This window comes from Arthrobacter sp. 179, assembly GCF_052379645.1.
In the GTDB taxonomy this organism is placed as follows: Bacteria; Actinomycetota; Actinomycetes; order Actinomycetales; family Micrococcaceae; genus Arthrobacter_H.
Genome location: NZ_JBQSYU010000003.1, coordinates 112,397 through 196,983, shown reverse-complemented (window position 1 = coordinate 196,983; position 84,587 = coordinate 112,397). Strand labels below are relative to the sequence as shown.

Genomic DNA, 84,587 nt, shown 5'->3' with positions numbered 1-84,587 from the left:
GAGGAGCATTCGCTGCCGAACCTGACGGTCGTGCGCTGAGCATTGGTGCCATAGGAAACGTATTGCCCCGTGGTGCTTTCCGCGTCGACGGAGGACGTCTCACCATCGGTCGTGCCGGGGATATATCCGGTGACCTTCAGACCCCGGTCTTCGAGCACCGACTTGATGCGCTTGATCTCGGCCGGGCCTTCCTTGCTGGGCCCGGAGAGCAGGAGCAACAATAATTGCCGTGGTCCGTCGTCGTCGGCACCGGCGCAGGCCTTCGGAGAGAATGAGGCACGGTCCTCGGGGGAGAAGGAATCGCCGTCGAGATACGTCCACTTTCCACCGGCTTCTTCGGTAAACTGGGCAATCTCGACATAGAAGTCCTCGCGGATCGATAAGGCGTCGCGCTGGCCGGAGGGGGAGGAAGCTGCCGTAGTTGCATCCATGGGTTCTCCTAGGTTGGGGGTGCAGGCGGTCATGGCCAAGGCGCCGACAAGTCCGAGAGCCAAGATGCCGCCGGTGGTGCTGCGGAGGGTCATCCGATGCCTTTCTAACGGGTGGGTTGATCGCGGTGTGTTTCAGAGCGTTCCCGCATCAGGCCCTCTGCCGTCTGCTGGAGGTGTTCCCCTACCCGGCCAGCTGACTCCTGGGTTCCGTCCACGGCGCTGTTTCCCGCTTCCTGAATCCCATCGATGAAGTAGTTTTGCCAATTGCCGAAATCATCACTCACCGTTTTCCCAGTGCTCTGGATGCTATCGACTCCAAAATTGAACTCGAGGACCGTGCGCACGGCGGGAACATCGATTTTCCACGTCATGTTGCCCCCCTCCACCGCCCGAATGCTCCTTCTTCCGGATTCAGGCTAGAAGAAAGCGCGTTATGGGGCGATGGGGAGAACTACCCATGCGCGGGGTGGGGACTACTCGACCAGCAGGTCCCTGATGTCCTGGGCGGTCATGGCCGAGCCGAAGCCCTCGCCGGCATCCATGACCGAGGAGATCAGCTGCCGTTTGGCATCCTGCAAAGCCACGACCTTCTCTTCGATCGTGTCCTTGGCGACCATCCGGTAGACCATGACGTTGCGGGTCTGCCCGATGCGGTGCACCCGGTCGACGGCCTGGGATTCGGCGGCGGGGTTCCACCAGGGATCCAGCAGGAAGCAGTAGTCGGCCTCGGTGAGGTTCAGCCCGAAGCCACCGGCCTTCAGCGAGATCAAGAACACCGGGGCCCGGCCGGATTTGAATTCTTCGATGACCTCGGAACGCCGTCGGGTGGACCCGTCGAGATAGGCGTAGTCGACGCCTTCGTCGTCGAGCCGGGAGGCGGTCTTCTTCAGGAACGACGTGAACTGGCTGAACACCAGGGCACGGTGGCCCTCGGCGAGCACGTCGGCCAGCTGCTCGAAGAGCACATCGAGTTTGGCCGAGGGAACGCCTTCGTATTCGGGATCAACCAACGAGGCATCGAGCGAGAGCATGCGCAACAACGTCAGGGACTGGAAGATGGTGAACCGGTTCTTGTCCATGTCCTCGACCAGGCGCAGGATCTTCTGTCGTTCGCGCTGCAGGTGGGTGTCGTAGATCTTCCGGTGCTTCGGTGCCAACTCGACATTGAGGACCTGCTCCTGCTTGGGCGGCAGATCGGTGGCCACGGCGTCCTTGGTCCGCCGGAGCATGAACGGGCGGATGCGTCGGCGCAATCTGGCCAACGGCTCATCCAGCCCCTGCTTCTCGATGGGGCGCTGGTAGTTCTCCGCGAAGCGCAGTGCCGAAGGGAAGAGGCCGGGGGAGACGATCGCGAAGATCGACCACAGTTCCATCAGGTTGTTTTCCATCGGGGTACCGGTGATGGCCAGTTTGAAGGCGGCGTCGAGATCGCGGGCCGCGTGGTGGGCCTTGGTGGCCTTGTTCTTCACGAACTGGGCCTCATCCAGGATCAGACCGGACCACCTCTGTGACTGGTAGGCCTCGGAGTCGAGCCGGAAGAGCGTATAGGAGGTGACCACGACGTCGTTCTCCGCAGCGATGGCTGCCAGCGGACGGGCGGCCCGGCCCTGGGTGTCGGCGATGGCGGCCACCCGCAGGTCGGGGGCGAAGCGCGCCGCCTCATCCGACCAGTTGGCCACCACCGAGGTCGGGGCAACCACCAGAAACGGTCCGGGCACGGAGGTGGAGGACGAGGCCGGGGTCCCGGTGGCAGCGTCGGATCCGCCGGTGGCATCGGGGGCGGAATCCCACTGGTCCTTGGCATGGAGGATCAAGGCGAGGGCCTGCACGGTCTTTCCCAGGCCCATGTCATCGGCCAGGACGCCGCCGAGGTTGTTGCGCCACAGCATGGCCAGCCATTCGAAGCCCTGACGCTGGTACGGACGGAACGTTGCCTTCAGCCCGGCGGGCAATGCCGGCGGATCGGCCTCGGCGACATCCAACAGCGAATTCACTCCGGCGTACCAGGAATCGGGGCCCTCGGTGACGGTGGCGAGCTCCTCGAGCTCTTCCCAGAGGGAGGCCTGGTAGCGGGTGATCTGCAGGTCGGAGTTCTTGTCGTTCAGGGTCCCGGCCTCGGCCACGAGGTCACGCAGCCTGTCGAAGAGCTGGTGCTCGAGGGAGAAGTAGGTCTTATCGGGCATGAGCATGCGGCTCTGCCCGCGGGAGAGGGCCCGCAGGACGTCGGCGAAGGGGATGCGGTGCTCCCCGACGGCGACGACCAGGCCGAGGTCGAACCAGTCGCGTTTATCCGATTCAACGGTGGTGACCGTCAGCTCGGGGGACTCGGTCAGCTCACGGTAGGCCGGGGGCTGACCGGTGACCCGGACCTCGAGGCCTTCGACCTGTTCCAGCAGCGGCAGCGACCGGCGGATGAAGTCCACGGTGTCCAGCCCGCGCAGGGTGCGCGGGACCAGGGCGCGACCGGCCAAGGTGGGGGAGTCCTCGACGGCGTGCAGGGCGGCGTCCTCGAGGGCCGATTCGGCCTCGACATCGCGCAGGTCCGCATCCACGGGGCCATGCCCGTAATCGAAGTCCCAGGCCAGCTCGGCGGTGTCCCCGCCGGGGTAGGTGACCTCGAGGATGAGTTTGGGCGGCAGGATCCCCGGCAGCTCGACCGAATCGTCGGCGGCATTGATGGCCAGCCGGCGTCCCAACCGCGGGTAGACGGAGGACATGAAGTCACCGACTTCCTGGGCGGGAACGACGACGGTTTCGGGCTGGTGCAGCAGGGCCACCTCGGCGGCATCGAGCTTCCGTGCGGTGGGCGCCAAGACGATCAGCTCGGCATCCTCCCGGGCCGCGTAGACGCCGTGGTTGCCGATGGCCCCCACGGGGGTCTCGGGGGACAGCTCGAGTTCCTGCCCGTCGAGACTGAGCAGGGGAGTCAGCCCCAGGGCCCCGTCGTCATCCTCCGGATGCCCGGCCGTGAGGGAGACGGAGGCGGTGTCGGCCAGCCGGATGGTGGTGGCGGACCGGGGGCCGATGAGCCGGATGCCCAGGGATTCGGTTTCATCCAGCAACGACCAGAGCAGCGGGGAGGAGAATTCGTCCAGGTAGAGCCAGTCGTTGTCCTCACCGAAGTAGAGCTGCCCGTTGGCGCGGTAGAGCGGGACGAACTGGCAGAACCAGCGATGCTGTTCCTCATCCAGGTTCAGTCCGTAGGTCTTGAAGCTGATGGTGTTCCAGCGCAGGTTGCCCCGGACCCAGCGTCCGTTGCCGGACCGGACCATGGGGCGCACGCCCAGGCGCCAACGGTGTCCGGAATTGTTCTGGTGTCCGACCCCGGAACCGGGAGCCCACTGCCGGTGGGCGACCTGGGTGGTGTCCTGGAGTTCGAACTGCAAGGCCAGGGGCTGGAGCTGGTGGCGGTCCGAGCCGCCCCGGGACCGGGCCCCTGCCCGGGGCTGCGGTGATCCGCTGCGGCCGCCGGCGCTGATCAGCGAATTCAGTGTGTCCTGCCAGGCGGGGACCTTCACCGGGGCAGCGGTGTTCTCGAAGAAGACCCGTTGGGCACGCAGGTGCAGGGTGTTCGAATAGATCAGCAGCGCGGCCGCGTGCTTGCAATGGGTGCCGACCGGGCAACTGCACCAGGTTTCGCCGACCGTCCACTCCCCCTTGCGGTCCACGAGGGCCACCGAGGTGCTGTAGGGCTCCTCCTCGGTGCCGATGACCCGGGCGGTCAGCCGGGGGTCCCCGGCGCTGAATTCCAGGTCCAGGACGTGCTCCGCATTGGCATAGCCCTTCCCACGGGTGAACGCCGCACCACCGACCACACGGAGGATTTCGCGGGCGTCAACGAGGGGAAAATCGGATTCTGCCATCCTCCTATCGTTTCACGTCCCGGCCCCTGCCGACGAACCAGGATGCCGGGCCGCCCGCTGTCGCCGTAGGGTGTGCTCATGAACTCCTCGCCGGCGATGCAGACACCGCCCCGTGAGCTGGACATCGACACGGTCGACCAGTTCGATTCCCGCACGAAGACCAGCGGTGTCCCGATGGCCGGTTGGCATTGCCAATCATTGGATCTGCGTGATCGTGGACGGGCGTTGGAGCGGTCCGACGTCTCCGGTGCCGTCTTCCTCGGCTGTGATCTGCCGCCGGGTTCCATCCCCGGTCTACGTCGCCGCGGGGCCCTGGTCTTCCCCGATCTGCCCGGGCTGCCGTTCGATCCGTACCGCGGCGGGCTCTACACGGCACAGGACCTCTATGCGGGACTGGAGGACCACGCCTACGAGGACACCCCCGATGCGCGCATCTATGCCTGGAGCCGCCACCGGGGTGCCGGTCGGGGCGGACTGAACATGGCCCTGGCCACCACCTTGCACGACCATGCGGTCGGCGTGGCCCTGGAGCAGCTGCTGGCCGGTGCGCACGACGGCGATGCCCCGGGGCGGATCCCCGGCCGCGGGGTGGTCGGGGTGATGGGTGGACACGCGGCCGAACGCGGCACCGCAGGGTTTCGTGACGCCGCCTATCTGGGACGCAGCCTGGCCCGCGCCGGGTTCACGGTCGCCACCGGGGGCGGCCCCGGGGCCATGGAGGCCGCCAATCTCGGGGCCTACCTCGCGGCGGAGGAGGACGAGGTCCTGGAGGCGGCCATCACGCGGCTGGCCGCCGCCCCGTCGTTCCGTCCCTCGATCTCGCAGTGGGCGCGCGCCGCGCTCGCCGTGCAGGAAGACCATCCCCGGGGAACACCCACGGTGGGGATCCCCACCTGGTTCTACGGGCATGAGCCGCCGAATCTGTTTGCGACCCATATCGCCAAGTTCTTCGCCAACTCGATCCGTGAAGACGTGCTGCTCAAGGCCTGCACCGGAGGGCTGGTGGTGCTGCCCGGGGCCGCCGGAACCGTGCAGGAGATCTTCCAGGATGCCTGCGAGAACTATTACGGAACCGCCAGGACCCAGACCCCGATGATCCTGGTGGGCCGGCGGCATTGGACCCGTGAACTGCCGGCCTGGCCGCTCTTGGAATCCTTGGCCGAAGGCCGGGACATGGCAGCGGCCATCCATCTGGTGGAGACCCCCGAGGCGGCCGTGGACATCCTCGCCGGCGGGTGACCGGCCCGCCGGGGGGCCCGGGCCCGGGGCAGGAGCCCCGGAACCCGTCGGCGCAGCGCCCGGTGAGATCCAGAGGATCGGCAGCTGCGCTGGGTAGGCTGGCGCTATGGACTCGAATCCCTATCTCGTGACCCGGCAGCGCCTGGTCCAGGCGCCTCCCGGGGCCATTTTCGAACTACTCGTCGACCCGTCGAAGCATCCGCTCATCGACGGCTCCGGCACGGTGAAGAGCGCCCGGCAGGACGAACCCCAGCGGCTGGCACTGGGCTCCGAATTCGGGATGGACATGCGCCTGGGCGTGGGATATCGGATCCAGAACACGGTGGTGGAGTTCGAGGAGAACCGGCTGATCGCCTGGCGGCATTTCAACGGCCACCGCTGGCGCTACGAATTGATCCCCGCCCCGCGGGGCACGCTGGTGCGTGAGACCTGGGATGCCTCGCGGCTGAAACGTCAATGGCCGCTGAAGGTCATGGGGTTCACTCGCAGCACCCCGGTGAACATCGAACGCACGCTGGATCGGTTGGCCGACTATTTCGACCCCAATACGCCGCGCCCCCCGGAGCCGGAACCACCGCGTCCCTCCCCGCGGAAGCCCCGCGCCAAGTCATTGACCCCCGCCCAGGAGGCGAAGGAGGCCGCCCGGAAGCAGGCCCGCGCCCAGAAGGCGGCGCAGCAGGATGAGGAAGGCGTTGCGGCCCAGGCGGCCAAGGCCGAACGGTTGGTGCTGGCGGAGGAAGCCGAGACCGCCCGTCGGGCGGCCCGGAACGAACGCACCGCCGAGGCCCGCCGCGCCCGTGAACTGAAGGAAACGGAAAAGACCGAGCAGGCCGCCCTGGCCGAACGCGCCCAGGCCGAGAAGGTCGCGGAACAGGAGCGGGTCGAGGCCGAGAAGGCGGCAGAGGCCGCCCGCGAGGAGCAGGCCAAGGCGCAGAAGGCGGCGGAGCTCGAGCGGGCCCAGGCGGAACGGACCGCCGCCGCCGAACGGGTCAAGGAGGAGAGGGCGGCCCGGCAGGAACACGAACGCCGGACGAAGGCCGCGCGGGCCGAGGAGGCCGAGGCGGCGAAGACCCGGAAGAACGCCCCGCAGGTGCCCGTGGAGCCGTTGCCGCCGATCGGGGCGACCCCCCGGCCGTTGACGACGACCCCACGCCGGCCCGCACGCGAGATGATCGCCGCAGCCAAGGCCGGACGGCGGGATGCTCCGGCCCCCGGGCAGGGCACCGAACCGGCCGGCGAGCCGGACACGCAGGAGCCGACCCCGCCCCCGGCGGGGGACCGCCGCCCCGTGGCCGCAGCCCGCCGGATGCGCCGCGCCAGCTGAACGGAAGGGGCCGGGTTCTGCGGGTCCTAGCCGATGTTCCCGCCGAAGAGCAGGCCGAGAACGTAGGTGACCCCGGCGGCACCGAGGCCGATGGCCAGCTGCCGGAACCCGCGTTTGGCCGGGGAGGCGCCGGAGAGCAGTCCGACGATGCCCCCGGTCAGCATCAACGCGACCCCGACCAGGAGCAGGGCCACCAGCAGGGCTGGCAGCCCGCCCATACCGAAGAGGTAGGGCAGGATCGGGACCAAGGCCCCCGAGGAGAAGAAGCAGAAGCTGGAGGCGGCGGCGCCGAAGGCGGAGCCCAGGGCCTCGTGTTCGTCGCCGCCGGTTTCGGTTTCGGGCACCTCGGGTTGCAGGGACAATGAGGGGTCGCAGTCGCAGCTGAAGGTCCCCAGCCGTTCGGCGGCCCGGTGCTCGGCGGCCTCCCGGCTCATGCCGCGGGCCCGGTAGACCAGGACCAGTTCGTTGGCCTGCAGGTCCAGGTCCGGGGCGGCGATGAGCGTGATCTGGGTCGGTTGGGAGGCGGTGAGCAGTTCGCGCTGCGAGCGGACGGAGACGTATTCCCCGGCGGCCATGGACAGGGCGCCGGCGAGCAGGCCGGCGACCCCGGCAAAGAGGACCAGCGCGCTGGACACCCCGGCGGCGCCGATGCCCATCACTAGGGCCAGGTTGGAGACCAGCCCGTCGTTGGCCCCGAAGACGGCGGCCCGGAAGTTGCCGGAGAGCCGGTTGCGGCCGCGGATCGCCAGCCCGCGTACGACTTCCTCATGCACCAGCTCATCGGCGGCCATCTGAGCGGTGGCGTCGGCGTCGCTGTCGTAGGGGGAGGCGCCCTCGGCCCGTTGGGCCAAGGCCAGGACGAAGACCGAGCCGAAGTTGCGGGCCATGAACCGCAGCATGACGCGGCTGAGCGAGGGGCGTGCGGTCTTCCGGGCATGCTCGCCCAGAAGATTGGACCAATGCTCCTGGTGGCGGGCTTCCGCCCGGGCCAGACCCAACAGGATCTGGCGTTCCTCGCCCTCACGGCGTTTGGCCAGGGTGAGGTAGATGGAACCTTCGACGCGTTCGTCGGCCAGGTATTTGCGCCAGCGCCGGATCTCGGCGGGCGTGGGCTCCCTACGCGAGGCCTCCGCGGCTGGCGGATCGGCGTCGGGGGAGGGGGCATCCGGTGTCATTGGGCGTCCTTCAATCGGTTCGTATGTCCCCGCGGTGGTGCGGGACTGCCGGTCAAAGGTCGGTGGGTGGCCACGAGCCTCGGACCGCCAGTGGCGGGCCGAAGGTCTCGTTCGCCCGGCGTGGTGCCGGGTGGAATGCCGGACCGCCGGGAGGGCGGTCGGTATGTCGACAGGTCCTCGTCCACCCGTGCCGGATCAACGATCCAGCGCGGGTGGGGTGTGGAACTACTCCCCTTCAGCCGACCAGCATACCCGAGGGAGCCTCGGCGCGGTCGCGGACGGGCAGGCGTTCAAGGAAGAACACCTGTGCTTCCCCGTCGGGGCGGTGTGCCCGGGGAATACGCACGGTCAGTGCGCAGGAGTCGGATTCCCAGACCGGTCGGCCGGCCGTGTTGGCCAGCGCATGGTCGAGATCCTTGGGGTGGGGCGCGATGAAGCGCTCCCAGTGACCGTCCACGTTGAGGCAGACGGTGCCTAGCATCGAATCGAAAATTGGAAGGACGGAGACGCTTTGCGCCACGGATTTCCTCTCGTGCGTTCTTACCCAACACGTTGTCGTGCGGGCCGCTTCTTCATCCGAACCACCCACGAACCTGGGGTTGGTGCGCGGGTAGTCGGAGCTGTTGCCCGCGTCTCATGAAGCTTTTTGCCAGCCTAACGTGATTGCCGGGGCAACCCAAGCTGTGTTCCACGTCATTCCCGCTGCATCCCAGCGTTGGTGCGGCTAGATTCGTGTTCGACATCTGCTCCCCCGGGAGCACTGTCACCCGGGGGGAACGAGGACGACGCCGGGGCGGGTTCAGGCTTGCTGATCGGCGGAAACGCCCTCCATGTCGACCCGTCCGGCGACCCGATCCGACCAGTGCCGGGCCACTTCCGGGCGGGTCGGCGGGGAGAGCAGGCTGAACAGGACATAGACCACCAACGAGGCGCCCAGACCGTAGTAGATGGGCTCATTGGCGTAGACCCCGGAGAACTTCTCGGTGGACAGTGCCTCCAGGGTGATCATGGTCGTCAGGGTGACCAGGGTCCCTGCCGCCATGGACAGGGCGGCGCCGATGCCGTTCCCGCGCTTCCAGAGCAGCCCGCCCAGGATCGCGACCAGCAGCCCGCCGACCAGGATGTCGTAGGCGATGGTCAGGGCGGCGACGACGTCGTTGACGAGGATCGCCAGGATGATCGCCACGGCCCCGAGGCCCAGGACCCAGTACCGGTTGGCGGCGACGTCGTGCTCGGGGTTGCGCCCGGTGTTGACCTCGATCTCCTTGCCGAACCAGCTGGCGACGAAGGGGGTGACGTCGTTGCGGGCCACGGTGGCCGCGGCGATGAGTGCGCCGGAGGCGGTGGACATCATGGCCGCCACGGCGGCGGCCAGGACGATCCCGCCGACGGCCACCGGAAGCAGGGTCATGGCGACCTCCGCGTAGACGACGTCCTTGCCCAGGGCCTCGATGTCGATGCCGGGCAGGGCGACCCGGGCGGACATGCCGATGATCGCCCCGGCGATGCCGTAGATCACGCAGTAGATGCCGGCGGTGGCTCCGCCCCAGCGGGCCACCTTGGGGGTGCGGGCGGTGAACACCCGCTGCCAGATGTCCTGGCCGATCAACAGGCCCAGGGTGTAGACCACGAAGTAGGTGATGATCGTCTCGGCGCCCAGGCCGCCCCAACTGAAGAATTCATCGCGGGCCCGTTCGGGGATGCCGGCGGAGATTCCCTCGAAGCCGCCGGCCGCCGAGAGGGCGAAGGGCAGCATCAGGGCGAAGACACCGACGGTCTTGATGACGAACTGGACCTGGTCGGCCAGGGTGATGGACCACATGCCGCCGATGGTGGAGTACACGAGCACGATCGCCCCGCCGACGGCGATGGCGAGCCAGCGGTCCCAGTCGAAGAGCACGACGAAGATCGTGGCGTAGGCCCCGGTGGAGGTGGCACAGAGCATCAGCGTGTAGGCCAGCATGACCACCGCCGAGGCGTTGGTGGCGTGTTTGGAGCCGTAGCGCAGGGTGAGCATCTGGGAGACGGTGAAGATCTTCAGTCGTTGCAGCCGCGGGGCGAAGAACATGCTCAGCAGCAGCACCCCGATGCCGATGGCGATGACCAGCCAGGCGCCGGAGAGGCCGAATTCGTAGCCCAGGCCGACGCCGCCGACGGTGGAGGCGCCCCCGAGTACGACGGCGGCCATGGTTCCGGTGTAGAAGAAGGGGCCGAGTCGGCGCCCCGCGACCAGGTAGTCGCTGCTGTTCTTGGTGCGGGACTTGCCCCACCAGCCGAACGCGAGCATCGCGATCAGGTACGCGATGACGATCGCGATATTGATGATGTCCATGGGGAACCTCTGGTCGGAAAAGGGAGGATGATCAAAAAATGATGTTTACAGGTAAACATCTGTTGCCTACTAAGCTAAAGTGATCTGGCTAACAGGTCAATTGGCCTATGCTGTGTGACGTAATGCAGCACCTACATCCATTGTGAAGACCCGGAGTACACCGCCCATGAAGGCCTTGCCCGTCGAGCCCAGCAACGCCCCGATTGCCATCGGTTCGAAGATCCGGGCGGCGCGTCATGCCCAGCGTATGACGATTGAACAGGTGGCTGAATCGACCGGGCTGACCAAGGGCTTCCTCTCCCGGGTCGAACGCGACCTGACCTCGCCCTCGGTGGCCTCGCTGGTCACGTTGTGCCAGGTCCTCTCGGTGTCGGTGGGGGAGCTGTTTGCCCAGCCCGAGACCCATGTGGTCCGTTTCGATGATGCCCCGCGGATCTCGTTGGGCGGGCACGGCATCATCGAACGCCTGGTGACCAGTCGGTCGGAGAAGCGGCTGCAGGTCATCCGCGCCGTCATCGAACCCCATGGGCAGGGCGAGGACGAACTGTATTCGGTGGATTGCGAGGTCGAGGTCCTGCATGTGGTCTCCGGGCGCTTCATCATCATCTTCGCCAATGAACGCTTCGAGCTCGAGGGCGGCGATTCGGTCACCTTCCCGGGCCGCGAACCGCATTCGTGGATCAACCCCACGGAGGAGGAAGCGGTGGTCCTCTGGACGCTGGTCCCTGCCGCGTCGAGGTAGCCGGGTTCAGCCGACATGGACCCACGGGCGTCGCTGCAGATCCGGTTCGGCCTCACGGAGCACCTCACGGGTCAACGGGGCGATCTCCCCTTGCCCCAACAGCAGGAAACCCAGCAGGTTGCGCACCGGTGAGCCCTCGGTCCAGCGGAAGTACAGATGCGGCATGATGCCGTATTCGTCGCGGATGCCCAGGCAGATCGCCGCCAGTGCCGTGCGGACCGAGGGGGCGGTGGCCTCCAGGACCGCATACCCGTGCCGCAGCGTGCCGCGGACCAGCACGTCCTGGGCGAAATCCGAATAATCACCGATGCCGATTTCGATGAACACCGGCTTCGCCGTGACCGGCAGGTGGCTGGCCGTGCGGGCATGCTGGAGCTTATGGCGATAGCGTTCGGCGCTGAACCTGACCGGCTCGTGGGCGATCAGGTTGACCGAGGAGGCCTCGGCGGCGGCACTCAACAGCGTGTGGGCCGCGACGTCGAAGGAAACGGTCGTGGCCCGTAGTTCCGTGGAACGGCGGAAGCGGGAAATGAAGGAGACGAAGAGGATCGCGATGATGAACAGTGCCGCGATCCGCAGCCCGTCGGGACGTTCGATGACGTTGGCGACCGTCGTATAGGTGAACACGAGGACGACGAGCGAGAACAGGGCGCTGCGCAGGGGTTGGCCCCGACGGTGGGCGGAGATCGCCACGGCGACCGCCGCGGACGTCATCAGCACCAGGACCCCCGTGGCGTAGGCGGCGCCCTGGGCGTCGACGCTGGCGTCGAAGGCGAGGGTGACGGCGGCGGCGATCAAGGCCAGCACCAGCACCAGCGGGCGGTTGGCCCGGGCCCATTCGGGGGCCATGCCGAAGCGGGGTAGATAGCGGGGGATGAGGTTGAGCAGGCCGGCCAATGCCGAGGCGCCGGCGAACCAGAGGATGAGGATCGTCGACAGGTCGTAGAGGGTGCCGAAGCCCTGACCGAGCTGCTCATGGGCCAGATAGGCCAGGGCCCTGCCGTTGGCGGCCCCGCCGGGTTGCAGGGCGTCGGCGGGGACCAGCCAGGTGGTGACCACGCAGGAAACGACCAGCAGCACGCTCATGGTCACCGCGGCGGTCGTCAATAGTTTCTTCGCCCCGGCGATCCGCCCCTCGGGGGCCGCCTCGGTGTCGTCGGCGCGGCCACGGATCTGCGGCATGACGGCGACCCCGGTCTCGAAGCCGGAGAGGCCCAACGCCAGCTTGGGGAAGACCAGCAGGGCCATGGCGATCATGAGCCAGGGACTGGCATGGCTGCTGCTCAGTGTCGTCCACCAATCACCGACGGGTCCGGGGGAGGCCGCGACCCGGACCAGGCTGGAGGCCAGGACGACGACGCTCAAGGCCAGGTAGAGGCCCACCAGGAGGACGGACAACGAGATGACTTCGGTGAAACCGCGCAGGAACAGCAGGGTCAGCAGGGCCAGCAGCACCAGGGTGATGGCCACGTTCTGGCCGCCCAGAAATGCCGGGGCGAAGGGGTTCTCGATGATGTGGGCGGTGGCATCGGCCGCGGAAAGCGTCATGGTGATCATGAAGTCCGTGGCGGCGAACCCCAGCAGCACCAGGACCAGCACCTTGCCCTTCCAATGCGGCAGCAGTCGTTCCAGCATGGCGATCGAGCCCTGGCCGTGGGGGCTTTCGGAGGCGACCCGGCGATAGATGGGCAGCGCGGCACCGAGGGTGACCGCGACGAGGACCACGGTGGCCAGGGGAGCCAACACCCCGGCGGCCAGGACGGCGATGGCCGGCTGGTAACCCAGCGTGGAGAAGTAGTCGAGCCCCGACAGGCACATGACCTTCCACCAGGGCTGGCCGGCCACCCGGGAGGGGCGGTCCTGCCAGGGGGCCTCGGGGTGGGCGACCGCCGAATCCATGAGCCAGCCACCGAGGCGCCCGCCGGGCGCCGAAGCGCCCGCGCGGCCGCCCGCGCGTCGAGGGCCTGCTGCACTGCTCATGAACCCGAACACTACGCCTGCCGGGGGCCTGTGAGGGGTCCGGGATCATCACGGTCTGGACCTTTCGGGCGGAACCTCGCCGGGCGTCTTGACTGTGCCACACACCACAAATAGCATGGAAGGCAACGAAAGTATCTTATTAGGCAACCATGGGCGGGATCGTTCAGGGGGCCCGTCGAGAAGGAGCAGCATGGAAGAGATCCGCGTCGAGGCCAATGGAAAGATCGGCCCCATCGATTCATCGAAGATCCCGCGCTTTGCCGGACCGGCGACCTACGCCCGTCTGCCGCGACTGGACCAGGCCCCGGAGGCCGGCATCAAGGTCGTCGGGGTCCCCTTCGACGCCGGGGTCTCCTACCGGCCCGGGGCGCGGTTCGGTTCCAACCATGTCCGGGAGTCCTCCCGCCTGCTGCGGCCCTACAACCCCGCCATGGACCTCTCCCCGTTCGAAGAGGTCCAGGTCGCCGATGCCGGGGACATGGCCGTGAACCCCTTCAACATCAACGACGCCATCGAAACGATCCAGCAGAACGCATTGGACCTCACCGCCGACGGCTCGACGCTGATGACCATCGGCGGGGACCACACCATTGCCCTGCCGTTGCTGCGCGCCGCCTCCGAGCGGGCCGGGGAACCGGTGGCCATGCTCCACTTCGACGCCCACCTAGACACCTGGGACACCTACTTCGGGGCCGAATACACCCACGGCACCCCGTTCCGCCGGGCCGTCGAGGAAGGGATCCTGGATACCGAGGCGATCTCCCATGTGGGAACCCGTGGACCGCTGTACGGTAAGAAGGACCTCGAGGATGACAAGCGCTTCGGCTTCGGCATCGTGACCTCCTCGGACGTCTACTACCAGGGGGTGCGTGAAATCGTCGATAAGCTGCGCGACCGCATCGGCAACCGGCCGCTGTACATCTCCGTGGACATCGACGTGCTCGACCCGGCTCATGCCCCCGGCACCGGCACCCCCGAGGCCGGCGGCATCACCAGTCGCGAACTGCTGGAGATCCTGCGCGGGATGCGCGGGATGAACCTGGTCGGAGCCGACCTCGTCGAGGTGTCCCCGGCCTACGACCATGCCGAGATGACCGGCATCGCGGCCTCCCACGTCGCCTACGACCTCGTCTCGCTGATGGCGGATAAGCGAACCACCGAGCAGAAGGATTCCTAAGTGCCCGACACCCTGCAGAACACCCCGGAAACCTCCGGGAACACCGCACCGCGCAACGGCGGCGACCTGGCGATCGAGACCCTGAGCGGACTCGGGGCCCGCACGGTCTTCGGCATCCCGGGCCAACACGCCCTGGGCCTGTTCGATGCCCTGTCCCGGTCGGACCTGGACTTCGTCTCCTCCCGGGTGGAGAACAACTCGGCCTTCGCCGCCGACGGCTACTCCCGCGCGACCGGTGAGGTCGGCGTCCTGTTCCTGTCCACCGGCCCCGGGGCCCTGACCTCGCTGGCCGGTCTACAGGAGGCCTATGCGACGGGCGTGCCGATGGTCGTCATCGCCAGCCAGATCCCGTTGGACGGCCTCGGGGCCCGACGCAAGGGCATGCTCCACCAGCTCGACGACCAGAAGGCCTCCGCCGCGAACGTCACCAAATCCCAGCGCACCGTCCACCACGCCTCGGGGATCCCCTCGGCGATCCAGGACGCCTGGTCCGACGCCATCACCGTGCCGCAGGGGCCGGTCTGGGTCGAGGTCCCGCAGGACGTGCTGCTCTCCGAGGTCTTCGTCCCGCCGGTGGTCGACGCGCTCGCCGAAGCCTACGAGCACCCCCCGCGGGTGGAACTGATCGAGGAAGCGGTCCGCTGGCTCGGCCAGGCCCACCGTCCGGCGATCGTGGCCGGTGGCGGTGTCCGCCGGGCAGGGGCCCAGGCCGAGCTGCTGCGCGTGGCCGAACAGCTCCGCGCCCCGGTGATCTCCTCACCCGGGGGCAACGGTGCCTTCCCGTGGGAACACCCGCTGAGCCTGCAGTCGTGGATCGAGGACCGTCACACCACCGAGGTCCTCGAGGACGCCGACGTGCTGATCGTCATCGGCTCGGCGCTGGGCGAAGTCACCTCCAACTACTTCACCCTGGCCCCGCGCGGACGCATGATCCAGATCGACGCAGAACCCCGGGTGCTGGAATCCAACAGCCCGGCACTGGGCATCCGTGCCGACGCGAAAACCGCCCTGCGCTTCCTCTCGGACGCCCTGGAGGTCCAGCGCACCACGGGAGCCGGACGCGACGCGGAATCCGTCGACTGGCACGGAAAGACCCCCGAGCAGGTCGTGGCCGAGACCCTGGACCTGGTGAGAGCACGCCTGGACGCCCAGGATCTGGGCATGGAACGGCAGTTCATGGCGGACATCCGGGCCGCCGTCCCGGCTACGATGCAGACCTTCTGGGATATGACGATCGCCGCCTATTGGGGGTGGAGCTGCTGGGATGCCCGCGAGGGCGGGTTCCATTCGGCGCAGGGTGCCGGCGGCCTGGGATATGGGTATCCCGCGGCCATCGGTGGTGCCGTCGGTCTTGCGGTGGATGGGAAAACCGGGATCGATGGGCGCGTGTTGGCCGTCTCCGGCGACGGTTCGGCCATGTACTCGATCGCCGAGCTGGCCACCGCCAAACAGCACCACACGGCGGTGACCTGGCTGATCGTCGACGACGGGGGCTACGGCATCCTGCGCGAATACATGGAAGGGGCGTTCGGCAAGGCCACGGCCACCGAGCTGTCCCGGCCTGACTTCGTGGCCCTGGCGGAGTCCTTCGGTATCCCGGCGCGAGCCGTGGCCCCCGAAGACATCGCCCAGGCCCTGGAGGAATCCTTCGCGGCGGATGGCCCGAACGTCATCGTGGTCCAGACCCTGCTGAAGATGTTCGCCCCGACCCACCTGGACTAAGCGTCCGGGAAGGTCCCGGGGCGGCAATGACCGATGTCACTGCCGCCCCGAAGCCCCCCGGTAGTAGGGTCGTGAACCGATCCCACGACGGAAGCAGGCCATGGAAGAACGCACGAGCACCCCGGACCAGGGCGCCGCCACGGCGCCGCCGCCCACCGGCACGACCCCGGTTCCCGGATATCGGCGGATGGGACATCCCCGGGTATCGGGTTCGGTGGTCGGCGCGGTGGGCGGCTGCGCTTTCATCGTCGTCAATACCCCGGCCCTGGACGGGCCGTGGGCCCTGGGCCTGCGGCTACTCGGGCTGGCCGCCCTCGGACTGTGGGTCTGGGCGGTGCTGCTGCGGCCCCGGCCGCTTCCGCCCCACCCCCGGCCGGACCGGACCGGTGGGATCGTCTATTTCGGCGGGTTGATCGCCATGTTCGCGATCATGTTCATCGGGATCCGCTGGCTCGAAGCCGCAGGGCGCGAGGGCCTGGAACCGGCGGTGGTCGCCCTGGCCGTGGGCGCACATTTCCTGCCCTATGCCCGGGCCTTCGCCGCCCCGATATTCCTCTGGCTCGGCTCGGTCATGGTGGCGCTGGGGATCGCCGGGCTGGCCCTGGGGCTGACCAGCACCGTGGTGGCCGCCCCGGCAGCGGCAGTCGCCGCCGGCTTCGTACTGCTCATCGGCAGCGCCGTCGACGCGCTGGGCGTCTGAACGGGGCGTGGATCAGTCGGGGATCTCGGTATCGGCCAGTGCTGGACCCCGCACCACCAGCACCGGGCAGAAGGACCGGGCGATGCAGGCCGAACTGACCGAGCCCATCAGCAGCCCGACGAATCCTCCGCGGCCCCGACGACCGACGATGAGCATATCGGCCTCCTTGCTGGCCTCGATCAGGGTCGGCCGGGCACTGCCCTGACGCAACCGGATGCTCACGTTCTCCGGGATCTGCGGTCCGTAGGCCTCCTTCAAGGCGGCCGCGACCGTGTGTTCGACGCGTTCGGAGAACCCCTCGATGCCCATGACTTCGTACCGTTCGGGCATCGGCGGGTAGTCCCAGCAGGCGGTCGCTTCGATCCGTGCGTTCAACCCGACGGCGACATGCCGGGCCTGACGCAGCGCCTCCACCGATGAGGCGGAACCATCGACTCCGACAATGACCAATCCCTGGCGTTCTTCTGCCATCACAACCTCCGATCCCTCCCCGTGCGGGGAGGCTCCTGGCCTTCCAGCTTATCGTCGACGGCTTGCTGTACAGCTAGCGCAGGACCACGGTCCTGTTCTCCAGCAGGAACACCCGGCCCTCACAATGCCACCGCACGGCGTTGGATAGCGCCCGGCATTCGGTATCTCGTCCGGCCGCGACCAGATCCGCGGGGGAGAAGGTGTGGTCCACGTCCTGGACCTGTTGGGAGATGATCGGCCCCTCGTCCAATTCGCTGTTCACGTAATGGGCGGTCGCCCCGACCGTCTTCACCCCGCGGGCATGGGCCTGGTGGTACGGCTTGGCCCCCTTGAAACTGGGTAGGAAGGAATGGTGGATGTTGATGGTGCGCCCGGTGAGTTGGCGGCTGAGCTCATCGGAGAGGATCTGCATGTAGCGTGCCAGGACCACCAGTTCGACGTCGTAGTCCTCCATCAGTTCCAGCAGCCGGGCCTCGGCCGCCGGCTTGGTGTTGGCGGTGACCGGAACGTGGTGGTAGTCGATGCCATGCCATTGAACCAGCGACTGGTGGTCGAGGTGGTTGGAGACGACGGCGACGATCTCCACCGGCAATTCGCCCATGCGTGAACGATAGAGCAGGTCGTTGAGGCAGTGCCCGAATTTGGAGACCATCACCAGCACCCGGCGCTTCTCGTTCAGCGGGCGTAGGCTCCACTGCATCCCGTACGTGGCGCCGAGTTCGGAGAAGGCCCCACGCAGGCGCTGGAGTTCGAGCTCCGGATCCAAGGCGACCCGCGGGGAATCCGGGCCCGGACGGCTGACGAAATGCACCCGCAGGAAGAACCTGCCCTCATGGAAGTCGTCGAATTGACGCAACTCATGGATGTCCCCGCCATGGTCGAGCAGGAACCCTGACACCGCATGGACGATGCCCGGTCGTTCGGCGCAATCGAGGCTCAGGACGAATTCGTGCATGGGGGAGTCGGAGGCCTGGACCATGGGTTCCTGCTTTCTGGAAAGGGAGGGCTGCTCAGCACTCGATGACGTTCACGGCGAGTCCGCCGCGCGAGGTTTCCTTGTACTTATCCTTCATGTCCGCCCCGGTCTGACGCATCGTTTCGATGGCCTGATCCAGGGTGACCCGGTGTTCGCCGTCACCGTGGCGGGCCAACCGGGCGGCGTTGATGGCCTTGACCGAGGCGATGGCATTGCGTTCGATGCACGGAATCTGCACCAGCCCGCCCACGGGATCGCAGGTCAGCCCCAAGTTATGCTCGATTCCGATTTCCGCCGCGTTCTCGACTTGTTCCGGGGTGCCGCCCAGCACCGCGCAGATGCCCGCCGCAGCCATCGAACAGGCCGACCCGACTTCGCCCTGGCAGCCGACCTCGGCGCCGGAGATCGACGCGTTCTGTTTGAACAGGATGCCGATGGCCGCGGCAGTGAGCAGGAACGTGACGATCCCGTCCTCGTCCGCGCCGTCGATGAACCGCGCATAGAAGTGCAGCACCGCCGGGATGATGCCGGCGGCCCCGTTGGTCGGCGCCGTGACGATGCGCCCACCCGAGGCATTCTCCTCGTTCACCGCCAGGGCGTAGAGGTTCACCCATTCCATCGCCCACAGCGGGTCGGCCGGTTCCAGCCCGTTGATGCGGCCTTCCGCCTCCTGCTGGCGCAGCTTCTCCCGCAACTCCGGGGCACGACGGCGGACCTTCAGCCCGCCGGGCAGCACCGGCTCGGTACGGGTGCAGCCGTTTTCCACGCATTCCTCCATCACCGACCAGATGTGCAGCAGGGCGGCCCGGGTTTCCGCCTCGGGCCGCCAGGAGTTCTCGTTGGCCATCATCACTTCTGCGATGGACAGTCCGGAGGTCTGGCAGGCGGCCAGCAGCTCGCCGCCGGTGTTGAACGGATGCGGCAACGGGGTCTCGTCGGAGACGAGCTGGTCGGCTTCAGCCGAGACGTCGTCGACCACGAACCCGCCGCCGATGGAGTAGTAGGTGCTCTGACGGATCGTCGCCCCGTCCGCCCCGAAGGCCTGGAAGACCATGCCGTTGGGGTGGGCGGGCAACGACTTGCGCCGGTGCAGGACCACGTCACGTTCATCGTTGAATCCGATATCGGCGCCACCGCCCAGCGGCAGCCTCCCCTCGCGGAGGCAGGAGGCCACCAGCTCCCCGGCGATGGCGGTATCGACCGTCGCCGGATCATGTCCGGCCAACCCGAGGATCACCGCCTGATCGGAATGGTGGCCGATGCCGGTGGCCCCCAGGGAGCCGAAGAGTTCGGCCTTGACCCGGGCCACCGAGGACAGCAGGGAGTCCGCGGCCAGCCCGGCGGTGAACCGCCGGGCCGCCCGCATGGGACCGACCGTATGGGAGGAGGAGGGACCGATTCCCACCGAGAACAGGTCCAGGGTGCTCAGTGCCATCAGGCCACCTCTGCCGCCGAGAACTCGAGCATGGCATCGAGCAGCCAATGCACCATGTAATCGGCGAAGGAGGCGCGCGGCATGATCCGGAACGTGTCCTCCTGCGTCTTCCACAAGATCACCGGCACGGGGCCGATGGTCGTGGTGACGGCTGAACCGGTGGCGAAGACCGAGGGGTGCATATCGAAGTGGCACCCCTTCTCCAGGACCGACCGGGCCGAGGGGCCCGAGAGTTCCAGCGTGGTGCGGTTCCCCGACAGGTCCACGACGGAGCCGGGCAGGGCGCCTTCGCCGTCGCCCAGCAGCTCGGCCAGGGGAGCGGCGTCCACGCTGTCCGGGGGCCCGACGAGCAGGAACTCATCAGGTCCCTGCCACAGGACCGCGCGGTCCTGGTCGCCGCCGACCTCGCCCACGCGCTGCGGCAGGGAGAGTCCCAGCGCCGACTCCATGACCCGGGCGGTGGCCGACCCCGGCACGACCCGCAGGCCGATCTGGGTCAGGAACGGCAGTTCACGCAGGGCGACGCCCCGTTCACCGGCGACGGAGCCGGCGGCCATGTCCCGGGCCAGATAACCGACCGGGCTGGTGCGCAGCGCGGCGACCTCCTGGCTCACGGAGGGTGCTTCCAAGGTGTTCTCAGCCATCGCGACGGCTCCCTTCAGGGTCGTAGAGGATGGGGGATGCGATTTCGACGTCGACGAGTTCGCCGTCCAACAGGGACTGCACGACCTCGCCCATGCGGTTGCGGCCGTTCTTGACCAAGGCCAGACCGAAGGTTCGGCCCAGGGCCGGGCTGCGGTAGCTGGAGGTCACGTGGCCCTCCATGGGCACCGGACCCTGCTGGGGGGTGATGGGTGTTCCGGAGGTGACCAGCTGCGCCCCTTCGGGCAACAGCGTGGTCTTGTTCACCGGCAGCACCCCCACCAGATGGTGGCGGTCCTCGCGGGCCGTATCGGCACGGGCATAGGAGCGCTTGCCGATGAAGTCCTTGAGTTTGGAGACCACCCAGTCCATGCCGGCGTCCTGCGGGGTGACGGTCCCGTCGGTGTCCTGCCCGACGATGATGAACCCCTTTTCGGCGCGCAGCACGTGCATCGTCTCGGTGCCGTACGGGGTGATGTTGAATTCGGCGCCGGCCGCGGCGACGTCCTCCCACACCTTGAGTCCGTACCAGGACGAGACGTTGATTTCGAACGCCAGTTCACCGGAGAAGGAGATCCGGCAGATCCGTGCCGGGATCCCGCTGGCCAACGTGGTCTCGCGGAAGGCCATGAACTTGAAGTTCTCGTTGGTCAGGTCCAGATCGGGGGCCAGCTTGGCGATCACGGCGCGGGACTTGGGCCCGACGACGGCGACCGTGGAGTACTGCTCGGTCACCGAGGTGCACACCACATCCAGCTCCGGCCACTCGGTCTGCAGCCATTCCTCGAGCCAGTCCAGGATCTTCGCCGCCCCACCGGTGGTGGTGGTCATGAAGTAGCGGTCCTCTTCCAGCCGCAGGGTCACCCCGTCGTCATAGATCATCCCGTCGGGGGTGCACATCAGGCCGTAACGGCCCATCCCGTTCTTGAGCTTCTTGAACCCGTTGGTGTAGATCCGCCCGAGGAACTCCCCGGCGTCGCGGCCACGGATCTCGATCTTGCCCAGGGTGGTGGCGTCCTGGAAGCCCACGGATTCACGGGTGGCCGCGCATTCACGCTGCACCGCGGTATCCATGTCCTCGCCGTCCAGCGGGAAGTAGCGCGGACGCTTCCACTGGCCGACGTCCTCGAACACCGCCCCATGGGCCAGATGCCAGGGGTGGATGGACGTCAACCGGGCCGGGTCGAGCATTTGTCCGCGCTGGCGGCCGGCCAGGGCGGCGAAGGCGACCGGGGTGTAGGGCGCCCGGAACGTGGTGGTGCCGATCTCCCCGAGCTCCTCGATGCCCAGGACGGCGGCGATGACGCCGATGGCGGCCACGCCACTGGTTTTGCCCTGGTCGTTGGCGGTGCTGATCGAGGTGTAGCGCTTGATGTGTTCCACCGAGCGCATGCCGGCCCCGGTGGAGCGGACGACGTCGGCGACCGTCTGGTCGCGTTGCAGGTCCACGAAATGGGTGTCCCATTCGCCTTCGCTGCCTCCGGTGCCATGGACCAGCCACAAGGGCCGGGACGGGGCGATGTCGCAGGCCGCGGTCGAGGCGGCGGCGACGGAAGCCGAATGCCCGACGGCGGCGATGGCCTCGCCACCGGAGGCATGGCCCTCGGACAGGCAGGACGCCAGATCGTAGGAACCGTTCAAGGCGCCGGCCGTGTGCATGTTCTTCAGCGGCTTGCCCGGCACGAAGGCCGCGAGCTCCTGGTTCCAGGCGACCTTGCCCTGGCGCTGGCTGTAGAGGTGCACCACCGGGCTCCACCCGTTGGAGACCGCCAGCAGGTCCGCGTCGATCTCTTCGGCGGTGCCGGTGGCCTGACCGTCATGGTCCACCGCGGTGACGGTCACCGAGGCGACGCGGCCCGACCCGTCGGCGGCGGTGTCCACCACGGCGGAGCCCAGCAGCGAGCGGACGCCGGTGGCCGCCAGGACCTTCGAGGCTTCGGCCGAGGCCTCGGTGCGGGAGTCGACGACCGCGGCGACGACGACGCCGGCCGCATGCAGGTCGGCGACCGTGGCGTAGGCGGCGTCGTTGGTCGTGGCGACCACGACCCGGGAACCGGCGGCGACGCCGTAACGGTTCAGGTAGCTGCGCACCGCGGAGGAAAGCATGACGCCGGGGCGGTCGTTGTTGGCGAAGACCAGCGGACGCTCATGGGCGCCGGTGGCCAGCACGACCTGCTTGGCCCGGATATGCCAGATGCGTTCGCGGGAGACCCCGGCCCCCGGATCCTCGGCCAGGTGGTCGGTGCGCCGCTGGACGGCGATGATGTAGTTCTCGTCGTAGGCGCCGAAGGCCGTGGTGCGGTTCAGATAGGTGAACTCCTGGCCCCGGCCCAGTTCCTCGGCGGTGTCCGCGGCCCACCGGGCGGCGGGGGTGCCGTTGATCTCCTCGGTGCTGGAGGAGAGCAGCGATCCGCCCGGATCCGGCTGTTCGTCGATGAGGATCGTGCGCGCCCCCGAGTCCGACGCCTGGCGGGCGGCGGCCAGCCCGGCGGGGCCGGCGCCGACGACGAGCACGTCGGTGTGCACGTACTTGCGGTCGTAGTAGGCCTCGTCACGGCGTGGATCCATGACCCCCAGACCACTGAGGTAGTTGGCCTTCATCCCGTCGGTCACGTGGGTGACCGTGGCCGGGAGCATGGACTCGTCGACCTGCCCGGCGAAGCGGGAGGCGACGGTGATCAGGGCGTTGGGCTCCTCGACGCCGGCGGCCAGGATGCCGCGCGGGCGGTTCAGGTACAGCGAGTTGCCGCAGCCGATCCGGCCGGCGGCGAGGGCGGCCGAGGCCACCGTGTCACCGGGGTGGGCTTCGAGGGCCCGCCCGTCGAGGGTGAGGCTGATGGTCCGGGACCTGTCGATGCCGTGGCCCTGGACCTGGTCGGCGCCGAGGCGGCCTGCCAGCGGCGCTGCGGGCTGGGTGGGGCTCATCGTGTTCCTCCTTCGGGGGTGTTCTGCCGTGCGTGGATCAGCTCGGGGGAGGCGATATCGGGTCTCGGCTCGTTCAACTGGTAGATGGCTTGGATTTCATAGGTGGAGGTGTCCCGCAATGCGTTGAACCATTTGCGGCAGCCGGCGGCGTGGTTCCAGCGTTCGGCGAAGATGCCCTTGGGGTTCTTGCGGTAGAAGAGGTAGCGCGACCATTCGCTGTCGGTCAGCTCGTCCGGGTTCTCCGGATAGGCGACATGGGCCTGGCCGCCGTAGTGGTATTCGGTTTCATCGCGTGGCCCGCAGTTGGGGCATTCAATGAGCAGCATGGGAAGTCCTTCTGGAAGTGGGTGCTAGTGAGCGACGGCGGCAGCGCCGTGCTCGTCGATCAGCTGTCCGGTCTCGAAGCGGTCCAGCGCGTACGGGGCGTTTAGCGGGTGCGCTTCCCCGGTCGCGATGGTGTGGGCGAAGGTGTAGCCGGCCGCGGGGGTTCCCTTGAAGCCACCGGTGCCCCAGCCGCAGTTCACGTACATCCCCTCGATCGGTGTCGGGGACACGATGGGGGAGGCGTCCATGGTCACGTCGACGATGCCGCCCCAGGTGCGCAGCAGATGCGCCCGGGAGAAGATCGGGAACAGTTCGACCGCGGCCGACATCTGCTCTTCGATGACATGGAAGGCACCGCGCTGGCCGTAGCCGTTATAGGGGTCCACGCCGGCACCCATGACCAGTTCGCCCTTATGTGCCTGCGAAACGTAGACGTGGACGTGGTTGGACATGACCACCGTGGGGTGGACCGGCTCGAAGAGCTCGGAGACCAGGGCCTGCAGCGGGTGGGACTGGATCGGCAGGTCGAAACCCGCCATTTCGGCCAGGACCGAGGAGTGTCCTGCCCCGCACAAGCCCACCTTGTCGGTGAGGATGCGTCCTTGGCTCGTCTCGACGCCGACCACGCGGTTGCCGTCCTTGACGAATCCGGTGACTTCGCAGTTCTGGATGATGTCCACGCCCATCTCGTCGCATTTGCGGGCGAAGGCCCAGGCGACGTGGTCGTGCTTGGCGATGCCGGCCCGCGGCTGGTAGGTCGCGCCCATGACCGGGTAGCGGATGTCGTCCCCGGTGTTGATGATCGGGCACAGCTCCTTGACCTGGTTCGGCTCCAACCATTCGGCGTCCACCCCGTTCAGGGCGTTGGCATTGACCCGGCGTTTGGAATCGCGCACTTCCTGCAGGGTGTGGGCGACGTTCATGACCCCGCGCTGGGAGAACAGGAAGTCGTAGTCCAGCTCCTCGGGCAGGCCCTCCCAGAGCTTGAGCGAGTGCTCGTACAGCGCCGCGCTCTCGTCCCAGAGGTAGTTCGAACGGATGATGGTGGTGTTCCGGGCCATGTTGCCGCCGGCCAGCCAGCCGCGTTCCAGGATGGCGATGTTCGTCATTCCATGGTTCTTCGCAAGATAGTAGGCGGTGGCCAGGCCGTGTCCGCCGCCGCCGACGATCACTGCGTCATAGGAGGGCTTGGGTTCGGCATTGCGCCACAGGAATTCAGGGTGCTCGGGCAGCAGATCGGCCATGATCAGGCTCCAATCGTGGAAGAGAGAAGGGGAAGTTCCGGGTAGAGCGGGTGGGCGGTGGCCAGGGCGGTGACCCTGGCCTTCAACGCGTCAAGGACCGCCGCGTCGGCACCGCCGTCGGCGGTCCCGGCGATCAACGCCAACGCGATGATGTCGGCGACCTCGGTAAAGGCCGCCTCCGAGAAACCACGGGTGGCCAACGCCGGGGTCCCGATCCGTAGCCCCGACGTCACCATCGGAGGCCGCGGATCGAACGGGACCGCATTGCGGTTGACCGTGATCTCGATCTTCGCCAACAGGTCCTCGCCTTCCTGGCCATTGAGGACCGAATCCCGCAGATCCACCAACACCAGGTGCACATCCGTGCCCCCGGTCAACACGCTGATCCCGCACTCGGCGACATCTGCGGCCGTGAGGCGTTCGGCCAGGATCCTCGCCCCGGCCAACGTGCGCGCCTGGCGCTCGGCGAACTCTTCGGAGGCGGCGATCTTGAACGCCACCGCCTTGCCGGCAATGACATGCTCCAACGGCCCGCCCTGCTGACCGGGGAACACCGCGGAGTTGATCTTCTTGGCGATATCGGCCTCGTTGGTCAGGATGATCCCGCCGCGCGGGCCGGCCAACGTCTTATGCGTGGTGGAGGTGACCACATGGGCATGGGGCACCGGGGAAGGATGCAACCCGGCAGCGACCAGACCGGCGAAATGGGCCATGTCCACGAACAAGTAGGCGCCGACCTGATCGGCAATGGCCCGGAAGCGTTCGAAGTCCAGCTGGCGCGGATACGCCGACCAGCCGGCCACGATCATCTTGGGCTGGTGCTCGATCGCCAACGCCTCGACCTCGTCCATATCGATCCGCAGATCGGATTCGGAGACCGAGTACGGGACGATGTTGTACAGCCGTCCGGAGAAGTTGATCTTCATCCCGTGGGTCAAGTGACCGCCATGGGCCAGGTTCAGGCCCATGACCGTGTCCCCGGGACGGATCAACGCGTGCATCACCGAGGCATTGGCCTGGGCGCCCGAATGCGGCTGGACGTTGGCGAAACCGGCCCCGAAGAGGGCCTTGACCCGCTCGATCGCCAGCGACTCGATCACGTCGACATGCTCGCAGCCGCCGTAGTACCGGCGCCCGGGGTATCCCTCGGCGTATTTATTGGTCAGCACCGAGCCCTGGGCTTCCATGACCGCCTGGGCGGTGTGGTTCTCCGAGGCGATCATTTCCAGACCGTCCTGCTGGCGGGCCAGCTCGGCATCGATCCGCGAAGCAACCTCGGGATCAAGCTCCGCCAACGAAGTCGTCAATGACTTCGCTGAGACCTGACCTGTGGTGGCGATGGTCATGGGTACTCCTTATCCGCACTACGTCGACAACTGATATATCTCTTGTGTTCCATATCGTATGATGGAGATCACGGTCGGTCAAGGGAAAGTTTTTACCCGCTGGTAATGTAGTCGCGGGCCCAGGAAGCAGGAGGAAGTCGATGGACATGGTGACCGGAACGGCACCCGTTGCCGAGTCGCTGGCGGAACGTTCCTATCGGGTGTTGCGCGATCGGTTGATCATGCTGGACATCGCCCCCGGCGCCCCCATCAACGAGGGGCTGCTCTCGACGGAGCTGGATATGGGGCGCACCCCCATCCGCGAAGCACTGAAGAAGCTCGAGACCGACCGGCTGGTGCACTCCTTTCCGCGACGCGGCACCTTCGCCACGATGGTGGACATCAAGGACCTCGCGGCCATCTCGGAGATCCGTCACCTCCTGGAGCCGCTGGCGGCCGAGAAGGCGGCGCTGAATCCGAACCCCGCGCTGCGTAAGCAGCTGGCCGATACGGCGGCGGCGATCGAACAGCTGGACGAGGACCAGGACCGCCGGGCCCTGATGGAATACGACCTGGAGGTCCACCGGCTGATCTACCGGGCGGCGGAGAACCAGCACCTCGAGGAAACGTTGGTGCGCCTGGACAACCTGGCCACCCGCATCTGGTGCCTGGTGATGGACCGGCTACCGAGCATCGCCGGCCACATCCAGGAGCACGCCTCGCTGTTGCGGGCCATCATCGCCGGGGATCCGGTGGAATCGCGGCAGCTGGCCGAAGAACACGTGCGTCACTTCGAGTCCACCATCCGCTCGATCCTCTGACGCTCCCGCGCCGACCGGAAAGGCACCACCCCACACGACAGGGGTGGTGCCTTTTTTGGTATCGGCCGCCGGGTCGCGCGGTCTGGTGGGCAATTTGAGGACTTCCGGCCAAAGCCTTGACAGTGACCCCTGCCACAAATAGCGTATGTGCAACAGCGTTGCAGTGAGTGCAACTTCAAACTTCTTTGGTGGTCCCTCATGAATCACGAAAAAACACCCGAAGCGCACGGTGAGCCTCATCAGCCGCCGTCAGTACTGACGCACCAACACGAATCCGGCGTCAAGCCCCGCACCGCCTTCAGTGGTGGACCGGGCGAGGAGACCCCGGCCTCCATCCGCAAGACCCGCAACAAAGTCGTTGCGGCGAGCTTCATCGGCAACTTCGTCGAGTGGTTCGACTACGCCGTCTACGGCTACCTGGCGGTGACCATCACCGCAGTGTTCTTCCCCGAATCGGATCAGCAAACCGGTCTGCTGCTGACCTTCGGCCTCTTCGCCGTCTCCTTCTTCGTCCGCCCGCTGGGCGGCTTCATCTGGGGGCACCTGGGTGATAAGTTCGGCCGGCGGCTCGCCCTGTCCTGGTCCATCCTGATCATGTCCGCCGCGACGTTCTGCATCGCACTGATCCCCGGATACGCCACCATCGGGTTGTGGGCCCCGATCCTCCTGCTCATCATCCGCGTCATCCAGGGCTTCTCGGCCTCGGGGGAGTACGCCGGGGCCGCCGCCTTCCTGGTGGAATATGCCCCGCCCAAGCGTCGTGGCCTCTTCGCCGCCGTCGTCCCGGCCAGTACGGCCACCGGACTGCTGCTCGGTTCACTGCTGGCAGCCTTGCTGACCGGTCTGCTCTCCACCGATCAGATGGAAGGCTGGGGCTGGCGCCTGCCCTTCCTGCTGGCCGCTCCGATGGGACTGATCGGACGCTACATCAGGACCCGGCTGGAGGATTCCCCGGCCTTCCGGGCCCTGGAGGCCGAAGACGACACCGAAACCACCCCGATCAGGGACCTCTTCCGCGACCATTGGCGTCAGCTCGTGCAGGCCATCGGCGCCGTGCTCCTGAACGCCGTCGGCTTCTACATGCTGCTCAGCTACATGCCCACCTACCTCGCCACGGAAGTCGGCCTCGATGAATCGAAGTCCTACCTGGCGACCACGGTGGCACTGTTGACCTACATCGGCTTCATCTTCGTGATGGGCATGCTCTCGGACCGGCTGGGACGCAAGAAGGTGCTGTTGACCGCCTCAGTCCTGTTCGTGATCTTCACAGTCCCGCTGTTCATGCTGCTGGACACCGGGAACTTCCTGATCATCGTGCTGGTGCAGATCGCACTGGGCGCGATGCTGACCCTCAACGACGGGACGCTGCCCAGCTTCCTGGCGGAGATGTTCCCCACCCGGGTCCGGTACACCGGATTCGCTGTCAGTTTCAACCTCTCCAACGCGATCTTCGGCGGAACGGCCCCCTTCGTGGCCACGTTCCTCATCGGCTTCACGGGCAGCGACCTGGCCCCTGGCTGGTACCTCATGGGAGCCGCCGTCATTGCCCTGGTGGCCGTCGCCTTCTCGGCGGAAACCAGCAAACAGCCGCTGAAATAGCGGCTCCTAACCTTCCTGACGAACCATTGATCCACCACGATAAAAAGGAGTCCATTGTGACCACCGAAGCATCCACCAACGCCGTCTCCGGACTCGAACGCCTGAAGGTCCTGCACAACGGGGACAAGGTCTCCCTGACGTTCTCGGACGCCGAGTTCGAGCGCCGCCTGGCCGGGCTGCGGAAGATCATGGCCGAGAAGGACCTCGACGCCGTCGTCCTGACCAGCTACCACTCGATCAAGTACTACTCGGACTTCCTGTTCACGTACTTCGGGCGTTCCTATGCCATGGTCGTCACCGCCGACGACACCTGCACCATCACCGCCAACATCGACGCCGGCATGCCGTGGCGCCGCAGCTACGGCGAGAACATCGTCTACACCGACTGGCGTCGTGACAACTTCATCCACGCCATCCAGGAGTCGCTGCGCCAGCGCAACGTCACCGTCCGCCGGCTCGGGGTCGAAGACGACACCCTGCCGCTGGACAACCGCAATAAGATCCAGGCGGCCTTCGAGCGCGCCACCCTGGTCGACGTGGCCCAGGCGGCCATGTTCCAGCGCATGATCAAGTCGGCCGAAGAGATCGAGGTCATCAAGCACGGGGCGCGTATCGGTGACATCGGTGGTGAAGCCATCAAGGCCGCCATCCGCGAGGGCATCTCCGAATACGAGGTCGCCCTGATCGGCACCGAGGCAATGGTCCACGAGATCGCCCGGACCTTCCCGGATTCCGAGATCCGTGACACCTGGGTGTGGTTCCAGTCCGGGATCAACACCGACGGGGCCCACAACTGGGCGACCACCCGGAAGCTGCAGCGAGGGGATATCCTGTCGCTGAACTGCTTCCCGATGACCTCGGGCTACTACACCGCGCTGGAGCGCACCTTGTTCCTGGGCGAGCCTGACGAGCGGTCGCTGGAGTTGTGGAACGTCAACGTCGAGGTCCACCGTCGTGGTCTGGAGCTGATCAAGCCGGGGGCCGTCTGCAAGGACATCGCCGCCGAACTCAATGAGATCTTCGTCGATCGTGGGCTGCTGGCCAACCGCACCTTCGGCTACGGACACTCCTTCGGCGTCCTGTCGCACTACTACGGCCGTGAGGCGGGCCTGGAACTGCGTGAGGACATCGATACCGTGCTCGAACCGGGCATGGTGGTCTCCATGGAACCGATGATCACCGTGATGGATGGTCAGCCGGGGGCAGGCGGCTACCGTGAGCACGATATCCTCGTGGTGGACGAAAACGGTGCCGAGAACATCACCAAGTTCGGGTTCGGCCCGGAAAACAACATCATCCCCTGCTAGAACGCACGGGGAACCGGGGCCACTGAGGACCCGGTGGCTGCTGGTGGCGGACAACTGCTCCGCCACCAGCAGCTGCAACCTTGGAGGGACGAAAAGATGACGGCTCAGACACGTGAATCGGAGGCGGGGGAGCCCCGCAGTTCTTCCGTGATCGTCAACGTCATCGACGTCCTGCGCTGTTTCACGGTCGATGATCCGCTGCTCGGGGTCACCGAGATCGCCACCAGCGTGGGACTGCACAAATCCAGCATCTCGCGCATCCTGTCCACCTTGGAGCAGGAACGCATCGTCGAACGCGACGAATTATCGCGCAAGTTCCGCTTGGGGCTGGGGCTCATTGCCGTGGCCGGCCCGCTGCTGGCCAATCTGGATGCCCGGCGCATCGCCTACCCCGTGCTGCAGGAACTGGCCGAGACCACGGGGGAGACGGCGGCCCTGAACATCTGGGACGGCGCCGAATCGGTGTCCGTCGAACAGATCCCCAGCCGCAAACAGGTCAAACACACGTCGCCCATCGGCACCCGGTACGGCACCCCGTTGAGCGCCTCCGTCCAGGTGTTCTTGGCCTACCAGGAAGAATCAGTCGTCCGGGAACTGCTGTCCAGATCAAGGGCCGAGGAGCATGACCCAGCGGGACCGCAGGACCTGAAGACGTACCTGCGTCGACTGGAGACGGTGCGGGAGCGTGGCTACGCCTGCAATTACGGGGAAACCTCCCATGAAGAGGTCGGGGTCGCGGCACCGATCATGGGGCATCGCGGGGAAGTCGCCGCGGCTCTGATGGTCGCCGCCCCGCTCTACCGCATCCACGATGCCGAACTGACCCGGCTCGCGGAGGCCTGTTGTCGGGCCGCCGCCCGGATCAGCCGGCGCATGGGCGGCCAGCCCGAATAACGCCCCGCACCACCCACCCACACCGGAAGGCACGGAAGCAGTCATGAGCGTTGAACGTCGCGGAGAATTCGCCTTCGACTACCTGTTGCATGAGGGCACGGCCCCGACGAAGGTCCAATTCCACTTCCTCGAGGAACTGAACCTCCCCGTGGCCATACAGACCTGGGAGCTACCCGTCGGGGGCAGCGAGGGGATGCACCGCCACGACGGGGAGCAGGCCCTCGAGGAGTTCTACCTCGTGGTCGAGGGAAGCGCGCGCATGCACCTGGGCGACGAGATACTTGAACTGGAGGCCGGGGACACGGCACTGGCGCCAGCCGGGGTGGACCATGACCTGATCAATGCCGGTGAAGGCCCCCTGAGGATCCTGACCGTCTGGGGCACCCCCGGCGCGGCGGACTTCTCCTCCTTCGGCTCCGCCCGTGCCTCGAAGGAAGCCCGCGCACTGGCCGCGGACCGGACGAAGGGCCCTTCCGGGACACCGCCGAGCCGCTAGGCGGCCCGCCACGGCCGGGAGGGGAATCGGCCGGGCACAAGTCTTGCCAGCCACGGGGGCGGATGCTGGAGTGGGGGCAACGGTTCCCTACGGAGAGGCAGTCCATCATGACCGGAGAGATTTCATTCATCGAATTCGGGGCCGGGGACGCCGCGGAATCCGCACGGTTCTATGCCGCGCTCTTCGGGTGGCGGAGCGAACCCGGCCCGAACGGGCCCGATGCCGGCTACCAACTGGATGTGGCCGGCACCCCGGGTGGCCTCCATTCCGGGGATCCGGGGGCGGCGCCCTACGTGTTCTTCGCCGTGGAGCAGATGCAGGCCGCCTGCGATCGGGTCGTTGAACTCGGGGGGACCGTCGACCCGATGGACCTCAACGGCGATGCCGGCTACCGGGCCACCCACGGACTATTCACGCTCTGCCGGGACCAGCAAGGCTCCCCGTTCGGCCTGCATCAGCGGCCCGCCGGTTAGGGCCATCGGCCCCCGACGGTGCACGGACCCGCCCCGACGATGGTGTGTCCCGCGCCATGTCCGGGCTACGCTGGCCGCATGACAGAGCATGACCAGCGGGAGTTCGACGTCATCGTCGTCGGTGCCGGCCTCTCCGGACTGGTGGCCGCCACCGAAGCCACCGACACCGGACGGAAGGTCCTGCTGATCGACCAGGAACCGCAATCCAACCTCGGCGCCCAGGCCTGGTGGAGTTTCGGCGGCCTGTTCCTGGTGGACAGTCCCGAACAGCGGCGCCTGGGGATCCGTGACAGCGTCGAGCTGGCCCGGCAGGACTGGTGGGGCACCGCCGGCTTCGACCGGCCGGAGGACCATTGGCCCCGGGCCTGGGCGGAGGCCTACGTCGACTGGGCGGCCGGGGGCAAGCGCGCCTGGCTGCACGAGCTGGGGATCAGGTTCTTCCCCGTCGTGGGCTGGGCCGAACGCGGAGGCCACGGGGCATCGGGCCCCGGGAACTCGGTGCCCCGCTTCCACATCACCTGGGGTACCGGCCCCGGGCTCGTGGAACCCTTCGCGAACAAGGCCCTGGCTGCGGTGTCCTCCGGGCTGCTCACCGTACGCTTCAGGCACCGCTTGGACTCATTGGTGGTCCGGGGCGGCGCCGTCACCGGGGTCCAGGGACAGGTGCTGGCCCCCTCCAACTCACCCCGCGGCCAGGCCAGCAACCGGCAGGAGGTGGGCGACTTCGAATACCTGGCCCCCGCCGTCGTGCTGTGTACCGGGGGGATCGGCGGCAACGTCGAGAAGGTGCGGGCCGCCTGGCCCGAACGGCTGGGGGACCCCCCGGCCCGGATGATTTCCGGGGTTCCCGCGCACGTCGATGGCCGGGGGCTGGATATCGGTGCTGCCGCCGGAGGGCACCTGATCAACGGGGACCGGATGTGGCACTACACCGAAGGGATCATGAACCACGGCCCGGTCTGGGAGAACCACGGCATCAGGATCCTGCCCGGACCCAGCTCGCTCTGGATCGATGCCGTGGGCCGACGCCTTCCGGCACCGCTGTGGCCGGGATTCGACACGCTGGGAACGCTGGAACATCTGCGCGGCACCGGTCACGACCATTCGTGGTTCATCCTCAACCGGCGCATCATCGGCAAGGAGTTCGCGCTCTCGGGATCCGAACAGAACCCCGATCTGACCGGCAAGGACATCGGTGCGGTGCTGCGGCGGGCCCGCACCGCAGTGCCGGATCCGGTGCAGGCCTTCCTGGACCGCGGCAAGGATTTCATCCAGGCGGACAGCGTGGCCGAGCTGGTCGCGCGGATGAACCGGCTCGCAGGAGGGGACCTGCTGGATGCGGAGGCCATCGAAGCCGAAATCATCGCCCGCGACGCCGAAGCCTCGAACCGATTCAGCAAGGACCCGCAACAGATGGCCGTCCAGGCGGCCCGCAGCTATCTCGGTGACAAACTGATCCGCACCGTCGCCCCGCACCGTCTGCTGGATCCGAAGGCAGGCCCGCTGATTGCCGTGAGGCTACACATCCTCACGCGCAAATCGCTCGGGGGACTGGAAACGGATCTGGACTCACGCGTGCTGGCCCCCGGCGGCCGGGCGGTCCCAGGTCTCTATGCCGCCGGGGAGGCCGCGGGATTCGGTGGCGGGGGAGTCCACGGCTACCGGGCCCTGGAGGGGACATTCCTGGGAGGCTGCCTCTTCAGCGGCCGGGCCGCCGGGCGGGCCGCCGCCGGGCGGTGAACGGCGCAGAGGGGGACCAGGTCCCGTCGGTTGCGTGATCCCGACGGGCCGTTGGACCCGGTGCTAGTGCCTGGCCCAATACGTCGTGCCGATGACCAACGCGTACACCCCGAAGACAACCCCGAGGTACATGGGGCTGAAGACGTGGCCGGAGATGATCGATTGCAGGACCGCATAGGCCAGGAAAAGCAGCAGGATGCCGATCCCCGCAACGACGTACTCCACGCCGTGGTGATGATGGTGGGCGTGGGCGACGCCTTGATGATTCATAGAATGTCCCATACTTCGAACATACGCCGGTGCCGGGGGAAGAACCATAGCTAGACTGGGGGCCGCGAACGCACGCCGCCGCACGCCGGCCCGGGATCGACCCGCCTGATCAAGATTGCCTCGAGGTACCCAAATGACTGAGCAGAACCCATACGACCCCGCCCCATACCCCGGGCCGCAGGGCCAGGGCGGGTATCCCCACCCGTACCCGGGACAAAACCCGTGGTACCAGCAGCCACCGGCAGCCTCCGGGTTGACCAAGGCCGCGATGATCATCGGCATCGTGGCGATCGCCTTGGCATTCATCCCCGTCGTGGGGTTCATCTCCTTCATCCTGGGGCCACTGGCCCTGGTCCTGGGGATCATCGGGCTGGTGAAGCGGGTTCCCCGCAAGGGCTTCGCACTCACCGGGGTCATCACCGGTGCCGCGGCACTGATCGTCTGCATCATCTACGTGATCATCGCCGTCGCACTGGCCAACGTGGTCCAGAACGGGATGGGCGAAACCGCGCCCTATACCTACTCGGTGACCGGGGACGGCGCCTACACCGTCGACTACACCGCAGAGAACATCACCTCGGAGAAGACCGAAGAGATCCCCGGCGGCGAGTTCACCAAGGACGTCACGGCCAATTCCATGCTGGGAACGCTCACGGCCCACAACGCCGCGGGCAGCAGCGGGGATCTTTCCTGCACGATCAGCAAGCCGGACGGCAGCGTCGTCGCGAAGGATTCGGCCTCGGGCGCCGGGGCCAGGGTCGCCTGCCTGACCGGCGAAGGCTTCAATAAGTAGGGCCCGCCGTCCTGCCGGGGCGGGAGACGCTACCGGCGATGGCCCTTGGCCCGGCGGGCGGCCACGCGTTCCTCGACGATCGCGACGGCCGTTCCGGCCGAGGTCCGGGGGCCCGTGGCCAGATAGACCGGCGCCTCATGGACGGGCCGGACCTCGTCGTCGTACCGATAGGGCAGGTAGCTGCCGCCCGAGCGGCGCACCAGCAGCACCCCGGCGGCGACATCCCAGGGGTTGGTGTCGAAGCCCAGGGTGATATCGGTCCACCCGGCCGCGACATGGGCCAGGCCCAGGGCCCCGCTGACGGTCCGCCGGACGGTGGCGTACCGGGTGACCAGGGTGCCGAAGGCCTCCAGGGCTGCCGGTCCGTCGAGTTCGAGGGCCTCCGCCGAGGGGTAGTCGGTCATGAGGCTGGACGCGGTTTCCTCCGGTGTGCCGGACGGTTCCAGACGATCCCCGTTCAGCCAGGCGCCTTCGGCATTGGCGGTGAACATCAGCTCGGCGACGGGGTCATAGACGACGCCGGCGAGTAGTTCGCCGTCCAGTGCCGCGGCAATGGATACACAGAAGAAGGCGACGCCGTGGGCGAAGTTGCTGGTCCCGTCGATGGGATCAACGATCCATTCGATGCGGCCGGTGCCCTGATGCCCTCCCTCCTCGCCGAGGATCCGGCTATCGGGGCAGGCGGCGAAGATGTGGGCGGAGATGGCCTTCTCGCTGGCCTGGTCGAAGGCGGTGACCAGATCGTGGGCGTTGGCCTTCTGGCGGGCTTCGGCCCCGGAACGGAAGGCCCCGCGCAGCAGCGGGCCGACGCCCCGCGCCGCGTCCTCCGCGATGCCACGCAGATGTTCGGCCAGTTCCAGGGGGTGCTCGGGGGTATCCACCCGGTCAGCCTACCGGGCTCAACTTTCGTCGAGCTGTTCCGGCTGCTCGCCCAGGATGAAGTGCCGTCCGGAGATCGACGTGGGGGTGATCTCGATCCAGAAGTCCTTCAATGTCTGTACCCAGGGGTCCACCCCGGAGGCCCGGGCGGTCTTGATCTCCGCTTCGGTCTCCAGGATGCGTGCGGTGCCCTGGATGATCACCGACCAGGCCTCGTCGCTGAGGATGCCGTCGGATTGGAAGGCGACCTTCGGGTTCACCGTCAGGCCCGAGAGCTTGGAGCCGGCCGCCGAACGCAGGTAGATCCGCTCATTGGAGGCCCCGTGGTTCACCGGGGTGATGTAGGGGACGCCGTCGAAAGCGGTGGCGAGGCGCCCGTGTTGGCTGTGGCCCAGGAGCTTCCAGCACTGGTCTTCGTCCAGGATCAGGACCGGTTCGTCGTCTGCATGGGTGAACATCATGCCCCTATTCTTCTACGGCATGTAGAAAAAATCCAGTATCCGCCGGGACTTGTTGACGCGCGGGCGTGAAAGACTGGCGATATGTCATCACGCAAAGCAGAATCGTTGCGACAGCACCTGGGGGTCAGGCTCGAGGACGCCTGGCATGCGTTCCGCGAGGCGAACGGTCGTGAACGTGGCATGGTTCCGACCGTGCTGCCCTTCAGGGGGTACGGACGCTCCGAATCCGCTGAGGGCGGGTGGGTCCGGATCCTGGCACGGATCGTCGTCGCCTCCCCGCGGCCGTTCCGCCATGGGGTTCCGCGGTCCCGCGTGGTCGCCGATGGCGTCCGGGGGTGGAGGAACTTCATTTCCCCGCCCATCCCGTATGCCGAGGCCACCGTCACCATCGCCGGAGGGGAGCATCTGGTCCGCGCGGATCGTGGGGGAGTCCTGGATGCCCGCATCGCCACGAGACTGGGGCCGGGCTGGCATACCGTCACCCTGAGCGCCGAGGGCTCGGCCGAGGTCAGGGCCCGGGTGTTCGTGGTCGATGCCTCCTGCGAATTCGGTCTCCTGTCGGATGTGGATGACACCGTGGTGGTCACCGCCCTTCCGCGGCCGTTGTTGGCCGCCTGGAACTCGTTCGTCCTCGACGAGCATGCCCGGGTGGCCACCCCCGGCATGGCGGTGATGATGGAGCGGGTCTTGCGTGGACGCCCCGGCGCCCCCGTTTTGTACCTGTCGACCGGAGCCTGGAACGTCGCGCCGACCCTGAGCCGGTTCCTGGCCAGGAACCTCTTCCCCGAAGGACCCCTGCTGCTCACCGACTGGGGGCCCGTGGAAACCGGCGCCTCCGGCGGCCGCTGGTTCCGCTCCGGTGCCCAGCACAAGGTCGACCAACTGCGCCGTCTGGCCGAGGAGTTCCCACAGGTGAAATGGCTGCTCATCGGCGATGACGGCCAACACGACCCGGAGATCTATGCGGGCTTTGCCCAGCGCTACCCGCAAAACGTCAAGGCCATCGTCATCCGCCAGCTGACCCCCTCCGAGGCGGTCCTCGCCGGCGGCCGTTCGCAGCGGACGGTGAACTCGACGCCGGGCATCGACTGGGTCTACGCCCCCGATGGGGCTCATATCCTCTCCGAGCTGCAACGGCTGGGCATCGTCTCCGACGAGGAACAGCACGTCGAGCACCAGGAGCGTCGGCGGTTGCGCCAGCAGTGGCCGGAAGGAGAACCACAGGGAGAGCAGGAAGAACAGGAGGTCCACGCCCGATGAGCGGACGGAAACTGCAGGTCCAGGTCCCGATGCGGTGGGGCGACATGGACGCCTACGGGCATATCAACAACGTCAACCTCGTGCGCATGATGGAAGAAGCCCGCATCGCCGGCTTCGGCGTGCCCGGGGGGACGGGCAAACCGGGCACCGAATCGACCGCGGAACTGTTCTCCAGCGTCCCGGTCAACACCCAGATCCTCGTGGTCGAACACCGGGTCAGGTATCTCAGCCCGCTGGACTACCGCAATGTCCCGGCGGAGGTCGAGATCTGGCTTTCCCGGGTGAAGGCGGCCAGCTTCGACGTCTGCTACGAATTCCGCGACCCGATCGAGGGGAGCCTGTGCGTGCGGGCGACCACCACGTTGGCCTTCTTCTCGGTGGAGGACCAGCGGTTGTTCCGGCTACCGGCCCGGCAGCGGGAGGAAATGCAGCAGTTCCTCGGCGAACCGGTCTTCCCCTGAGGCCCGGGGGCCGCTGAAGTAACCTCTTCGCCCGTGGCGTACGGAGTTTGCGTTGCCTGCGCGCTTGGGATTGGGTGGAGGAAATACGTTTTGCCGGGTCAGGCTCGGCCCTCGAAGGAGTGATCGGAAGATGCCCGTCCCCGCAACCGCTCGACCGCCGCGCCCGCAGGTCGTGTTGGAAGTGGTGACCAAACGGAAAATCGGCAAGCACATGGTCCGTCTGACCCTGGGCGGCGAGGGCTTTGCCGCCTTCCGCAACCGGGATGCCACCGACAAGTACGTCAAGCTGCTCTTCGCCGACCCCGAATTGGGGCTGACCCCACCGTACGACATGGACGAACTGCGGGCCGTCCTGCCGCAGGAACGGATGCCGGTCCGCCGCACCTACACGGTGCGCAGTGTCAACGAAGCCGCCGGCACCTTGCAGATCGACTTCGTCGTGCACGGTGAGGAGGGCCTGGCCGGCCCCTGGGCCGCCAACGCCCAACCCGGTGACCTGGTCTGCTTCTCCGGCCCCGGGGGCATGTACTTCCCCTCGAAGGACGCCGACTGGCATCTGCTTGCGGGGGACGAATCAGCTTTGCCGGCCATTGCCGCCGCCCTGGAGAAGATGCCTCGTTCCGCCGTCGGTGAGGTCTATGTCGAGGTGGCCGGGGAGAAGGACGAGGTCAAGTTCAGGGCCCCGAAGGGAATCAACGTCCACTGGCTGCACCGCGGCGGGACGTTCACCCCCGAAAGCACCAAGCTCGCCGCCGCCGTGATGGCAGGTCCCTGGCATGAGGGCGAGGTGCAGGTCTTCGCCCACGGGGAACGGGAGATGGTCAAGGCGCTGCGCCGGTTCCTGGCCGACGAGAAGGGCCTGCACCGCAAACAGCTCTCGCTCTCGGCCTACTGGGCCTTCGGCCGCGCCGAAGAGACCTTCCAGGCGGAGAAGAACGAACCGATCGGCAAGATCTTCCCCGAACAGCCGGGGATGCAGGCCACCACGGGCGGTTGATCCGCCGTCCGGGGCGAGGGCCTCAGCCCTTCGAATAGGCTTCCTCGTTCCAGAGATGGAAGAGCGCGTGGCTGCGATAGGGGCGCCAGGCTTCCGCGCGGCGGGCCGCCTCCCGGGTCGTGACCCCGCCCAGCGCCCGGCGCAGGACGAGGTCTCCGGCGGTGAAGGCATCGGGCTCCAAACGCGCCCTGACATCGAGGTTGTCGGCGCTCCACGGGCCGATGCCGGGGATGGCCAGGAGTTCTTCACGCGTGAGCGGGAACGCCCCGGGATCCGCCGGTGTCGCCACATGGGCGAACGCCTCGGCCACGGCCAACAACGTCCTGGTGCGGGCGTGGGTCAGGCCGACGCCGGCCTGCAGTTCGTCTTCGGGGATCCCCGCCACGACCCCGGGAGTCGGGAACAAGTGCAATCCGGCGATCGGCGGGCCGGCCCATCCGCTCACCAGCCGCCCGGCGAAAGTGCGTCCCGCGGCCAGGGAAACCTGCTGGCCGAGCACGGTCGTGGCCGCGGCCTCGAAGGGATCCGGGGAGCCGACGGGGCGGAGCCGGGGCCGCTTGGCGACCAGGGGGGCCAGGGTCGGGTCGCGGAGCAGCCGGGCATTGATCGGTTCCAGATCCAGATCCAACGCGAACCACCGGCGAAGCAACGCCGAGAGCGGGGGCCGGTCCTCGGCCGTCAGCGCCGCGTCCACCCGGCGGAGCAGGACCGCGTCCTCGGTGAAACGTAGACCGATCACCACGTTCCGGTCTCCGATCCTGACCGGGCGGCGGTGTTCGCCCCCCGTTTGTTCGTCGAGGCCCGGCACGGCATGGGCGGCCAGGACGGCCAGCGAAAGCTGCGGGTCCAGTCCTCCATTGGCTGGTAGGCGCAGGACCTGTTCCGGGTTCTCTGGCATGGCATCCATGGTTCCCCAGACTAGTGCCCCGAGGGGGTCGTCGATCCTGGCTATACAATCATTCAGTGCCTTGTACGAACGTATAGGTGGGGGTAGTCTCAACCCATGGCAGCTTCCCGACCAGTGCTGTGTCCGCCCCTTCGCCCTTCAACGTGAGGTACTGATGACCACACCACCCCAAGCACTCATCTACGATTCCATCCGTATCTCCCCGGGGAAAGGGCAAGCCGAGCGGGTCCCTCCACGAAGTGAAGCCGATCGATCTCGTGGTCGGGCTCATCGATGCCCTCAGGGAACGCCACCCGGGGATGGATACCCGACTCATCGACGATATCGTCCTTGGTTGTGTGAGCCCGGTGGGGGAGCAGGGGATGGATATCGCCCGGATCGCCGCCCTGAAGGCAGGGCTACCTTGGGAGGTCGCCGGCGTCCAACTCAACCGCTTCTGCGCCTCGGGGCTCGAGGCCGTGAACCAGGTGGCTGCCCGTGCCCGCGCCGGTTGGGAGGATCTGCTCATCGGCGGCGGCGTCGAATCGATGTCCAGGGTGCCGATGGCCTCCGACGGAGGGGCGTGGGCCATGGACCCGGCCACCGCACGGGCCACCAATTTCGTTCCCCAGGGAATTGGTGCCGATCTAAGTGCCACCTTGGAGGGCTTCGAGCGCTCCGAAGTGGACCGCTTCGCCGCGCAAAGCCATCATCGGGCCGCCACCGCGTGGAAGGAAGGTCGCTTTGATCGTTCGATCGTCCCGGTCCGTGATGTGAACGGGCTGACGATCCTTGACCATGATGAAACCATTGGACCCGGGACCAGCACGGAAACCTTGGCTCCGCTGAACCCCTCATTCGCGAAGCTAGGCGCTCAGGGCGGCTTCGATGCGGTAGCCCTCGAGCAATACGCCTCGGTCGATACGATCAATCACGTCCACCATGCGGGCAACTCCTCGGGAATCGTCGCTGGTGCTGCCCTGGTCCTGGTCGGAAACGAGAGCGCTGGCCAACGACACGGCCTCACCCCGCGGGCCCGGGTGGTCGCAACGGCGGTGACCGGTTCCGAACCGACCATCATGCTCACCGGCCCCACTCCTGCCTGTCGCAAGGCCCTCGACCGTGCCGGCATGACGGCCGGGGATATCGACCTCATCGAAGTCAACGAGGCTTTCGCAGCGGTACCGCTGAAACTCATGCGGGATATGGGCTGGAACGAAGAACAAGCGAATGTCAACGGGGGCGCCATCGCCATGGGTCACCCCCCTCGGGGCAACCGGCGCCATGATCCTGGGAACCCTGGTCGACGAACTTGAACGGCGTGAGCTCGAGCGTGGCCTCGCCACCCTCTGCGACGACGACGGAATCGTCACCCTGACCATGAACGACCCCGAGGCCTCGGTCAATACAATGAACGACGCCTACCAGGCCTCGATGGCCGAAACCGTCGAGATGCTGGAAGCGCAGCGGGAAGAGATCACCGGAGTCATCCTGACCAGCGCCAAGAAGACCTTCTTTGCCGGCGGCGACCTCGAAGCGATCTATCGGACGACTGCCGAAGACGCCGATAAACTCTTCGACCAGGCCCAAACCATCAAAGCCCAACTGCGGCGCCTCGAGCAGCTGGGAGTCCCGGTGGTGGCTGCGCTTAATGGCACGGCACTAGGCGGCGGACTAGAAATTGCGCTGGCCTGCCATCGCCGTATCGCGGTGAACAGCCCCGGAAACAAATTCGGCCTCCCCGAAGTAGGGCTGGGACTGCTGCCCGGCGGCGGAATCACCCGGATGGTGCGGATGCTGGGCATCCAGAAGGCGTTGATGGACTGGTTGCTCCAGGGTCAACAGCGTGACCCCGAGGCGGCACACCAGCAGGGTGTCGTGGATGAACTGGTCGACAGCCCCGAGGCACTGCTGCCCGCCGCTCGAGCCTGGATCCATAACCAGCAGCAGGAGGAGCCGAATACCCAACCCTGGGCGGCGAAGGGATACAAAATTCCCGGTGGAACCGCGGCATCGCCATCGATGGCCGCCATTCTTCCGTCCCTGCCTGCACTGCTGCGCCAACAGCTCAAGGGAGCAGACCTTCCGGCGCCCCGGGCGATCCTCAGCACGGCCGTGGAAGGGACGCTGGTTGACTTCGATACCGCATGCCGTATCGAGTCGCGGGCCTTCGCCAACCTCGTGGTTGGCCGCACGGCCAAGGCCATGATCCAGGCCTTCTTCTTCGACCAGCAGTCGATCGGTTCAGGCCGGCTCCGCCCGCAGGGGCCGAAGCCGCAGAAAGTCGGCACCGTCGCGATCCTCGGCGCCGGGATGATGGGCGCCGGGATCGCCTATTCCTGCGCTCGGGCAGGCATCGACGTGGTGCTGAAGGACGTCGATCAGGCGGGTGCCGAGAAGGGCAAGTCCCATGTCTCGGATGTGCTCGCCAGCCAGGTGTCCAAGGGGCGGCTGGACCAGGAATCGACGGATTCGATCCTGGCCCGAGTCCACCCGACGGGTCGGGCCGCAGACCTGGCGAGGGCAGAGGTGGTCATCGAGGGGGTCTTTGAGAACCTCGAGTTGAAATCCGCTGTCTTCGCTGAAGCCGAAACCGAGCTGCCCGCCGAGGCGCTGCTGTGCTCGAATACCTCGACGCTGCCCATCTCAACGCTGCAGGGCACGAGCGGACGCCCACAGGATTTCGTGGGGCTCCATTTCTTCTCCCCGGTGGAGAAGATGAAGCTGGTGGAGATCATCCGAGGAGACCAGACCTCGGATGCCACCGTCGCTCGGGCCTACGATCTGGTCCAGCAGATCCGGAAGATCCCGATCACCGTCGGGGACGGCCGTGGGTTCTATACCTCCAGGGTCTTCGGGACGCTGATCGTGGAGGCCACGGCATTACTGGAGGAGGGGGTGGATCCGCAGGTGATCGAACGTGCAGCCACCCAGGCGGGCTTCCCTGCCCCTCCGCTGGTTCTGCTGGACGAGGTCTCGCTGACGCTGGCCCAGCACACCCGGGCCGAAGAAGAAAAGGAATACGCGGCCGCCGGTGCGGTCCGCGAACCCGCAGCGGGGGAACGCCTCATTGACACGATGGTCGATGACTATGGCAGAAAAGGCCGCGCCGCAGGAGGCGGGTTCTACGACTATCCGACAGGCGGCGGCAAAACCTTGTGGCCGGGGCTCAGGGAACACTTCGCCCGCGGGACCGAGCTCGCCTCGAAGGACATCCAGGACCGCTACCTCTTCCGCATGGCGCTAGAGACGGCCCATTGCTTCGAGAATGGCGTCCTGACGGATACTGCCTCGGCAAATATCGGCTCGATCTTCGGGGTCGGGTTCCCCCCGGGGACCGGCGGGGCCGCCACCTTCATCACGAACCACGAAGGGGGCATCGCGGGCTTCGTGGCCCGGGCCGACGAGCTGGCCGACGCCTATGGTGAGCGCTTCCGCCCCCGGGACTGGTTGCGTTCCCGGGTGGGGATGGGGTCCCTGATCTGAGGTCCGCAGTCTTCCCGCCGGCTCCGGCAGGCGGGAAGGCCCCTCGCAATCAACGCTGGATACGGCTATCATCGTTATATGACGATGATAATGCGGAAGGGCGAACCGACGACGGGACCGCTGGCCCCGGCGGCGGCCCTGTTCCACGGGCTGGCCGATCCGACCCGATTGCTGATCCTGCGCCATCTGCGCACCGGGGAACATAAAGTCAGGGAACTGACCGAGCATCTGGGCCTGGCCCAGAGCACGGTCAGCGCACATCTGACCTGCCTGCGTGATTGCGGGCTGGTGTCGTCACGGCCGGTCGGCCGCGCCAGCATGTACTCGCTGGCCGAACCCGAGCACATCGACGTCCTGCTTCTCGCCGCCGAGACCCTGTTGGCCGACAGCGGCAACGAGGTCGCCCTGGCCGCCCACCATTGGCACGAGTCCCACCGCACCGGGCCGGAGTGCACATGAGTCATTCGCATTCCCACGACCACAGTGGCGGAGCCGTCGAGCACCGGCCCCGGCTGGCCATCGCGTTCGGGATCACCGCGGTCATTCTCATTGCCGAAGTCATCGGTGCGGTCGTCACCGGCTCGCTAGCCCTGCTCGTCGATGCCGCCCACATGCTCACGGACGCGGCCGGCCTGCTCATGGCCCTGACTGCGGCGACCCTCATGGGACGCCCGGCCACCGACCGGCGCACCTGGGGCTTCCGACGGGCCGAGGTGCTCTCGGCCACCGCCCAGTCCACGCTGCTGCTCGCCGTTGGACTCTATGCCATGATCGACGGCATCCGCCGGCTCTTCGCCCCGCCCGAGGTCGCGGCCACCGGGCTGCTGGTCTTCGGGATCGTCGGACTGGTCGGGAACATCATTGCGATCGTCGTGCTCAGCTCCGGACGCGGGGCGAACCTGAACATGCGCGCCGCCTTCCTGGAGGTCGTCAACGACGCCCTCGGCTCGGTGGCGGTGATCGTCGGCGCCATCGTCATCAGCACGACCGGGTGGATGCGCGCGGACGCACTGGCGGCCATGTTCATCAGTGCCCTGATCCTGCCCCGGGCGTTCCGGCTGCTGCGTGAGACGACGTCCATCCTGCTGGAATCGACCCCGCGCGGGTTGGACCTGGAGGAGGTCAGACGGCACCTGCTCTCCCAGGATCTAGTCCTTTCGGTCCACGATCTGCACGCCTCGCAGATCGCTACCGGCCTGCCGGTGCTCACCGCGCACGTCGTGGTCCATGAGGATGCCTTCCACGACGGTAGGGCCTCGAGCATGCTGGACTCGTTGCAGGACTGCGTGGCCGGGCACTTCGACGTGTCCATCGAGCACTCGACGTTCCAGATCGAAACCGAACGCCACGCCGAACACGAACACCGCTTCCACCCGTAGCCGCCGGTCCGGGGCCGGCCCCACGGCTCAGCGCAGGATGATGTCCGTGGCCAGGGCGGGGGAGCGGCCGGTCTCGACGAAACCCGAGACGTTCGAGGCGGGATGCTTGATGATGTCCGAGACCGAACCCAGATGCAGGGCCAGATCGATCTTGTCCTCCGGGGCGGCCAGCAACAACTGGAAGCCGAACTCCTGCAGCGCGTTGATGCCGGCGGCGGCGTACTCCGCGTTGGCCTGGATGAACGCCTCGTCGATCATCACGGTCCCGTAGGTCGTGAAGCCGTGCAGGGCGAAGCCCAACTGGTAGGCCAAGGCGGCGCCCATGATGAACGAGGTGAAGCGTTGGCCCTCACCGCCGGAGAGCGTGCCCGGTTCCAACCCGTTTTCGATCTCACCGCCGGGCTTATGCTCGTTGCAGCTGATCCGCACATGTTGGCGCACGTCCAGAACGGTATCCCGCCAGGCTTGCCGTGCCGGATCGTCCAGGGCGTCCACCAGCTGCTCCAACGCCTTGTAGTTCGCACTCAATTCCTCCACCCCGCGGGAGCCGTAGGCGTTGCCGAGCGCCTCCTTGAGCGCGGTGCGGAAATCGCGGGCCTCTTCCGGGACGACCGTGGTGACTTCCAGACGCAGGTACGAGCCATGCTCGAAGGGGACATCGGCCAGGATCTGGTTCAACGGCAGGATGCGTTCACCGATCCCGCGGCGTTCCTCCTCCAATAGCTGCAGCAGATCCGAGAAGCGTTCGTAGGAACGGTTGGAGAAGTATTCGCGGAACTCCTCCTGGCGTTGCGGCAGCCCCTCCTGGACGATCGCCCGGTGCAGTGCCACATAGTGCGGGGCGCTTTCGATGCCGGTGCCGAAGGAAGCAGAGGTGGTCATGCCGAAGTCGCGGGCAAATTGGCGGAACGTCTCAGTGAGCGTGGCCTCGGTGGAGAAGACGAGTTCACGCACCTCCGTGGTGCGTTCGCCCAGATCCTGTGAGGTCGCCGACACCGCCGCATCCAGTTCGGCGAGGTCGAAGTCCTCGCCGGCCTCCAACCGGTGCATTGCCTCGGCCAGCAGCGGCTCGGCGCCCAGCTCTTCACGGGCCTGCGCCTCCGGGGCGGCCGCGGCGCTGGAGGCACGGGCCGCCTCGAGCTGGGTGCTCGCGGTCGCCGCCCGGGACTCGAGCGTCGCGGTCTGGTTGCGCAGTACCGCCAGCCGTCCGACGGCGGATTCCAGTTCGGTGCGGGCCGCCTCCAGGGCGGTGCGCAGCCCGGCCAGGTCGGTGCTGGAATCCATGGCCTCGGCGATCCGGGTCTCCAGCTCCTCGACGGCGGCGCCCTGGACCGAGGAATCCAGCGCGGAGAAGGGACGTTCGTCAGCGACCAGCTCGCGCAGCAGGGAGAGTTTGCGGGCCAGGGAATCCTTGGAACGGCTGCGTTCGGCGGCCAGCTCCTCGGCTTGGGCCCGGTCGGCGTCCAACTGGTCGACCTGGACGGTCAGTTCGGAGATCTTCTCCTCGTTAGTGAAGCCCAACAGGTAGTCCGAGGCCGCCACGGGCCGGGTATCGCGTTCGAAGGAACCGCGGCCGGATTTGATCGTCCCGGCCCGGGAGATCGCCCGTCGTTCGGCGTGCAGGTCGGCATCGGTGGCCACGCAGATGAAATCGTGGTCGGCGGCGATCTTGCGTTGCAACCACTGGCCGGCCTCGGATAGCTTGAACTCCAGCTTCGTCACCAGGGCCTGGTCGGCGGCGGTGGCCACCGGGTCCCCGTCGCGGCCGCCGGGGACGTGGGCCGAGAGGTCGATCCACCGCAACCTGCCATAGCCTTCCAACCGATCCGCCGCCGCCGTCACCCGTTCGATGTCCTCGCCGCCGACCAACAGGGTGGTGGCCAGTGAGCGCAAGGCCTTCTCCGCCGCGGCGCGCCAGGGGCCGGCCCCGGGGGCCATGTCCATGAGCTCCCCGGCGAAGGGGAGGTCCTCGGCCGCGATCCCGGTTTCGGAGCAGATCCGGCGGCGGGCCGCCGCCGAGAGGCCGTCGATGTTCGAGCCCCTGCGGGCGTAGGAATCGATGTCCTGGCGCAGCTTCTGCGCCTTCTCGCGCGCCTCCATGGACGCGGCGATCGCCTCGTGTTCCATGGTGGTCGCATCCTTGGCCACCCCCTGCAGGGTTTCGGCGGTCACCGCCGCCTGGCGACGGGCCGCCTGCAGACCGGAAGCCGAGAACGTCAGCGCCACCCCGGCGTCGTGCATGCGGGCCTTCAGGGTGGAGGCGATCCCTTGGCGCTCGGCCAACCGTGAGCGGGCCGCCTCGAGTTCACGTTCAAGCGCCTGGACCGCCTGGCCTCCATGGGAGTCGTGTTGTTCGGTCAGTGAACGCACCCGTTCGGCCAGCACGGTCCGGGATTCGGAGACCTCGGAAATGGCGGTGCGGTTGGCCTTCAGTTCGGCGGCGATGGCGGCGGAGCGGGTGCCCAGCAGTTCGGCGGCCAGATGTTCGCGCAGCAGCGGCAATTGATGCCGCCCCAGGCCCTGGAGGTGGCGCAGGGATTCGGTGAGTTCCTGGTGGCGTCGATGCTGTTCGGGCACCAGCTCCAGGGCATCTCGTTGGGCGCGGGCCTCCTCGAGTTGGCGGTGGATCCCCCGCAGATGGGAGAAGTCCTCCACCGCGCCGGCAGCGGCCTTCAAGGTCGAGGGGACCTCCAGGACCTCATAGCGGAAGAACTGGTTGACCCCGCGGTCCAGGCCTTTGCCGTTCTGCAGGGTGCGCAGCAGCGAGAACGCCTTGTCGTTGTCGATACCCAGGCGCCGGCGGAACCGTTCGGCGAAGGTGCGGTGGACATCGAAGGCCTCGAACCCGGGGAGCACCTTCATCAGGGAGGACGGCGAGAACCTGCGGGAGCCGTGCTCTTCCAACGCCGCGGTATCCAGGGTGCCGTCCCCGATGACATAGTGCTTGCCGACCTGGCCCTCCAGGCCCTGGGCCGGAAGGTCGAACAGGACGGCGATGCAGGTCCGGGTCCCCAACCCGTCCTCGAAGGTCAGGGCCACGGCGCTCCAGGTGGCGCCGGGACGTTGATACAGGGTGCCGGTTTCGGTTGTGAAGCGACGTCCACGCATATAGGAGTAGGTGGTGCGCCGGTCCTTGCGGGTGGAGGCCTCATGGGCGGATTCGTTCAGTCGAGGGGCCGCATGGAAGATATGGCCGATTCCGTCGAACAGGGTGGACTTGCCGACGCCGGGGCGGCCGGTGAGCAAGGTGCCGTCGCGGTCCACATACAGTTCGTGCCGGCCGTGGAAGGTGCCCCAGTTGATGACCTGGATCGAGCACAGGCGCTGCTGTCCGGGGTTGATGGCCTCGCCGAAGGGGAGGGTTTGGGAGATGGTCACTGGGCCGCCTCTTCGGTGTTCGTGGTGGTCTCGGGGTCATCTTCGGAATCGTCCGGCTCCCCGGCGTCGTCCTCGGCACCATCATCCGGGTCGTCGGGGACGACGTCGGAATCCAGTTCCAGCGTCGGCTCCATCCCCTCGTCGGCGGCCCGGTCCAGGGACTGCAGATAGGCGGGGATCTCGTCGATCGAATCGAAGGGCAGGGCCAGCGCCAGGGCCCCGGAGACCCGGTATTCCTGGTCGAGTTCGGTGGGCAGGATCAGCTTCAGGGCAGCTAGCCGGGCCAAGGAGGAATCGGTGAGGTCCTCGAGCCGCTTATCGTCCAGGGCCCCGGGATGGCGATGCTCCTCGAGGAGCTCCCGGGCCCCTGCGCGGGAGATCACCGGATCGGTTCCGGTGCCGGCATGACGGTCCAGCAGCAGCCGCAACCGCAGCGCCAACAGGGTCTCCTCGCGGCGCAGCGGCTTGCGGGGCACGATCGCGGTGGTGTGGACGGTCTGGGTCGGCACCGGTACGAGCAGGGCGATCTTCCGTTCGGGATCGATCTGCAGCTTCAGGAACAGCTCGGCGACGAAGGCGGAGATTTCCCGGCGTCGGTCCAGTACCAGTTGCCACAGCCGCGCATCGGCGCTCCCGTCCAGGTAGGGGCCGCGCAGCAAGCGGATCAGCGCCTGGCGCAGCGCCAACTCGAATCTGCCGGTGTCCCCGTCGAAGAGCTCTCCCTCGGCCCGGCGGCCCGAGGGGGTCGCGGTGTCCGGGGTCTGGTCGTCGTCCCCGGAGGCACCGTGGGGGGCGAGGGCGGGGGATTCGGGGTCCGGGTGGCTCATTCGGTGTCCTTCGCGAAGGTGATCACGGGCAGGTAGGCGGTGCGTTCGGAGCCGTCGACCTGGCTGAAGGTGATCGACTCGAATCTGGTGGTGTCCACGTCCCGTCCGGCGGTGCGGGCGGCCTCGATGAGGTAGCGGATGGTGTTCACATGGTGGTCCCTGGTCTCGAGCCCGGCGAACACGGAACCGAGGGTGAGGGGGCCCGCGGCGGAGTCCACCGCGGTGGCGATGGCCGTGTCGAGCCGGTCGGCATCGGCCTTCGGGGTGCTGGGGGTGCGTCGGATGTCGGCGCTGCTCATCGCCGGCGGTTCGGCGAGCTTCGGTGGGGCCACATGCTCCTGGGGGTCGAAGATCCCCAGGCCCGACAGGGTCGAGAAGGCCGGGGCGTACAGCTTCACCGCAGTGACCGGGGTCCGGGGGCCGAGTGCCTCGGAACCGGCGACCGCCAGTTCGGCGCTACGCACCGTCCGGCGCAGCAGGACCGAATCGCGGAATTCGTCGGACTGGACGAAGGCGTGCAGGGATTCCGAGAGCTTGCCATAGCTCGAATGCACTTCGGCGGCCTGGCGGCGCAGCTCACGCAGCAAGGTGGCCAGGGTATGGCGTTCCTGGGCGTTGAGGCCATCGACGAAATCACGTTCGAGTACTTCGTTGATGGCCTGGCGGAAGCGGTGTTGCCGGGTCGGATCGTTGAGGAACTCGGTGAACCCCCGGAACGTCTCGCCTTCGGCGGTGCTGCGCAGTTGCCTATCACCTTCCAAGACCCGGCCGACGGCCACGCCCTTGGCCACCGAGCCTTCCATGATCTCCCGTCTGACCTGGTGGAGCATATGCCGTACACCGTCGCGCATGCGCTTGAAGTCGGCCGGCAGGTTCGCCGCCAGATCCAGGATGCTGCGTGCCGCGGCCATGGCCCCGTCGGCCGGCAACACGGCCGGGGCGGCCCCGGAACGCAGGGCCCGGACCCGTTCGGTGCGTTCGGCGATCTCGGCTTCGAGCTGGCGGATCCGCGCCTCGGGGTCGGGATCGGTTTCATGGGCCAGGGACTCGATGCTGGTCAGCAGGGTGTTCAAGCGCGAGGAGTTCAAATTGGTCCCCGAGCCGGAGAAGCCTTCGAGGAAGGTCAGCACCCGGGCGGTATGGGCGGTCGGCTCGTAGACGAAGGAGCCATCGATCAGCGGCCGCGCCAGATATCCGGCCCGCACCCAGGAATCGGCGTACTGCTGGGCCTGCCAGGCGTCGTTGAGCGGTGTCCCGGCGGAGCGGAGATGCCGCAGGAAGGCCTGCAACGAGGCATGGAACGCCTCCAACCCCACGCGGGGACGGGCCTGGGTGAACTCGGCCCGCAGGAACGCGACCGTCCACGGCGTCGCCGAGAGCAGCTTCCAGGCGGGGGAGGACCTGAATTCCTGCTGGTCGGCCCACGTCGCAACGGCGGGTTCGATTGAAGGCATCTGCTACTTTCCGCCCCACACGGTGGGGGACGACGATGGACGGGTGATGGTCGAAAAGGAAGCCGCGGCAGCGCGACGAACGGCGTTCGCACCGTCGAGGGCCGGATGGTCATTCTAGGCCACAACCGACGTGTCGCGTGCGTCCGGATCAAAGGTCGGGGCTAGCGTGGAAGACAGCGGATGTTTGATCGCACCCCCGCCGGCCTTCGTCCGCTCGACGTGCTGAAAGAGGTAGCAATAATGTCCTCCGCCAGGAGAACACGCTCCACCGGTGCCCTGCTTCTGTCCTCCGCCCTGGCCGTTTCCCTGGGCCTGTCGGGCTGCGCCGCGGAATCCGGTGGCCAGGAAGGGCCTCCCGGAGGGGGCGCCTGGGCCTCCGGGCCGGGCCTGGCACCAGACGGCGGATCCGAGGGGCCCTCGGCAGCGGACCAGCGCGAGGCCGCGATCGATGAGGCCAGGACGGCGGCGGCGCACTACGACTACTCCACCGCCCTGGAACAGCTCGAGGATCTCGAGGGCGGGGACGTGTCCGATCTCATCGACAAGATCACCGCGCAGCAGAAGAAGGCGGTGACCTGGGAGGACAACTCGAAGATCTCCCACCTGTTCTTCCACTCGCTGATCGTTGACCCGAAGCGGGCCTTCGCCCCCGGACCCAGTGCGCAGGGATATGCCGACTACATGGTCACGGTCAAGGAATTCAAGGCCATCCTCGCCTCCGTGTACGACAAGGGCTATGTGCTGGTCAACCCGCACGACATCGCCCGCGAAAACGCCGACGGGGAGATGGAATACCGGCCGATCAAGTTGCCGCAGGGCAAGAAGCCGCTGGTCCTCTCCGAGGACGACGTCAGCTATTACGAATACATGGACGGCGACGGCTTCGCCACGAATCTGACCCTGGACGACGACGGGAACATCACCAACACCTACCAGGACCCCTCCGGCACGACGGTCCATGGGGACTACGACCTGCCCACGGTCGTGGACGCATTCGTCCGTGAGCACCCCGATTTCTCCTACCACGGCAGCAAGGGCATCCTCGGACTGACCGGCTACAACGGGGTGCTGGGCTACCGCACCAGCGAGATCGAATACGGGGATGACCCGGAGGTCGACGTGAAGGCACAGACCAGGAAGGCGAAGAAGGTCGCCGGGGCCCTGAAGGACGAGGGCTGGGTCTTCGCCTCCCATACCTGGGGCCACTCCAACGTCACGAATTCGACGATGGCGCGGCTGAAGGCCGACACGAGGAAATGGGACCAGGAAGTCAGCCCCATCCTGGGGGACACCGACCTGCTGATCTTCCCGTTCGGCGCCGACATGTCGGGCATCGCCGCGTATTCCGGGGCGAAGTACGAGCTGTTCAAGAAGGCGGGCTTCGATTTCTACTTCGGCATCGACGCCTCGACCCCCGCCTGGATGCAGCTCACCGACGACTATGTGCGCCAGGCCCGCATCAACGTGGACGGGTTGAGCATGAACGCGGCGCTGAAGGGCAAGCACCACGTCCTGGAGAAGTTCTTCGACGTGGAGGAGGTCATCGACCCGGCCCGGAGCCGGCACGCCCCGAAGGACGAGGAATAGGTCGGCTCAGGCCTGCGCGGCGGTGAACTCCTCGGTGTCGATGGTCCGCTGTTGACCGGGGTTGTACCGGGCGCCGTGGATGGTCTGCGAGTTGATGATCGTCCCGACCTCGGCGGCCGTGGCCTCATCGAGGGCGACGGAACCGGCGTCCAGATTCTCGTCGAGGTGCCCGGTGCTGGTGGTGCCGGGGATGGCATGGACGTGATCGCCCTGGGCCAGGATCCAGGCCAGCGCCAGCTGGGAGCAGGTGAGGCCCAGCCGTTCGGCGACCCGGCGGAAGGAATCGAGCAGTTGAAGGTTGGCCGGATAGTTCTCGGCGGTGAAACGCGGCAACACGTGGCGCAGGTCCTGCTCCGGGAGTTGGGAGGGATCGAGTAGCGTGCCGGCCAGGAAGCCCCGGGAGAGCGGGCTGAAGGCCACGAACGAGGTACCCAGCTCGCGGCAGGCATCCAGCACGCCCAGTTCGGAGTTCCGGGTGGCCAGCGAGTATTCGTTCTGCACGGCGGCGATCGGATGTTCGGTTGCCGCCCGGTAGAGGGTGGCCGTGGAGACCTCCGACAGGCCGATGGCCCCGATGGCCCCTTCGGCCACGAGGTCGGCCAGGGCGCCGACGCTTTCCTCCACCGGCACGTTCGGGTCCAGGCGGTGCAGGTAGTAGAGGTCGATGAAATCGGTGCCCAGCCGGTCCAACGAGGCCTCGGCTTGGGCCCTGATGGTTTCGGGTCGGCCGTCGATGCGTCCGCGTTCTCCCGGAGCCATGATCTCCAACCCGCACTTGCTGGCCAGGAAGTAGTCGTCACGGCGTTTTCCCAAGGCGGCGCCGACGAGTTCCTCGTTGCACCCCCTGCCGTACAGGGTGGCCGTGTCGAAATGGTCCACCCCCGCATCGAGGGCGTGACGCAGGAGCCTGGCGCCGTCGGCGTAGCTCGGGAAGTTCGAATACCCGTGGCTGAGGTTCATGCACCCCAGCCCCAGCGGGTTCACCGGGGAACCCGCCAAATTGCGCATTTTCATGCCCCCTTGTCTAGCACGAGTTACCCGGGAGTTCGAACCCTTGGTGCACAGGGGCGGTGCCGGATCGCTACAGCGGTTCGGACAGCTCCCCGAGCAGCCGGGCCAGGTCCCGCTGGCTGCTGCCGGGCAGGGGGAGCAGCGGGCGGCGTGGTTCCCCGGAATCGATGCCTGCCGCACGGGCCAGGGCGTGGAGGTTGCTGAGTTTGCGCAACGCATTGAATTCGCGCATCAACGGGGTGAGTTCCTCCTGCAGCCGGTTCGCTTCGACGATGTCCCCGTCGACCAGGGCGGCCCGCAGCGCCCCGAAGTGGGCCGGCAGCACGGAAGCCGGTCCGGAATGCCAGGCGTCGGCGGCGAAGCCCGCCTCGGCGATCAACGCGTCCCCGCTCATGCCGTGGCTGAAACCGGGGTGGACGCGGGAGGCCAAGGCCTCGTGGCGTTCGATGAAGGTCGCCAGATCGGCGGCCGTTTCCTTGATCGCCACGATCGTCGGCTCGGTGGCCAGCTCGGCGATGAGGTCCAGGGAGAAGGAGAAGTTGGTGGTCGCCGGGTTGGAATACAGGCAGATGGGCAGATCCGAGGCGGCGGCAACCAGCCGGCACTGGGTGGCGACCTCGTCGTCGTTCAGGGGCACATAGGACACGGTGGAAAGCAGCAGCCCGTCGACTCCTGCCGCCACGGCCGCCTCGACGTGGCGCATCAGTTCGGCGGTGGATACGGCGCTGACCCCTGCATGGACGGGCAGTGCTGGATTGACCTCGCGGACGGTCTCGACGGCGGTGGTGATCACCGCGGCGCGTTCGGCGGCGTCGAGGTAGGCGAAACTACCGGAGGAGCCCAGCACGACGATGGAATCGACCCCCGAAACCGCCAGCGTGGATAGATGACGGCGCAGGGCCGGATGATCGATCGCCCCGGAGTCGTCGAAGGGGGTGACGGGATAGGCAACGAGACCGTGGAATGCACTCATGGCCACACGCTAGCAGGGGCCGGTCGCGGTTTCGTCCAATTCGCGGCGCCGACGCGAGGAGGTACGCTCCGAACACGGTTGATGTTCAGCGGCCGGGCCAACGAACGGGAGGACCCGAATGAAGCGCACCATGCAGGTCAGCGACAGCGTCGACATCAAGGTCGACGCCGAGACGATCTGGACCCAGCTCGCCGACCCCGCCCAGATGCCCCGCTGGAGCCCGGAAAACACCGGGGCCACGACCCCCGCCGTGGGCCGCCCGCTGCAGGTGGGAGAGATCTTCGAGGGGACCAATCGTCGGGGGCGGGCCCGGTGGATCACCCGGTGCGTCGTCACGGCGTCGGACCCGGGGCGACGTTTCGCCTTCGACGTGGGCAGGATCGGTGTCCGTCGGCCGATGCTCCGCGGCAGGATCGCCAGTTGGGCCTACGACCTCGACGACGTTGACGGGGGCACCCGGGTCACCGAGACCTGGACCGATGGGAGGTCTAAATGGCCGGACTGGCTTGCCGGGGCCTTTGACCGCGCCGTCACCGGCGGCCAGCTTTTCGCGGAGTTCCAGCGCAAGAACATCCGTCGCACGCTGAACACGATGCGGGGCGAGTTCGAGCACGACGGCTGAGCCCGCAGGACCTGCCCGGCATCGGGGCGGCTGGCACGGTGAGGCACCAGCCTTGCTGCTTTAGCCGCAGAGCCCCACGAAAGCCCCGAGTTCGGCCAACCCCTCGGGGCGGGTGGGCAGGAAATTGGTCAGTTCGGGGGAACGGACGATGACGGTACGCCATTGTGCCCGCGACACGGCGACGTTGATCCGGTTGCGGTTGAGCAGGAAATCCATGCCGCGTGGGGTTTCCTCGGCGGCGGAGACCGCCATGGACACCAGCACCACCGGGGCCTCCTGGCCCTGGAACCTGTCCACGGTGCCGACCCGGACGTCCTCGTACCCGGCGGCATCGAGGGCCTCGCGGATCACGTTGACCTGGGCGTTGTAGGCGGCGACGACCAGGATGTCCCTGGGCCCCAACCCGCGGACCGGACTGCGTCCGCCGTCGTCCCAGCGCAGCCCCAGATGCCGGCCGACCTGGGCGGTGATCTCCTCGGCCTCCTCGAGGCTGGAGGTCGCGTTGCCGTGGTGCTCCACCAGCACGGTGCCGACTCCCGGGGCGACCCCCTCGAGGTGGCGCCGCGCGGCGGCCGGGGCCGAGGCCAGGCGCCCGGCATAGCTCAGGACCGAGACCTTCGCACACAGGGCCGGGTGCATGCGCCAGGAATCAGGGAGGAAGTAGCCCAACCGTCCCGGGAGGGTGGCGGCCCCTTCGGAAAGCCAGCCCAGTGCCGAATCGTCGACGGGTTCGGGGTGGGTCCCCTGGGTGACCTGGGGCAGCTGCCGCGGATCACCGAGCAGCAGCAAACGGTCCGCGGCCCGGGCGACGGCGAGCGTATTGGCCAGTGAATACTGACCGGCTTCGTCGATCACCAGCAGGTCCAGGCAGCCGGCGGGAACCTGTTTTCCGGTCATCGTCCAGGCCGTCCCGCCGATCAGCGCCCCGCCCTCGGACTCGAGGAGGGCGGCGAACTTCTTGTCATCGGTCACCGACCAGGGGGAGGGGACGAGGGGGTCCTTGGGCTTCTTGGCCACCCGCTCCGGATCGACCCCCGCCTTGCTGATGGCCGCTCCGAGCATGTTCTCCACGACCGCATGGGATTGGCCGACCACCCCGATCTTCCAGCCGCGGTCCAGCAAGGCGGCGATGACATGGGAGCCGACATGGGTCTTGCCGGTCCCGGGAGGGCCCTGGACGGCCAGATAGGAGCGATCCAGGTCGGCGACGGCCTCGGTGATCGCCCCGATATGGTCCCCCCGGCCTTCGTCATCGACGGTGACCGCGGGAAGGCCGTCCAGACTGGCCAGCCGCGGGGTGGACCGGCGCAGGATATCCAGCCCCGGGTGGTGGGGCAGTTTCGGCGGGGTGGTGATCACCGGCAGGGCCTCACCCGGGTCCGAGGTGGGGGAGGGCACCACCAGGGTGGAGCCGACCTGGCGGGCCAGCTCCGCCAACGATTCGCGGATGCTGACGGTCATGATGGGCCGCCCCGGGGTCAGTGCCATGGGTGTCTGCGGGTACGGGGGGATCCTCCCGCTGGATTTCTCGGCGACCGTGAGGACCGTGGCGTGGCCGCTGACCTCCACCGACAATAATGCGGTGTCGAAGATCCCGCCCCGCGCCGCGGGGACCGGATGGCCCTCGGCATCGACCGGGACGTCGGCGCCGGAGGGGACGGGGGGACCATACATGCGGAACCAGTTGGTGCCGGGGCGCAGATCGGTTCCGTCGGAGGCGGTTCCGGTCAGTTCCAGGACGCGGCGTTCGGTGCGGGCGCGCGGTGGCCGGGTCCAGTCCTCGAGGACTTCGGCGGAGTCCACGAGGAAGACTCCCCGGGTTTCGGCCCAGTCCTCGGTGGGGGATTCGAGCCGGTCGAAGTGGCCCCACCAGAACTGCTTGTCCTCGCGCCGGTGGTAGCCGGTGGCGGCGGCGACCATGGCCACTGCGGCGTGGTCGGCCCGTGCCGCCGGGCGGTCCGTGTCCGGAAGGGATGAGAAATCGGCGTCGAGCTCCAGATAGGACTGCAGCCTCAGTTCCTCGGCGCTGGGCTCATACGCGTCCGGTGCCGGGGCCCCGGTGCCGGGCAGGACGCCGGTGGCCGTGCCGGGCGACGGGTCGGGGGTCGGCTCGTCGGCGGCCAGTGAGAGCAGCCAATCACGCAGGCGCAGCGTGGAGAGGCAGTCGTATTCGTTATAGGCGGAGATCGAGGCCAGGGTCGATGCGGCGGCCTCGGTGTTCCCGGCCTCGCGGTCGGCGGCGTAGATCGCATAGGCCACGACCGAGGCCCCCGCGTTGGTGACTCCGTCCCGCGGGCCATCGGCGCCCATGTAGAGCGGTTCGAGCTTCTTGATCGAATAGGAGCTTTCCGAGATGCGCACCGAATGGCGGACGGTGTCATACAGGTCCACCAGCAGGGACTCGCGCAGCCAGGCATCCACGGTGTCTTCCCCGGCGGTGTGCCGGACCGAGAGGTTGCGCAGCGCAGACTTCTCGTAGGGGGCGTAGTGGTAGACGTGCAGGTCGGGCCACCGCTGACGGCGTTGTTGGATATAGTCCAGGAAGTCCAGGAACGCCCGTTTCTCCCCGGCGCGGGAATGCGCCCAGAACGGGCGGAAGACGGGGGTGCCGGTGTCGTGTTCGATGACGCCGAAGAGATACTCGATACCCCAGGTGCCGGTTTCGGGGTCCTGCCAGAGCGGGTCGCCCTCGAAGTCGAAGAAGATGTCGCCGTCGCTGGGGGCCGGTAGCTCGCCGATGGCATGGGTGGGCTGCACACGGTAGGAGACCGTGTGCTCCCCGACGCTGGCGGACCCGTCGAATTCCATCAGCCCGGTCTGGGCCCTGGCTTGTTCGCGGAGACGGCCCAGACCCGAATCCGGGTCCTCTCCGGCGGGGGCCGGCTGCTCGGCGAGTTGATGCATGGTGGTGATGCCCTCGGCCATCAGGGTCCGCCGTCGTGCCGCAGTCATGCCGCCGATGAGCAGCAGGTCATCGTGGGCGGCGACCTGTTCGGCACAGTAATCACAGGTCCCGCACCGCCGCAGTCCGGGACGGTTCCAGTCAACGGTGGTCCCCGCGGCGCGGTGTTCGGCGGTCAGCCGGCGAAAACGCGTCCGGAGCTCGCGGTAGGCGGGCAGCAGATCGGGCATCGGATGGTCGCTGTGTTCGAGGTCGCCCAGCACCAGGGTCGCCACCGGGGAGGGGTCGAATCCCAGACGTTCGAGCTGGTCCCCGTAGGTGGCCAGTTGCAGCAGTGCGGTGACCCGGGCATGGCGGGCCAGTTTCGAGTCCCAGACGGCGTAGCGGCCGTCGGCCCCGCGGACGATGAAGTCGGCGAACCCGAGGAATTCGCCGTCGAAGAAGGTGGCCTGGAAAACGACGTCGGCCCCGAGGGTGAGGGCCTCGGTGGTGTCGGCAGCCAGCCGTTCAAGCGTGGCCCGGTCCATGGTGGGGGCCTTGTTGATCCGGCGGACCCCCGTGCCGCTGGCCTGGTCCCAGGGACCGTGGGTGTGTTCCAGCTGCTCCAGGACCCGTTGTTCGTGGACATCACCGAGGTCCGCGGCGCGGGATGCCATGGCGTCCTCGGGGAAGTCTGGTTTCTCGCGGCGGCCCAGTTTGACGTCGAGTTTATACAGACTCTGGTATTCGCATTCGCTGGCCGTGACCAGATCGGAAGCCGAGAAAACCAAGGGTGGCGGCTCGGTGGCCTCCACGGCATCCAGCAGGAACATCCACACTCCTTCTCATCTCAGCCGCGGACCTACCAACGGACAGGGCTCGAATCTAACAGTGCCGACCGACGCTTCGGGAACCAGGCACGTGCCTCTTGTGCTCCGCGTTGCGGGGAACCTACGGTGGCCGGACAGGACAACCGCCGGGTCACCGGGCAGCAAGCCCGCCCAGGGCCCGGGAAGGGACCAATGGAATCCTGGGGAGGAGCGGGCCATGCTGAAGATCATCACCCCCTTGGCCTGGGTGTTCATGGTCGCGACCATCGCCCTCGGCGCCGTCTCGCTGGCCACGGATGCGGACCTCGTTGCCTATATGCTGCCGTGCCTGGCCCTGGCCGTGGCCCTGTCCGTCCTGCGGCTGACACTGATCCGTCGCAGGCACGCGGAGTCCACGGCCGGCTAGGTTCTTGTCCCCGCCTGCCGGTCCGCCAGGGCTGCCGCAGGCACCGCGGCGGCAGGGGACGGCGAAGGCCCGCCCGGCACCAGGTGCCGGACGGGCCAACGGAATCGTGCAAGACCCGGTCAGGGCCCGACGGGCTGCGCCGCCTCCGGGTTCACGATGGTGACATCCGTGTGGGCGGTACGCCAGATCTCCTGGCTGGCGGAGGCGTCCATGAGCGCGGAGAGCCCGCCATGGGTCGGGGCCCCGATGACCAGGGACCTGGCTTGGATGCGGTTGGCATATTCGGCCACCGCTCGTCCGGCACCGGCATGGTCCTCGGGGCGGCCCGGCCCGGTGCCCAACACGTATCCGGCGGCGCCGACGCCTGCGGCGGCGAGGCGATCCAACTGGGCGCGCACGGCTGCCGACGCCGTGTCCAGGTCCTCGCCGTCGATTGCTGCATCACTGGCGATGACCGATTCCAGGACGTGGATCACGTCGACCCGAAGTTTCGCGGCGGCGGCGACCCGCAGGGCCTTGTCCACGATCCGGTCGGCGGAGTCGGAGGAGCCGATGGCCGCCACGACGGCTCCCTGGAGCCCTTCGGGGACGACGGCGGTGGCTGCATGTTCGACGGGGATGATCCGGCGGTCGGCAATGGCCAGGGCGTCTTCGGGTGCTTCGAGACCCGGTTCCCCGGTGGAGCCTGCCGCCGCTGTATCGGCGGCTTGTGCTTCTTCGGCCTTGCGGAGGAGCTTATGTCCCGACATCAGGATGACCAGGCCGATGACCAGGGCCACGGCGCCGAGGATGAAGGGCACATGCATGTTGTAGTGCTCCACCAGTTTGCCGGCGGCCAGCGGGGCCAGGCCGCCGCCGATGAAGCGGACGAAGCCGTAGGCGGCCGAGGCGACGGAGCGTTCGACCGGTGAGACGGTCATGACGGCCTGCGTGGTAACCGTGTTGTTGATGCCGATGAAGATGCCGGTGGCGATGACCGCCGGAATGAGCACCGAGGTGTTGTGCACCCAGATGCCGATGATCAGGATCGTCACGGCGAAGAGCGAGAGGTTCATGTACAAGGTGCCGGCGATGCCGAGCTTGCGCTGCAGCCAGGGGGCCCCGAAGACGGAGAACCCGGCGACCAGGACACCCCAGCCGAAGAACACGAAGCCCAGGTGGATCGCGTCTAGGCCCATCGGGAAGGGGGCGTAGCCCAGCACGGTGAAGAACGCCCAGTTGTAGAACAGGGCCATCAGCGACATGGTCAGCAGACCGCGGTGGCGCAGGGCCTTCAGCGGATCCAGGATGGAGGTCTTCTTCACGGGTTTGGGCGTGGGCTCCACCAGCACGATGGTGGCGATCAGGGCGATGAGCATCAGGCCGGCGACCCCGAAGAAGGGGCCGCGCCAGGAGATGGAGCCCAGCAGGCCGCCAACCAGCGGCCCGGCGGCCATGCCCAGGCCCAGGGCCGCCTCGTAGAGCACGATGGCCCCGACGAAGCCGCCGCTGGCCGAGGCCACGATGACCGCCAACGAGGTGGCGATGAACATCGCGTTGCCGACACCCCACCCGGCGCGGAAGCCCACGATGCCGTCGATGGACCCGGAGAAGCCGGCCAGGGCGGCGAAGATGACGATGATCGTCAGGCCGTAGACCAGGGTGCGTTTGGCCCCGATGTGGCTGGAGATCCACCCGGTGAAGAGCATCGCGACGGCGGTAACCAGCAGGTAGCTGGTGAACAGCAGCGTCACCTGGCTGGGCGAGGCCTCCAGCTGTTCGGAAATGGCGGGGAGGATGGGGTCCACCAGGCCGATCCCCATGAAGGAGACGACGCAGGCGAAGGCCAGCACCCAGACGGCTTTGGGTTGTTTGAAGGGACTGGCCGGCCGGGAAGGGCTGGTCGTTGGTGCTCCGGTCATCGGTGCTCCAATCGAGGGATATGGGATGGGTTGGTGCTGTGCTTATTTGCCGTCGGGGCGTTGGTCGGGGGCTGCGTCGATGAGCCGGCGCAGGGCCCCGGTCGCGGCGATGATCGAATGCTGATCGGTGGCATCCAGTGCGGCCAGCAGCTCGGCGACGCCTTCGCTGCGGCGTTGGCTCCGGGCGGCCAGGGCTGCCAGGCCGGTGTCCGTGATCGAAATCAGGACGGCTCGACCATCGCTGGGATCGGGGACCTGCTGGACCAGGCCTTCGCGTTTGAGCCGGCCGACGGCCTGGGTCATCGAGGGCTGGCTGACGCCCTCATGGGCGGCCAGTGCCGTCAGGCGGGCGTCTCCATGGCGTTTGAGCGAGGCCAACGCCGAGTAGACGGTCAACGAGTAGTTCCCGGGTGGGGTCAGCCGCCGGGAGAGTCGGAAGAGTTCCTCCAGCAGCCCGGCCACGTCGGAGATTTCCTCCGGCTCGGGGGCCCGCGTCATGTTTTGCATAAGTTATTTATATCAAAGACCTATGGAATTTAAGAAATAATGTGTCCTGGGGAACGACGCCAGCGGGTCGGGTCGGCCCTTCAGCGGTTCGTTTCGTCGTGGAAGGTCTGGTCGCGTTCGCGCACGGCTGCCTCGCGGAAGCTCTGCTCCACGCGGGTGTAGGCGTCGCGGGCCACCGCCTTCCAGAAGGAGAGGGCCAACGACGGATCATCGGCCTCGAGGTGGGCGATGGCTTCGGCGGGCAGTACCTTGAGCTGGACCCGCCCCTCGGCCGTGACGCGCAGGGACTGGCCGCGGTCCCCGCCCAGGGCGATTTCGCCGAAGGTCATGCCGGCGCCCAGGGTCGCATGGCGGAACCGGTGTCCCTGTTGGGTGCTGGTGGTGGCCACCTTGCCCGAGAGGATGAAATAGACGCCGCCGAACTTCTGTCCCACCCGCCGTATGACCTGCCCGTCGTCGTAGGTGCGTTCCTCCATATGCGTTTCAAGGGCAGTGATCTGTTCCGGCTCCAGGGGCCCCACGGCGGGGAAGTCGGGCAGCCGTACGACGTCGGGGACCAGCCCGGGGCCGCCGTGCAGGGCAATGATCCACTCCTCGGCCCACTCCACCGCGTCGTTGCGGGTGCCGAAGACGGGGACGTCGTTGCGCCCGGCGGTCATGGCATCGGCGATGACCCCCTCGGTTTCGATCAGGATCAGCCGGCGTTTCTCCTCGACCAGCCCGTCGCGCACCTCGGAGAGCATGGTCAGGGCCACATCCCCGACCTCGTCGATCCGGCGCACGTCCAGGATCACCAGCTCCACCTCTTCGGGCAGCGCACTGATGGCCCGGACCATCGACTCGGCGCCGGCGAAGAGCAGGTCCCCGTTCAGTTCGAGGATCTGCGCCCGGTGCCCGTGCTCTTCGAGCACCGCCGCGGCGTCGTCGTTGTGGCGGACCCCGGAGGGAGCCTCGGTCAGGTCGTAGCGTTCGCTGATGACCGAGCGGCCCATGCGGGCCGCCCGGACGAAATGCAGTTCCATGTCCGCGGCCATGCGTTCGGAGGCGGCCACCCCGCGCACGGGGGAGCCGTGCTCGTTCAACGGCGGGGAATAGACCGCCAAGCCCAACTGGCCGGGAAGGACCGCCAGCAGGCCGCCGCCGACCCCGGATTTGGCGGGCATGCCCACGGCGCTGGTCCACGATCCGGCGTCGTCATACATGCCGCAGGTCATCATCACCGAAAGCACCCGCTGGACCGAATCGATCCCCATGACCTCCTTGCCGGTGAGTGGCTGCGTGCCGCCGTTGGCCAGGGTGGCGGCCATGAGGGCCAGATCCCGGGCGTTGACCATCACCGAGCATTGGCGGAAGTAGTTGCGCAGCGCCTTTTCCGGGTCGTGTTCGATGACGTTGAAGCTGCGCAGCAGGTTGGCCATGGCCCGGTTGCGGTGGCCGGTGCGGATCTCCGAGCGGTAGATCGATTCGCGGACCTTCAACGGCCGGCCGGCGAAATCCGAATAGGTGGCCAGGATCCTCTCGAAGCCCTGGCGTCCGCCCGAGCCCTTGATCAGCGAGGTCGCGGCGATGGCCCCGGCGTTGATCATCGCGTTGGCCGGCCGGCCGGTGCCCTCGGAGAGCGAGATCTCGTTGAAGGCATCACCGGAGGGTTCGACGTCGATCTTCTCGTCCACCGCGTCCGGGCCCAGGTCCTCCAGGGCCAGGCCGTAGGTGAACGGCTTGGACACCGATTGGATCGAGAACTCGGTATCGGCATCGCCGACCTCGTAGACGTAGCCGTCGACCGTGGCCAGGCAGATCGCGAAGTCGTCGGGGTTGCCATGGGAGGTCGCGGGGATGTCCTGGTAGGGGGTCCCGTCGCGCAGGCTCGACAATTCGGTGTGCAGCCGTCGCAGGTAGCTCTCGATGGGGGATTGCATACCCACACAGTAGCGGCAGCGCCGGGGCCCCGGCGGGCGAAACCCCGGCCCCGGGACTAGACGATCCGGGCGAGCGCCGCCAGCAGGTCCTTCACGCGCCGGTCCTGGTCCTCGGAGAGCATCTCGTTGATCAGGAAGGAGAAGCCGATGTTCTTGCCCGGCCAGGCCCCGTGGAGTCCGCCGCCGGCACCGGAATGTCCGAAGGCCGGGGCCACGGGGCCGTAGGTGCCGATCGGGTCGGCGAGCTCGTAGCCGAGGCCGAAGCGCAGCGGACGGTCGTTGACCGCGTCGACGCCTTCGGACCAGGTCCCGGTGGCGTCGGCCAGGGCCGTGGGATCCACCAGGGTCTGTCCCGGGGCGGCCAGCTGGGAGTAGAGGCTGGCCATGGATTCGGCGGTGGCGATCCCTCCGCCGGCAGCCAATTGCCCGCGGCGCATCTCCACCGAATTGAAGCAGTCCTTCTCCCCGGTGAGCGAGCCCGCATACATCCGGTCCACGATCCGGCGTCGTTCGGCATCCTTGAGGAAGGTGCTGATCGCGTAGTCATCGGCCCGGAAGATGGTCGCGACCCTTCCGTCGAGTTCCGGGGGCAGTCCCAGGTGCAGGTCCAGGCCCAACGGCTCGGCAAGCAGTTCGCGGATGAGGGTGCCGATGTCCTGGCCGGTGGCCCGGAGCAGCAGCTCGGCCATCAGGTACCCATAGGTGATCGCATGGTAGGCGACCTTCGTCCCCGGTTCCCACAGCGGGGCCTGGGCGGCCAGGATGGAGGCGTTGAGCCGGTTGTCGTACCTGGTGTTTTCCCCGTCGGGTTCGGGGTCCACATAGACCAGCCCGACCGTGTGGTTCAGCAGCATCGACACCGGCACGTCGGCCTTGCCGGCTGCGGCGAACTCCGGCCAGTAGTCGGCGACCGGACGGCGGACGTCGAGTTGGCCGCGGCCGACGACGATCGCGGCTACGGTCGCCACGAGGCCCTTGGTTCCCGAGAACAGCACGGCACGGGTGTTTTCGTCCCAGACGGCCGGGCCGGCCAGTCCCGGTGCCGGGTCCATTCCGGCCTTCACCGTCGTGCCCCCATGGAAACGGGCCACGGGGGCGCCTTCGCGGTAGACACAGAAGGACATCCCGCCGGCGCTGGCCTGGAGGTGTTTGGCGAACGTCTCCTGCAGCATGGCGAAGTCCGCCGCGGGCAGAGCCGCATCGTTATGGGATTGCAGGGTGAGGGATGCCGAACCGCCCGCTGGTGAAGGCGCTGGCGAGGTGTCGGTGGGCATGGTGGGAGCTTCCTTAGAACGTGGGGACATGGTCGAGCAGCTGACGGGTGTAGGCGTGCTGCGGGTTGTTCAGCACCTCTTCCGTGGGGCCCAGATCCACGATCAGTCCGCGCTGCAACACGGCCAGCCGTTGGGAGATATGCCGGGCCAAGGCGATGTTGTGGGTGACGAAGAGCATCGACATCCCGGTGTCCAACTGCAGGGTGCGCAGCAGGTCCAGGATGGAGGCCTGGACGGAGACGTCCAGGGCGGAGGTGATCTCGTCGCAGACCAGGACCGAGGGCGCGTTGACCAGGGCGCGGGCGATGGCAGCACGCTGGCGCTCGCCACCGCTGAGTTCGCCCGGCCGGCGGTCCAGGTAGCTGGAGCCCAGCTTGACCTGGTCCAGCGCCTCGTGCACCAGGGTGCGGCGTTTGCGCCGACTGGATATCCCGGCCATCTCCAAGGGCACCTCCACCGATTCGCAGATGCTGCGCCGCGGATTCAGTGAGGAGAAGGGGCTTTGGAACACGTACTGGATCGCTTGGCGCTCTTCGGCGGTGCGCCCACGGGTCCCCTCGGCCAGTGCGGTGCCACGGAGCGAAACGGTGCCGTGGTAGTCGTCGTTCAGTCCGGCGATGCACCGCGAGAGCGTGGTCTTGCCCGACCCTGATTCGCCCAGCAGCATCATCGACTCGCCCGCCTCGAGTGTGAGGTCGATTCCGTCGAGGATCCGGGCCGGACCGTAGGACAGCTCCAGCCCCGAGACCGAGAGGACCTCGGTGGACGACGACGTTGCGTCCGCGGAAGACTCTGCTGCCGAGGCTTCGGGGATGGTGTTGATACGCGGCTCCCCGGGGGCGTGGGGCCCGGGGATCAGCAGGGGTTGTTCCCCGGTGATCGCCTCCACATCGCCCACCCGGCGTTTGCCGGCCAGGTCGGGAACCGCGGCGAGCAGTTTGCGGGTATAGCGGTGCCGGGGCGAGAACAACACGTCCTGGATGGAGCCCCGTTCGACGACGTCGCCGGACAGCATGACCAGGACCTCGTCGGCGACCGTGGCGACGACGGCCAGATCATGGGTGATGTACAGGCCCGCGACCTGATGCCGTTCGGCCATTTCGTGGATGGTTTCCAGGACCAGTGCCTGCGTGGTGACGTCCAGGCCGGTGGTCGGTTCATCCAGGATCATCACCGAGGGACGGCAGGCGAAGGCCATGGCGATCCCCACGCGCTGCTGCTGTCCACCGGAGAGCTGGTGGGGGTAGCGGCGGCGGTAGGCTGCATCGTTCTGCAGGCCGACCTCGGTGAGGACCTCGTCCACCCGGGCGGCGCGCTCGTGGTCGTTCGCACCAAAGCCGTGGACCTGGAGCGTCTCCAGGACCTGCTCGCCGATCCGCATGGCGGGGTTCAACGACAGCGCGGGGTCCTGCGGGACATAGGAGATGGATCCGCCCCGCAGGACCCGGACCTTCGGGGCGCTGAGCTCGAGCAGGTTGCCCGAGGCCTCTTCGCTACCCAGATGGACGGAGCCGGCGGTCAGTTTCAGGCCCTGGCGGAAATGACCCATGCAGGCCAGGCCCGCGGTGGTCTTCCCCGATCCGGATTCCCCGACCAGCGCCAGGATCCGTCCCGGGTGCAACTCGAAGTCGATCCCGTGCAGGATCTCCTTGCCGGCCAGCGTGGCGACCCGCAGGTCGGTGGCCCGCAGTGCCGCGACGGTTGGTGCTTCGTTCTTCACGGTGTCCATGTTCATTCTCCCGCGTTCAGGTTGGCCGAGGCCCGTGCCAGGGAATCGGTGAGGAGGTTGGTCCCGACGGTCAGGATGGCGATGGCCACCACCGGCAGGATGACGCCCCAGGGTTGGACGGTCAACGCAATGCGGTTCTCGTTGATCATCAGGCCCCAGTCGGCGGTCGGTGGTTGCATGCCCAGGCCCAGGAAGGACAGGGCGGCGACGAAACCGATGGAGTACGTCATGCGCAGGCCCAGTTCCACCATGAGGGGGCCGGTGATGTTCGGCAGCACGTCCTTGAGCAGGATCTTCCATTTCGGGACGGCATACATTTCCGAGGCGCGGACGAAGTCCTCGGTGATCACCGAGGCGGTCGCCGAACGGGTCACCCGGGCGACCCGGGGGGCGTGGGTGATGCCGATGACGGTCACCAGGACCCAGCCCTTGGGGCCCAGGACGGTGATCGCCAACAGGGCGAAGACCAGCTGCGGCAAGGCCAGCAGGACGTCGTTGGAGCGCATGATCAGGTTGTCGAGCCAGGGCCGTGAGTAGGCGGCGGCCATGCCGATCACCACACCGACCACCATGCCCAGGGCGGTGGCCAGGGCCGCGTAGGCCAGCAGCCGTAGTCCACCGTCGAGGAAACGGCTGAGGATGTCGCGGCCGAGGTTGTCGGTTCCGAAGATGCCGTCCGGTTGGAACGGCCTACCGGAGAAGGAGGTGCTGGTGAATCCGGTGGCCCAGGGAAGCAGCAGCGGGCCCACCAGGGCCACCAGCAGCACGATCCCGGTCAGCACGGCGCCGATCCTGGCCTGCTTCTGGCGCATCATGCGCCGGAACAACCCGGGGGCGGAGGAGACTTCGTCGTCGATGGCCGATCCGGCCATGTCGGTGGGGGTGTTGTTGGTACTCATCGGGCGGACTCCGTCCTGAGCTTCGGGTTGGTGGCTATGCCGACGATGTCGGCCAGCAGGTTCACCACGATGTAGGCGGCGGCGATGAGCATCGAAATCGCCTGGACGACTTGGACGTCACGGTTGGACACGGCGTCGACCAGGGCCTGGCCGATGCCCGGGTAGCGGAACAGGAACTCGATGACGACCACGCCGCCGGCCATCCACGCCAACTGGATGGCGACCACCTGGGCCACGGGGCCCAGCGCATGGGGGACTGCGTGGCGCAGGATCACCGTGCGCTCCGGGACGCCCTTGAGTCGGGCCATTTCCACGAAGCCGGAATCCAGCACCTCGATCATCGTGGCACGCATCATCCGCACGATGTAGGGGGTGACGACCAGGACCAGGGTCAGGGCCGGCAACACCAGCTGCAGCGGATAGTTCCAGACGGGTTCACCCGGCGGGGCCAGGGTGACGGAGGGAAGGATCTTGAAGACCGTGGTGGAGAAGAGCGTGATCATCACGATGCCGATGACGAACTCGGGCATCGCGGCCAGGACCAGCGAAGTGGTGGTCGCGACATGGTCGGCGAAGCGGCCACGACGCAAGGCACTGTAGGTGCCCACGATGATGCCCACCGGAATGCTGATGACCGCGGCGATGCCCATCAGGACCAGCGAGGCGGTGATGCGCTCGCCGATCAGGGCGGAGACCGGGCCGGCGGTGGCCGCCGAGTAGCCGAAGTTGCCGGTGAACAGTCCTCCGAGCCAGGAGAGGTAGCGCATGACCACCGGGTCGTTGAGGTTCATCTGCTCACGCAGCGCCTCGAGCCGTTCGGGGGTCGCCTGTTGGCCGAGCACGGCTTGGGCCGGGTCTCCGGGGAGCAGCAGGGTGGCCACGAAGACCATGATGGAGACGACCAGCAGGATCAGCACGCTGACCAACAGGCGTCGGGAAACGAGTTTGAGGATCATTTCGTGCCTCCCATCCACACACGACGGAATTCGTAGCCGGACAGGGCCAGCCCGGTTTTATTGGGTACCAGTCCGGCGACATAGTGCTGGAAGGCATCGGCCTGGTTGGGGTGTCCCCAAATGATGTATCCACCTTCGTCGTAGAGCAGGCGTTGGGCCTTGGCGATCTGCTGGTTGCGTTGGTCTTCGTCCACGGTGGCCTTGGCCTGGTTGACGAGGTCGACGAAATCGGCGTTGTCCCAGTGGGTTTCGTTATAGGGGGAATCCTTCAGCAGGGAGTTGTCCACCTGCGGCAGGAAGTTGCGGGTGTAGTAGAAGTCCTGGGCGAAGTCCCATTGGAGGTAGTCGTCGCCGAAATAGGTGGTGGTGTCGGTGCGGCGGATCTTGACCCTGATCCCGGAGGCCGCCGCCTGTTGGGCGAAGACCTGGGCCGCCTCGACGGCGCCGGATTGGATGGGGGCCGTGACGAGCTCCACGTCCAGTCCGTTGGGGTACCCCGCCTCGGCGAGCAGGGACTTGGCCTTGGCGATATCCTGCGTGCGCTGGGTCAACCCGGTCGTTCCGGGGTCGAAGGGGGCGAAGACGTCGTTGCCGATGGTGCCGTGGCCGCTGAGGACCTGCTCGATCATCTGCTCCCGGTCCACGGCGAGCTTGAAGGCCTGCCGGACCCGGACGTCGTCGAAGGGTTTGCGGTCCACCCGCATGGTGAACGGCAGCCACATGCCGGTCTCCGAGTTCAGGATCCCGATACGCGGGTCCGAACCGATGACTTCGGTCAGTGCCAACGGGATCTGTCCGATCGCGTCGACCTGGCTGGACAGCAGGGCATTGATCATCGCGTCGTCATCATCGAAGTTCAGGATGGCCAACTCGTCCAGATAGGGCTCGTGATCGCGCCAATAGCCGTCGTTGCGGGAGAAGACCGACTGCCGGCCGGGCGAGAAGCTCTTGACCTTGAAGGGGCCGGTTCCCACCGGCTTCGCGGCGTCGTAATCCGCGGGGACGATCCCCATCGAGTATTGGCCCAAGGAGTCGTCGAAGGTCGCCGACGGGGAGTTCAACCGGAATTCAACGGTGTCCTTGCCCACGATCGCGACCTCGTCGAGGACGACCAGCGCCGTGGCACCGGATTTGGGATCCTCGGGATCGGTGATGCGCTTGAACGTGGCGACGACGTCTTCGGGCCGCACCGGGCGTCCATCATGGAAGACGACTCCTGGACGCAGTTTCACGGTCCAGACCATCGCCTTTTCATCCGGCGTCGCACTCAGCGCCAGCAGCGGCTGCAGGTCGTAGTTCTCATCCCGGTACAGCAGTGCTTCGTAGAGGTTGACCACGCGGGCGATATCCGTCGTGTTCACCGGGATGTGGGCGTCCAGGGTGTCTGAGGCGCCACCTCCGGAGAGCCCGACGCGCAGGGTCCCGCCGGTTTGTGGATTGCCGGTCGGTGCCGCAATGACCGAGGGCTGGGCCCCGCAAGCGGTCAGCACGGCGCCGAGGCCGAGGGCCATTCCGCTGCCGAGCAATGCCCGGCGGCTGAATCCCTCAGGCCCGGAACGTCGGGCGCGGGCTGCCGGGGGAGGCATGGGAAAGAGGGAAGGTGGGGAGGAAGTCACGGTGGGGCTCCTGGAGTAGGCGGATGGCTAGCAGGTGATGGATCGGCCGCTCCAGTCCGGGGGGTCATCGCGATGGATTTCGATGGCGTCCAGGATGTCCTGTCCGAAGGGAAGGGTCTTCCCCGTTTCCTGGCTCACATGCAGCCCCAGGATCTCCTCGGTGGCAATCACCGCGCCATCGACCCGCATGGTGTGGGCCAGATGCAGCTTCTTGGCCCCCGAGCCGGCCACCGTGGTGGTGACCTCCAGTTCGGCGCCGAGACCGGTTTCATCCAGATACCTGACGTGGGCCTCCACGGTGTACAGCGAATTGGAGGTGGCCTCCCGGTAGACGGGGCCCAGGCCCAGCGTCTCCATGGCCGCATCGGTGGCGAAACCGAAGACGAGGACGTAGTAGGCCTCGGAGAGGTGGCCGTTATAGTCGATCCATTCGGGCAGGACAGCCGTGGAATACGGTTCCAGCGCCACCTAGACCGCCGCCTTCGGTGCCGCCTTCAGCTCCCCGATCACGGTGCGGACGGCGATGATGGCCGCGTCGCGTTCGGCGACCAGATCGGCGAAGCCGCGCTCGCCGGCTTCCTCGTCGCAACCGGCGATGACGTCATCGCGCAGCTTCCGGGTCAGTTCCGGGGCATCGAGCCGGGTCCACGGCGACTTCAAGGAGGGGCCGAAGTGGTCCAGCATATGGGCCATGCCGCCGGGCCCACCGGCCAGATGGAAGGTGAGCATGGGGCCTTGGATCGGCCAGCGCAGGCCGGGGCCATCGGTGATGGCCAGATCGATCTGTTCGACCGTGGCCTCGCCGTTGTCGATCATATGCAGGGCCTCGCGCCAGAGCGCCTCCTGCAAGCGGTTGGCGATGAAGCCCGGGACCTCACGGTCCATGGTGATCACCGACTTGCCGATGAAGTCATACCACTGCGAGGCCCAGGCCACCGCTGCCGGATCGGTGCCTTCGGCGCCGGCGACCTCCACGAGGGGGATCAGGTACGGCGGGTTGAAGGGATGGCCGACGACCAGGCGTTCGGGGTGGGCCGCACGTTGGTTCATCTCACTCATCCCGTAACCGGAGGTGGAGGAACCGATGACGACGTCGGTGTCGGTCACCGCGTCGATCCGGGCCAGCAGATCCGATTTGAGGTCCAGGTCCTCGGGGGCGCTTTCCTGGACGAACCCGACACCGGACACGGCGTCGGCGAGTTCGGCGTGGACGGACCAGTTGTCCTTGGAAGCATTCGGTGCCAGACCCAACTGGGTCAGCGCCGGCCAGGCGGCATCGATCAGCGCGGCCAACTTGTCACCGGCATCGGCGGAGGGGTCCCAGGCCTGGACGCGGAAACCGCGGGACAGGAAGTAGGCGGCCCAGCCGCCACCAATGGTGCCGATGCCCACGCAGGCCACCGTTTCGACGTCGTGCAGGTTGGGGTAGTTGCTCATGAATCAGGCCTTACTTTTCGAGCTTGAGGATTTCGCGGGCTTCGTCGGGGGTGGCCACGGAGGAACCCATGCCGGTGACGATGCCGATGGCACGTTCGGTCAACTGTGCGTTGGTGGCCTTCACGCCCTTGGAGAGGTAGAGGTTGTCTTCCAATCCGACGCGGACGTGGCCACCGAGGAGCACCGACTGGGCGACCCAGGGCAGCTGGTTGCGGCCGATGGCGAAGGAGGTCCACTGGGCCCCCTCGGGCAGCATGTTCACCATGGCCTGCAGCAGGGCAGGATCCACGGGGGCGCCGTAGGGGATGCCCATGCACAGCTGGTAGAGCGGCGGCGGGGCGATCAGCCCTTCCTCGACCATGACGTTGGCGAACCAGAGGTTGCCGGTGTCGAAGATCTCCATCTCCGGCTTCACACCCAGTTCCTTGATGCGGGCGGCGCCCTCGCGGAGCATGTCGGGGGTGGAGACGTAGAGGTTGCTGCCTTCGCCGAAGTTCAGCGAACCGCAGTCGATGGTGCAGATCTCCGGGCGCAGCTCCTCGACGTGGGTCAGCCGCTCCAGCCCCGAGACCAGATCGGTGCCCGGCAACTGGGCCGTCGGCTCGGAGGGGTCGACCACCAGGTCCCCGCCCATGCCGGCGGTGAGGTTGATGACCGGATCGACGTCCGATTCCTTGATCTGGCGCACGACCTCGCGGTAGAGCTCGGTATCGCGCGAGCCCTGCTTGGTTTCGGGATCCCTCACGTGGATGTGGACGACCGAGGCGCCGGCCCGGGCCGCGGCAATGGCATCGGCGGCAATCTCATCCGGGGTGACGGGAACGAATTCGCTCTTGGACGTGGTGTCCCCGGCGCCGGTCAGGGCGCAGGTGACGATGACTTTACGATTCATGGGATGACTCCTCGGGGGTGACGATGGTGCGGTCAATGAAATTTTCGATGTGCTCTTGCATCTGAACGGTGGTCAGCATGCCGGTCAGGACCTTGATGCCCAGGCCGTCCATCAGGCTGGTGATGTCCAAGGTCAGATCGGCGGCGTCGATGGAGCGGAACACCCCGCTGCGTTGGCCGTCGGCGATGATGCCTTCCACGGTTTGGCGCCAGCGTTCGTAGCCATGTGAATGGTTGTCTCGTTGGCTCGGGTCCACGGCGGCCTGTCCCCAGGTCTGCAGCCAGATCGACCATTCGGCCCGTCCGGCCACCCCTTCGGGGAGCTGGAGGCGGATCAATTGCTTGAGCCGCTGGACCGGATCCGGGATGGCGTGCAACTCAGTGACCTGGCGGTCGAAGGCCAGCTTGACCGAGTAGCGCAGCGCCTCGGCGAAGATCTCCAGCTTCGTCGGGAAGTAGTAGTGCACCGAAGCCGGGGACATGCCTGTTTCCCGGGCGATATCGGAGATCCTGACGTTGGCGTGGCCCATTTCGGCGAAGAGCCACCAGGACTGTTCGATGATCAGCCGGCGCTTGCGGGCCGAGGTGGTGTCTTCGCGGTGCCGGGTGGGCAGGATGCCCGAGGAGGGGGCCACCGAGGCTCCTGCCGTGGAGTCGGAGCCGGAGAGCAGCCAATTGGCGGTCACGCCGGTATTGGTGGCCAGCAGGGTCAGTTCCTCGGGATTGAAGCGTCGGATGCCCTTGAGTGATTTGGACAGTTTGGTCTCGTCGATGCCGATGAGGGCGGCGACGTCACGTTGGGCCAGTCCCGAGTCGTGGATGGCCCGCCGGGCACGGTCTGCGAGTGTGTCGGCGGAGGATTCGGCGGTTGGCATGGGGCCAACAGTAGAACAGGACTTGCGAACATGGCAAGTGAGTTGATTGACAATCAATCATGAATTGCGATTCATGGCGATCTCTGAAGCTGTCGCGGAGGCGATCGATGCCCGGTTTCCGCCCGGCTCGGTGGGCGCGGGGAAGACGCATTCCGACCGGCGATGGGGCCCGGGGTCGGGGGGTGATCAAGTTCATGTTTCGCGGCGTTTCCGTGCCCCCGCCAGCCTCTGCCCGGCAGGGGCGCAAAGGCGTACGATTGCGGGCATGAGCGTCTCAACAGAACATGACTCGACCCCCACAAAAGTGGTGATGGTTTCCATTGTCGCCGCATTGGGCGGATTCCTCTTCGGATTCGACAGTGCCGTGATCAACGGTGCCGTCGACGCCATCGGGGAACAATTCGCCCTCAGCGGGGTCCTTTTGGGATTCACCGTCTCCTGCGCACTCCTGGGCGCCATGGTCGGCGCCTGGTTCGCCGGACCCTTCGCCGATAAGCAGGGCCGGGTGCGGGCGATGCTGGTCGCGGCCGTCTTGTTCACGATCTCCGCCCTGGGCTCCGGTTTTGCCTTTGGCCCGGTGGATCTGATCATCTGGCGCACCATCGGCGGTGTGGGCGTGGGCATGGCCTCGGTCCTGGCCCCGGCCTACATCGCCGAGGTCGCCCCCGCGCACAGTCGCGGCAAGCTGGCCTCCCTGCAGCAAATGGCGATCGTGCTGGGCATCTTCGTCGCCCTGCTCGCCGACGCCTTCATCGCGGCGACCTCAGGAGGCGCCTCCGAAGTGAGCTGGCTGGGTATCGAAGCCTGGCGCTGGATGTTCCTGACCGAGATCATCCCGGCAGTCCTCTACGGGGCACTGGCCTGGCAGATCCCCGAGTCCCCGCGCTACCTCGTGGCCCGCGGCCAGCTGGCCCGGGCCGCCAAGGTCCTGCATGAGGTCGTCGGTTTGAAAAGCCGGGACGAGGTCGACGAGAAGATCGCCTCGATCAAGTCCACCATCAGCACCGAGAAGAACCAGGGCCTGCGCAACCTCGTGGGAGGCAAGGGCTGGCTGCTGCCGATCGTCTGGGTGGGCATCCTGCTCTCGGTCTTCCAGCAGTTCGTGGGCATCAACGTCATCTTCTACTACTCCACCAGCCTGTGGAAGTCCGTCGGTTTCACCGAGGAAAACTCGTTCACGATCACCGTCATCACCTCGGTCACCAATATCCTGGTGACCGTGGTCGCCATCCTGCTGGTCGACAAGGTGGGCCGCAAGCCCCTGCTGTTGGCTGGTTCAGCCGGCATGACCGTCGCCCTGGGCCTGATGGCCGTCGCCTTCAGCCAGGCGATGGGCACCGGCGACGACGTGTCGCTGCCGCAGCCCTGGGGCGTGATCGCGCTGATCGCCGCCAACGTGTTCGTCGTCGCCTTCGGCGCGACGTGGGGGCCGGTGGTCTGGGTGCTGCTGGGTGAGATGTTCTCCAATAAGATGCGTGCCGTGGCCCTCTCGGTGGCCGCAGCCGCCCAATGGCTGGCCAACTTCCTGGTCACCACCACCTTCCCGTCGCTGGCCGAGGCCGGATTGGTCTTCGCCTACGGGCTGTACGCGCTCTTTGCCCTGTTGTCCTTCTTCTTCGTCTTCAAGTTCGTCACCGAAACCAAGGGCCGCGAACTCGAGTCCATGCAGTAGGAGCACCCGTCGATACCGCAAGGGGCGGTCGGGTCTGCGGTGCAACGCAGACCCGACCGCCCCTCGTTGTTCCCGGGACGGGGTGGCTAGGGCAGGTCGACCGTGGTGTCCTGGGCCGTGGGCTGGGTGCCCAGGGCGGCCTGGACCGCCGAGCCCAGGATCCGGGCCCCTTCCGCCGTGGGGTGGGTGCCGTCGTAGCTCAGGCCCTCGGCGTAGACCTCCGGATGGGTCGAATCGCGCAGGCCCCGGGACCCGTCGATCCAGCCCCACCCCTGCTCGAGGACGAAATCGTGCAACCACGCGTTGTATTCGACGGTGCGGGTGCGGAATTCGTTCCGCGGCGGGACGGAAGAGACGAGCACCCGGTCGGAATCCGCCTGCGCAATGATGTCCTGCAGGTTCTCCCCGATCCGTTCGAAGGGGACCCCGGCGCGGATGTCATTGGTCCCGGCGATCACCACCAGCACGTCGGAGGGCACGGGGGTGTAGCCGTCCAGCATCTGAGCGGTGGTGGCACCTCCCCGGGCCCATCCGCCGGCGAAGGTCGTGGCGGGGTCCTGGGCGAAGACGGCCCAGGACCTCTCGCCGACGATCCGCCGGGAGACCTGCTCCGGATAGGCGTGATCGGCGGTGATGGAGTCCCCGACCACGGAGAACGTGACCGCCTGCGCGTCCCCGGCCGCCATCGGGCGCGCCATCGGAAAGCCGTCGGAGAAGAGCGCCTCCTGCCCCTGGGGCTGCCCCTGCCCGCCGACCAGGATGGCTCCGGCGGTCACGGCCAATACGGCCATCCCGGCCAGCAGCGCGGTACGGGGCCGGGAGGACAGGCGGGAACGAAGCGTGGGACGGTCGGTCCCGGCGGGGGTGGGGTCGTGCACTGATTACTCCTGGGTAAAGAAGGTGGATTCCCAGCCTAAGGAACCCACCGCGGGGTAAACGGACCACAACATGACGATCGGATGACGATTCCGGCCAGAACGTTTTTCACAGCCCGGTGCCCTACCCTCTAACCCATGCTTGAGCAGATTTCCGTTGATTCCTGGTGGCAGGCGCTGCTGGTCGGCTTCACCCGTGGCCGTTCCCTCCATGCCGAGGCCCTGACGCTGGTCCTGATCATCGCCGTTGCCGTCGCCCTCTGCGTGCCGCGGGCCACGTGGCGTTGGTTCGGCCTGTATGTCACGTTCGTCCACGAGCTGGGCCACGCGCTGGCAGCGTTGATGACGGGACGGATCGTCCGCGGCATCCGGTTGAACCTGAATCATTCCGGGGAGACGGTCAGCGCCGGCCGGGGCGGTGCCGGCATCGCCTGGTCCGGGTTCTGGGGCTATCCGGCCCCGGCGGTCGCCGGGGCGGCGATGATCTGGGCCGCCTCCTCGGGGTGGGCCGGGGCGGCCCTGTCCATCGGGGCGATCCTGCTGTTGGTGGCCTTGCTGTTCATCCGCAATCTGGTGGGGATCGTGATCGCCGTCGGATGCGCGGTCCTGGCCCAGGTTCTGGTGCTCTTCACCGACGGGGAATTCTCCGCCTACGTCGTCCTCTGTCTGGGCATTGCCCTGGTGGTGGGGGCGGTCAAGGACTGGTTCAAGGTCGCCGCGGTCCACGTCCGGCGTCGTCGGCTGGAGAGCTCGGATGCCTACATCCTGGCCCGGGCCACCGGGGTCCCCGCAGCGGTCTGGCTGGCCGGATTCGCTCTGGTCATCATCGGGTGTGCGTACTGGTCGCTGCTCTCCCTGGGTGCCGCCGTCAACTGAGTTGCCCCGACCCGGGCCCGCGGGCGGCCCCGGGCGATGGTGGGCCCGGGGGATGACGCGTAGCCTCGGGGCATGGAGAATCCCCTGCCAGACTTCGAATTCACCACCAGCCTGCCGGTTCCCCGCGAGGAGGCCTTCGCCTGGTTTTCCCGTCCCGGTGCCCTGGTCAGGTTGCTCGCCCCGTTTTCGGGCAGCGTGCGTCGTGAGCCCAGCGATGGGTTGAACGTCGGCTCCACGGCGGTGATCGGCATCGGGGCGCCGGGGCAACTGGGGCTGGGGTTGGGACCGGCCATCGGAGCCGTCGCCGGACCGTTGCACCTGCCCGGGTGGGCCAAACCCGAAATCCCCTGGCACGCCCGGCACGTCGGGCTGGTCCCCGGGCGCAGTTTCACCGACGTCATGGAATCCGGGCCCCTGGCCTCCTGGCGTCATGAGCACGTCTTCGAGGAGGACGACGGCGGGACCCTCATGCGTGATTTCGTCTCCTACGACCTTCCGTTGGCCAGCAGTTCCGGTCCCGGAGGGCGGATCCGGGAGTGGGGGAAGGAACGCTTCAACACCGAGCTGAAGCGCATGTTCGGATACCGCGAACGCCAGGTGATCGGCGACCTGCTCTTCCACTCCCGGCATTCCGGAGCCGATTCATCCTCGAAACGGATCGCCATCTCGGGGGCCGGCGGACTCATCGGCACCCAGCTGCGGGCCTTGCTCCAAGGCGGCGGGCACGAGGTGTTCCGGTTGGTCAGGGGGCCGGCAACGGAAACGGATGAAATCTCCTGGGATCCGGATGCGGGACGGATCGACACTGCGGCGCTGGCGGGCTGCGACGTCGTCATCCACCTGGCCGGGCACCCGATCGGTGGGCGATTCACCGCAGCCACCAAGCAACGCATCATGTCATCGCGGACGGTGGGGACCTCCTTGATCGCCCGGACGCTGGCCGACCTGTCGGCGGACGGACACCAGCGCACCCTCGTGGCCGCCTCGGCCATGGGGTACTACGGGGCCTCCCCGGAAGCCCGCCCCGCGCAGGCCCCGACGGACTTGAGCGAGGACGGCCCTCCGGGAACCGATTTCCTCGCCGATGTCTGTCTCGCCTGGGAGGCTGCGTGCGAACCGGCGGCACGGGCCGGGGTCCGGGTGGTGAACGTCCGCACCGGGCTGGTCCAGAGCCCCTCCGGCGGAATGTTGCAGCAATTGTTGCCGTTGTTCGTCGCCGGTCTGGGAGGTCGCATGGCCGGGGCCGGCATGCAGAGCTGGATCGGCATCGATGACGTCGTGGGGATCTTCGCCCATGCCGCCCTGGAGGACCGGGTCTCCGGACCTGTCAACGCCGTCGCCCCGCATCCGGTGGACGCCCGGGACTATGCCGCCACGTTGGCCAGGGTGCTCAACCGCCCGGCAGGACTCACGGTCCCGGGCTTCGGCCCGGCCCTGCTCCTGGGCCGCCAGGGGGCCCGCGAAATTGCCCGGTCGGACCAGCGGGGCTCCTCGAGGCGGATCGAGGAGTTCGGCTACGCCTTCCGTGAGCCCGAGCTCGAACCGGCGCTGCGGCACGTGCTGGGTCGCCGCTGAAGGTCACGAGACCGTGACCTAGGACGTCGGTAACGGTCGGATTACGGATAATACCGAGCAAAAACGGGTTCGGGCGTCCGTCCGGACTCCCGATCTCTACTCCGATCCGAGACTCACAGGAATCACAGATACATCGATTCTGCCGCGAGATCACGGGGTTTGAGCTGTAAACTTTTTGTGGATCGTCTCCCCAGGGGGACGTTCGTAGTTGACGCAGCCCCCCATCGTATAGTTATCGTAATCAAGTCACGTTTTGATAACACCTCGCCGTTCGGGGTGGTGCAAGACGGAGTGCAGTTCAGGTACCTTTCGATCGTCCACCTGACTGCCCACTAAATTTGGAGTCGACATCGACGCCGGACGATCGCGCAATGAGGGCCGGGGACGGCTGGAGCGCACAGGTGGCCCCTGGAGAAACTGTGATCCAGCAGAACAGCAAAAAGTTTTCGAAGATTTCCCGCATCGGCGCAAGCAGTGGTGTAGCAGCCCTGGCCTTGGCCGGCGCGGCAGCAGGCATCGGAGCAGCTCCCGCCTCCGCAGCACCTGCAGGCACCTGGGATTCACTCGCGCAGTGTGAGTCCGGTGGGGATTGGTCCATCAACACGGGCAACGGCTTCAAGGGTGGACTGCAGTTCACCAACAGCACCTGGAAGGCCTTCGGCGGTAGCGGTCAGGCCAACCACGCCAGCAAGTCCGAGCAGATCCGCGTAGCCAAGAAGGTCCAGGCTGCTCAGGGTTGGGGCGCATGGCCCGCATGCTCCGCCAAGCTGGGTATCTCCGGCAAGGCACCGTCCGGCCCGAAGCAGGCCACCAAGAAGGCTCCGGTCCAGAAGGCCGCGCCGAAGCAGGCTCCGGTCCAGAAGGCTGCTCCGAAGCACACCGCACAGGCACCGGTCCAGAAGGCCGCGCCGCAGCAGCAGGTCAAGTCGACCGGCAAGCACGTCGCCACGGTCAAGGCCACCGACTCGGGCAAGAACTACACGGTCAAGGCCGGCGACACGCTGTCTAAGATCGCCAACGCCCAGGGCCTGAGCGGCTGGGAGGGCCTGTACTCGGTGAACACCGATACGGTCTCCAACCCCAACGTGATCATGGTGGGCCAGACCATCAACCTGCCGACCAAGTAATCAGGTCGGCCCCGGGGCAGCGCCCCGGACCCTGAACTGCGGGAGCTTTGCCCCCGCCAGACGGCAGCGGCGGTTCGCCTTTCCCCCCAATGGCGAGCCGCCGTTGTTTCGTCAGGACACGAAGTGCCCGCACGGTCCACCGTGCGGGCACTTCGTGTGTCGGGGCTCAGGCGGGGAAGATCCGCGAGGCGAGGTCCTTGCCGGTCTTCGACTGCGATGTGTACCCGGAGGTTCCCTCGTCGAAGAACTCGCGGGCCGCCGCGGCGGTGGCCTCGAGGGCGGCAAAGGCGAAGGCCCCACCGACCGAGACGCGGCCGACACCCACCCGGGACAGGGCGGAGACCGGCGGTGTCCCCGCCGTGGCGAGCACGTTGAGCGGGCGGTCCACCGATTCCACCACCGACCGGATGTCCTCGAGCCGGGTGAGCCCCGGGGCGTAGAGCACGTCGGCCCCCGCCTCCTGGTAGGCTTGGAGGCGGTGGATGGTATCGGCCAGATCCGGGCGTCCATGCAGGAAATTCTCGGCCCGGCCGGTGAGCACCATCGGCGCCGGCCCGCGGTGGCAGGCCTCTGCCGCGGCAGCGACCCGCTCCGTGGCGGCCTCGATCCCGTGGATGGGGGAGTCCGGGTCCCCGGTGGAGTCCTCGATCGAGGCGCCGGCCAGCCCGGTTTGTAACGCGAGGTCGTAGGTCCGCCCGACGGCTGCTGCCTGGTCCGCGAACCCGTTCTCCAGGTCGGCGCTGACCGGCAGCTCCGTCGCCTGCACGAGCTCGGCCGCATTCTTCAAGGTCTCCTCGCGGGTCAGCCCTCCGTCGAGACGGCCCCGCGAGGCGGCATACCCGCTGCTGGTGGTGGCCAGGGCAAGGAACCCCATCGAGGCGAACAACCGCGCCGACCCGGTGTCCCAGGCATTGGGCAGCAGCAACGGCGTCGGGCCGTGATGCAGGGCGAGGAAGCGGGCAGCGGGTCCTGGGGGCGTCATGGCCACACGCTACACCGCGTTCCCGGGGCACGCCGGGGTGCCGGACGGTGAGGAACGGGGCTCAGACGGCTTGGGGGACCGACCTGATGGATCCGACGTAGGCCAGGGCCTCGGGCCGGTAGGCCTCTCGGAGCTGGAGGAAGCGGTTGCTGCTGGCCGCCCCCGGCCAATCCTCCGGCAAGCAGTCGGCCGGTAGCCCCGGGTCGAGGTAGGGAATGATCCGCCAGCTGTCGATGCACCGCACATAGGCGGCGAAGGCGGCCGCCCCCTCGGCGGGTGGCACGGAAGGGACATCGCGCTGCCGATCCAGGAATGCGTGGTGCAACCCCGCCAACTCCTCCAGGTCCCACCAGCCGGCCACGGCCTCGCGGAGGGAACCGGCGGCCTGGGGGCGTCCGGTCACGAAGAGCACTGAACGATCCCGCAGCCCCAGGTCCTCCAGGATCTCCTCGGTCTCGGCCTGCAGGTAGCGGGGGCAGATCCACAGTCCCGGCCCCACGGTGCCGCACCCGATCCAATGCAATCGGCGGCGCAACTGATGGCGCAGCCCACGAGCGGTTTCGGGCACCGTGAAGTAGACCAGGCACCAGGAATCGTCGGGGCCCATGGACCGGGGTTCGTGGATCCTGCGGTCGCCGCGTTCGAGCATCTGCCGGGCCCGCTCCCCGACGGCATGACCGGAGACGCCCCCGCGGGTGGAGGCGGTGAGGACTTCCTTGCGCCGCAGCCTGCTCAGGGCGGTGCGGGTCAGGGCCGGGGACACGTCGACGGCCTCCATCAGGGTGATCAGTTGGGTCGAAGACATCCACCCCCCGGCCCCGCGCAAATACAGCCCGATGATGGTGCGCAGCAACGACGTGGTGCTCCCGGGGCGGGAGTCCATGTCGTCGAGGACGGCACTCATTTCATGTCGGTCAGTGCGGCGGCGATCGCCTCGACGCCCACCTCGAGTTCGGCGAAACTGGTGCTCAGGGGCGACAGGCCGATGCGCAAGCCGTCCGGTGGGCGGAAGTCGGGGATCACCCCCTGCTCCCAGAGCCGGGTGGTGACCGCGGCGAAGTCAGGGTGGTCCACGGTCACGTGGGAACCACGCTGTGCAGGTTCACGGGGGCTGGCCAGCCGGGCGCCGTGGGGGGAGAGGCGTTCCTCGCAGAGCCGTAGGGCATGCTCGGTCAGTTCCACCGATTTGCTGCGGATGGCCTCGATGCCGACCTCGGCGATCAGCTCCACCATGTCCTTGAGCGGCTGCATGGCCAGGATGGGTGGGGTTCCGGTGATGAACCGGCGGATCGTACCGGCCGGTTCATAGGTCTCTGTCATCCCGAAGGGGTCGGCGGCCCCCATCCACCCCCAGATCGGCTGGCGGAGCGTGGAGTGAAGTGCCGATGCGACGTAGACGAACGCGGGGGAGCCGGGGCCGCCATTGAGATACTTATAGGTACAACCCACCGCCAGATCGACGCCCCAGGCATCCAGGTGCAGCGGGACGGCGCCGACCGAATGGCACAGGTCCCAGACCATGAGGGCCCCGGCATCCTTGACCTGGGCGGTGATGGCTTCGGCGTCGGCAAGGTAGCCCGAACGGTAGGCCACATGGCTCAGGAGTACGACGGCGGTGCGATCGGAGAGGACCTGTTCCAGATCCGTGCCGGTCACCCCGGTCGCCGGATCGGGGGTGATCCACCGCAGGGTCGCCCCCCGTTCGGCGGCGATGCCCTCGACGATGAACCGGTCCGTGGGGAAGTTCCCCGCATCGATGACGATCTCGCAGCGCCGCGGATCGGCTCCCTGCTGGTGGTCCAAGGCCGCCCGCAGCGCCTTGTAGAGCAGGACCGACGTCGAGTCCCCGACCAGCGTCTGCCCCGGCCCGGCACCGAGGACGACCTCCCCGAGGCGGTCTCCCAGGACGGTGGGCTCGTCCATCCACTGCTCATCCCAGCTGCGGATCAGCCCGGCACCCCATTCGGTGCGGACGAAGGTGGCCAGGTGTTCGGCAGTGGCGGCCAGCGGCCGCCCCAACGAGTTCCCGTCGAGATAGGCGGTCAGCGGCCGGGCCGGATCGGCGGCGGGGACCAGGAAGCGACTGCGGTAGAGGGCGAGTGGATCGGCGGCGTCCAGCTCGTCGCTGGTCGGGGACGCGGGGGAGGTGCTCATGCGGAAGGGCCTTTCGGGCTAGTTGCCGATTTCGGTGCGGACGGCGTAGAGCTCGGGGAAGAAGGTCAGGTCCAGGGCGCGGCGGAGGAAATCGACGCCGGAGGAGCCGCCGGTGCCGCGTTTGAAGCCGATGGTGCGTTGGACGGTGCGCAGGTGCCGGAAGCGCCAGGCCTGGAAGTTGTCCTCGAGGTCCACCAGATCCTCGCAGGCCTGGTAGAAGCCCCAGCGGGTCTCCTCGGTTTCGTAGATCTCCTTGAATACGGGGATGAGTTCCTCGTGCAGCACCCAGGCCTTCGAGAAGTCGCGGTGCAGGATCTCCTCGGGGATGCTGTAGCCGGCGCGGGAGAGGGCGGCGAGGAACGCGTCGTAGACCGTGGGCTCCTCGAGGAGCTGGCTGAGCATGGCGTGGGCCTCGGGATGGGATTCGAAGACCTTGAGCATGCCGCGGTGCTTATTTCCCAGGATGAATTCCACGGCGCGGTACTGCCAGGACTGGAAGCCGGAGGCCGAGCCCAGAGTGTCGCGGAACTGGGCGTATTCACGCGGGGTGAGGGTCGCCAGCACCGACCACTGGTCGGTGAGGACCTTCTGGATGTGCTTGACCCGGGCCAGACACTTCAGCGCCTTGCCCAGATCGTCGGCGTCCATGAGGCGACGGGCTTCGACGAGCTCGTGGAGGACCAGCTTGAGCCAGAGCTCGCTGGTCTGGTGCTGGATGATGAACAGCAGCTCGTCGTGGTGTTCGGGATTGCTGTGGGGGTGCTGGGCGTGCAGGACCTTATCCAGATCCAGGTACCCGCCGTAGGACATCTCGTTGCGGAAGTCGGTGCGTACGGTCTCTTCGATATCGCGTTCGCCGGTAGCGGTATCGGCGCCGGGGGTTTCAGGGGTGTCTTGCGAGTAGGGGCAGCTCATGAAAGTCAGAATATCAGTTACGTGACGAGCGTCAATCAATTGAAATTCGTCTGGCGGTCGTCGGGGAGCAGCGCTGGCATGATGGAACCATGAGCACCCCAGCGGCTGCCGCGCCACGCGCCATCCTCCATACGGTCGGACATTCCACGCATCTGATCGCGGAGTTCGTCGAGCTGCTCCGGGCCCATGGGGTGCAACGGATCGTGGATGTGCGCACGGTGCCCGGATCCCGGCACAACCCGCAATTCGGCATCGACCAGCTCCCGGGCCACCTCGCCGATCACGGAGTGGACTACCAGCGGATCGAAAGCCTCGGCGGGCTCCGGCACACCACGAAGGCCTCGCCGAACACCGGCTGGCGCAACGCCTCCTTCCGGGGCTATGCGGATTACATGCAGACCCCTGGGTTCGACGCCGGGATCCAGGAGCTGATCGCCAGCGCCACCGAACGGTCCGTGGCCATCATGTGCGCCGAAGCCGTCCCCTGGCGCTGCCACCGCTCGATGATTGGGGACGCGATGCTCGTCCGCGGCTTCGAGGTGCTGGATATATTCAGCCCGACCAAGGCCACCGCGCATGCCTTGACGTCCTTCGCCCACGTGGTGGGAACCACGATCACCTATCCACCGGAGGACTCCACCGCGCAGGCATGAGCGGGGAGCCTCAGCGGAAACCCCGGCTCATCGTGAACCGGTGGGCCACGGCGTCGGTCAGTGGTTTGCTGCGGGCCACGGCCGTGATCGCAGCGGCCCTGACCTGATCCAGCACCCGGGGCAGGGGGCGCCCCAAGGCCATGTTCAGGTGGGCTTGCCGTCCCGCCCGGGCGGCGGCACGCAACCGGTCCCGGGAGAAGCCTGCCAGCAGATCGGCTGGCGTTGAACCCTTCGTACCGGCCCGGGTGAGGAGCGGGGCCAGGGCGGCGGCGTCGAGCAACCCCAGCGCCATGCCCTGCCCGCCGATGGGGCTGATCTCGTGGGCGGCATCGCCGATCAGGATGACCCGTCCGTGCACCATCTGCGCGACCGCCCGATGCGAGCACCGGAACCTGCTGTGCATCGTCGCCGCATCGGGGTCGACCCGGTAGCCGGTACGTCGTTCGATAAGTGACGGGAGCGTGGTGGCATCGGCCGGCCGGTGCCAGGCCACCCAGCGGCGGAGGCCCCCGGGCAGGGGGAAGGACTCCACGATCCCTTCGGGGTGCAGCAGCAGGGCGGCGGTGGCCCCGAAGCCGGTGGTGTCCGGATAATCCCCCATCACGTAGTGGTCGGGGTAGAGGCTTCCGGCAAAGGGCAGCCCGGCCAGCGGGCGGACCGTGGACCCGACGCCATCGGCGCCCACCAGGTAGCGGGCCGTTATCGGGGCCGGCCGCCCGGTCATCGTGGCGTGGATGCCGCGATCGTCCTGGCGGAAAGTGGTCAGTGCGTGGCCTACGAGCAGGGCCTGTGGGTCGAGTTCGCGCAACCGTGCGGTGAGTAGTTCGGTCGTGGTCGCCTGGGGTAGGGAGAGGATGAAGGGATGCCGACCCGTCAGGACGTCGAAGTCCAAGGCGGCGATGCGACGTCCGGAACTCAGTCCCAGACCCCGGCGGATCGGCACCCCGGAGGCGATGGCCTCCTTGGCGATGCCCGCCGCGTGCAGCACGTCCACGGCCGGGGGATGCAGGCCGATGGCCCGGGAATGCTCCTGCGGGGTATCCCGGGCCTCCACGACGCGGACGGTGAGGCCCGCTCGGGTGAGCAGGATCGCCAGCGTCAGCCCCGCCGGGCCACCGCCGACGATGAGCACGTCGATCACGGTAGGGGGTCCGGCCGGTGGATCAACAGGTTCCTGAACGGACGCCGAGGTTGGACCCGCCATCCCCCGGGGACCACGGCCCGCAGTTCGGCGGGAAGGTAGCTCCGCCGGATGGAGGTCAGCCCGTCGCGTCTGATGAAGGAGGTCCCGGCCAGCGGCAGGGTCGCGGCACCGAAGAGGAGGCCGGCAAGGCGTGAACGGCGCAGATCGGCGTGCACGGCCACGGCCCGGGTGAGCTGCTCGGTGTCGGCCAACAACACGTCGAGTCCTGTGGGGGAGAGGTGATGCAGCACATGGTTGGACACCACGACGTCGAAGCTGCGCCCGGCAGCGACCAGATCGGAACTGCTGGCCTGTTCGAAAACGACCTCGGCCCCGGGCCGGCCCGTGGCAGTCCGGGAGGCAAAACGGTAGG

At 67.4% G+C, this 84,587-nt stretch carries 73 protein-coding genes and 1 riboswitch (1 of these 74 cut by a window edge); of the genes, 29 read left to right on the top strand and 44 right to left on the bottom strand.

The genetic code is table 11. The features are described from left to right. The 3 genes from ACT3UE_RS03525 to ACT3UE_RS03515 form a co-directional block, all read right to left on the bottom strand. Nucleotides 1–431: hypothetical protein (locus tag ACT3UE_RS03525; protein WP_444555553.1), on the bottom strand; the 431-nt coding region annotated here is incomplete at its 3' end. Between the two features lie 104 nt (nt 432–535). Beyond that, entirely contained in the window at nt 536–802 is a 267-nt protein-coding gene (locus tag ACT3UE_RS03520) for a hypothetical protein (RefSeq protein WP_444555552.1), read from the bottom strand. A gap of 102 nt (nt 803–904) precedes the next feature. Further along, the gene (locus tag ACT3UE_RS03515) at nt 905–4,294 is read right to left on the bottom strand and encodes a DEAD/DEAH box helicase (RefSeq protein ID WP_444555551.1); all 3,390 of its coding nucleotides are present in this window, start codon (nt 4,292–4,294) and stop codon (nt 905–907) included. 78 nt (nt 4,295–4,372) lie between these two features. Between ACT3UE_RS03515 and ACT3UE_RS03510 the strand changes: the two genes are divergently transcribed. Together ACT3UE_RS03510 and ACT3UE_RS03505 are read left to right on the top strand one after the other, a co-directional pair. Further along, a complete protein-coding gene (locus tag ACT3UE_RS03510) occupies nt 4,373–5,533 on the top strand; it encodes an LOG family protein (RefSeq protein ID WP_444555550.1) in 1,161 nt (386 codons plus the stop codon). A 106-nt stretch (nt 5,534–5,639) separates the two neighbouring features. Continuing rightward, nucleotides 5,640–6,857, top strand: a complete 1,218-nt coding sequence (locus ACT3UE_RS03505) for a hypothetical protein (RefSeq protein WP_444555549.1) — start codon at nt 5,640–5,642, stop codon at nt 6,855–6,857. A gap of 26 nt (nt 6,858–6,883) precedes the next feature. On the opposite strand, the gene ACT3UE_RS03500 is transcribed toward ACT3UE_RS03505, so the two are convergent. From ACT3UE_RS03500 to ACT3UE_RS03490, 3 genes are all read right to left on the bottom strand, one after another. Continuing rightward, nucleotides 6,884–8,032, bottom strand: coding sequence for a VIT1/CCC1 transporter family protein (locus ACT3UE_RS03500; protein ID WP_444555548.1), 1,149 nt, complete (start codon nt 8,030–8,032; stop codon nt 6,884–6,886). A gap of 235 nt (nt 8,033–8,267) precedes the next feature. Then, entirely contained in the window at nt 8,268–8,513 is a 246-nt protein-coding gene (locus ACT3UE_RS03495) for a hypothetical protein (protein WP_444555547.1), read from the bottom strand. A gap of 50 nt (nt 8,514–8,563) precedes the next feature. Next, a riboswitch (SAM riboswitch) is annotated at nt 8,564–8,674 on the bottom strand. Nucleotides 8,675–8,831: 157 nt separating this feature from the next. After that, nucleotides 8,832–10,364: a sodium:solute symporter gene (locus ACT3UE_RS03490; RefSeq protein ID WP_444555546.1), complete on the bottom strand. Its 1,533-nt coding sequence runs from the start codon at nt 10,362–10,364 to the stop codon at nt 8,832–8,834. 166 nt (nt 10,365–10,530) lie between these two features. Between ACT3UE_RS03490 and ACT3UE_RS03485 the strand changes: the two genes are divergently transcribed. After that, nucleotides 10,531–11,106, top strand: coding sequence for a helix-turn-helix domain-containing protein (locus tag ACT3UE_RS03485; RefSeq protein WP_444555545.1), 576 nt, complete (start codon nt 10,531–10,533; stop codon nt 11,104–11,106). A gap of 6 nt (nt 11,107–11,112) precedes the next feature. On the opposite strand, the gene ACT3UE_RS03480 is transcribed toward ACT3UE_RS03485, so the two are convergent. Then, nucleotides 11,113–13,086: an amino acid transporter gene (locus ACT3UE_RS03480; RefSeq protein ID WP_444555544.1), complete on the bottom strand. Its 1,974-nt coding sequence runs from the start codon at nt 13,084–13,086 to the stop codon at nt 11,113–11,115. Nucleotides 13,087–13,276: 190 nt separating this feature from the next. On the opposite strand from ACT3UE_RS03480, the gene speB reads away from it, so the two are divergent. From speB to ACT3UE_RS03465, 3 genes are all read left to right on the top strand, one after another. Further along, the gene (speB, locus tag ACT3UE_RS03475) at nt 13,277–14,263 is read left to right on the top strand and encodes an agmatinase (protein ID WP_444555543.1); all 987 of its coding nucleotides are present in this window, start codon (nt 13,277–13,279) and stop codon (nt 14,261–14,263) included. Then, entirely contained in the window at nt 14,264–15,985 is a 1,722-nt protein-coding gene (locus ACT3UE_RS03470) for a thiamine pyrophosphate-binding protein (protein WP_444555542.1), read from the top strand. It begins immediately after the preceding gene. A gap of 100 nt (nt 15,986–16,085) precedes the next feature. Continuing rightward, nucleotides 16,086–16,685, top strand: coding sequence for a hypothetical protein (locus ACT3UE_RS03465; RefSeq protein WP_444555541.1), 600 nt, complete (start codon nt 16,086–16,088; stop codon nt 16,683–16,685). 12 nt (nt 16,686–16,697) lie between these two features. Here ACT3UE_RS03465 and ACT3UE_RS03460 read toward each other — a convergent pair whose 3' ends face one another. From ACT3UE_RS03460 to glyA, 8 genes are all read right to left on the bottom strand, one after another. Beyond that, on the bottom strand, nt 16,698–17,156 hold the full coding sequence (locus ACT3UE_RS03460) for a universal stress protein (RefSeq protein WP_444555540.1): 459 nt from the start codon (nt 17,154–17,156) through the stop codon (nt 16,698–16,700). Between the two features lie 73 nt (nt 17,157–17,229). Beyond that, entirely contained in the window at nt 17,230–18,135 is a 906-nt protein-coding gene (gene purU / locus ACT3UE_RS03455) for a formyltetrahydrofolate deformylase (protein ID WP_444566272.1), read from the bottom strand. 31 nt (nt 18,136–18,166) lie between these two features. After that, complete coding sequence (locus ACT3UE_RS03450; protein WP_444555538.1) at nt 18,167–19,567, bottom strand: L-serine ammonia-lyase; 1,401 nt, start codon at nt 19,565–19,567, stop codon at nt 18,167–18,169. After that, nucleotides 19,567–20,211 carry a sarcosine oxidase subunit gamma gene (locus ACT3UE_RS03445; protein ID WP_444566271.1) on the bottom strand — a complete coding sequence of 215 codons (645 nt, stop codon included), beginning with the start codon at nt 20,209–20,211 and terminating at the stop codon, nt 19,567–19,569. The genes ACT3UE_RS03450 and ACT3UE_RS03445 overlap by 1 nt, the downstream gene beginning before the upstream one ends. Further along, nucleotides 20,204–23,134: a sarcosine oxidase subunit alpha family protein gene (locus ACT3UE_RS03440; protein WP_444555536.1), complete on the bottom strand. Its 2,931-nt coding sequence runs from the start codon at nt 23,132–23,134 to the stop codon at nt 20,204–20,206. The genes ACT3UE_RS03445 and ACT3UE_RS03440 overlap by 8 nt, the downstream gene beginning before the upstream one ends. Next, nucleotides 23,131–23,460 carry a sarcosine oxidase subunit delta gene (locus tag ACT3UE_RS03435; protein WP_444555535.1) on the bottom strand — a complete coding sequence of 110 codons (330 nt, stop codon included), beginning with the start codon at nt 23,458–23,460 and terminating at the stop codon, nt 23,131–23,133. Before ACT3UE_RS03435 ends, ACT3UE_RS03440 begins: the two co-directional genes overlap by 4 nt. A 24-nt stretch (nt 23,461–23,484) precedes the next feature. Next, complete coding sequence (locus ACT3UE_RS03430) at nt 23,485–24,702, bottom strand: sarcosine oxidase subunit beta family protein (RefSeq protein WP_444555534.1); 1,218 nt, start codon at nt 24,700–24,702, stop codon at nt 23,485–23,487. Between the two features lie 2 nt (nt 24,703–24,704). Then, the gene (gene glyA / locus ACT3UE_RS03425; protein ID WP_444566270.1) at nt 24,705–26,048 is read right to left on the bottom strand and encodes a serine hydroxymethyltransferase; all 1,344 of its coding nucleotides are present in this window, start codon (nt 26,046–26,048) and stop codon (nt 24,705–24,707) included. Between the two features lie 140 nt (nt 26,049–26,188). Between glyA and ACT3UE_RS03420 the strand changes: the two genes are divergently transcribed. From ACT3UE_RS03420 to ACT3UE_RS03390, 7 genes are all read left to right on the top strand, one after another. Next, a complete protein-coding gene (locus tag ACT3UE_RS03420) occupies nt 26,189–26,848 on the top strand; it encodes a GntR family transcriptional regulator (RefSeq protein ID WP_444566269.1) in 660 nt (219 codons plus the stop codon). Between the two features lie 198 nt (nt 26,849–27,046). After that, nucleotides 27,047–28,447, top strand: coding sequence for an MFS transporter (locus tag ACT3UE_RS03415; protein WP_444555015.1), 1,401 nt, complete (start codon nt 27,047–27,049; stop codon nt 28,445–28,447). Nucleotides 28,448–28,503: 56 nt separating this feature from the next. Beyond that, nucleotides 28,504–29,754, top strand: coding sequence for a M24 family metallopeptidase (locus ACT3UE_RS03410; protein WP_444555016.1), 1,251 nt, complete (start codon nt 28,504–28,506; stop codon nt 29,752–29,754). Nucleotides 29,755–29,850: 96 nt separating this feature from the next. Further along, entirely contained in the window at nt 29,851–30,648 is a 798-nt protein-coding gene (locus ACT3UE_RS03405) for an IclR family transcriptional regulator (protein WP_444555017.1), read from the top strand. Between the two features lie 43 nt (nt 30,649–30,691). After that, nucleotides 30,692–31,144 carry a cupin domain-containing protein gene (locus tag ACT3UE_RS03400; RefSeq protein WP_444555018.1) on the top strand — a complete coding sequence of 151 codons (453 nt, stop codon included), beginning with the start codon at nt 30,692–30,694 and terminating at the stop codon, nt 31,142–31,144. Nucleotides 31,145–31,251: 107 nt separating this feature from the next. Then, nucleotides 31,252–31,617, top strand: coding sequence for a VOC family protein (locus tag ACT3UE_RS03395; protein ID WP_444555019.1), 366 nt, complete (start codon nt 31,252–31,254; stop codon nt 31,615–31,617). A 78-nt stretch (nt 31,618–31,695) separates the two neighbouring features. Next, a complete protein-coding gene (locus tag ACT3UE_RS03390) occupies nt 31,696–33,357 on the top strand; it encodes an FAD-binding dehydrogenase (protein ID WP_444555020.1) in 1,662 nt (553 codons plus the stop codon). 63 nt (nt 33,358–33,420) lie between these two features. Here ACT3UE_RS03390 and ACT3UE_RS03385 read toward each other — a convergent pair whose 3' ends face one another. Next, on the bottom strand, nt 33,421–33,627 hold the full coding sequence (locus ACT3UE_RS03385; protein ID WP_444555021.1) for a hypothetical protein: 207 nt from the start codon (nt 33,625–33,627) through the stop codon (nt 33,421–33,423). 133 nt (nt 33,628–33,760) lie between these two features. Here ACT3UE_RS03385 and ACT3UE_RS03380 point away from each other — a divergent pair, with 133 nt between their 5' ends. After that, nucleotides 33,761–34,420 carry a hypothetical protein gene (locus tag ACT3UE_RS03380; RefSeq protein WP_444555022.1) on the top strand — a complete coding sequence of 220 codons (660 nt, stop codon included), beginning with the start codon at nt 33,761–33,763 and terminating at the stop codon, nt 34,418–34,420. Nucleotides 34,421–34,449: 29 nt separating this feature from the next. On the opposite strand, the gene ACT3UE_RS03375 is transcribed toward ACT3UE_RS03380, so the two are convergent. Then, nucleotides 34,450–35,301, bottom strand: coding sequence for an inositol monophosphatase family protein (locus tag ACT3UE_RS03375; RefSeq protein WP_444566268.1), 852 nt, complete (start codon nt 35,299–35,301; stop codon nt 34,450–34,452). 18 nt (nt 35,302–35,319) lie between these two features. Beyond that, nucleotides 35,320–35,760, bottom strand: a complete 441-nt coding sequence (locus ACT3UE_RS03370) for a pyridoxamine 5'-phosphate oxidase family protein (protein ID WP_444555024.1) — start codon at nt 35,758–35,760, stop codon at nt 35,320–35,322. An 81-nt stretch (nt 35,761–35,841) separates the two neighbouring features. Between ACT3UE_RS03370 and ACT3UE_RS03365 the strand changes: the two genes are divergently transcribed. The 3 genes from ACT3UE_RS03365 (at nt 35,842) to ACT3UE_RS03355 (ending at nt 38,478) form a co-directional block, all read left to right on the top strand. Continuing rightward, nucleotides 35,842–37,020 (top strand): App1 family protein, encoded by a 1,179-nt coding sequence (locus ACT3UE_RS03365; RefSeq protein WP_444566267.1) that lies wholly within the window; start codon nt 35,842–35,844, stop codon nt 37,018–37,020. Continuing rightward, entirely contained in the window at nt 37,017–37,481 is a 465-nt protein-coding gene (locus tag ACT3UE_RS03360) for an acyl-CoA thioesterase (RefSeq protein WP_444555026.1), read from the top strand. Before ACT3UE_RS03365 ends, ACT3UE_RS03360 begins: the two co-directional genes overlap by 4 nt. A gap of 130 nt (nt 37,482–37,611) precedes the next feature. Then, on the top strand, nt 37,612–38,478 hold the full coding sequence (locus ACT3UE_RS03355; RefSeq protein ID WP_444561872.1) for a siderophore-interacting protein: 867 nt from the start codon (nt 37,612–37,614) through the stop codon (nt 38,476–38,478). A 22-nt stretch (nt 38,479–38,500) separates the two neighbouring features. Here ACT3UE_RS03355 and ACT3UE_RS03350 read toward each other — a convergent pair whose 3' ends face one another. After that, the gene (locus tag ACT3UE_RS03350; RefSeq protein WP_444561871.1) at nt 38,501–39,376 is read right to left on the bottom strand and encodes a DNA-3-methyladenine glycosylase family protein; all 876 of its coding nucleotides are present in this window, start codon (nt 39,374–39,376) and stop codon (nt 38,501–38,503) included. A 248-nt stretch (nt 39,377–39,624) separates the two neighbouring features. Here ACT3UE_RS03350 and ACT3UE_RS03345 point away from each other — a divergent pair, with 248 nt between their 5' ends. From ACT3UE_RS03345 to ACT3UE_RS03330, 4 genes are all read left to right on the top strand, one after another. Then, nucleotides 39,625–40,680, top strand: coding sequence for an acetyl-CoA C-acetyltransferase (locus ACT3UE_RS03345; RefSeq protein WP_444566266.1), 1,056 nt, complete (start codon nt 39,625–39,627; stop codon nt 40,678–40,680). Beyond that, nucleotides 40,649–42,850 carry a 3-hydroxyacyl-CoA dehydrogenase NAD-binding domain-containing protein gene (locus ACT3UE_RS03340; protein WP_444566265.1) on the top strand — a complete coding sequence of 734 codons (2,202 nt, stop codon included), beginning with the start codon at nt 40,649–40,651 and terminating at the stop codon, nt 42,848–42,850. Before ACT3UE_RS03345 ends, ACT3UE_RS03340 begins: the two co-directional genes overlap by 32 nt. 78 nt (nt 42,851–42,928) lie before the next feature. After that, nucleotides 42,929–43,309: an ArsR/SmtB family transcription factor gene (locus ACT3UE_RS03335; protein WP_444555031.1), complete on the top strand. Its 381-nt coding sequence runs from the start codon at nt 42,929–42,931 to the stop codon at nt 43,307–43,309. Next, the gene (locus ACT3UE_RS03330; RefSeq protein WP_444566264.1) at nt 43,306–44,229 is read left to right on the top strand and encodes a cation diffusion facilitator family transporter; all 924 of its coding nucleotides are present in this window, start codon (nt 43,306–43,308) and stop codon (nt 44,227–44,229) included. The genes ACT3UE_RS03335 and ACT3UE_RS03330 overlap by 4 nt, the downstream gene beginning before the upstream one ends. 27 nt (nt 44,230–44,256) lie before the next feature. Here the strand turns inward: ACT3UE_RS03330 and ACT3UE_RS03325 are convergent, their stop codons facing one another. Genes ACT3UE_RS03325 through ACT3UE_RS03315 form a run of 3 tightly spaced genes read right to left on the bottom strand, consistent with a single transcriptional unit; the run spans nt 44,257 to nt 49,888 of the window. After that, a complete protein-coding gene (locus ACT3UE_RS03325) occupies nt 44,257–47,607 on the bottom strand; it encodes an ATP-binding protein (protein WP_444566263.1) in 3,351 nt (1,116 codons plus the stop codon). Beyond that, nucleotides 47,604–48,434, bottom strand: a complete 831-nt coding sequence (locus ACT3UE_RS03320) for a DUF4194 domain-containing protein (RefSeq protein ID WP_444566262.1) — start codon at nt 48,432–48,434, stop codon at nt 47,604–47,606. Before ACT3UE_RS03320 ends, ACT3UE_RS03325 begins: the two co-directional genes overlap by 4 nt. Further along, on the bottom strand, nt 48,431–49,888 hold the full coding sequence (locus ACT3UE_RS03315) for a DUF3375 domain-containing protein (RefSeq protein ID WP_444555035.1): 1,458 nt from the start codon (nt 49,886–49,888) through the stop codon (nt 48,431–48,433). The genes ACT3UE_RS03320 and ACT3UE_RS03315 overlap by 4 nt, the downstream gene beginning before the upstream one ends. 240 nt (nt 49,889–50,128) lie before the next feature. On the opposite strand from ACT3UE_RS03315, the gene ACT3UE_RS03310 reads away from it, so the two are divergent. Further along, entirely contained in the window at nt 50,129–51,475 is a 1,347-nt protein-coding gene (locus tag ACT3UE_RS03310; protein WP_444566261.1) for a polysaccharide deacetylase family protein, read from the top strand. Between the two features lie 6 nt (nt 51,476–51,481). On the opposite strand, the gene ACT3UE_RS03305 is transcribed toward ACT3UE_RS03310, so the two are convergent. Both ACT3UE_RS03305 and ACT3UE_RS03300 read right to left on the bottom strand, forming a co-directional pair. Then, nucleotides 51,482–52,489: an aldo/keto reductase gene (locus ACT3UE_RS03305; RefSeq protein WP_444566260.1), complete on the bottom strand. Its 1,008-nt coding sequence runs from the start codon at nt 52,487–52,489 to the stop codon at nt 51,482–51,484. Between the two features lie 67 nt (nt 52,490–52,556). After that, nucleotides 52,557–53,459 carry a dihydrodipicolinate synthase family protein gene (locus ACT3UE_RS03300; protein ID WP_444555038.1) on the bottom strand — a complete coding sequence of 301 codons (903 nt, stop codon included), beginning with the start codon at nt 53,457–53,459 and terminating at the stop codon, nt 52,557–52,559. Nucleotides 53,460–53,577: 118 nt separating this feature from the next. On the opposite strand from ACT3UE_RS03300, the gene ACT3UE_RS03295 reads away from it, so the two are divergent. Continuing rightward, nucleotides 53,578–54,081 (top strand): SRPBCC family protein, encoded by a 504-nt coding sequence (locus tag ACT3UE_RS03295; protein WP_444555039.1) that lies wholly within the window; start codon nt 53,578–53,580, stop codon nt 54,079–54,081. A 60-nt stretch (nt 54,082–54,141) separates the two neighbouring features. Here the strand turns inward: ACT3UE_RS03295 and ACT3UE_RS03290 are convergent, their stop codons facing one another. Continuing rightward, complete coding sequence (locus tag ACT3UE_RS03290; RefSeq protein ID WP_444566259.1) at nt 54,142–57,795, bottom strand: TM0106 family RecB-like putative nuclease; 3,654 nt, start codon at nt 57,793–57,795, stop codon at nt 54,142–54,144. Between the two features lie 214 nt (nt 57,796–58,009). On the opposite strand from ACT3UE_RS03290, the gene ACT3UE_RS03285 reads away from it, so the two are divergent. Further along, the gene (locus tag ACT3UE_RS03285) at nt 58,010–58,198 is read left to right on the top strand and encodes a hypothetical protein (protein ID WP_444555041.1); all 189 of its coding nucleotides are present in this window, start codon (nt 58,010–58,012) and stop codon (nt 58,196–58,198) included. A gap of 119 nt (nt 58,199–58,317) precedes the next feature. On the opposite strand, the gene ACT3UE_RS03280 is transcribed toward ACT3UE_RS03285, so the two are convergent. The 12 genes from ACT3UE_RS03280 to ACT3UE_RS03225 form a co-directional block, all read right to left on the bottom strand. Next, the gene (locus tag ACT3UE_RS03280) at nt 58,318–60,099 is read right to left on the bottom strand and encodes an MFS transporter (protein WP_444566258.1); all 1,782 of its coding nucleotides are present in this window, start codon (nt 60,097–60,099) and stop codon (nt 58,318–58,320) included. 42 nt (nt 60,100–60,141) lie between these two features. Next, nucleotides 60,142–60,606 (bottom strand): MarR family winged helix-turn-helix transcriptional regulator, encoded by a 465-nt coding sequence (locus ACT3UE_RS03275; protein ID WP_444566257.1) that lies wholly within the window; start codon nt 60,604–60,606, stop codon nt 60,142–60,144. An 80-nt stretch (nt 60,607–60,686) separates the two neighbouring features. Continuing rightward, nucleotides 60,687–62,525 carry a glutaminase A gene (gene glsA, locus ACT3UE_RS03270; RefSeq protein ID WP_444555044.1) on the bottom strand — a complete coding sequence of 613 codons (1,839 nt, stop codon included), beginning with the start codon at nt 62,523–62,525 and terminating at the stop codon, nt 60,687–60,689. Nucleotides 62,526–62,581: 56 nt separating this feature from the next. Then, entirely contained in the window at nt 62,582–63,799 is a 1,218-nt protein-coding gene (locus tag ACT3UE_RS03265; protein WP_444555045.1) for a serine hydrolase domain-containing protein, read from the bottom strand. Nucleotides 63,800–63,812: 13 nt separating this feature from the next. Next, entirely contained in the window at nt 63,813–65,528 is a 1,716-nt protein-coding gene (locus tag ACT3UE_RS03260; protein ID WP_444555046.1) for an ABC transporter ATP-binding protein, read from the bottom strand. Between the two features lie 2 nt (nt 65,529–65,530). After that, nucleotides 65,531–66,427 (bottom strand): ABC transporter permease, encoded by an 897-nt coding sequence (locus ACT3UE_RS03255; RefSeq protein WP_444555047.1) that lies wholly within the window; start codon nt 66,425–66,427, stop codon nt 65,531–65,533. Next, entirely contained in the window at nt 66,424–67,383 is a 960-nt protein-coding gene (locus ACT3UE_RS03250; protein ID WP_444555048.1) for an ABC transporter permease, read from the bottom strand. Before ACT3UE_RS03250 ends, ACT3UE_RS03255 begins: the two co-directional genes overlap by 4 nt. Beyond that, nucleotides 67,380–68,999 carry an ABC transporter substrate-binding protein gene (locus ACT3UE_RS03245; RefSeq protein ID WP_444555049.1) on the bottom strand — a complete coding sequence of 540 codons (1,620 nt, stop codon included), beginning with the start codon at nt 68,997–68,999 and terminating at the stop codon, nt 67,380–67,382. Before ACT3UE_RS03245 ends, ACT3UE_RS03250 begins: the two co-directional genes overlap by 4 nt. A 27-nt stretch (nt 69,000–69,026) precedes the next feature. Further along, nucleotides 69,027–69,467, bottom strand: a complete 441-nt coding sequence (locus ACT3UE_RS03240) for a thioesterase family protein (RefSeq protein ID WP_444555050.1) — start codon at nt 69,465–69,467, stop codon at nt 69,027–69,029. After that, nucleotides 69,468–70,436, bottom strand: coding sequence for a 3-hydroxyacyl-CoA dehydrogenase NAD-binding domain-containing protein (locus tag ACT3UE_RS03235; protein WP_444555051.1), 969 nt, complete (start codon nt 70,434–70,436; stop codon nt 69,468–69,470). A 10-nt stretch (nt 70,437–70,446) separates the two neighbouring features. Further along, nucleotides 70,447–71,328 carry a 3-keto-5-aminohexanoate cleavage protein gene (locus ACT3UE_RS03230; protein WP_444555052.1) on the bottom strand — a complete coding sequence of 294 codons (882 nt, stop codon included), beginning with the start codon at nt 71,326–71,328 and terminating at the stop codon, nt 70,447–70,449. After that, nucleotides 71,318–72,202 (bottom strand): TetR family transcriptional regulator C-terminal domain-containing protein, encoded by an 885-nt coding sequence (locus ACT3UE_RS03225; protein ID WP_444555053.1) that lies wholly within the window; start codon nt 72,200–72,202, stop codon nt 71,318–71,320. The genes ACT3UE_RS03230 and ACT3UE_RS03225 overlap by 11 nt, the downstream gene beginning before the upstream one ends. Before the next feature lie 265 nt (nt 72,203–72,467). Between ACT3UE_RS03225 and ACT3UE_RS03220 the strand changes: the two genes are divergently transcribed. After that, nucleotides 72,468–73,874 carry a sugar porter family MFS transporter gene (locus ACT3UE_RS03220; protein WP_444555054.1) on the top strand — a complete coding sequence of 469 codons (1,407 nt, stop codon included), beginning with the start codon at nt 72,468–72,470 and terminating at the stop codon, nt 73,872–73,874. A gap of 86 nt (nt 73,875–73,960) precedes the next feature. Here the strand turns inward: ACT3UE_RS03220 and ACT3UE_RS03215 are convergent, their stop codons facing one another. Continuing rightward, on the bottom strand, nt 73,961–74,752 hold the full coding sequence (locus ACT3UE_RS03215) for an SGNH/GDSL hydrolase family protein (protein ID WP_444555055.1): 792 nt from the start codon (nt 74,750–74,752) through the stop codon (nt 73,961–73,963). A gap of 135 nt (nt 74,753–74,887) precedes the next feature. Between ACT3UE_RS03215 and ACT3UE_RS03210 the strand changes: the two genes are divergently transcribed. The 3 genes from ACT3UE_RS03210 (at nt 74,888) to ACT3UE_RS03200 (ending at nt 78,327) form a co-directional block, all read left to right on the top strand. After that, on the top strand, nt 74,888–75,625 hold the full coding sequence (locus tag ACT3UE_RS03210; RefSeq protein ID WP_444566256.1) for a M50 family metallopeptidase: 738 nt from the start codon (nt 74,888–74,890) through the stop codon (nt 75,623–75,625). 72 nt (nt 75,626–75,697) lie between these two features. Continuing rightward, complete coding sequence (locus ACT3UE_RS03205; RefSeq protein WP_444555057.1) at nt 75,698–77,200, top strand: TIGR01777 family oxidoreductase; 1,503 nt, start codon at nt 75,698–75,700, stop codon at nt 77,198–77,200. A gap of 419 nt (nt 77,201–77,619) precedes the next feature. Further along, a complete protein-coding gene (locus tag ACT3UE_RS03200) occupies nt 77,620–78,327 on the top strand; it encodes a transglycosylase family protein (protein WP_444555058.1) in 708 nt (235 codons plus the stop codon). A 166-nt stretch (nt 78,328–78,493) separates the two neighbouring features. Here the strand turns inward: ACT3UE_RS03200 and ACT3UE_RS03195 are convergent, their stop codons facing one another. The 4 genes from ACT3UE_RS03195 to kynA all read right to left on the bottom strand — a co-directional run bounded on the left by ACT3UE_RS03195 (nt 78,494) and on the right by kynA (nt 82,378). Then, nucleotides 78,494–79,309, bottom strand: a complete 816-nt coding sequence (locus tag ACT3UE_RS03195; RefSeq protein WP_444555059.1) for an isocitrate lyase/PEP mutase family protein — start codon at nt 79,307–79,309, stop codon at nt 78,494–78,496. Nucleotides 79,310–79,370: 61 nt separating this feature from the next. Beyond that, nucleotides 79,371–80,213 (bottom strand): PaaX family transcriptional regulator, encoded by an 843-nt coding sequence (locus ACT3UE_RS03190; RefSeq protein ID WP_444566255.1) that lies wholly within the window; start codon nt 80,211–80,213, stop codon nt 79,371–79,373. After that, nucleotides 80,210–81,463, bottom strand: coding sequence for a kynureninase (locus ACT3UE_RS03185; protein WP_444555061.1), 1,254 nt, complete (start codon nt 81,461–81,463; stop codon nt 80,210–80,212). Before ACT3UE_RS03185 ends, ACT3UE_RS03190 begins: the two co-directional genes overlap by 4 nt. 18 nt (nt 81,464–81,481) lie before the next feature. Beyond that, nucleotides 81,482–82,378, bottom strand: coding sequence for a tryptophan 2,3-dioxygenase (kynA, locus tag ACT3UE_RS03180; protein WP_444555062.1), 897 nt, complete (start codon nt 82,376–82,378; stop codon nt 81,482–81,484). 89 nt (nt 82,379–82,467) lie between these two features. Between kynA and ACT3UE_RS03175 the strand changes: the two genes are divergently transcribed. Continuing rightward, on the top strand, nt 82,468–83,031 hold the full coding sequence (locus ACT3UE_RS03175) for a DUF488 domain-containing protein (RefSeq protein ID WP_444561251.1): 564 nt from the start codon (nt 82,468–82,470) through the stop codon (nt 83,029–83,031). Nucleotides 83,032–83,041: 10 nt separating this feature from the next. On the opposite strand, the gene ACT3UE_RS03170 is transcribed toward ACT3UE_RS03175, so the two are convergent. Together ACT3UE_RS03170 and ACT3UE_RS03165 are read right to left on the bottom strand one after the other, a co-directional pair. Continuing rightward, complete coding sequence (locus ACT3UE_RS03170; RefSeq protein ID WP_444555064.1) at nt 83,042–84,172, bottom strand: FAD-dependent oxidoreductase; 1,131 nt, start codon at nt 84,170–84,172, stop codon at nt 83,042–83,044. Next, on the bottom strand, nt 84,169–84,587 hold the 3' portion of the coding sequence (locus ACT3UE_RS03165; RefSeq protein ID WP_444555065.1) for a methyltransferase domain-containing protein. 277 nt of this gene lie beyond the right edge of the window; the window shows 419 of its 696 coding nt (coding positions 278–696); its start codon lies beyond the right edge, outside the window — the gene reads right to left on this strand; the stop codon is at nt 84,169–84,171. The genes ACT3UE_RS03170 and ACT3UE_RS03165 overlap by 4 nt, the downstream gene beginning before the upstream one ends.

Coding starts and splice junctions, on each gene's coding strand:
- ACT3UE_RS03520 (WP_444555552.1), bottom strand. CDS start 802: ATGACGTGGAAAATCGATGTTCCCGCCGTGCGCACGGTCCTCGAGTTC.
- ACT3UE_RS03515 (WP_444555551.1), bottom strand. CDS start 4,294: ATGGCAGAATCCGATTTTCCCCTCGTTGACGCCCGCGAAATCCTCCGT.
- ACT3UE_RS03510 (WP_444555550.1), top strand. CDS start 4,373: ATGAACTCCTCGCCGGCGATGCAGACACCGCCCCGTGAGCTGGACATC.
- ACT3UE_RS03505 (WP_444555549.1), top strand. CDS start 5,640: ATGGACTCGAATCCCTATCTCGTGACCCGGCAGCGCCTGGTCCAGGCG.
- ACT3UE_RS03500 (WP_444555548.1), bottom strand. CDS start 8,032: ATGACACCGGATGCCCCCTCCCCCGACGCCGATCCGCCAGCCGCGGAG.
- ACT3UE_RS03495 (WP_444555547.1), bottom strand. CDS start 8,513: ATGCTAGGCACCGTCTGCCTCAACGTGGACGGTCACTGGGAGCGCTTC.
- ACT3UE_RS03490 (WP_444555546.1), bottom strand. CDS start 10,364: ATGGACATCATCAATATCGCGATCGTCATCGCGTACCTGATCGCGATG.
- ACT3UE_RS03485 (WP_444555545.1), top strand. CDS start 10,531: ATGAAGGCCTTGCCCGTCGAGCCCAGCAACGCCCCGATTGCCATCGGT.
- ACT3UE_RS03480 (WP_444555544.1), bottom strand. CDS start 13,086: ATGAGCAGTGCAGCAGGCCCTCGACGCGCGGGCGGCCGCGCGGGCGCT.
- speB (WP_444555543.1), top strand. CDS start 13,277: ATGGAAGAGATCCGCGTCGAGGCCAATGGAAAGATCGGCCCCATCGAT.
- ACT3UE_RS03465 (WP_444555541.1), top strand. CDS start 16,086: ATGGAAGAACGCACGAGCACCCCGGACCAGGGCGCCGCCACGGCGCCG.
- ACT3UE_RS03460 (WP_444555540.1), bottom strand. CDS start 17,156: ATGGCAGAAGAACGCCAGGGATTGGTCATTGTCGGAGTCGATGGTTCC.
- purU (WP_444566272.1), bottom strand. CDS start 18,135: ATGGTCCAGGCCTCCGACTCCCCCATGCACGAATTCGTCCTGAGCCTC.
- ACT3UE_RS03450 (WP_444555538.1), bottom strand. CDS start 19,567: ATGGCACTGAGCACCCTGGACCTGTTCTCGGTGGGAATCGGTCCCTCC.
- ACT3UE_RS03445 (WP_444566271.1), bottom strand. CDS start 20,211: ATGGCTGAGAACACCTTGGAAGCACCCTCCGTGAGCCAGGAGGTCGCC.
- ACT3UE_RS03440 (WP_444555536.1), bottom strand. CDS start 23,134: ATGAGCCCCACCCAGCCCGCAGCGCCGCTGGCAGGCCGCCTCGGCGCC.
- ACT3UE_RS03435 (WP_444555535.1), bottom strand. CDS start 23,460: ATGCTGCTCATTGAATGCCCCAACTGCGGGCCACGCGATGAAACCGAA.
- ACT3UE_RS03430 (WP_444555534.1), bottom strand. CDS start 24,702: ATGGCCGATCTGCTGCCCGAGCACCCTGAATTCCTGTGGCGCAATGCC.
- glyA (WP_444566270.1), bottom strand. CDS start 26,048: ATGACCATCGCCACCACAGGTCAGGTCTCAGCGAAGTCATTGACGACT.
- ACT3UE_RS03420 (WP_444566269.1), top strand. CDS start 26,189: ATGGACATGGTGACCGGAACGGCACCCGTTGCCGAGTCGCTGGCGGAA.
- ACT3UE_RS03415 (WP_444555015.1), top strand. CDS start 27,047: ATGAATCACGAAAAAACACCCGAAGCGCACGGTGAGCCTCATCAGCCG.
- ACT3UE_RS03405 (WP_444555017.1), top strand. CDS start 29,851: ATGACGGCTCAGACACGTGAATCGGAGGCGGGGGAGCCCCGCAGTTCT.
- ACT3UE_RS03400 (WP_444555018.1), top strand. CDS start 30,692: ATGAGCGTTGAACGTCGCGGAGAATTCGCCTTCGACTACCTGTTGCAT.
- ACT3UE_RS03395 (WP_444555019.1), top strand. CDS start 31,252: ATGACCGGAGAGATTTCATTCATCGAATTCGGGGCCGGGGACGCCGCG.
- ACT3UE_RS03390 (WP_444555020.1), top strand. CDS start 31,696: ATGACAGAGCATGACCAGCGGGAGTTCGACGTCATCGTCGTCGGTGCC.
- ACT3UE_RS03385 (WP_444555021.1), bottom strand. CDS start 33,627: ATGAATCATCAAGGCGTCGCCCACGCCCACCATCATCACCACGGCGTG.
- ACT3UE_RS03380 (WP_444555022.1), top strand. CDS start 33,761: ATGACTGAGCAGAACCCATACGACCCCGCCCCATACCCCGGGCCGCAG.
- ACT3UE_RS03370 (WP_444555024.1), bottom strand. CDS start 35,760: ATGATGTTCACCCATGCAGACGACGAACCGGTCCTGATCCTGGACGAA.
- ACT3UE_RS03365 (WP_444566267.1), top strand. CDS start 35,842: ATGTCATCACGCAAAGCAGAATCGTTGCGACAGCACCTGGGGGTCAGG.
- ACT3UE_RS03360 (WP_444555026.1), top strand. CDS start 37,017: ATGAGCGGACGGAAACTGCAGGTCCAGGTCCCGATGCGGTGGGGCGAC.
- ACT3UE_RS03355 (WP_444561872.1), top strand. CDS start 37,612: ATGCCCGTCCCCGCAACCGCTCGACCGCCGCGCCCGCAGGTCGTGTTG.
- ACT3UE_RS03350 (WP_444561871.1), bottom strand. CDS start 39,376: ATGCCAGAGAACCCGGAACAGGTCCTGCGCCTACCAGCCAATGGAGGA.
- ACT3UE_RS03340 (WP_444566265.1), top strand. CDS start 40,649: ATGATCCTGGGAACCCTGGTCGACGAACTTGAACGGCGTGAGCTCGAG.
- ACT3UE_RS03335 (WP_444555031.1), top strand. CDS start 42,929: ATGACGATGATAATGCGGAAGGGCGAACCGACGACGGGACCGCTGGCC.
- ACT3UE_RS03330 (WP_444566264.1), top strand. CDS start 43,306: ATGAGTCATTCGCATTCCCACGACCACAGTGGCGGAGCCGTCGAGCAC.
- ACT3UE_RS03320 (WP_444566262.1), bottom strand. CDS start 48,434: ATGAGCCACCCGGACCCCGAATCCCCCGCCCTCGCCCCCCACGGTGCC.
- ACT3UE_RS03315 (WP_444555035.1), bottom strand. CDS start 49,888: ATGCCTTCAATCGAACCCGCCGTTGCGACGTGGGCCGACCAGCAGGAA.
- ACT3UE_RS03310 (WP_444566261.1), top strand. CDS start 50,129: ATGTCCTCCGCCAGGAGAACACGCTCCACCGGTGCCCTGCTTCTGTCC.
- ACT3UE_RS03305 (WP_444566260.1), bottom strand. CDS start 52,489: ATGAAAATGCGCAATTTGGCGGGTTCCCCGGTGAACCCGCTGGGGCTG.
- ACT3UE_RS03300 (WP_444555038.1), bottom strand. CDS start 53,459: ATGAGTGCATTCCACGGTCTCGTTGCCTATCCCGTCACCCCCTTCGAC.
- ACT3UE_RS03295 (WP_444555039.1), top strand. CDS start 53,578: ATGAAGCGCACCATGCAGGTCAGCGACAGCGTCGACATCAAGGTCGAC.
- ACT3UE_RS03290 (WP_444566259.1), bottom strand. CDS start 57,795: ATGTTCCTGCTGGATGCCGTGGAGGCCACCGAGCCGCCACCCTTGGTT.
- ACT3UE_RS03285 (WP_444555041.1), top strand. CDS start 58,010: ATGCTGAAGATCATCACCCCCTTGGCCTGGGTGTTCATGGTCGCGACC.
- ACT3UE_RS03280 (WP_444566258.1), bottom strand. CDS start 60,099: ATGACCGGAGCACCAACGACCAGCCCTTCCCGGCCGGCCAGTCCCTTC.
- ACT3UE_RS03275 (WP_444566257.1), bottom strand. CDS start 60,606: ATGCAAAACATGACGCGGGCCCCCGAGCCGGAGGAAATCTCCGACGTG.
- glsA (WP_444555044.1), bottom strand. CDS start 62,525: ATGCAATCCCCCATCGAGAGCTACCTGCGACGGCTGCACACCGAATTG.
- ACT3UE_RS03265 (WP_444555045.1), bottom strand. CDS start 63,799: ATGCCCACCGACACCTCGCCAGCGCCTTCACCAGCGGGCGGTTCGGCA.
- ACT3UE_RS03260 (WP_444555046.1), bottom strand. CDS start 65,528: ATGGACACCGTGAAGAACGAAGCACCAACCGTCGCGGCACTGCGGGCC.
- ACT3UE_RS03255 (WP_444555047.1), bottom strand. CDS start 66,427: ATGAGTACCAACAACACCCCCACCGACATGGCCGGATCGGCCATCGAC.
- ACT3UE_RS03250 (WP_444555048.1), bottom strand. CDS start 67,383: ATGATCCTCAAACTCGTTTCCCGACGCCTGTTGGTCAGCGTGCTGATC.
- ACT3UE_RS03235 (WP_444555051.1), bottom strand. CDS start 70,436: ATGAGCAACTACCCCAACCTGCACGACGTCGAAACGGTGGCCTGCGTG.
- ACT3UE_RS03230 (WP_444555052.1), bottom strand. CDS start 71,328: ATGAATCGTAAAGTCATCGTCACCTGCGCCCTGACCGGCGCCGGGGAC.
- ACT3UE_RS03225 (WP_444555053.1), bottom strand. CDS start 72,202: ATGCCAACCGCCGAATCCTCCGCCGACACACTCGCAGACCGTGCCCGG.
- ACT3UE_RS03220 (WP_444555054.1), top strand. CDS start 72,468: ATGAGCGTCTCAACAGAACATGACTCGACCCCCACAAAAGTGGTGATG.
- ACT3UE_RS03210 (WP_444566256.1), top strand. CDS start 74,888: ATGCTTGAGCAGATTTCCGTTGATTCCTGGTGGCAGGCGCTGCTGGTC.
- ACT3UE_RS03205 (WP_444555057.1), top strand. CDS start 75,698: ATGGAGAATCCCCTGCCAGACTTCGAATTCACCACCAGCCTGCCGGTT.
- ACT3UE_RS03195 (WP_444555059.1), bottom strand. CDS start 79,309: ATGACGCCCCCAGGACCCGCTGCCCGCTTCCTCGCCCTGCATCACGGC.
- ACT3UE_RS03190 (WP_444566255.1), bottom strand. CDS start 80,213: ATGAGTGCCGTCCTCGACGACATGGACTCCCGCCCCGGGAGCACCACG.
- ACT3UE_RS03185 (WP_444555061.1), bottom strand. CDS start 81,463: ATGAGCACCTCCCCCGCGTCCCCGACCAGCGACGAGCTGGACGCCGCC.
- kynA (WP_444555062.1), bottom strand. CDS start 82,378: ATGAGCTGCCCCTACTCGCAAGACACCCCTGAAACCCCCGGCGCCGAT.
- ACT3UE_RS03175 (WP_444561251.1), top strand. CDS start 82,468: ATGAGCACCCCAGCGGCTGCCGCGCCACGCGCCATCCTCCATACGGTC.